110 protein-coding genes, 2 pseudogenes and 1 riboswitch (2 of these 113 only partly in view) are annotated in these 115,343 nt (G+C 42.5%); of the genes and pseudogenes, 75 read left to right on the forward strand and 37 right to left on the reverse strand.

All coding sequences use genetic code 11. The annotated features are described in order from the left end of the window. Positions 1–489, forward strand: the 3' portion of a protein-coding gene (locus DYI25_RS06195) for a YdhK family protein (RefSeq protein ID WP_213367543.1). Its footprint begins 69 nt before the window's first position; 489 of the gene's 558 nt are visible here — the last part of the coding sequence; its start codon lies beyond the left edge, outside the window; the stop codon is at positions 487–489. A gap of 452 nt (positions 490–941) precedes the next feature. Further along, positions 942–2,108 (forward strand): TraB/GumN family protein, encoded by a 1,167-nt coding sequence (locus tag DYI25_RS06200; protein ID WP_213367544.1) that lies wholly within the window; start codon positions 942–944, stop codon positions 2,106–2,108. A gap of 802 nt (positions 2,109–2,910) precedes the next feature. Here DYI25_RS06200 and DYI25_RS06205 read toward each other — a convergent pair. Further along, positions 2,911–3,378 (reverse strand): hypothetical protein, encoded by a 468-nt coding sequence (locus DYI25_RS06205; protein WP_213367545.1) that lies wholly within the window; start codon positions 3,376–3,378, stop codon positions 2,911–2,913. Positions 3,379–3,517: 139 nt separating this feature from the next. On the opposite strand from DYI25_RS06205, the gene DYI25_RS06210 reads away from it, so the two are divergent. Both DYI25_RS06210 and DYI25_RS06215 read left to right on the forward strand, forming a co-directional pair. Beyond that, the gene (locus DYI25_RS06210) at positions 3,518–4,330 is read left to right on the forward strand and encodes a DUF2935 domain-containing protein (RefSeq protein ID WP_213367546.1); all 813 of its coding nucleotides are present in this window, start codon (positions 3,518–3,520) and stop codon (positions 4,328–4,330) included. A 460-nt stretch (positions 4,331–4,790) separates the two neighbouring features. Continuing rightward, positions 4,791–5,006, forward strand: a complete 216-nt coding sequence (locus DYI25_RS06215; RefSeq protein WP_213367547.1) for a hypothetical protein — start codon at positions 4,791–4,793, stop codon at positions 5,004–5,006. Between the two features lie 826 nt (positions 5,007–5,832). Here the strand turns inward: DYI25_RS06215 and qoxD are convergent. From qoxD to DYI25_RS06240, 5 genes are all read right to left on the reverse strand, one after another. Further along, complete coding sequence (gene qoxD, locus DYI25_RS06220) at positions 5,833–6,132, reverse strand: cytochrome aa3 quinol oxidase subunit IV (RefSeq protein ID WP_213367548.1); 300 nt, start codon at positions 6,130–6,132, stop codon at positions 5,833–5,835. 1 nt (position 6,133) lies between these two features. Beyond that, positions 6,134–6,739, reverse strand: a complete 606-nt coding sequence (qoxC, locus tag DYI25_RS06225) for a cytochrome aa3 quinol oxidase subunit III (protein ID WP_213367549.1) — start codon at positions 6,737–6,739, stop codon at positions 6,134–6,136. Beyond that, on the reverse strand, positions 6,729–8,708 hold the full coding sequence (gene qoxB / locus DYI25_RS06230; protein ID WP_213367550.1) for a cytochrome aa3 quinol oxidase subunit I: 1,980 nt from the start codon (positions 8,706–8,708) through the stop codon (positions 6,729–6,731). The genes qoxC and qoxB overlap by 11 nt, the downstream gene beginning before the upstream one ends. Next, positions 8,698–9,723, reverse strand: coding sequence for a cytochrome aa3 quinol oxidase subunit II (qoxA, locus tag DYI25_RS06235; protein WP_213367551.1), 1,026 nt, complete (start codon positions 9,721–9,723; stop codon positions 8,698–8,700). The genes qoxB and qoxA overlap by 11 nt, the downstream gene beginning before the upstream one ends. A 285-nt stretch (positions 9,724–10,008) precedes the next feature. Beyond that, a complete protein-coding gene (locus DYI25_RS06240; protein WP_213367552.1) occupies positions 10,009–10,173 on the reverse strand; it encodes a hypothetical protein in 165 nt (54 codons plus the stop codon). A 166-nt stretch (positions 10,174–10,339) separates the two neighbouring features. Here DYI25_RS06240 and DYI25_RS06245 point away from each other — a divergent pair, with 166 nt between their 5' ends. The 4 genes from DYI25_RS06245 to DYI25_RS06260 all read left to right on the forward strand — a co-directional run bounded on the left by DYI25_RS06245 (position 10,340) and on the right by DYI25_RS06260 (position 15,959). Next, a complete protein-coding gene (locus tag DYI25_RS06245; protein WP_213367553.1) occupies positions 10,340–11,233 on the forward strand; it encodes an oxidoreductase in 894 nt (297 codons plus the stop codon). 186 nt (positions 11,234–11,419) lie between these two features. After that, positions 11,420–11,647, forward strand: a complete 228-nt coding sequence (locus DYI25_RS06250) for a hypothetical protein (RefSeq protein WP_213367554.1) — start codon at positions 11,420–11,422, stop codon at positions 11,645–11,647. A gap of 107 nt (positions 11,648–11,754) precedes the next feature. Beyond that, positions 11,755–14,358, forward strand: a complete 2,604-nt coding sequence (gene adhE / locus DYI25_RS06255; protein WP_213367555.1) for a bifunctional acetaldehyde-CoA/alcohol dehydrogenase — start codon at positions 11,755–11,757, stop codon at positions 14,356–14,358. Between the two features lie 197 nt (positions 14,359–14,555). Next, entirely contained in the window at positions 14,556–15,959 is a 1,404-nt protein-coding gene (locus tag DYI25_RS06260; RefSeq protein ID WP_213367556.1) for a M20/M25/M40 family metallo-hydrolase, read from the forward strand. A 275-nt stretch (positions 15,960–16,234) separates the two neighbouring features. Here the strand turns inward: DYI25_RS06260 and DYI25_RS06265 are convergent, their stop codons facing one another. Then, positions 16,235–16,933 (reverse strand): DUF421 domain-containing protein, encoded by a 699-nt coding sequence (locus tag DYI25_RS06265; RefSeq protein WP_213367557.1) that lies wholly within the window; start codon positions 16,931–16,933, stop codon positions 16,235–16,237. A gap of 75 nt (positions 16,934–17,008) precedes the next feature. Between DYI25_RS06265 and DYI25_RS22575 the strand changes: the two genes are divergently transcribed. After that, positions 17,009–17,134, forward strand: coding sequence for a hypothetical protein (locus tag DYI25_RS22575; protein ID WP_274609491.1), 126 nt, complete (start codon positions 17,009–17,011; stop codon positions 17,132–17,134). A gap of 110 nt (positions 17,135–17,244) precedes the next feature. Here the strand turns inward: DYI25_RS22575 and DYI25_RS06270 are convergent, their stop codons facing one another. Then, complete coding sequence (locus DYI25_RS06270; protein WP_023614374.1) at positions 17,245–17,445, reverse strand: cold-shock protein; 201 nt, start codon at positions 17,443–17,445, stop codon at positions 17,245–17,247. Between the two features lie 168 nt (positions 17,446–17,613). After that, positions 17,614–19,194: a bifunctional metallophosphatase/5'-nucleotidase gene (locus DYI25_RS06275; protein ID WP_213367558.1), complete on the reverse strand. Its 1,581-nt coding sequence runs from the start codon at positions 19,192–19,194 to the stop codon at positions 17,614–17,616. A gap of 183 nt (positions 19,195–19,377) precedes the next feature. On the opposite strand from DYI25_RS06275, the gene DYI25_RS06280 reads away from it, so the two are divergent. Continuing rightward, positions 19,378–19,560 (forward strand): hypothetical protein, encoded by a 183-nt coding sequence (locus DYI25_RS06280; protein WP_213367559.1) that lies wholly within the window; start codon positions 19,378–19,380, stop codon positions 19,558–19,560. Between the two features lie 63 nt (positions 19,561–19,623). Here the strand turns inward: DYI25_RS06280 and bioB are convergent, their stop codons facing one another. The 3 genes from bioB to DYI25_RS06295 all read right to left on the reverse strand — a co-directional run bounded on the left by bioB (position 19,624) and on the right by DYI25_RS06295 (position 21,833). Beyond that, the gene (gene bioB, locus DYI25_RS06285) at positions 19,624–20,616 is read right to left on the reverse strand and encodes a biotin synthase BioB (RefSeq protein WP_213367560.1); all 993 of its coding nucleotides are present in this window, start codon (positions 20,614–20,616) and stop codon (positions 19,624–19,626) included. A gap of 21 nt (positions 20,617–20,637) precedes the next feature. Continuing rightward, positions 20,638–21,228, reverse strand: coding sequence for a biotin transporter BioY (locus DYI25_RS06290; protein ID WP_213367561.1), 591 nt, complete (start codon positions 21,226–21,228; stop codon positions 20,638–20,640). A 296-nt stretch (positions 21,229–21,524) separates the two neighbouring features. Next, entirely contained in the window at positions 21,525–21,833 is a 309-nt protein-coding gene (locus DYI25_RS06295; protein ID WP_213367562.1) for a hypothetical protein, read from the reverse strand. A gap of 153 nt (positions 21,834–21,986) precedes the next feature. On the opposite strand from DYI25_RS06295, the gene DYI25_RS06300 reads away from it, so the two are divergent. From DYI25_RS06300 to DYI25_RS06310, 3 genes are all read left to right on the forward strand, one after another. Further along, complete coding sequence (locus tag DYI25_RS06300) at positions 21,987–22,952, forward strand: alpha/beta hydrolase (RefSeq protein ID WP_213367563.1); 966 nt, start codon at positions 21,987–21,989, stop codon at positions 22,950–22,952. A gap of 9 nt (positions 22,953–22,961) precedes the next feature. Then, positions 22,962–23,831, forward strand: a complete 870-nt coding sequence (locus DYI25_RS06305; RefSeq protein WP_213367564.1) for an MBL fold metallo-hydrolase — start codon at positions 22,962–22,964, stop codon at positions 23,829–23,831. Positions 23,832–24,131: 300 nt separating this feature from the next. Continuing rightward, positions 24,132–24,584 carry a CoxG family protein gene (locus DYI25_RS06310; protein ID WP_213367565.1) on the forward strand — a complete coding sequence of 151 codons (453 nt, stop codon included), beginning with the start codon at positions 24,132–24,134 and terminating at the stop codon, positions 24,582–24,584. A gap of 33 nt (positions 24,585–24,617) precedes the next feature. Here the strand turns inward: DYI25_RS06310 and DYI25_RS06315 are convergent, their stop codons facing one another. Next, a complete protein-coding gene (locus tag DYI25_RS06315) occupies positions 24,618–24,923 on the reverse strand; it encodes a hypothetical protein (protein ID WP_213367566.1) in 306 nt (101 codons plus the stop codon). 116 nt (positions 24,924–25,039) lie between these two features. Between DYI25_RS06315 and DYI25_RS06320 the strand changes: the two genes are divergently transcribed. Then, entirely contained in the window at positions 25,040–25,756 is a 717-nt protein-coding gene (locus tag DYI25_RS06320; protein WP_249745266.1) for a DUF2161 domain-containing phosphodiesterase, read from the forward strand. Between the two features lie 519 nt (positions 25,757–26,275). On the opposite strand, the gene DYI25_RS06325 is transcribed toward DYI25_RS06320, so the two are convergent. Then, the gene (locus DYI25_RS06325; protein WP_213367568.1) at positions 26,276–27,145 is read right to left on the reverse strand and encodes a TetR/AcrR family transcriptional regulator; all 870 of its coding nucleotides are present in this window, start codon (positions 27,143–27,145) and stop codon (positions 26,276–26,278) included. Between the two features lie 183 nt (positions 27,146–27,328). Here DYI25_RS06325 and DYI25_RS06330 point away from each other — a divergent pair, with 183 nt between their 5' ends. The 5 genes and pseudogenes from DYI25_RS06330 to DYI25_RS06350 all read left to right on the forward strand — a co-directional run bounded on the left by DYI25_RS06330 (position 27,329) and on the right by DYI25_RS06350 (position 31,092). Continuing rightward, entirely contained in the window at positions 27,329–28,867 is a 1,539-nt protein-coding gene (locus DYI25_RS06330) for a DHA2 family efflux MFS transporter permease subunit (RefSeq protein WP_213367569.1), read from the forward strand. Positions 28,868–28,942: 75 nt separating this feature from the next. Continuing rightward, complete coding sequence (locus DYI25_RS06335; RefSeq protein WP_249745267.1) at positions 28,943–29,281, forward strand: nuclear transport factor 2 family protein; 339 nt, start codon at positions 28,943–28,945, stop codon at positions 29,279–29,281. Positions 29,282–29,536: 255 nt separating this feature from the next. Continuing rightward, a pseudogene (locus DYI25_RS06340) lies at positions 29,537–30,541 on the forward strand (DUF3231 family protein). An 85-nt stretch (positions 30,542–30,626) separates the two neighbouring features. After that, the gene (locus DYI25_RS06345) at positions 30,627–30,926 is read left to right on the forward strand and encodes a hypothetical protein (RefSeq protein WP_249745268.1); all 300 of its coding nucleotides are present in this window, start codon (positions 30,627–30,629) and stop codon (positions 30,924–30,926) included. 16 nt (positions 30,927–30,942) lie between these two features. Beyond that, positions 30,943–31,092, forward strand: coding sequence for a hypothetical protein (locus DYI25_RS06350; protein ID WP_213369611.1), 150 nt, complete (start codon positions 30,943–30,945; stop codon positions 31,090–31,092). A gap of 25 nt (positions 31,093–31,117) precedes the next feature. Here DYI25_RS06350 and DYI25_RS06355 read toward each other — a convergent pair whose 3' ends face one another. Then, positions 31,118–31,954, reverse strand: coding sequence for a GDSL-type esterase/lipase family protein (locus DYI25_RS06355; RefSeq protein WP_213367570.1), 837 nt, complete (start codon positions 31,952–31,954; stop codon positions 31,118–31,120). Between the two features lie 172 nt (positions 31,955–32,126). Between DYI25_RS06355 and DYI25_RS06360 the strand changes: the two genes are divergently transcribed. Beyond that, positions 32,127–33,494, forward strand: coding sequence for an MATE family efflux transporter (locus DYI25_RS06360; protein ID WP_213367571.1), 1,368 nt, complete (start codon positions 32,127–32,129; stop codon positions 33,492–33,494). Between the two features lie 237 nt (positions 33,495–33,731). Continuing rightward, a pseudogene (locus tag DYI25_RS06365) lies at positions 33,732–34,142 on the forward strand (DUF1572 family protein); the annotation flags it as partial. Positions 34,143–34,243: 101 nt separating this feature from the next. On the opposite strand, the gene DYI25_RS06370 reads toward DYI25_RS06365, so the two are convergent. Next, on the reverse strand, positions 34,244–34,675 hold the full coding sequence (locus DYI25_RS06370) for a DUF4395 domain-containing protein (RefSeq protein WP_213367573.1): 432 nt from the start codon (positions 34,673–34,675) through the stop codon (positions 34,244–34,246). Positions 34,676–34,848: 173 nt separating this feature from the next. Between DYI25_RS06370 and DYI25_RS06375 the strand changes: the two genes are divergently transcribed. Then, complete coding sequence (locus tag DYI25_RS06375) at positions 34,849–35,865, forward strand: VanW family protein (protein WP_213367574.1); 1,017 nt, start codon at positions 34,849–34,851, stop codon at positions 35,863–35,865. Positions 35,866–36,166: 301 nt separating this feature from the next. Then, complete coding sequence (locus DYI25_RS06380; RefSeq protein ID WP_213367575.1) at positions 36,167–36,520, forward strand: hypothetical protein; 354 nt, start codon at positions 36,167–36,169, stop codon at positions 36,518–36,520. A 23-nt stretch (positions 36,521–36,543) separates the two neighbouring features. On the opposite strand, the gene DYI25_RS06385 is transcribed toward DYI25_RS06380, so the two are convergent. The 8 genes from DYI25_RS06385 to DYI25_RS06420 form a co-directional block, all read right to left on the reverse strand. Beyond that, complete coding sequence (locus DYI25_RS06385) at positions 36,544–36,762, reverse strand: hypothetical protein (RefSeq protein ID WP_213367576.1); 219 nt, start codon at positions 36,760–36,762, stop codon at positions 36,544–36,546. A 64-nt stretch (positions 36,763–36,826) separates the two neighbouring features. Further along, positions 36,827–37,669, reverse strand: a complete 843-nt coding sequence (locus tag DYI25_RS06390; RefSeq protein WP_213367577.1) for a hypothetical protein — start codon at positions 37,667–37,669, stop codon at positions 36,827–36,829. After that, the gene (locus DYI25_RS06395) at positions 37,659–38,153 is read right to left on the reverse strand and encodes a sigma-70 family RNA polymerase sigma factor (protein ID WP_342032480.1); all 495 of its coding nucleotides are present in this window, start codon (positions 38,151–38,153) and stop codon (positions 37,659–37,661) included. Before DYI25_RS06395 ends, DYI25_RS06390 begins: the two co-directional genes overlap by 11 nt. A gap of 212 nt (positions 38,154–38,365) precedes the next feature. Beyond that, positions 38,366–41,818: a methionine synthase gene (gene metH, locus DYI25_RS06400; protein ID WP_213367578.1), complete on the reverse strand. Its 3,453-nt coding sequence runs from the start codon at positions 41,816–41,818 to the stop codon at positions 38,366–38,368. Then, positions 41,799–43,661, reverse strand: a complete 1,863-nt coding sequence (locus DYI25_RS06405; protein ID WP_213367579.1) for a bifunctional homocysteine S-methyltransferase/methylenetetrahydrofolate reductase — start codon at positions 43,659–43,661, stop codon at positions 41,799–41,801. Before DYI25_RS06405 ends, metH begins: the two co-directional genes overlap by 20 nt. Beyond that, a complete protein-coding gene (metC, locus tag DYI25_RS06410; RefSeq protein WP_213367580.1) occupies positions 43,661–44,842 on the reverse strand; it encodes a cystathionine beta-lyase in 1,182 nt (393 codons plus the stop codon). Before metC ends, DYI25_RS06405 begins: the two co-directional genes overlap by 1 nt. Continuing rightward, positions 44,839–45,954, reverse strand: a complete 1,116-nt coding sequence (locus DYI25_RS06415; protein ID WP_213367581.1) for a methionine biosynthesis PLP-dependent protein — start codon at positions 45,952–45,954, stop codon at positions 44,839–44,841. Before DYI25_RS06415 ends, metC begins: the two co-directional genes overlap by 4 nt. A gap of 177 nt (positions 45,955–46,131) precedes the next feature. Next, positions 46,132–46,244, reverse strand: a riboswitch (SAM riboswitch). A gap of 1,204 nt (positions 46,245–47,448) precedes the next feature. Next, positions 47,449–49,080, reverse strand: a complete 1,632-nt coding sequence (locus DYI25_RS06420; RefSeq protein ID WP_213367582.1) for a M4 family metallopeptidase — start codon at positions 49,078–49,080, stop codon at positions 47,449–47,451. Positions 49,081–49,327: 247 nt separating this feature from the next. Here DYI25_RS06420 and DYI25_RS06425 point away from each other — a divergent pair, with 247 nt between their 5' ends. From DYI25_RS06425 to DYI25_RS06445, 5 genes are all read left to right on the forward strand, one after another. Then, complete coding sequence (locus DYI25_RS06425; RefSeq protein ID WP_213367583.1) at positions 49,328–51,070, forward strand: carbon starvation CstA family protein; 1,743 nt, start codon at positions 49,328–49,330, stop codon at positions 51,068–51,070. A gap of 60 nt (positions 51,071–51,130) precedes the next feature. Continuing rightward, positions 51,131–51,394, forward strand: coding sequence for a cory-CC-star protein (locus tag DYI25_RS06430; protein WP_213367584.1), 264 nt, complete (start codon positions 51,131–51,133; stop codon positions 51,392–51,394). 11 nt (positions 51,395–51,405) lie between these two features. Continuing rightward, the gene (locus DYI25_RS06435) at positions 51,406–52,362 is read left to right on the forward strand and encodes an ArsA family ATPase (RefSeq protein ID WP_213367585.1); all 957 of its coding nucleotides are present in this window, start codon (positions 51,406–51,408) and stop codon (positions 52,360–52,362) included. 119 nt (positions 52,363–52,481) lie between these two features. Continuing rightward, positions 52,482–53,159: a hypothetical protein gene (locus tag DYI25_RS06440; RefSeq protein WP_213367586.1), complete on the forward strand. Its 678-nt coding sequence runs from the start codon at positions 52,482–52,484 to the stop codon at positions 53,157–53,159. An 88-nt stretch (positions 53,160–53,247) separates the two neighbouring features. Then, positions 53,248–54,447 carry a thermonuclease family protein gene (locus tag DYI25_RS06445; protein WP_342032481.1) on the forward strand — a complete coding sequence of 400 codons (1,200 nt, stop codon included), beginning with the start codon at positions 53,248–53,250 and terminating at the stop codon, positions 54,445–54,447. Positions 54,448–54,556: 109 nt separating this feature from the next. On the opposite strand, the gene DYI25_RS06450 is transcribed toward DYI25_RS06445, so the two are convergent. Continuing rightward, positions 54,557–55,330, reverse strand: a complete 774-nt coding sequence (locus DYI25_RS06450; protein WP_213367587.1) for a hypothetical protein — start codon at positions 55,328–55,330, stop codon at positions 54,557–54,559. Next, complete coding sequence (locus DYI25_RS06455) at positions 55,320–55,490, reverse strand: hypothetical protein (RefSeq protein ID WP_213367588.1); 171 nt, start codon at positions 55,488–55,490, stop codon at positions 55,320–55,322. The genes DYI25_RS06450 and DYI25_RS06455 overlap by 11 nt, the downstream gene beginning before the upstream one ends. A 126-nt stretch (positions 55,491–55,616) precedes the next feature. Between DYI25_RS06455 and DYI25_RS06460 the strand changes: the two genes are divergently transcribed. The 3 genes from DYI25_RS06460 to DYI25_RS06470 all read left to right on the forward strand — a co-directional run bounded on the left by DYI25_RS06460 (position 55,617) and on the right by DYI25_RS06470 (position 58,474). Next, positions 55,617–56,867, forward strand: a complete 1,251-nt coding sequence (locus DYI25_RS06460) for an ATP-binding protein (protein WP_213367589.1) — start codon at positions 55,617–55,619, stop codon at positions 56,865–56,867. Positions 56,868–57,167: 300 nt separating this feature from the next. Then, positions 57,168–57,368 (forward strand): cold-shock protein, encoded by a 201-nt coding sequence (locus tag DYI25_RS06465; RefSeq protein WP_213367590.1) that lies wholly within the window; start codon positions 57,168–57,170, stop codon positions 57,366–57,368. 152 nt (positions 57,369–57,520) lie between these two features. Beyond that, positions 57,521–58,474, forward strand: a complete 954-nt coding sequence (locus DYI25_RS06470) for a hypothetical protein (protein ID WP_213367591.1) — start codon at positions 57,521–57,523, stop codon at positions 58,472–58,474. Between the two features lie 51 nt (positions 58,475–58,525). Here the strand turns inward: DYI25_RS06470 and DYI25_RS06475 are convergent, their stop codons facing one another. After that, positions 58,526–59,368 carry an STAS domain-containing protein gene (locus tag DYI25_RS06475; RefSeq protein WP_213367592.1) on the reverse strand — a complete coding sequence of 281 codons (843 nt, stop codon included), beginning with the start codon at positions 59,366–59,368 and terminating at the stop codon, positions 58,526–58,528. 290 nt (positions 59,369–59,658) lie between these two features. Between DYI25_RS06475 and DYI25_RS06480 the strand changes: the two genes are divergently transcribed. The 19 genes from DYI25_RS06480 to DYI25_RS06570 all read left to right on the forward strand — a co-directional run bounded on the left by DYI25_RS06480 (position 59,659) and on the right by DYI25_RS06570 (position 81,820). After that, positions 59,659–60,804, forward strand: a complete 1,146-nt coding sequence (locus DYI25_RS06480) for an exonuclease SbcCD subunit D (protein ID WP_213367593.1) — start codon at positions 59,659–59,661, stop codon at positions 60,802–60,804. Beyond that, positions 60,801–63,938 carry an AAA family ATPase gene (locus DYI25_RS06485; protein WP_213367594.1) on the forward strand — a complete coding sequence of 1,046 codons (3,138 nt, stop codon included), beginning with the start codon at positions 60,801–60,803 and terminating at the stop codon, positions 63,936–63,938. Before DYI25_RS06480 ends, DYI25_RS06485 begins: the two co-directional genes overlap by 4 nt. Positions 63,939–64,109: 171 nt before the next feature. Then, positions 64,110–65,171: a DUF3900 domain-containing protein gene (locus tag DYI25_RS06490; protein WP_213367595.1), complete on the forward strand. Its 1,062-nt coding sequence runs from the start codon at positions 64,110–64,112 to the stop codon at positions 65,169–65,171. Positions 65,172–65,313: 142 nt separating this feature from the next. Then, entirely contained in the window at positions 65,314–65,808 is a 495-nt protein-coding gene (locus DYI25_RS06495; protein WP_213367596.1) for an NUDIX hydrolase, read from the forward strand. A gap of 24 nt (positions 65,809–65,832) precedes the next feature. Beyond that, entirely contained in the window at positions 65,833–66,612 is a 780-nt protein-coding gene (locus tag DYI25_RS06500; RefSeq protein ID WP_213367597.1) for a class I SAM-dependent methyltransferase, read from the forward strand. Positions 66,613–66,756: 144 nt separating this feature from the next. Then, positions 66,757–67,509, forward strand: coding sequence for an SDR family NAD(P)-dependent oxidoreductase (locus DYI25_RS06505; RefSeq protein WP_213367598.1), 753 nt, complete (start codon positions 66,757–66,759; stop codon positions 67,507–67,509). A gap of 40 nt (positions 67,510–67,549) precedes the next feature. Continuing rightward, the gene (locus tag DYI25_RS06510; protein WP_213367599.1) at positions 67,550–69,163 is read left to right on the forward strand and encodes a long-chain-fatty-acid--CoA ligase; all 1,614 of its coding nucleotides are present in this window, start codon (positions 67,550–67,552) and stop codon (positions 69,161–69,163) included. A 78-nt stretch (positions 69,164–69,241) separates the two neighbouring features. Then, positions 69,242–69,805, forward strand: coding sequence for a TetR/AcrR family transcriptional regulator (locus tag DYI25_RS06515; RefSeq protein ID WP_213367600.1), 564 nt, complete (start codon positions 69,242–69,244; stop codon positions 69,803–69,805). A gap of 119 nt (positions 69,806–69,924) precedes the next feature. Then, entirely contained in the window at positions 69,925–70,326 is a 402-nt protein-coding gene (locus tag DYI25_RS06520) for an acyl-CoA thioesterase (protein ID WP_213367601.1), read from the forward strand. A 38-nt stretch (positions 70,327–70,364) separates the two neighbouring features. Further along, positions 70,365–71,144, forward strand: a complete 780-nt coding sequence (locus DYI25_RS06525) for an SDR family NAD(P)-dependent oxidoreductase (RefSeq protein WP_213367602.1) — start codon at positions 70,365–70,367, stop codon at positions 71,142–71,144. A 38-nt stretch (positions 71,145–71,182) separates the two neighbouring features. Continuing rightward, entirely contained in the window at positions 71,183–71,974 is a 792-nt protein-coding gene (locus DYI25_RS06530) for an enoyl-CoA hydratase/isomerase family protein (RefSeq protein ID WP_213367603.1), read from the forward strand. Between the two features lie 11 nt (positions 71,975–71,985). Beyond that, the gene (locus DYI25_RS06535; protein ID WP_213367604.1) at positions 71,986–72,960 is read left to right on the forward strand and encodes a quinone oxidoreductase family protein; all 975 of its coding nucleotides are present in this window, start codon (positions 71,986–71,988) and stop codon (positions 72,958–72,960) included. A 15-nt stretch (positions 72,961–72,975) separates the two neighbouring features. Continuing rightward, positions 72,976–73,974 carry a phosphotriesterase family protein gene (locus DYI25_RS06540; RefSeq protein WP_213367605.1) on the forward strand — a complete coding sequence of 333 codons (999 nt, stop codon included), beginning with the start codon at positions 72,976–72,978 and terminating at the stop codon, positions 73,972–73,974. 97 nt (positions 73,975–74,071) lie between these two features. Then, positions 74,072–74,968 carry an MBL fold metallo-hydrolase gene (locus tag DYI25_RS06545; protein ID WP_342032508.1) on the forward strand — a complete coding sequence of 299 codons (897 nt, stop codon included), beginning with the start codon at positions 74,072–74,074 and terminating at the stop codon, positions 74,966–74,968. Positions 74,969–75,010: 42 nt separating this feature from the next. Further along, the gene (locus DYI25_RS06550) at positions 75,011–76,528 is read left to right on the forward strand and encodes a class I adenylate-forming enzyme family protein (protein ID WP_213367606.1); all 1,518 of its coding nucleotides are present in this window, start codon (positions 75,011–75,013) and stop codon (positions 76,526–76,528) included. A gap of 25 nt (positions 76,529–76,553) precedes the next feature. Next, complete coding sequence (locus tag DYI25_RS06555; RefSeq protein WP_213367607.1) at positions 76,554–77,453, forward strand: R2-like ligand-binding oxidase; 900 nt, start codon at positions 76,554–76,556, stop codon at positions 77,451–77,453. A gap of 276 nt (positions 77,454–77,729) precedes the next feature. Continuing rightward, the gene (locus DYI25_RS06560; RefSeq protein WP_213367608.1) at positions 77,730–79,259 is read left to right on the forward strand and encodes an aldehyde dehydrogenase family protein; all 1,530 of its coding nucleotides are present in this window, start codon (positions 77,730–77,732) and stop codon (positions 79,257–79,259) included. A 33-nt stretch (positions 79,260–79,292) separates the two neighbouring features. Continuing rightward, positions 79,293–80,507 (forward strand): iron-containing alcohol dehydrogenase, encoded by a 1,215-nt coding sequence (locus DYI25_RS06565; protein ID WP_213367609.1) that lies wholly within the window; start codon positions 79,293–79,295, stop codon positions 80,505–80,507. Between the two features lie 98 nt (positions 80,508–80,605). Next, positions 80,606–81,820: an acyl-CoA dehydrogenase family protein gene (locus tag DYI25_RS06570; RefSeq protein ID WP_213367610.1), complete on the forward strand. Its 1,215-nt coding sequence runs from the start codon at positions 80,606–80,608 to the stop codon at positions 81,818–81,820. 149 nt (positions 81,821–81,969) lie between these two features. Here DYI25_RS06570 and DYI25_RS06575 read toward each other — a convergent pair whose 3' ends face one another. Next, positions 81,970–83,019 (reverse strand): M42 family metallopeptidase, encoded by a 1,050-nt coding sequence (locus DYI25_RS06575; protein ID WP_213367611.1) that lies wholly within the window; start codon positions 83,017–83,019, stop codon positions 81,970–81,972. Between the two features lie 150 nt (positions 83,020–83,169). Here DYI25_RS06575 and DYI25_RS06580 point away from each other — a divergent pair, with 150 nt between their 5' ends. The 20 genes from DYI25_RS06580 (at position 83,170) to coaW (ending at position 102,275) form a co-directional block, all read left to right on the forward strand. Next, entirely contained in the window at positions 83,170–84,069 is a 900-nt protein-coding gene (locus tag DYI25_RS06580; protein ID WP_213367612.1) for a superoxide dismutase, read from the forward strand. An 82-nt stretch (positions 84,070–84,151) separates the two neighbouring features. Beyond that, entirely contained in the window at positions 84,152–84,463 is a 312-nt protein-coding gene (locus DYI25_RS06585; RefSeq protein ID WP_213367613.1) for a DUF3892 domain-containing protein, read from the forward strand. 180 nt (positions 84,464–84,643) lie between these two features. Continuing rightward, positions 84,644–85,819 carry an acyl-CoA dehydrogenase family protein gene (locus tag DYI25_RS06590; RefSeq protein WP_213367614.1) on the forward strand — a complete coding sequence of 392 codons (1,176 nt, stop codon included), beginning with the start codon at positions 84,644–84,646 and terminating at the stop codon, positions 85,817–85,819. A gap of 48 nt (positions 85,820–85,867) precedes the next feature. Further along, positions 85,868–86,632, forward strand: a complete 765-nt coding sequence (gene fabG / locus DYI25_RS06595) for a 3-oxoacyl-ACP reductase FabG (RefSeq protein WP_213367615.1) — start codon at positions 85,868–85,870, stop codon at positions 86,630–86,632. A gap of 17 nt (positions 86,633–86,649) precedes the next feature. Then, positions 86,650–87,099, forward strand: a complete 450-nt coding sequence (locus DYI25_RS06600; protein WP_213367616.1) for a MaoC family dehydratase N-terminal domain-containing protein — start codon at positions 86,650–86,652, stop codon at positions 87,097–87,099. Continuing rightward, positions 87,096–87,503, forward strand: coding sequence for a MaoC/PaaZ C-terminal domain-containing protein (locus tag DYI25_RS06605; RefSeq protein ID WP_213367617.1), 408 nt, complete (start codon positions 87,096–87,098; stop codon positions 87,501–87,503). Before DYI25_RS06600 ends, DYI25_RS06605 begins: the two co-directional genes overlap by 4 nt. Before the next feature lie 154 nt (positions 87,504–87,657). After that, positions 87,658–88,803, forward strand: coding sequence for an acyl-CoA dehydrogenase family protein (locus DYI25_RS06610; RefSeq protein WP_213367618.1), 1,146 nt, complete (start codon positions 87,658–87,660; stop codon positions 88,801–88,803). Between the two features lie 49 nt (positions 88,804–88,852). Next, entirely contained in the window at positions 88,853–90,058 is a 1,206-nt protein-coding gene (locus tag DYI25_RS06615) for an acyl-CoA dehydrogenase (RefSeq protein WP_213367619.1), read from the forward strand. 13 nt (positions 90,059–90,071) lie between these two features. Next, positions 90,072–90,845 carry an SDR family oxidoreductase gene (locus DYI25_RS06620; protein WP_213367620.1) on the forward strand — a complete coding sequence of 258 codons (774 nt, stop codon included), beginning with the start codon at positions 90,072–90,074 and terminating at the stop codon, positions 90,843–90,845. 17 nt (positions 90,846–90,862) lie between these two features. Continuing rightward, a complete protein-coding gene (locus DYI25_RS06625) occupies positions 90,863–92,032 on the forward strand; it encodes a thiolase family protein (protein WP_213367621.1) in 1,170 nt (389 codons plus the stop codon). Between the two features lie 31 nt (positions 92,033–92,063). After that, a complete protein-coding gene (locus tag DYI25_RS06630; protein WP_213367622.1) occupies positions 92,064–93,131 on the forward strand; it encodes a phosphotransferase family protein in 1,068 nt (355 codons plus the stop codon). Between the two features lie 3 nt (positions 93,132–93,134). Then, positions 93,135–93,866 carry a 2-phosphosulfolactate phosphatase gene (locus tag DYI25_RS06635; protein WP_213367623.1) on the forward strand — a complete coding sequence of 244 codons (732 nt, stop codon included), beginning with the start codon at positions 93,135–93,137 and terminating at the stop codon, positions 93,864–93,866. A 34-nt stretch (positions 93,867–93,900) separates the two neighbouring features. Further along, the gene (locus DYI25_RS06640; RefSeq protein ID WP_213367624.1) at positions 93,901–94,854 is read left to right on the forward strand and encodes an alpha/beta hydrolase; all 954 of its coding nucleotides are present in this window, start codon (positions 93,901–93,903) and stop codon (positions 94,852–94,854) included. 21 nt (positions 94,855–94,875) lie between these two features. Continuing rightward, a complete protein-coding gene (locus tag DYI25_RS06645) occupies positions 94,876–96,552 on the forward strand; it encodes a long-chain fatty acid--CoA ligase (RefSeq protein ID WP_213369457.1) in 1,677 nt (558 codons plus the stop codon). A gap of 44 nt (positions 96,553–96,596) precedes the next feature. Continuing rightward, positions 96,597–97,460, forward strand: coding sequence for a branched-chain amino acid ABC transporter permease (locus DYI25_RS06650; RefSeq protein ID WP_213367625.1), 864 nt, complete (start codon positions 96,597–96,599; stop codon positions 97,458–97,460). Further along, the gene (locus DYI25_RS06655; RefSeq protein ID WP_213367626.1) at positions 97,460–98,485 is read left to right on the forward strand and encodes a branched-chain amino acid ABC transporter permease; all 1,026 of its coding nucleotides are present in this window, start codon (positions 97,460–97,462) and stop codon (positions 98,483–98,485) included. The genes DYI25_RS06650 and DYI25_RS06655 overlap by 1 nt, the downstream gene beginning before the upstream one ends. Positions 98,486–98,487: 2 nt before the next feature. Then, positions 98,488–99,252, forward strand: coding sequence for an ABC transporter ATP-binding protein (locus DYI25_RS06660; protein WP_213367627.1), 765 nt, complete (start codon positions 98,488–98,490; stop codon positions 99,250–99,252). Next, positions 99,245–99,952: an ABC transporter ATP-binding protein gene (locus DYI25_RS06665; RefSeq protein ID WP_213367628.1), complete on the forward strand. Its 708-nt coding sequence runs from the start codon at positions 99,245–99,247 to the stop codon at positions 99,950–99,952. The genes DYI25_RS06660 and DYI25_RS06665 overlap by 8 nt, the downstream gene beginning before the upstream one ends. A gap of 90 nt (positions 99,953–100,042) precedes the next feature. Then, positions 100,043–101,242 carry an ABC transporter substrate-binding protein gene (locus DYI25_RS06670; protein WP_213367629.1) on the forward strand — a complete coding sequence of 400 codons (1,200 nt, stop codon included), beginning with the start codon at positions 100,043–100,045 and terminating at the stop codon, positions 101,240–101,242. 229 nt (positions 101,243–101,471) lie between these two features. After that, positions 101,472–102,275: a type II pantothenate kinase gene (gene coaW / locus DYI25_RS06675; protein ID WP_213367630.1), complete on the forward strand. Its 804-nt coding sequence runs from the start codon at positions 101,472–101,474 to the stop codon at positions 102,273–102,275. Between the two features lie 95 nt (positions 102,276–102,370). Here the strand turns inward: coaW and DYI25_RS06680 are convergent, their stop codons facing one another. From DYI25_RS06680 to DYI25_RS06710, 7 genes are all read right to left on the reverse strand, one after another. Further along, positions 102,371–103,393 (reverse strand): LLM class flavin-dependent oxidoreductase, encoded by a 1,023-nt coding sequence (locus DYI25_RS06680; protein ID WP_213367631.1) that lies wholly within the window; start codon positions 103,391–103,393, stop codon positions 102,371–102,373. A gap of 178 nt (positions 103,394–103,571) precedes the next feature. Beyond that, positions 103,572–104,300, reverse strand: a complete 729-nt coding sequence (locus DYI25_RS06685; protein ID WP_249745384.1) for an exonuclease domain-containing protein — start codon at positions 104,298–104,300, stop codon at positions 103,572–103,574. An 11-nt stretch (positions 104,301–104,311) separates the two neighbouring features. Then, positions 104,312–105,280 carry a DUF294 nucleotidyltransferase-like domain-containing protein gene (locus DYI25_RS06690; protein ID WP_213367633.1) on the reverse strand — a complete coding sequence of 323 codons (969 nt, stop codon included), beginning with the start codon at positions 105,278–105,280 and terminating at the stop codon, positions 104,312–104,314. Positions 105,281–105,552: 272 nt separating this feature from the next. After that, on the reverse strand, positions 105,553–106,872 hold the full coding sequence (locus DYI25_RS06695; RefSeq protein ID WP_213367634.1) for an ammonium transporter: 1,320 nt from the start codon (positions 106,870–106,872) through the stop codon (positions 105,553–105,555). Positions 106,873–107,009: 137 nt separating this feature from the next. Further along, on the reverse strand, positions 107,010–107,333 hold the full coding sequence (locus tag DYI25_RS06700) for a MerR family transcriptional regulator (protein ID WP_213367635.1): 324 nt from the start codon (positions 107,331–107,333) through the stop codon (positions 107,010–107,012). Between the two features lie 89 nt (positions 107,334–107,422). Then, positions 107,423–107,575 (reverse strand): Fur-regulated basic protein FbpA, encoded by a 153-nt coding sequence (fbpA, locus tag DYI25_RS06705; protein WP_213367636.1) that lies wholly within the window; start codon positions 107,573–107,575, stop codon positions 107,423–107,425. Between the two features lie 12 nt (positions 107,576–107,587). Next, entirely contained in the window at positions 107,588–107,731 is a 144-nt protein-coding gene (locus tag DYI25_RS06710) for a hypothetical protein (RefSeq protein WP_213367637.1), read from the reverse strand. Between the two features lie 174 nt (positions 107,732–107,905). Here DYI25_RS06710 and DYI25_RS06715 point away from each other — a divergent pair, with 174 nt between their 5' ends. The 5 genes from DYI25_RS06715 (at position 107,906) to DYI25_RS06735 (ending at position 112,410) form a co-directional block, all read left to right on the forward strand. Further along, complete coding sequence (locus DYI25_RS06715; protein ID WP_213367638.1) at positions 107,906–108,772, forward strand: dimethylarginine dimethylaminohydrolase family protein; 867 nt, start codon at positions 107,906–107,908, stop codon at positions 108,770–108,772. A gap of 347 nt (positions 108,773–109,119) precedes the next feature. Then, positions 109,120–110,580 carry an alanine/glycine:cation symporter family protein gene (locus DYI25_RS06720; protein WP_213367639.1) on the forward strand — a complete coding sequence of 487 codons (1,461 nt, stop codon included), beginning with the start codon at positions 109,120–109,122 and terminating at the stop codon, positions 110,578–110,580. Between the two features lie 125 nt (positions 110,581–110,705). Next, positions 110,706–111,620 carry a CBASS cGAMP-activated phospholipase gene (locus DYI25_RS06725; protein WP_213367640.1) on the forward strand — a complete coding sequence of 305 codons (915 nt, stop codon included), beginning with the start codon at positions 110,706–110,708 and terminating at the stop codon, positions 111,618–111,620. A 111-nt stretch (positions 111,621–111,731) separates the two neighbouring features. Next, positions 111,732–112,004 carry a DUF1292 domain-containing protein gene (locus DYI25_RS06730; RefSeq protein WP_213367641.1) on the forward strand — a complete coding sequence of 91 codons (273 nt, stop codon included), beginning with the start codon at positions 111,732–111,734 and terminating at the stop codon, positions 112,002–112,004. 136 nt (positions 112,005–112,140) lie between these two features. Beyond that, positions 112,141–112,410: a hypothetical protein gene (locus tag DYI25_RS06735; RefSeq protein WP_213367642.1), complete on the forward strand. Its 270-nt coding sequence runs from the start codon at positions 112,141–112,143 to the stop codon at positions 112,408–112,410. Positions 112,411–112,642: 232 nt separating this feature from the next. Here DYI25_RS06735 and DYI25_RS06740 read toward each other — a convergent pair whose 3' ends face one another. Both DYI25_RS06740 and DYI25_RS06745 read right to left on the reverse strand, forming a co-directional pair. Continuing rightward, positions 112,643–114,712: a hypothetical protein gene (locus DYI25_RS06740; RefSeq protein ID WP_213367643.1), complete on the reverse strand. Its 2,070-nt coding sequence runs from the start codon at positions 114,710–114,712 to the stop codon at positions 112,643–112,645. A gap of 107 nt (positions 114,713–114,819) precedes the next feature. Next, positions 114,820–115,343, reverse strand: partial view of a glycoside hydrolase family 18 protein gene (locus DYI25_RS06745; protein WP_213367644.1) — the end only. It continues 625 nt past the right edge of the window; the window shows 524 of its 1,149 coding nt (coding positions 626–1,149); its start codon lies off the right edge, out of view; it ends in the stop codon at positions 114,820–114,822.

The following is a 115,343-nucleotide window of genomic DNA, read 5'->3' on the forward strand; positions in this document are numbered from 1 at the left end:
TCTGGTGAAGAAGAAAAATCAAGCACTGAAGATCACAACAGCCATGCAAATATGGAACATTCAGGATCAGGCGAATTACCTGAAGATCTGAAGGAAGCCTCGGAACCAACATATAAAGTTGGCAGCAATGCAATCATCACGGACGACCACATGCCAGGCATGGACGGAGCAGAGGCTACAATCGTTGGAGCATTTGATACCATTGTCTATTCCTTATCCTATGACCCGACGGACGGGGGAGACCGTGTAGAACAACATAAGTGGGTCATCCACGAAGAACTCCTCGATGCTGGAGACGAACCATTACAGCCAGGAGATGAAGTCACGATCAATACCGATCATATGGAGGGAATGCAAGGAGCAAAAGCGGTTATCGATTCAGCTGAAGAAATGACAGTTTACATGGTCGACTTTACGCCAACAGATGGCTCTGAAAAAGTTACGAACCACCAGTGGGTAACCGAAGACGAACTTTCTCCTGCTAAATAATATAGAAGATTACCAAAATCATGCAGGGTTGTCCCTCATTTAGTCAGGGTATATAGGTACTAAGAAATGAGGAGGGATGACAAATGAAAAAATTGATCAAAACGGCTCTGAAATGGGGACCTGTTCTTTACCCTATCGTAAAAAAAATGATGAATAGCAGAAAATCATCCTCGGTAAAAACCAGCTATTCAAAATAAATTTTAAACCCAGGACCGTATAGAAGTCATAAGATGGCTGCTGTACGGTCTTTGTCTATTCATTTCAAAACGTAAGCCAACTGAAAAAATCCTAAAAAAAGGATATCGTTAGTTCAAAAACCACTGCTGATTATAATTATCTTTATATTTCAGACTATTGTTCATGATATAATGATAAAATGAATCTTGTACTATGTTACGGACAATAAATTACATAAAGTTGGCTTACATGGGTCTATTAAAAGGAAGGTATCTATGAGCGAGGAAAATATAACGAGAATTGAAATGAATGGCAAAGAATACATATTGATTGGAACTGCACATGTGTCAAAGCACAGTGCGGAGCAGGTTAAGGAGGTAATTGAAGCTGAGAGGCCGGATTCTGTCTGTGTAGAATTGGACGAGCAGCGCTACCAGACGATTACCGAGGGTTCTAAGTGGCAGGAGATGGATATCATCCAGGTCATCAAAGAAAAACGAGCTTCTTTATTATTGATGAATCTTGCCATTTCTTCATTCCAAAATCGCATGGCGAAGGAGCTTGGCATCAAAGCAGGCCAGGAGATGATCCAGGGGATTGAATCCGCGAAGGAAGTCGGGGCAAAACTTGTGCTTGCAGATCGAAATATCCAGATTACTTTCTCTAGAATTTGGGGTAATCTTGGCATAAAAGGAAAAGCAATTTTGCTAAGCCAAATCATTACGAGTATCTTCAGCAGGGACAGCATTTCCGAGGAAGAACTGGAAAAGCTGAAGGAACAGGATACGATCAACGCGATGCTGAATGAATTCACAGAGACATTCCCAAGGCTGAAAAAACCATTGATCGACGAGCGTGACCAATATCTAGCTCAGAAAATCAAGGACGCACCTGGAGAAAAAATCGTCGCTGTCTTAGGGGCGGCACACGTACCGGGAATCAAAGAAGAAATCAAAAAAGATCATGATTTGAAAAAACTAAGAGCGATCCCGCCAAAGTCCAATTGGCCAAAAGTCATTGGCTGGAGCATTCCTATATTGATCCTGGCTATTATCGTCTATACTTTTTTGGCTAACCCATCTGCCGGTTTTGCCCAAACAGTTAGCTGGATCTTATGGAATGGCAGCCTTTCCGCCCTTGGAGCTGCTATTGCAATGGGGCATCCATTGACCATTTTAACAGCATTTATAGCAGCACCTATTACTTCGTTGAATCCTTTGCTTGCCGCAGGGTGGTTTGCAGGATTGACACAGGCTTATATCCGCAGGCCGAGTGTAAAGGACTTTGAAACACTATCTGAGGATGTTTTCAGTTTAAAAGGATTCTGGCGAAACAAAGTCAGCCGGATTTTGCTGATTGTCGTACTTGCCAACCTCGGGAGCTCCCTCGGTACCTTCATTGGCGGCGCCGATGTAATCAGGGTCTTTATCGAAAATTTATAAATATTAGAACGAAATCTTAATGGTTTCGTTCTTTTTTATTGGCTGTTTTCGTAAAGATTGTTGTTAAAATCCTAAAGCCGATTTTAACGTAATAGAACGCCATTTTGTAGTTCGGTATTAAGTTTGCATACTCTTTTCAACTTTCTTATCTGCGGCAATTATCGGCTTGATACTCCCGGCTATAGGCAATTCGAAAATGAAAAGCTGAACCTCCTTTGAAGTTCTTCACTTCAAAAAGGCAAAAAAAAATCATCCTCAAAGGGTGGGATGACCAGATGATGAATACACAAATTTGAAGGTGGATTACTTTTTCGCCTTTCTTTTTGAGTTCATTTTGAAATCATTCTGTTGTTTGGCATCCTTTTTAAAAGCTTCCATCGCCTTGCTGTATAACAAACTCATCTTCAGCACCTCCCCCTATCATTCTTATTACGTTCCTTCCCGATGATTCCTATTCTAAAACTTAAAATTGAAACAAACATCAAGAAAATGTTCCCACTAGCTTAAAGAAGTGGAAACGAAGACCTTAAAAAGAAAAGACGCCCAGGTTGAAGGGCGTCTTGATGTTACTTTTTATTCACTTGTTTGCCACTTTTTTTCTGGCTCTGAGATTTTGAATTTCCGACCTGGAACTCTGCTCCCATCTCAATGTCATTTCTTTTATCATGCTTTTCTGTTTGTTCCCTTGTTTGATCTCTGTTTTTCATACCTTGTCTAGCCATTCGTTTCAGCTCACTTTCCTTGGAATTGTTTAAAATAACCTTATTATTATGTTCATTTCAACCATAAATATTGATTGTTGCTAATTTGAAATTCCACGAATTACCTTGTCATAAAATACCTGAAATCCATATAAAACAAAGGTTTTAAATAAAAACACTATCGACAACTGGAATTTTGTTAGACGAACCAGTGAGGCATAACCAAATTTTTTTAAGATGTCAAGACCGAAATAGGTGAACAATGAGTCAATCACAAGATTCACTAATAAATATAAATTAAATTTTTTATAGGTGTATTTCATAATCCAGAAAGATCCTATAAAAAACGGACCCCAAATTAATGGCAATTCAGCTAATACATTGGGTTTAATGTTAAATGGAAACCACCACCATTTTCTTTTTTCAGCCAACCTTCCTTCAAAGATTAAATATATTCCCATGAACAACGTACCGGGAAGGAACTTCCTGATTGTTTGTTTTCCAAGAAGGGGCAGCGAAAGCCATGGCATGACGGTCATCAAAAATATGTAAAGTTTTAAATTCTTCATTAGCAACACCTTTTAGGAGAGAATAGAGATTGTTTTTCTTAGTATCTCAAATCAGGCTAAAAGTATTAAAAGTTTCTTGAGACCATCATTTCTTTCTCGCTAGGACAGTAAGTATTAAGTAGGAAAAGGAGGGGAAGAGATGATTTCTCTTTGGGATGAACATTCATTTTGGATAGAAATGCTGCAGGATCATGCCTATTTTGTCAGGGACGGTTTGTCGGCAAGCGAAACCGATTATGTAGAAATCGCAATGCAGTTCATTGGTTTGTATGAGGATCTTTTACGTAGGTTACAGTCGATTCCACGCGATGCTGGCTACCAGGACAGTCAAATGATTGATTTTTCCAGAAAAGCATGGAAGGTGGCTAAGAATTATTATGATTTTGAAGGTACACTGCAGTCATTGCGGATAGATAATAAAATTTACCTGAACCTGTCTCCAACTTATTTAAACGGTACCCTAAGTGAAAATCAGGAATACTTACGTATATTAAGCTATCTAGTACAAGGCCAGGAACCAGTAAGGTTGTCGGCTACTCAGGTTTTGGATCTTTGGCTTGAGGATCAGCTCGGTCACGCAGTACTTTTTGAAAATCTGCTAGACCCGATAGAAGTCGGAGCGAATTCGGCAGCCCAAGAATTCAAACGCAGGTTCCAGCTGTATATTGTCCAAAATCATCATTTAAAAAATTACTTAAGGGTAAAACAGCCAGGCTTTGCCCGGCAGCAGGAATTCATATATGAAGTAGGAAAGACGACATTGGAAATGAATCAATTTATTAAGAATATGGTGGAGAAGTACAAAGGAGATACGCTTTTGAACAAATCCAATCTCCGGTTTTTGGAGCATCATTTTCCAGAGACATGTTACTTTTTAGCCAGTTTAAGTTACTATGAACCGAGATTGCAGGCGGAAATCGGCAAATGCTCTTTATCCAAACCTTCTTTTTAAGCAAAAATAAAGCAATACACTCTGTCACTGATTCATAAAAAACAACGGGATGACATCCCGTTGTTTTTATATGCGGATTGTTAAAGTGTAACAGGCCACTTTTCTTGATTGTATGCCATGTCCCAGAACAGAATTCATACTGGCTGTTGATGATAAAATGCTGTTTCATCTTTTCTTGCTCCGATTTTGACGCTTCACGAATGCGCTGCGATTCTGGAATTGGTGAATAAATCAGCTGCTATCGACGCTTTAATCACAGCCTTTAATCAAAGGCACCCCTAGTGGTTAAATTCGATTCTTATATCGTCTTTAATCAAAATAGCATGGCTGATTGATAGTCAAGCAAATAATGGTAAATAAATTGTGAAGAAATAAAGAGTTAATTGTGAACATTATGTGACATTTATTTATAAATTCTGTTAATATTAAAATTACATACTAAAAAGTGGGGGAATGAGAAGTGGGGAAACTTCTTATGTACTTTTATTTAATTGTTGGTATATATTGTCTTGTAAGCGGATTCCTGGCTTTGCTGTCACATGGATTCCAGCATGCTGTACTATCACTGTTTCTAGCGGCATTTAACTTTGCGATGTTTTCTTTATTCAGGAAAGAAGGCAAGCTGCCACGTTTACGCCTGATTAAAGGACGGAAAGGCGAGATGGCTAAGATTTAACTAGGTACAAAGCGATAGGGAAAGCATTGAGTTCAGACAGATTTGAGACCACTCTTGGAAAAGGTGTCCAAAGTATGCTCTGGATCGGACAAAATCACAGTCGATCAAGCCTAATTTGTCTGAAGTAGAGGCAGGTTCGGACAAAATGACAGCCAATCAAGCCTAATTTGTCTGAAGTAAAGGCAAATTCGGACAAAATGACTGCCGAACTAGCCCGTTTTGTCTGAAGTAGAGGCAAGTTCGGACAAAATGAAGGCCCAACGAGCCCAATTTGTCTGAAGTAGAGGTAAGTTCGGACAAAATGACAGCCGAACTAGCCCGTTTTGTCTGAAGTAGAGGCAAGTTCGGACAAAATGACGGCCCAACGAGCCCAATTTGTCTAAAGTAGAGGCAGGTTCGGACAAAATGACAGTCGAACTAGCCCGTTTTGTCTGAAGTAGAGGCAAGTTCGGACAAAATGACGGCCCAACGAGCCCAATTAGTCTGAAGTAGAGGCATATTCGGACAAAATGACGGCCCAACGAGCCCAATTTGTCTAAAGTAGAGGCAGGTTCGGACAAAATGACGGCCCAACGAGCCCAATTAGTCTGAAGTAGAGGCATATTCGGACAAAATGACGGCCCAACGAGCCCAATTTGTCTAAAGTAGAGGCAGGTTCGGACAAAATGGCGCACGATCAATCCCAACTTGTCCGAAGCACCCAGCGATCCCAGATTGGAAAGGGGAAACACCTGCAAATAACTTGCAATCCCGACCTTCCCAGAATAAGCAATGCATACAAAAAAACCAGGCGTTTCCATAAAGGAATGCCTGGTTTTAATTTGTTTTAATGTGAGTGTCCCGAGGTCATGACCCAGATGGATCCTGCGACAATGACGACTGCAATGAAAGCTGAATAAAGTATATTGATGTTATTTGTTACTTTATCATCGCCTTCATTCACGTGCATGAACATGTATAGTTGTATCCCGGCCTGGGCAACTGCCAGTGTCCCGATGATCCACATGATTGCCTTCATTGAAAGTGAGCTCTGAAGGGCAATCCATGCTGCGCCGAATGTCAGGACGAGTGACATGAAGAATCCGATGACATGGCTGATTGGGAAGCCTTTTGAATGCTTTTCCATATTACATCACCAACCCTTGTAAATAAACAAATGTGAAGATGAAAATCCAGACGACGTCAAGGAAGTGCCAGTACAGTCCGAAGATGAATGCTTTGCGGGCAGTAACAGGTGTCAATCCTCGCTGCAAGATCTGGATGATCAACAGAATGGCCCAGCCGATCCCAATGGTGACGTGCAAACCGTGTGTTCCAAGGAGAACGAAGAAGCTCGATAGAAACGCGCTTGTTTGCATCGCAGCACCTTCATGGACATAGTGCATGAATTCGCGAATCTCCATGAAAAGGAATCCTCCGCCTAGCAGCAGAGTGAAAACGAGCCACATCAGCATGCCTTTCATATTGCTGCGGCGCATTTCAAAAATCGAAATTCCCATTGTGAAACTGCTTGTCAGCAGCAAAAAGGTCTGTATCATAACATCTTTTACTATAAAGATATCCTTCTGTGTCGGTCCGCCGGCATAACGCTCATCAAGCACACCATACACTCCGAAAAGGGTAGCGAAGAGGACGATTTCAGCTCCGAGGAAAACCCAGAAGCCGAGGATATTCATCCTGTTTTGTTCTGTCTGGTATTCAAGCGGCAAAGCGGCATTGACTTTAGCTGACATGGTTCTTCACTCCTTTGTTCGCGCCTTTTCTCCAATTACTTTCTGTTTCAAAGATTTCATCCTTGTGGACATGGAAGCCTTCATCATAATCAAATGAACGGAAGGCAAGCCCCGCGAGAATACCTAATGCGGCAATCCCGGCAGCAATCGTCCATTCAAATACAAGCAGGAATCCTGAAATCCCGAACACAACACCCATGTAAATTGGAATCCAAGTGTTGCTTGGCAGATGGATTTCCTCTATTTCATCTTCAGTCAGTGGCTGAAGTTGATCGTTCTTTTTCATGTGCCAGAATGCATCAAGCTTTGTAACTTCTGGAAGGGAAGCAAAATTATAGTGCTGCACAGGTGTTGCTGTTGCCCACTCAAGCGTTCTTGCATCCCATGGATCATTGCCGATATTGCGGTCAGCGTTACGTGCGCTCCAGTAGATGTTGTACACAAGAGCCGCAAAGCCTGCCGCAAGAATCACTGAACCAACAGCAGAAATCATCATCAATGGACCGAACCCAGTTTCTGCTGAGTATGTGTAAGCACGGCGAACCGCACCATCAAGTCCAAGGAAGAACATCGGCATAAAGGTCACGTTAAAGCCGACCACAAATAGCCAAAAGTGCCATTTACCGATTTTTTCGTTCAGCATATAACCGAACATCTTAGGCCACCAGAAGTAGAGACCTGCAAAAATCGGGAACACTACACCAGGAATCAATACATAGTGGAAGTGTGCCACCAGGAATAATGTGTTGTGATACTGATAGTCAGCGGCTGCCATCGCAAGCATGACACCAGTAACACCACCGATGACAAAGTTAGGAACGAACGCCAATGCCCAGAACATTGCCGTAGTAAACTTGATCCGCCCTTTTCTCATCGTGAACAGCCAGTTGAATACCTTAACCCCGGTCGGGATGGCAATTGCCATCGTAGTGATCGAGAAGAATGAGTTCACGCCTGCGCTGTTGCCCATTGTGAAGAAGTGGTGAACCCAAACGAGCATACTTAAAACCGAAATCATCACGATCGAGATGACCATTGATTTATAGCCGTATAAAGTTTTACGGGCAAACGTCGAGATAATATCTGACAGCATACCGAATGCAGGCAGAACTACGATATAAACCTCAGGGTGTCCCCATAGCCAGAACAGGTTCGCCCAGAGCATATCCATACCGCCGCCGGAAATTGTAAAGAAGTGAGTACCGAATGTGCGGTCAAAGGTCATCAATGCCAGTGCCACTGTAAAAATAGGAAAGCTGGCTACGATAATGATTGATGTGATAAAAGATGTCCATGTGAACATTGGCATCTTCATCAAGGTCATGCCTTTAGTTCTCATTTTTAACACTGTGACAACGAAGTTAATACCCGTCATTAAAGTACCTGCACCTGCTATTTGCAGTGCAACTGCGTAAAAGTTATTCCCGATCCCCGGGCTGAACTCTTTACCGGCAAGAGGGAAGTAGGATGTCCATCCGGCATCAGGTGAACCACCGATGATGAAAGAGATATTGAACAGCGCTGCGCCGCTCACAGTCAGCCAGAAACTAAGGGCATTCAGCTGAGGGAAGGCAACATCACGGGCTCCAATTTGAAGCGGAATCACAAAGTTCATGAGACCGATCAAAAGCGGCATCGCCACAAATAAAATCATGATGACACCGTGAGTTGTGAAGACCTCGTTATAGTGCTGGGCATTCAGAAAGTCATTTTCCGGCACGGCTGTCTGGCCTTTCATCATTAAGCCATCGATTCCGCCCCGGAGGAACATCACGACGCCAAGCAGGATATACATAATCCCAATTTTTTTGTGGTCAACGGTTGTAAACCACTCTGACCATAGGTAATTCCATTTTTTAAAATAGGTGATTCCGGCTAACGCACCGACTAATGTCAGGGCAATACCGATTTGTGATGCGAAAATTAATGGATCACCCGTTACGAAAAATTCATCCCATTTAATGCCCACTGTGGTCACCCCCGTGTGAGTCTTCAGTTTCAGATTCTTTATGGTTCATATCTTCATTGTTTTCGTGATTAGAATTATCATTGTTTCCATCTTTATATTTGTAATTGTCCTTGTCCTCAAAGATCTTTCCTGGCCAGCCATGCCCTCTATCGTACATTTCTGGATTCGTATAGTTCTTTGAATGCGGGTCGGAGTGGTCGACCCATTCAAGGTGAGTATTTGAGAATGTCTTGCGCCCAAGGTGGGATGGCTCAAGCATTTTCTCATATTCCTCGAGTGTCATTTTTGGAGCAGTTTCTTTAACGTCTTTGATCCATTGATCAAAATCCTTTTGTGTCTGGGAAAGTACTTCGAACTCCATGCCTGCATATCCCTGGCCGTTAAAGTTCGTGTTCTTGCCTACATAGGATCCAGGATTGTCTGCAACAAGGTAAAGTTGGGTTTCAGCTTTTGCCATCGTGTACTTTTGGCCCGCCAAGGCAGGAATCCAGAAGCTTTGCATTGTACCTGCTGAAGTCAGCCTGAAATCAATCGGACGGTCTTCAGGAATGTTCACATAATTGACGGTTTCGATTCCTTGTTCTGGATAGCTGAAAATCCACTTCCAGTCAGCGGATGTAACGTTAATGACAAGAGGTTCTTTATCCTCATAGCCTTTTGGTACTTCATCTATAGCATAAATCGTTTTGACCGTAGGAATAGTCAAAGCAACAATAATTAAAATCGGGATCACTGTCCAAATAATTTCTAGTACAGTGCTGCCGTGTTCTTCAGGTGGCTCGTAATCCAAATTGTCTTTGCGTTCACGGTACTTCCAGACGATGAATCCGAAAAGCCCGAATACAACGACTGTAACCAGTAACATAAGAGCAATTGAAAAGTTAATTAACTCAAGAATTTGCCTTGCGATTGGTCCCTGTGGATTGAAAACGACCATATTATTCTCACAGCCGCTAAGCAACAGCACAGCCATGATCGAGGTGAGGGAGACCAATAATAGTTTGGATTTCTTCATCACTGCAGCTCCTTTCAAATAAAAACCTTGTTCATTGTATCACATACTTTTGTTCATTTGTTCACAAAGTTGCCGAAAACGACTCCTAAGTAAACGGTAAGTTGTGGCAAAAGGTGTGATAAAAATCACACTTGTTTATTTGTAATCATTCTAACATGGAAGTTGTTACGGATTTTAAGACAAATGTGAACAAATTATGAAAACAATAATTGTCAACTTAGTGAATTAAAAACAATAGATATTGACGAAAAAGCAGGGCCTCAATTGAGACCCTGCTTCCAAAGATTAAGATACTTTAATTCTTTCTATATATGTCTCCAATGCTGGATGAAATTCTTTTTCATAATGGCCTGCTGGACAAGCTTTAATTATGATCGCCTTGCACGAAGGATGATCTTTAACTTCCAGCGCTGTTTTACAACGCGGGCATTTTTCAACAAAAAGATTCATATTAACACCCCTCCAATAATTCCTATGAGTTTAGTATGGATTAAACCCGAAATAAATTCAATGGTTAATAAGACCAATTGTGTTACGATAAAATATAATTGAAGGATAACTTCAGATTGCAAATTGATAAGAATAATAGATTTTACATATTAATCGGGGTGTATTTATGTTAAAGGAAAACTTATCAGGAAAGACTGTCATTATTACAGGAGCCAATAGCGGGATCGGCTTTGAGGCTGCAAAGAAACTTTCTGAAAAGGGAGCACACGTCATCCTCGCGGTAAGAAATGAGGGAAAAGGCAAGGTTGCTGTCGATACCATTTTGCAAGGAAATCAAGAAGCGTCAGTAGAAATGATGATGCTGGATTTGGCAGACCTCACAAGTGTCCGCCATTTTACTTCAGCATTTATGGAAAAAAACAGCTCCCTGGATATATTGATCAATAATGCCGGGGTCATGATTCCTCCATATGGCAAGACGAAGGATGGATTCGAGCTTCAATTCGGCAGCAATCACCTCGGACATTTTGCATTGACAGGCCTTTTGCTGCCACTTCTGAAAAAAACACCAGATTCTCGGGTTGTCACTTTAAGCAGTATCGCTCATAGGGGAGCTTCGATTGATTTTGATAATTTGCATGGTTCAAAAGGATACAAAGCCATGAAATTTTACGGACAAAGCAAGCTGGCAAACCTGTTATTCGCAAGGGAGCTTGATAACCGTTTTAAACAGCATGGAATAGAAACAATCAGTGTCGCCTGCCACCCTGGAATTTCTAACACTAATTTATTCCATTTAGGGAAAGGTGAAACTCCCAAATACCTGAAAGGGTTGATGAAAGTGTTTTCCCAGCCCGCAGTAATGGGTGCTCTTCCGACTATTTACGCTGCAGCTGATGACAGCCTGACCGGGGGTGAATACATCGGTCCGGACGGTAGGGGTAATAGAAAAGGATATCCTGCGATTGAGATCCCTGCACCAGGAGTTTATAATGAAGAGACGATGACAAGGCTGTGGACCGTATCTGAAGATTTAACGGGGGTGCAATTTGATTTTTAGGGACTCTATACCAGAGTCTCTTTTGTTATTTTAAAATAATAATTTCTATGTAAGCGTTTACAAAATATCAGTATTCAATCTTTCGATTATTAATAATTAATCGTTCATATATTGTTCAACATTTCACAAACTATTATTCTATTTATGTGATAATCTTTAATTAGAAAAGGAAAAGGAGTGATCAAGATGATGTATTGCGAATTTAAACCCTTCTCAACTGATACTGAGATATATACTCAGGAAATGCTCGAGGAAATCATTGGTGATGAATTCGAGGCAATGATGTATAAGGATGATAAAGAAATACCTGCATACATCTGGACAGTAAACTTCGTGGTCATAGTGAAAAGAAGTACAAAATTTTTAACGGACATTAGTTTTGAAAAAATACCTAGAAATCCAGTTTGTGAGTAAATTATTTTTCGTTCTTATTTGTGAAATGTTTCACAATTTAAGCTTTACAACGTATGAACTACTTTAATGAAGTAGAGTTTCCTAAAACAAATAAGGAGGTCCTGAAAATGGGGACAGTTGAAAAAGTGGCAAAAGAACAGACATCCGTAACGAAAATGGTTGATGGTCTATTGGATAAAGGTTTAAAAGCCTTGGCACAAATGCGGGAGCTCGATCAAGAATCAGTAAACAAAATCGTAAAGGAAATGGCGCTGGCAGGACTTGACCAGCATATGCCACTCGCAAAGATGGCAGTAGAAGAAACAAAAAGAGGTGTTTATGAGGATAAGATTATCAAGAACATGTTTGCCACAGAGTATGTGTACCACAATATCAAATACGATAAAACGGCTGGCATCATTGACGAAAATGAGCATGAAGGTATGATCACGATTGCTGAGCCAGTTGGTGTGATCGCCGGAGTTACACCGGTGACGAATCCAACCTCAACAACCATGTTCAAAGCGTTGATCTCGATCAAAACAAGAAACCCAATCATATTCGCTTTCCACCCATCTGCGCAAAAATGCAGCAGTGAGGCGGCGAGAATCCTTCGGGATGCAGCAGTTAGAGCAGGAGCGCCACAAGATTGTATCCAGTGGATTGAAAAACCATCTCTAGATGCAACACAAGCCTTGATGAATCATCAGAAGATTTCATTGATTTTAGCTACTGGTGGTGCTGGTATGGTTAAATCCGCCTACAGTTCAGGAAAGCCGGCATTAGGTGTTGGACCTGGTAATGTACCCTGTTATATTGAACGAACTGCAAATGTAAAGCGGGCAGTCAATGACCTGATTTTATCCAAAACATTCGATAACGGCATGATCTGTGCTTCAGAACAGGCGGTAATCATTGATAAAGAAATCTATCACGATGTAAAAGCAGAAATGATCGCCAATAGCTGCTACTTTTTAAACGAAGAAGAAAGATCGAAGGTTGAGAAGCTGGTGATCAATGAACAATCATGCGCAGTTAATGCAGATATTGTAGGGATGCCAGCTCATAAGATTGCTGAAATGGCAGGTGTGACGGTGCCAGAAGAGACTAAAATTCTTGTTGCTGAGCTCAAAGGCGTGGGTGCGCAATATCCTCTATCCCGTGAAAAGCTGAGCCCCGTGTTAGCTTGCTATAAAGTAAATGGAACAGAAGAGGGACTTAAGCGGGCTGAAGAGATGCTTGAATTTGGTGGACTAGGACATTCCGCTGTCATCCATTCTACTAGTGATGAAGTAATAAAAGCGTTCGGTTTAAGAATGAAAGCAGGACGCATCATCGTAAATGCCCCATCCTCCCAGGGGGCGATTGGCGATATCTATAATGCCTACCTGCCATCCTTGACCCTTGGCTGCGGAACTTACGGCGGGAACTCTGTTTCAACCAACGTAGGTGCGATTAACTTGATCAATGTAAAAAAAGTAGCGAGAAGGAACGTGAATATGCAGTGGTTCAAAGTGCCATCAAAAATTTACTTTGAAAAGAATTCAACGCAATATCTAGCGAAAATGCCTAAAATCTCGAAAGCATTTATCGTCACAGACCCTGGAATGGTGAAGCTGGGTTATGTAGATAGAGTTCTGTATCATTTGAGAAAGCGTCCAGACTATGTTCACTGCGAAATTTTCTCTGACGTAGAGCCAGACCCATCTATCGAAACGGTAATGAAGGGTGCGGAGATGATGGCGAGTTTCCAGCCGGATGTCATCATTGCTTTAGGCGGCGGCTCTGCAATGGATGCAGCTAAAGGCATGTGGCTGTTCTATGAATATCCTGATGCGGACTTCCATGGCTTAAAACAGAAATTCCTTGATATCCGAAAGCGCATTGTCAAATATCCACAACTTGGCCGCAAAGCCCAATTCGTTGCGATACCGACAACATCCGGTACTGGTTCAGAAGTGACATCCTTCTCAGTTATTACCGATAAAAAAGCAAACATCAAATATCCGCTGGCAGACTATGAACTGACACCAGATGTGGCTATTGTCGACCCGCAGTTTGTCATGACGGTTCCGAAGCACATTACAGCCGATACTGGAATGGACGTATTGACACATGCCATTGAAGCGTATGTCAGCTGTATGGCTAATGATTATACAGATGGTTTAGCCATTAAAGCAATTCAGCTCGTATTTGAATATCTGCCAAGAGCGTATCGAAATGGCCAGGATGAGGTTGCTCGCGAGAAGGTGCATAATGCATCCACGATTGCCGGTATGGCATTTGCCAATGCATTCCTCGGAATCAACCATAGTTTAGCGCATAAGCTTGGCGCGGAATTCCATATTGCTCATGGCCGCTCCAACACCATCTTGATGCCGCATGTCATCCGATATAACGCGACAAAACCAAAGAAATTTACAGCGTTCCCTAAATATGAAAGCTTTGTCGCAGACCAGCGCTACGCAGAAATCGCACGCATACTCGGTCTTCCTGCCCGCAATACGGAAGAAGGAGTTGAGAGCCTAGTCCAGGCGATCATCAAGTTGGCGAAGGAAATGGATATTCCAATGAGCATAGAAGCAAACGGAGTTGACAAAGCCGAATTCGAAGCAAAAGTCGACCAGCTTGCCGATCGGGCATTCGAAGACCAGTGTACAACAGCTAACCCTAAGCTTCCACTAGTTTCGGAATTGGCTGAAATCTATCGATTGGCTTTTAAGGGAGTTTAATAGAACAAAAGGGATGGAATCATTTGGTTCCATCCCTTTTGTTCAAATCATAAGTAACTTGTCCTATTGTAATGTCGAATGGGTTCTAAACTGTTCTATTTACCTAGTAAAAATAGTAATAATTTAACTAGTGTATATTTTTTGAATATTATATTATTTATCCCGGATAACCATTTTACTAATCCGGGAGGTAATGTATGAAGAAGAAGCCTTATCTATCAATCGCATTAGCAGCAGGTCTAGCAGTAAGTACCTTAGGAGCACAGGCTATTTACGCGAAGCCGGCAGAATCTCAGCAACAGGTTCAGCCTTTCAATGTTTTTGACAACAAGGTCCTTGACAAAATTAATGTCGAAAATATCTACAACAACATTGAATATCTTTCAAGAACACCTCGTGTTGCCGGTACAGAAGCCGAGCACAATGCGATTCAGTATGTCAAAGAGCAATTCGAGTCATACGGTTATGAAACAGAGCTTCAGGAATTTACTTTCTACGGGTACACTGCACCTGATACTGTTGAGCTGGCGGTAGATGGTTATTCAGCTGAAATCAAGCCTAAATCCTTTACACATGGAATGGATGGAACGGCTTCAGGGGAATTGGTTTATGCAGGTTTAGGACAAGCTGGGGATTTTGAAGGCAAAGATGTTGAAGGTAGAATTGCTTTAATTCAGCGAGGAGCGATTACATTTGCTGATAAAGTCTTGAATGCAGCAGCGAACGGTGCAGCAGGAGTCATTATTTTTAACAATACATCAGGGGACCTTAACGGAACATTCGGTTCACCGAATGATGCCTATGTACCGGCTGTGGCGATTACCCAGGAAGCTGGACAAGCATTATTGGTCAAGCTTAACAGCGGTGAAACTTTGACAGCTTCAATTAACATTGAAGGTGCAGAGGGTGGAATGAGGACTTCCTACAATGTCATCGCCACGAAAGCACCTACAAATAAAAATAAGGCAAAAGACGGAATTCTCGCATTGGGCGCCCATCACGATTCAGTTCCTGGAGCACCAGGTGCAAACGACGATGCATCAGGCACTGCGATGACCCTCGAGCTCGCCCGCGTCATGAAGGATTTGCCCACGAATATGGAAATGCGCTTCATAACTTTTGGCGCCGAGGAACTTGGATTGATTGGTTCACGTTATTACGTCAGCCAGCTTTCCGAGGAGGAGAAGGACCGCTTCGTTGGGTACTTTAATATGGATATGGTTGGAAGCCGGGATGCAGGTGATTTGGTCATCAATACGCCAGACGGAAACGATAACATTGTTTCCCAAACGGCTCAAGCTTCCAGTGCTCGCTTAAATGGCGTACCAACCCCGATCCAGCCAGGCGGAAGCAGTGACCACGTATCGTTTTATGAAGGCGGCATCGCATCAGGTTCATTTATCCATAGACCGCTAGAGCCATGGTACCATACGCCAGAAGATACAATTGACAAGATCAGCAAAGAAAAACTGCAGGATGTAGCGGAAATCGTGGGTACGGCTGTCTATGACATCGTCCGTCCAGAGAATCAGGGGCCAAAGGCAAACAGAGGAAAAGAACAAAAGGTACCACATCTATATTATGAGGAAGAAATGAAATAACTTGTTCTATCGCCAGGTTCACCGATTTATGGTTGGACCTGGTTTTTGTTTGCCTATGGGATCTTTAATTCTCCTCCATCGTATTGCAGGTATTCATAAAGGGAGGTGGGGGCGATAGGAGGGTTGGATTTTTGCGAAAAAAAATATATGTAATTCTTGGGGATGCAGATGAAACTGAGCAGCCAGATTGGCTTGAAAGTCTATTGAAATCCCAGCAGGTACAGCTGGAACAAAATTGAACAAATCCTTCCCTAATTTAAAGCAGGATCTCCTTTTTAATGCAATAAATCATCTCGTTTATCAATATATAAGTTTCCATCAGGCTGTACTTCTGCGTAAAAAACATCTTCTACTGATTGCACTCCAGCCAGTTTAAGTTGTTCATCGAGCCAGGTTTGGTCCTTATTCATGTTGGCCAAATTTTTTAGATTGACATGTCCGTCAGCCACTAGCTCTGTAGAAAACGGAACAAAATTTCCTTGCGACATCACGATATTCAGGTCGCTTTTCGTAACAGCTTGTTTGGGTTCCTTTTTCATGATCGAAAGCTTTCCGTCCGTTTCAAAGATGGCATAATCAATATCACTCAAAGAAAAAATGCTCTTTTCACGAAGCCTTGCTCGTAGTGAGTCTGTATCTAGGCGTGTTTTTCTTAGTGCATCTTCTAATATTTTCCCTTTTTTTATCACGATAACCGGCTTACCCATTAATACCTTTCTCGCTTTTTTTGATTTAAGGTGAATTTGATCAGTTAAGACTGTAAAAGCGGCCCAGCCTAGTAAAGCGATAACCCCGTTTGTAATACTTACTCCTGGATTGGTGACAAGCGCCGCTGCTATGGAGCCAAACGCGATAGCGGACACGAGGTTGAAGAACGTCATTTGACTAATTTCTTTTCTGCCAGCCCACCTTGCCATAGAAAGTAATACGATAAAACCAATTGCGATCCTGAGAATCAATTCAAGCTGATTCAATTTTTATCCCGCCTTATCGTTAATACTGTAAATTATTTGCAAATAGGCAGGATATTATTCTGGGTGACGAATTTTATGACTTCTGTTTCATTTTCATTATTAACAAAACTCAAGGTGCGAAAGAAGCCGATTGTCATCGACAGCGCAGATTCGGATAATGGAGTATTAGCGAATAGAGCTGGGTTAATGGAGGGAATCTAACGCTTTTGTGAAGATCTACACTATAACAGAACGATGAAGGGAAGGGGCTTATGCAGACATAATAAAAAGAAGGTCCCATTGGAACCTTCTTCTTTTAGCAAAACTATAAATTATAGTTTTGAAACGTTAGCAGCTTGTGGTCCGCGAGCGCCTTGCTCAACGTCGAAAGATACTTTTTGACCTTCGTCTAATGATTTGAAACCTTCAGATTGGATAGCAGAGAAGTGTACGAATACGTCGTCTCCACCTTCGCGCTCGATGAATCCAAAACCTTTTTCTGCGTTAAACCATTTTACTGTACCTTGTTCCATTACTGTTACCTCCCAGTGCGTTAGCACATTATGTTACTATCCTTGCCCAAAGTGATCATTAAGACGAAATAATTTCTATCCTTTACACCGAACAAAAATAATTCTTTATTATCATAACAGAAACTGGAATCAATAGCAAACAATAATAAAAGATTTCATCCTAATGGCCTATTTATGAGGCAGCACTCTCCAATTATCGTTGCAGGTAGCCTCAATTTGGCCTTGTCTTTGGATATAATCAGCTAGTAATTCAGTCATATCTGTTTGAATTTCTTTTTTGACTGGCTTACCTTTGAACATATTGAAGTTTCCACCGCCGCCTGCACGATAATTATTGACGACCACGTCGAATTCTTCATCAAGGTTCAGTGGTTCTCCCTTATATTTCAGGAGAGTTACCCTGTTTCCGACGGGTTTGGAAATATCAAAAAGATACTGTATTCCTTCCCACATATCATAGTTATAATGCTGTGGTTTAGGAGTTTCATAAGATGGATTTACCTGGATTTCTCCTTCATCATTTAAAATAAAGTACTCTGCGGATTTTTCGAGTGCGTCTTTAATATCCTGGCCGGACACAGTGATCACTTTTAATGTATTGGGGTAGACATAGTTAGATACTATATCCCTCATAGTTATATTACGTGGAAACCCTGGAGCTCCATTATGAAAAAGAGCTGTTGAGGATATATCCACTCCGGCAGCATCCATTTGTACCTTATTAATAAACTCGATAAGCGGATGGTCTTTTTTTCGGACTTCCAAGGGTGAATGGACACGCATATCCCCGACAATTTCTCCGAGAGGCTGATCCAGCCACTTTTGTGTAGAGTCTTCATATTCACTGGTCAACTCCAGGACCTTTTCGTCTGGGTGCGTGGTTTCATCTATTTCTATAATCTCAGCTGTTTTTTCAGTTATAGTCCATTTCCCTTTTGAGTTTTCAAATTTGATCGACACCTTCGAAAAAGCAAGACCTTTATGACCTGGCTGTACAACCAGCACCCCGTTAAGCTGAGTAGAAAGCTGCCTATGCTGGTGACCAGTCAACAAAATATCGATTTCCGGAATTTCCATGCACATCCGATACGCCTGATTTTCGCCAGTTAGTTGCTCAGTCTGATCGCCGGTCTCAAGGTCTCTCTCAAATCCGCCGTGATAGGAAACGATAAGGAGGTCGTACTGCTCGGTTTCTTGTAAATGCTCAATCCATTCTTTGAGAGTATCAAAAGCATCAAGGAATTCAAGTCCCATAATATTAAAAGGGTTTTCCCAGTTTGGGATATAATGTGTAGTCACCCCGATTACTGCTATACGTAAGCCGTTGGTGAACGTTTTTATGAAATAAGGTTTACCGAAAGCTGGTTCTTTAGTGTGCTCTATTACTATATTAGCGGATAGCCACGGAAAATTAGATTGCCTGATGGCGCTCTTCAATAAATCTTGCCCATAATTGAATTCATGGTTACCAATTACCGCTCCATCATAACCCAGGTATTTCATCACTCTGACAACAGGGTTATCTAAATCGTTCATATGTCTCGCGAAATGATACGTAAGGGGAGTGCCCTGGATGACATCGCCATTATCTATCAGTAAGTTGCAATCGCTTGTCTTTAGAACATTTTCGAAGGCAGATCCGAGCTTTGCCAGCCCCGAATTTGTTTCTTCATTATTTCCATAATTGATAGGTAAAATATTGCCATGAATATCGCTTGTTTGAAGGACTACAAGCTCACGCTTCTCCATAAATACCACGTCCGTTCATATAGAATCACATATACAATCCTACCCATTTTCAATGAAAAAAATAAAAAAAGGGGGAAACCACTTTCATGGCTTCCAGCTTATTAAACAGTGAGTGAGTATATATTATCGTCAGGAATGATACTTGCTTATATAACACATAGTAATAGAAAAGGAGGGAGTATCATGGGAAAATGGAATGAAGAAGGAGCTGCTAACAACAATCTTTCTGCTGAAACAATTGCGAGTTCTAAGCTTGTGGGAAAGCCAGTCTTGCAAGAACATGAGTTTTCAGAAGAACTTGCTGACGGGGGAGAGAGGGACAAGGCAATTGAGAAACAACTAAAGGAACATCAACCAGGGATGTAATAGAATATAAATAGCCAGAAAAATAAAAAGCATAACAGATTCACAATCTGTTATGCTTCTTGCTTATGTTGTGATTTCTTCTTTTGTAAATTCAATTTCAAATCCCAGATCTTCAAGCATTTTATGGTCAGCAGTCGTTTCTTGTCCTGCTGTTGTTAGATAATCTCCAACAAAGATTGAGTTGGCAGGGTAGAGGCCTAACGGCTGCAAGCTACGCAAATTAACTTCTCTGCCGCCGGAAATCCTGATTTCTTTTGTTGGATTGATGAATCTCATCAGGCAAAGAACTTTTAGGCAGTATCGAGGATTCAATTCATCCGTTCCTTCAAGAGGGGTACCGTCAATAGCATGGAGAAAATTGACTGGAATTGAATCGGCGTCTAATGCTTTCAGGCTCCTAGCCATATCGACTACATCTTGCTTTGTTTCCTTCATTCCTATAATCACTCCGGAACATGGTGAAATTCCGGAATTTTTGACAAGCTCTACAGTATTGACCCGGTCTTTGTATGTATGTGATGTCGTGATGGCTTCATGATGGCTTGCTGAAGTGTTAAGGTTATGATTATATCGGTCAACACCAGCGGCCTTGAGTCTTTCTGCTTGTGAAGGTTTAAGGATTCCAAGGCAGGCACAAACCTTAAGGCCATATTTTTCTTTAATTTCTTCTACTGCAGAAGTAACCGCATCAAGTTCCTTTTCACTTGGCCCTCTTCCGCTGGCAACGATGCAATATGTGCCTGCATTTAGATTATAAGCTTGTTCAGCACCTTGCATGATCGTTTCCTTATCCATCATCCGATACTTTTGGATAGGGGCATCGGAGACACTCGATTGTGCACAGTAACCGCAGTTTTCCGGACACAAACCTGATTTTGTATTAATGATCATATTTAGCTTAACGCGATTTCCGTAATAGTGATGGCGTATCATGTAGGCCGCCTGGAGTAATTCGAGCAGTTCCTGGTCGGGACAATCAAGTATACTTAAAGCCTCTGCATCAGAAATCGTGTTTCCTTCAAGTACGCCAAGCGCTAACTCCTTCCAGTATCCCATGCTATCTTCCCCCTTTAGTCATTAAGCTGCTTTTCTTAAGTGTTTGAAGCTGCCTTTGGATAGAACGGTTTTTTCCAGACGATACCCCATCATGCCGGCGAAAACAGCAAGAATGATGTCTTTTGGTAGAGGGACAACCATCCACAGCCATGCCATTTTATACGTAAATCCTTCAGGTGCAGCTGCCCAGAATTTATAGGCAAAATACATCCAATTTGTCCCGAATACATAGTTAATTACCATACCAATTAGTGAAGCAATAACAAAAGCAGAAAGAGTACGGTTCTTTTCAACGATTTTACCTGCAATATAGGCTGTTAAAATGAAAGAAAGGATAAATCCGAATGTTGGACTGATAAAAGTAGACAAGCCAGCTCCAAATTTAGCGAAAACCGGTACACCCACTAATCCTACCAGGGCGTAAACAGTCATTGATATTGCTCCTAATCTGCTGCCAAGAATGATCCCTGCTAAAATCGCAAAGAAGGTTTGCAGGGTAATCGGTACACCGCCAACTACCATAAATGGCACAAACGAGGTAATATTCGCCCCAATAGCCATAAGGCCGACGAACATTGATGCTAGAGTTAAATCAAGTGCTTTAAACTTCATGTGAATTGCTCTCCTTTTTCTGTAATATAAATTCAGAATAAACTTTTTGAATATTTTATGTCAACCTAAAAATAATTAAGTTAACAAACACTTAATTATAAATTACTGAAGAGAACTAGTTGTTGAAGATTTTAGATAGTAGATTGTTTGCCTCCTTTTAACGAGGATTATAGGAGGGTTTTTATCAAAGTGAGAGCGCATCCGGGATGATCAAAATCATATTCACAATAAAGACAAGTCTTTAGAAGTGATCTATAAAAATATGAAAGGTGCACGGTTAACCCGTGCACCTGTTATCATCTAACACGATTATTCATTGCTCGTTCTGGCAATGGCCGCTCAATATCCTTGTTTTTATTGGTTTCTACCGCGGGATTTTCTGTTGGGTCATCCTCATAATCTTTAAATGCAGATTCTCCCAAATCAAGGTCGCCTGGACTGAAAGCATTCGTTGGATATTCTTTAGTCGAATTCTTATCGACATTATATCCTGAAATAGAACTGCTGACTGGATTCTCTTTTTCATCCTTTATCTTTTCAATTGAATCAATGGCTTCTTTTTCGTTTTTATATGATTTAAGGTCATGTTTTTTCTCGATATCCATCTCGATCAGCCTCCTATCGGTTTTATTTTTATATACCCTTGAAATGCTCATCACTAACTTTTACAACTTTATGATTAGTGGTCTTTTTTTCTCTCTTTCTGGTAAACTATTTTTAAAAAGAAAATGAACTAGGGGATAAAGGGGAATGTGGTTGTGAAGAAAAAGATAATTTTGATACCGATTGTTACGGTTCTTGCGATTTTCATAGTATTGATTGCTGCTGGTAATTACTTTTATAATGTCGCGATCAATCGAAGTCATGAATCTGTGGACCTTCATGGTGGCGGGAAAAGTGTCACAGCAGCCAAGCTGCTAAGTGAAGAAGAGGAGCAGAAGAAGCTGGACGAAATTATAGCCTGGACAGAGGAGCAAAGCTTTGAACTGGTTGAAATAAAATCGGAGGACGGCCTAAAGTTAAACGCTCGATTTTTAAAAAATGATAAGCCCTCGGGTAAAGCTGTGATACTTGCTCATGGATACAAAGGGAATAGTGAGCAAATGCCAGGAATCACGAAGTTTTACTATGAGCAAGGGTTTGATATTCTTAAGCCTGATGCGAGGGGGCACGGTCTCAGTGAGGGTGACTATGTCGGGTATGGCTGGCATGATCGCAATGACTATGTACAGTGGTCAAAGTTTTTAGCTGAGGAAGCCGGTGCTGAAGATATTTTCCTTCACGGATTTTCCATGGGTGCTGCGACTGTACTGATGGCGAGCGGGGAAAAACTTCCGGAGCAGGTTAAGGGGATTATTGCTGACAGTGGGTATACGACGGTTCTTGAGGAACTAAGCCACCAATTGAAATACCTGTATAATCTTCCAGCATTCCCAATCATGCAGGTTACCAGTGTGATTACGAACATCAGGGCAGGCTATACATTCGCAGAAGCCTCCGCAATTGACAGTGTCGCAAAAAATAAACTTCCATTACTCATCATCCACGGGGATAAGGATGCATTAGTCCCAACTGAAATGGGGAAACGTATTTTTGAAAAAGCGAACAGTGATAAAGAGCTGTGGATTGTGCCTGGCGCCGGTCACACAGAGGCATATACAATCGCTGAACAAGAGTATCAAGAAAAATTAAAGGCATTCTGGACGAAAGCCATAGGGAAATAGGTGGAATAAATGCAAACAATTGAAAAAATAGGCGAGCGTTTTTGGTATATGACGCCAGTTTCTGAGACAGACAGGCCAATCCTCGGTATGGTTGTAGGGGATGAAAGAACTCTGATGATAGACTCCGGAAACTCTGAAGCGCATGCCAATCTTTTCTTGGATATGGTAAAAGAACAGGGTGTAGATAAACCCACTTATGTGGTTTTAACACACTGGCATTGGGATCATATATTCGGCCTGTCTGCGCTTGAAAATACCGTGTCAATCTCTTCTAAGAAAACGAGGATAGAAATTGAAAAGCTTCGCCCCTTATCCTGGTCAAATGAGGCAATAGATCAAAGAGTAGCAGAAGGAACGGAAATTGAATTTTGCGCGAAAGCGATCAAACAAGAGTTTCCGGATAAACGTGACATTGCAATCACTTTACCTGTAATGACTTTTGAAGATGAAATCGAGATTGATCTTGGCGGCATTACGTGCATCATCAAGCATGTTGGTGGCGACCATGCTGAAGATTCGATCGTCGTGTTTGTCAAAGAGGAAAAGATATTGTTCCTGGCTGACAGCATCTACCCAGATATCTTTTCGGTTAAAGATAACTTTACCGTCGAGGGAACGAGAGACTTACTGAGTAAAATTGAGCACTTTGATGCTGACACCTACATCCTGTCTCATTCGGGCGTGATTTCTAAAGAAGAGTTCATTCATGAGGCAAGTCTGCTAAGATCTATTGCTGATTTGACTGAAAGACATGACGGCGATTCAAAATTGATTGTAGAGGCATTCAGAAAACAGATGAGTAGAGAGCTTACTGAGGAAGAGCTTGAAACAATCGTATACTTCGTCAACGGATTTGAGATGAAGGAAGGCCAAGTATAGTAAAACACACCTAAAAAGGTGTGTTTTTTTCTTTGCAAGGGAAAATACAGATCGGAAGAGTTGAATAATCAACGCCAAGTTGATTATTCTCTACGATTTCATTGTCTTTCTCTATGTTTTTATGATTTTCTCTACGCTTTCGACCGTAATCTCTACGGAATCTGCAATAATCTCTACAAATTTCGTCTTAATCTCTACGTTATCCAATTAAATGGAAGATGGAGCATTGTTAACTGTCAGAATAAATCCGTTCATAAAACATATATCTCTTAGAGGATTATCATCAAAGGAGGAGAGATTATGCCAGAAGGAAAACACGATATCATAATTGATGTTCCGATCGAACAAGTCTGGAATTTCGTGAAAGATATGGACAACTGGGCACCATTATTGCCTGGGTATATCAGTCATGAAAAGCTGAATGAAAAGCAGTCTAACTGGACTTTCAAGGAAACTGTCGGTGTATTGAAAAAGAAAATCAGTTTACAGGTGACGATCAAGGAATGGATTGAACCGACTCGGGTGACATTTGATTTGAAGGGAATCAATGAAAATCTGACCGGGAACGGTTATTTTAATGCAGAAGCGCTAGGACAAAACCGGACAAAGATGACTGGTTATCTGGAAATGACGGCAGAAGGCGCCCTTGCACCAGTCATGAATGCTGTAATGAAAACTTCACTTCCTAAAAGCGGTCAAGAGCTTACGACAGCAATCGCCCAAAAACTCGAGGAAACAAAAGCAATTCGATAATAAAGTGCAGGGAGCCCGCAATCAGCTGGCTCCCTAGTCTATTTTCTCGATTTTAACAGGTCCATCAATTCGGCCGCTTTTATCAAAGTAAACTAGAACGGAATCTCCACTTTTGATATTCTCGTTGGCTGGCACTTTTTCTTTTTTAAAATAAATGCTTTTACCATCTGTACTTTCTCCGTAATATCCAGATTCATCCGTTTTATTAATGGTGTATTCTTCTGTAAAATACACGGTTTCAACCTCGTCGGAAACCTTCCGGGCTTCATTCATTTCAAACTTTAGAAAAATCATCAATCCTAGAAGAAGAGTCAATAAAAACAGAAATAACATCCTCATTTGTTTATCCTCCACTGCATAATCCGTAAACATTATATGTAGCAGGCTTGTCTAAATGACTTAATCCCTTGAAAAAGTTTGCTATAATGATAGGAAAAACGGCAGGAATGAAACACATGAAGCAATTATACGAAGCCGATTTATATGAGCCGATCCGAAAACATTTTTTAAAACAAGGCTATCGTGTCAATGGTGAGGTACATGATTGCGATTTAACAGCTGTTAAGGATGAGGATCTAATAATCGTTGAATTAAAACTAAATCTGAATATCGACCTTTTGCTTCAAGCAACGAGAAGGCAGCGCCTGACTGATCTTGTATACATCGCGATTCCGAAACCAAAGCGCATTTCAAGGAAACGCTGGAATGATATCCTCCAATTAGTGAAAAGGCTGGAACTGGGCTTGATTATAGTATCGTTTGCTGGAAATCGTAAAAGTGTTGAGTTCAAAGTTCATCCAGAACCATATAAGCGTATGACAAGCAAGAACATTAGGAAGAAAGCAGCGTTGATTAAAGAAATAGAAGGAAGAAGCGCTGACTACAATATCGGAGGCAGCAGCAAAAGCAAAATCATGACTGCCTACAAAGAAAATTGCATCCAAATCGCCTGTTATCTTGATAAACTTGGACAAATGTCTCCAAAAGCGCTGGTAGCTCTCGGTGCGGGGGAGAAGACGCCCTCGATCCTTCAGAAAAACTATTATAAATGGTACGAAAGAGTGGAGAGAGGTGTTTATGCCATTAATGAGCAAGGAAAAGCCGAGCTCGAAGACTACCCGGAACTCGTGGAATATTATTTAGGTAAACTGGAAAATGAAGATTCACTTTAAGTGCACATTGTGCTCGAAGGGCGAGAGAGAATTAGATTACTATTCACATTAAAGGCGGTAATGTGACTATTTTAGCGAGGAAACAGCAAATTACAGTCGCATAGAAAGCTGTTATGTTACTGTAACATTCCGATTTAATGTTAGCTGGTAAAAAACTCTCGAAATTTCCAGTTCGCCAATAAATTATAATTATCGCCAATAAATAGGTGAATTCCGCCAATAAAAAAATATTTTCGCCAATAAAGTTGTGAAAATCGCCAATAAAATTCTTTAAGCATTAAAATGCTGAAAAATAAACATAATTGAACGAATATATAGTTGCAAATATGACTTTTAAGCGAAACAAAAGCAAATTATGATCACTTTTATCTCGATAATCTACTTATAAAACGAGAAAATCAAATTACGCTTAAATAAATGCAAAATAAAGTGATCGCCGCTATCTTATCCCACAGAATCTTCACCTAAAATACAAAAATTAACGGGGCAGAAAACAAAGACGTTTTCCACCCCGTTTTTTTATGCCTTTTCGAGCAAATTCTCGTCTATCAGTGCTTGTAACTCGATGAGTTCAATTTTGTCGGCCGTGGCTAATGATAAAATGACACTGTCAATCAGGAATTTTCTCGGTGCTGAGGATCGAAGGATTTCTTCCTCGATGAAATCAAGCTTTTTAAGATAATCAATGTTATTGCAGTCCAGTTTCTTCAGGCGGGAAATGACTGAATGAACTTTACCCCTCCAGTCAAGGTCCTCTGTTTTGGAAACAGGAAGCCATTTATCCAAGAATTCCGGAGGCACTAATTGTTCCCCAGATAACACTAGTTCATCAAGCATATTCAAAATCCGAGTTACACTATACCGAACAACTGGGCGTATACTCGCTTTCTCGCCGTTTGCTTTACGATGAAACCTGATGTTTTGAAGCAGAATTCCATTTAACATAATCGCCGCATCCAGAAGGTATGGCTGGGCATTTTCATCTGTTATGTCTCCGAGCCGTCCGGAAAACCAGCGTAACATCTTCATTTGTCCCACTTCGATAAATTGCTTGAGCTCCTTATCTCCAGAGAAAAACACTTCTTCAAAAAGAGGTACTATTTTATTTTCGCGGTTTGCGGTCATCTGGAATTCGATTTGGCTAATAAAGATTTTCGGGTCACCAGGGTCCTGGCCAATCAGTAAACCATTACGATCAATCTCCATCTTCCTGAAGGCCGTTTTAAAGATATCCATGAGTAGTTCGTTTTTGGAAGAGAAATAATTATAGAAGGTTCCTTTTGAAATACCGCTGTAATCGAGGATATCCTGTATAGAGGTGGCCTGGAATCCTTTTTCTATGAATAGCTGATGTGCTTTCTCAATAACTTGACGTTTTCTGTCGTTCATTTGATCACCTTAACCTTTTTTGTACCGGTTGTATAAAAAATATACTACATTAAATTTTCGGACATTACAAATCCCTTCATTTAGGTGGTTTAAAAGCATTGCAAAAATTGGACCGATGGTATATGCTAGTTTCTATGCAATTACATTGTTTACAAATCTGTGAACAATTTAGGGGGAAATAGAATGGAACAAAATATGAAAACACCTGACAAACCGCCCTATGGAATACTGGCGGTATTAATTGTTGGAGCCTTTATCGCATTCTTAAATAATACTTTGCTTAATATAGCTTTGCCATCTATAATGTCTGACTTGGAGGTCGAGGCAACGACAGTCCAATGGCTGACAACTGGATTTATGCTCGTCAGTGGTGTGATGATTCCGCTTAGTGCGTATTTGATTCAAAAGTATTCGGTAAGACGATTATTTTTGACGGCAATGGGTTTATTCACAGCGGGTACAATCATAGCCGGAGCAGCACACGTTTTTCCGCTTTTATTAGCAGGGCGTATGATTCAGGCATCCGGCACGGCGATCATGATGCCACTTTTAATGAATGTCATGCTTGTCAGCTTTCCAATTGAAAAACGCGGTACCGCAATGGGCGTATTCGGATTGGTACTTATGTTCGCACCAGCTATAGGTCCGACACTTTCAGGATGGCTAATCGAGCATTACGACTGGAGAATGCTTTTCCATTTTGTAACGCCAATCGCTGCCACAATCCTTTTACTTGGATTTTTCATGTTAAAAGATAAAAAAGAGAAAGTGCATATGCGTCTGGACATTATTTCATTATCCTTGTCGAGTGTCGGATTTGGCGGGCTCTTGTACGGTTTCAGTTCTGCCGGTTCGAAGGGATGGGATAGTCCACATGTCTATCTAACTTTGGCAATCGGAGTAGTATCACTTATCGTATTTATCCTTCGTCAATTAGGCCAAGATAATCCTATGTTGAATTTCAGGATTTATAAGTATCCAATGTTTGCTTTATCTTCTGTGATTTCAATGATCGTTACAATGGCGCTGTTCTCGGGAATGCTATTGCTGCCAATCTACGTGCAGACAATACGCGGAATTTCTCCATTGGATGCGGGCTTAATGCTGTTGCCAGGTGCGATAGCCATGGCGATTATGTCTCCGATTACCGGAAGATTATTTGACAAATTTGGTGGTCGCGCCTTGGCCATCATCGGTCTGATCATCACGCTTGTGACGAGCTATTATTTCAGCAAGCTATCAATGGAAACAACATATACTCAGCTGATCATCCTGTATACAGTTCGCATGTTCGGGATGTCCATGGTTAATATGCCTGTAAACACGAATGGTCTAAACCAATTGCCTGCACGTTATTATCCACACGGTACCGCGATGAACAACACGATGCAGCAGGTTTCCGGTGCGATTGGAACAGCATTGTTGGTAACGGTCATGTCAATGCGTGCAGAATCCTATGGAAAAGAATTAGCTGCCTCAGCACTTAAGGAGGCTGCAGCTGCTGGAAAAGCCGTTACACCTGCTGTTAAAGCAGAAATGGAACAACAGATTGCCATGCAGGCAATGCTGCATGGAATCAATGACGCTTTTTATGTAACAGTTTTCCTCTCATTCATCGCTTTGGTGCTCGCTTTCTTTATCAAACGTGCAACACAAGCAGAAGATACTATTGGCAGAAAAGTTCCTGCCAAGAATCACTCCCATAAATTAGCTAATAACTAATCAATCCCCCTGGATTCCAGGGGGTTTTGTATAATAAAGAATTGAAATAACTTCAATTGAAAGGGTGCAGTTCTTTTGAAAAGAATTTCAGAGATGCTAGCGCAAAAACAGCTTGATGCATATAACAAACAAGATCTGGAAGAGTTTTTATCTGTCTATAGCGACGATGTCATGATTATGGACTTCCCAGGTAGCAAGGTGACCACTAGAGGTATTGAAGAAATGCGTATAAGATATGGCAGGCTTTTTAACGAGCATCCTAACAACCATGCTGAATTATTGGCGAGGATGGTCCATGGCAACAAGGTTGTAGACCATGAACTTGTGACAGGAAGGGAAAATTCCGGGCCGAAGAAGGCAGTTGCCATATATGAAATTGAAGGCGAAAAGATTGTGAAAGTATGGTTTTTATAATCACTGCAAGTAGAGCCAGCACCTTTATTCAACATGGTGCAGGCTTATTTTTTCATGGTAAAAATACAGCAGTTGACGGGTTTGCGAAACAGAATGCTGCTAATAAGGAACAGATTGTTGTTTTGGGTTCATCAATACACCTTACTAATCAGACGAAAAACTGTAAATGTTGACCATAACCGGTGCTGGTATACAATTATAATTTCGTTTTTAAGGGGGAATCTATCCTTAAATAAACAGAAGGGTTTGAAAGATGTGGCAGAACATGAAAACATTCCATTGACATCAGCTGAATTAGCATCGCTACACCAAAATTACCTTGGAGATACAATGTCCATTTGTGTTTTTGAACACTTCCTTGAAAAAGTCGTCGACCCCGAGATTAAAACAGTGGTGGAGCATGCGCTGGATATATCAGTACAACATGTACAAGGTATTAAAGAGATATTTGTTAAGGAAAACATTCCTGTCCCCATCGGTTTTACAGCACAGGACGTACACAAGAATGCACCAAGGTTATTTTCTGATCCGTTCTATTTAAATTATATCAAGCACATGGCTAGAGGAGGATTGGCCATCTACGGCTTCATTCAGCCCCATATGTTCAGGAGTGATGTTTTATCCTTTTACACGAAATGTTTACAGTCAACAATTGAGTTAAATAATGAAGCAACAAATTTATTGCAAAAGAAAGGATTAGCAGTCCGGCCTGCTTATATCCCTTACCCTGACAAAAATGAGTTTATTCATAAAAAATCCTTTTTATCAGGCTTTATGAGTGAAAAACGGCCATTGACCGGGATGGAAATCACTCATCTCTACTCGAATATACAAACGAATAAATTGGGGGAAGCACTTGCAATTGCTTTTAGCCAGGTTGCCCAATCCAATAAAGTAAGAAAATATTTTATGAGAGGAAAGGAAATATCGGAAAAACATATTAAGGTTTTTTCTTGATATCTGCTTGATGAGAATCTTCCTGTACCAATGACTTGGAATCACGAGGTTTCCAAATCACAGGAACCTCCATTTTCAGATAAATTGATGATGTTCCATTTTGGTCTAATGAATTTTTCCGGAAGCGGTAACTATGGAATGTCTGTTGCTGCCAGTCAAAGGAAAGATATTGTAACCAGTTATGCTCGCTTAAACTCGGAGATATTATTATACGCTCAGGATGGCGCTAATATCATGATTGATGAAGGATGGCTAGAACAGCCACCACTCGCAGCTGACCGGGATGATTTAGTTAAGAAATAAGCAAATGTAAGTGGTGAGACCAATAAGCGATCAAAATAAAATTATCCCTATAGACTACTAAAACATATCTGGAGAAATCACTGGGATGAAGTTCACGAAAAATTTCCGTTCTGCCACAGAAGAAGAATGGTATGAATTTCTGCCAGGGTTTAAGGATCAAGGCATTGGAGGAGCAGTGGGGAAGGCAGTAATCCATTATAATCTATACGGCATTAAGGAAATATTTGATGATTCCGGACTTCATGAGGAACGAAATCATCAGCTGGTCTATGGACTGGATGTAGAAATTGTAAACCGGCTGTTAGGGTACACAGACACACTGATGTCGTTACATCTGGGCAAAACCCCTATCAGGCGGAATATCGCTCTTAAATTGAATCCTTGAAAGGAGGTGCATGGAAATGAAGAAAAATAGGGCAGATCATGCCTATGAGAGTGAGGTAGCTAAATTATTCGGACTGGATGAAGAATCAAGTCTGCAATCCGTAAACTTTGCCACAACTGAAAACCCATTGTTAAATGAACATTTCCAGGAGGAACAGCAAAAATAAATAAAAGCCAGGCGTGAAGCCCAGCCTAATTTTGGCGGTTTGCCAGGACGGCATCCGCTTTATGCTGTTGTTGAAATTGCTGAAGTATCTGACTTGATATGGCTGTGTTTCCAGAAGGGTTAGGATGCACTCCGTCACTGGCCAAATAGTCCAGATTATCGCTGTTGATTACATTCGTAGTTTGTACGACTATGGAGGATGGTGTTCCCTTTGCTGCTTCGTAAATCATTAAATTCCATTTTGGAAGAAGCTTATCTGCCAGGGAATAAAATTGGTGATCTGCTGGCATTGGGTTATAAAGCTCAAGAAGAACGATTGTCGCTGAAGGATTCAATTCGCCAATTTTTATAGTAATCTCAGCAAGATTTTCTGAAAATCCTCCTTGCAGACTGTCGAAGGATTTAAGTGCACTATAGATATCGCTCTTTTTGACCAATTTAAGAATGTCATTTCCACCGACGTTAACTGTTATGAGATCGGCCTCTTTGATCGCTTCGTCGTATACTCCAGCCTGAACGCGCTCATTCAACCTCTCACTTGTTATCCCGATCACTCCTTCATTATATGAAACGACTTGTTTCCCAGTTTCCACACTAAGCTGGGTCGAAAATTGACTGATGAAATTTTCTTCCTCTGGGATATTGTAACCACGAATGATAGAGTCCCCGAGAGCAAGATGGTTAATGGTACTGTCTGGTATTGTTCTGTAATAATCTATATAAGTAAGCTTATTGGTCTTTTCAACTGTTGGAGCATTTTCCTGCTTGATTTTATTGATTTGGTATTGGGGATAGTAAATCCACGCAGAAAATGACAGGATGGCAAGCAGAGACGATAGCAGTATAAATTTTATGATTTTCATGTTGATTCACTCCTCGATATATTTCTATTGTATCAAGGATTTTGAAGGAAATAATTAGGGGGGTATTTCCATTTTTAAAATAATATTAATATTTAGTAATTCGAAAAAACTTCGATTCCTAATGCAAGATTTTGCTATAATTATATAATTAATATATTCAAGGAGTACACAGATGTACCAGACATATTCGACAAAAGAGAAAATAAAACAGATTTTTGTCATGCTGATCCCAATATTGATCACTCAATTAGGGATGTTTTCAATGGTCTTTTTCAATACGATCATGTCAGGAAAATATAATTCTTCAGATCTTGCGGGGGTAGCCATTGGATCTTCAATTTGGAGCCCGGTCTTTACCGGACTCAGCGGAATACTCCTTGCGGTTTCGCCGATCGCTGCCCAGCGGTTTGGTGAAAAGAAGGGCAAAGAAGTATCATCAATCCTCACCCATGGTATTTATTTGGCATTCATTATTGCAGTACTTGTCATCATTTCGGGTGTTTTTCTGCTTGATCCGTTATTAACAGCGATGAACTTACCGGAAAGTGTCCATGAAACGGCGTTTCGCTACCTGGCAGGCTTAAGTTTTGGAATCATCCCTTTATTTATCTTTAACGTATTGAGATCATTCATTTATGCGCTCGGAAAAACAAGAGTGGTTATGTATATCCTTCTGGTGTCCTTGCCAATCAATTTCTTCTTGAACTATGTCTTGATTTTCGGTCATTGGGGTTTTCCTGAATTAGGAGGGGCTGGAGCTGGGTATGCAACTTCGATTACTTATTATGTGATCGCGGGAATGACAGCGGCGGTCATTATCAAGCAACAGCCATTCTCAGAGTTTGTCGGTTTGAAATACTTCAAGGAATTTTCCGGAGAGAAAGTGAAGGAGATTTTGAAAATAGGTGTCCCGATGGGCTTATCAATCTTCTTTGAAACGAGCATGTTTGCCGTCGTTACCATTTTGATCAGTAAATTCAACATCACAACCATTGCCGCCTATCAGTCAGCTCTGAATATTGTATCTTTCTTATATATGATTCCGATGAGTATATCGATGGCGCAAACTGTTTTGGTCGGATTCGAAGTTGGTGCTGGCCGTTATAATGATGCCAAAGCTTACAGCTGGATGGGGATTTATCTTGGTGCCATTATTGCAGTTGGTGCCGGTTTGTTAGTCGTTCTGTTCCGTTACGAGGTAGCAGGATTTTATTCAAATGAACCAGCAGTAATCGCTTTAACTGGCCAATTTTTGATCTATGCCTTATTTTTCATGATATCCGACGCAATCCAGGCCACAGCGCTCGCTGCATTGCGCGGGTACAAAGACGTGAATATATCCTTTATTATCACATTGATTGCCTACTGGCTCATCTGCCTTCCGGTCGGCTACCTGCTGGCCCATAATACCGGGCTTGGAGCTTCTGGCTACTGGGTAGGGTTGACCATCGGATTGCTGGCAGCGGGAATATCATTATCATTCAGATTGATTTTCATTCAAAAACATCGCTTTAACGCTAATTTGGCAGAGGTTGTATAAAAATGTGTGAGGTTCATTTATGAATCTCACACATTTTTATACAACCTCTTTAATAATCGAACCACTTTAGTAGTGTGAGTTGTTTAGGAAATCAAAAGTCGAATTTCAACCAATAAAAAAATATCCTGATAATGGAAATATAATGAAGGAATTCATTCTTTTAGGAGGAATAATTACTTTAAGGGGGGTGTGGATAATTACTTATTTAAAGATGGTAACTTATAATTTCATGAGTTTAAAACTCAGGCTGAAAGAGCGATGGAACAATTGGACTTAAAGCAGCTTCACTACTCGCCCAACGAAGAATCAAACAGCATTGCCATTATTGCCAATCATATGAGCGGCAATCTTAAATCAAGGTTCCGTGACTTTTTGACAACTGATGGTGAGAAACCTGATCGCAACAGGGATGGAGAATTCGAGGGAACATTTGCCACGAGGGAGGACTTGCTATCTCATTGGGATGATGGCTGGACTGTACTTTTTCAGACACTTTCACAGTTATCAGAAAAGGACATGGAACAAACAGTTTATATAAGAAACGAACCGCACACCGCCATTAAAGCCATCCAGCGCCAGATTGTCCATCAAGCAAACCATGCTGGGCAGATTGTCTATTTAGCAAAGATGATCAAGAAAGAGCAATAGAATACACTCAGTATTCCAAGGGGGAACTCACAGCAATTTAACGAAAAAATGATGGGGGAATCCAAACAAAAAGAGACCCAAATAGAATGAATGGGTCTCTCTTAAGAATTGGCTGCATGCTTTTTGGGTTTGTATTTGGACCATTGGAAACGAATAAAGCAGCCAATGCAAAATCCCAGGATTGCTATAAAGGCAGCTAACGCAACCATAACTGTAAATATGTGTCCTAAAACAGTTAAACCGCTGGCATAGGAAATAAGTCCGCCTGTTAAGCAGCCAACAGCGATTTTTTGATTGAACTGCTGTTGCTCCCAGTCTTCCGGTATATAATCTGACGGTTGCTTTCGCAGGAAAGTGCTGGCTATTCGCATGACCGGATTATATTCGAACACCAGTCCTGAAATTCCTGCGAGCAGCGGCAATATTAATATCCACTCAACACCTGTTAGCCAGGTACTTATAACACTAATGACAATGAACCACTGATTTGTTTTTACCAATGGCTGAGGAATCGTGCGAAACTCAGTAGTCATGTTAAATCCGACCTTTCTTATTGGTTTAAATGTATTTTATCCTTTTTTCATCAAAATGTGAAGACATATGTGATTATTTTTATTAATAATACAAATTTCCGGAAATATGGAAAAGTATCCCTGAATATAATAGAATGCTGGTTTTAAATATAAAGAGGAATGATGGGGGAAACATGGGGAGAAATTCGAAGCTTATTTGGTTGTTGTTGGTTGCGGTATTCATTGGATTAGCTGGATGTTCACAATCACATGCGAAGAAAGATGAGACTGAAAATAAAGTGATTGAACACGAGGAAAAGACAGAGAGTGAAAATAAGGAAAAGGATGCAGAGGCGGAAGAACAAGAGAAAGAAGAAATTCAACCAATTGTAGTGAATGTAATTGAGCCTACCACTCAGGATGTGATCAAGTCACTTACACCGGTTGAAATGGGCTACGGAAACGATAATGAAAAATATAAAGCTGAATTGGAAAAATGGGCTCGTGAATTAGCTCGAGGGACGGATTCCACACCAGGTTACGACCATCGGATGATTCCGGATAAACTTGGTCCGGATGGCCAGGTGATTAAAGGGAGTCCTCTAATCATCTTGGACGAAGCCGAATTTGTCGAAAGTATAATTCAGGCATCAGAAAAAGGAGGGGACGTCGAACTCCCACTTTATGTAACGGCGAGCGGATATGAAATGAATGATGCTGCCCAGCTAAGTGAGGTTATTGTAGGGAAATATACAACCTATTTTAATCCTTCAGTTGCGGGCAGGACGAAAAATATTGAGCTGTCAGCTGAAGCAATTAACAATGTCATCCTGGGTGTGGGTGATGTGTTTTCATTTAATACAACTGTAGGACCGAGTGATGAAGCACATGGCTATCAGCCGGCTGAGGAAATTGTGAACAAAAAGCTGGTCATGGGGATCGGGGGAGGCATCTGTCAGACTTCTTCTACTTTATACAATGCTGTGGATGTACTTGGTGTTGGGTATGTGGAAAAACATCATCATTCCCTATCTGTAGGCTATGTTCCTGAAGGAAGGGACGCAACGGTTTCCTATGGAGGAAAGGACTTCAGGTTCGAAAACACAACAGGCGTGCCTCTTTTGCTGAAAGCAGTAGTTGGAAAAGGTTCTTTGACCGTAGAAGTGAGGACATCCACAGAATACGAAGCACAAATGAAAAAAGGAATTTAAAGGTCTTAAATTCATTCCGCCATAAGATGTAGAAAGAATCAATCTGATGGTGAATGTTTCCATTAGTCAGTTCCCTTATTCTTAAATTAAGAACAAGGGAGGCGAATGATTTGGAAATGAATTATTTAGCATTAGAATATATCTGGAATACAAAGAAGGAAGAAATGAAACGGAAAAGTGATTTTAGAGAAACTTATAAACTTTACCCAGAGTTTAAGAGGTCTAAGTGGATTAAATCATTAAGGAGGGATAATCAATCAAAGTAATTATAAAGTATCTATTGTATATGGCAGGTTTTATCATGTTGTTGGTTGTTATTGGAAACCTCCAGCAAAAATTTGAAAATATCGGAACGGAAACTTTTAGACTCTATCCCTGGATTATTCTTGCTACTACATTGTATCTTCCTCTTGGCGTTTATCTTGGAATCCCAGGGTTATTGAAGGAAAATCAAAAGGATGGAAAATGGAAATTCAACTGGTTAAAGAATATTTTCATAACCCTTCCGTTGATCTATTTTTCGTTCTTCTGGTTCATTCCGACCTCTTATCCGGTGCCAGATTTTATGATAGGAAGCCATTCTACGTTTCAATTGGCCATGATCGCCGCAGGGTTTATTTTCATGAATAGCATAACTAAAGAAAACAGCGGGTGAAATCATTCCGCTGTTTTCATGTTTTAGGAAGTCCGTCTCTTTTCATGTACATTCACTAACAAGCCGCGTTTAATCCAATAATCAAAATTATCCACTGGAAACACACTTCGATTCTCCGTGTTATTCATTTTTATGATTACGCTGCTGTTTGAAACCTCTAAAACCTTCAATCTGTCTGAGTTGTACATATTCGGCAAAAAGCCATTTCGGATTTCAAACTCCATGTTATGTTGGTATTCCATAAAAAAACCTCCAGGATTTCTTCATAGAAATAATATTTACCATTAAGTGATTAATTATCCATTTTTAAAAACCAAAATATGAATCGATAAAAACCTGTAACTCTTCTGTTTTTTCACCATCTCCTTGATAAGAAAACCCATTGTCTTCTCCGATACCACCTTTATTGATAGCAATATCAAGATCATTGAGTAATTTTTGCAAATAACTCACTGCCAGCTTCATTTCGTCCGTCGGCTCTTTCCAATATTTATGAGCGTCAAATTTACTTACCCCATCTAAATTGACGCCATCTGTCCGTTTACCTTGTTCTTCATAAATAATCATGGTTAAGTTGTAGAGATTATTAAAATCCTTTTCAATATCCATTCCTTTAACGGCAATTATATTCAAGCCATTTTGAATCGCAGATGCCTCAAGGTAATAAAAATACATCTCATCATATCCCTTTTGAATCAGCTTGGAATCAGGAGCTGGTGTCTGATGAATAGATATATTTGCACTCGCGATATAATCTCTAGCATTTGTCGCCATATCATAATGTGTTCCTTGATCTAATTCCGTGATATCCTCCCAGTATTTGTTGTTTTCTTCCATAAGAGGCTTCTCTTCTTCTAATGGAATCTCCACGTTTTTCTCTCCAGTTTCACTAACGGCTGTATCAGGGGGTGAGATATCTGCCTGTCGTGTATCAGGGAATAGCTCATAATAAGTAAATGAACCTATCGAAAACAAGAACATCACAGAAAATGCCACTGAAAGAATTGGACCAATGAAGTTGGTTTTTTTAGATTCATGAGGATTTAGTGCATTCTCTAAAATCAGCTGTTTTTCCGTGCTGTTAAAACGCCGGTTATTCAACACTGTTTGATCCATGCTTGAACGCAGTTCCTTTAATTTATTCTCCATTCTCATCTACTCCTTCGTACTTTTTACGAAGCAATGCTTTGGCACGCCTTAACCTTGTTTTAACTGTATCAAGATTTATACTGGTCAGATTACTAATTTCAGCAATGTTCAAGTCCTCGTAATAATACAGAATGATTATTTCACGATATTTCGCAGGAAGACTCATCACGTTTTTTGAAAGGGTATAATGTTTGTTTTTATTTATAACGTCCTCTTCAGGTGAGGTTTTGCTTCCAGGTATTAAAGACCATCCAAATTCAATAGGGACGATTGATTTATACCATTTGCTTTTTAAATAATCCTTACATTTATTGACGGTAATTTTAAAAATCCATGTTTTATAAGAACTCTCACTGCGGAAAGAATCTAAATTTTTATAACAGGAAATGAACACTTCCTGGGTGATATCTTCAGCAGATTGCCAACTTTTCACATAGGTATAGGCCAAACGATTCACGCGATCTGCATAGTCTTCGATCAGCACCTCGAGTAATTCCTCATTACTAATACTTCTTCTGCTGGGCTCCAATTTCGCACCTCAATTCTTTTTACTGAAGTATAGACGATTGTCCTAAATAAAAAGGTTCATTTTCTTGGAATTATACACTTTAGTATTTTCGAGAGTAACACCCAATGAAAAAAAGACAAATTAAAAAGCAAGAGGGGGAAATCCCTCTCGCTGAAAGTTTTATATTCCTAATTTTTCAACACATTGAAATACCTTGCTTCTGGATGGGAGAAGACGATAGCCGTGACCGATGCCTCCGGTTCCATCATGAATCCGTCGGTCAAATTAATTCCGATGTCTTCTGGTTTGATCAAGTTGAAAAGCTTACGTTGATCTTCCAAATCCGGACATGCAGGGTATCCGAATGAAAAACGCTGTCCTTGATACTTGGCGGCGAAACGGTCTTTCATTGTCATATCAGGTGTGTCCGGGAAGCCCCATCGATCGCGGATTTGGCGGTGAATGAGTTCGGCGTAACCTTCTGCCGTTTCAAGTGCAAGTGCCTGGAGGGCATGGCTTTCCAGGAATCTTCCTTCTTTTTTTAGTTGTCCCGCTGCCTGGCGAATTCCTGCACCTGCAGTGACTGCGAACATTCCAACGTAGTCCTTTTTGCGATCATCCACAGAGCGAACGTAATCTGCAAGGCATAATCCAGGTGCAACCTCTTGTCTCGGAAAATCAAAGGTTTCGAGGATTTGATCTGGTTGTTCAGGATTAAAAATGTTAAGTCTCTTTCCATCTGACTGGGCAGGGAAGAACTGATAAACGGCAGCAGGTTTGATCCAATCCTTCAACTTGGCTTCCTGTAAAAGGGATTGGACAACCTCCTGAAGCTTAACTGCCTTTTCATTACCTTCAGCCAGCAAGTTTTCTACCTTTCCTTTTAATCCAAGATGATGCCCTATAAGCATTTGCAGGTTGATATACGGTTCAATATGGGACAGGGAGTAGGATTTAACGAGATGCCTTTTCGTATCCTGCGGGATGAATACCGGAGCCTTTGCCGTCACTTTGGGACGTTCCAAAACTGTTGTGGCAAAATTTCGGCCTGTTGTCGTGAATTCTGGCTTATTCATCGCGGCTTCTTGCTTTGCTTTTTGTTCTGTTAAAAACTGTTCATACCCATCCGGTTCCCGTAGTTGGTTCGCGATAGACAGGCCGTTCATCGCATCTTTTGCATATAATACAAGCCCGTCATACTCCTTAGCAATCTTTGTATCTGTGAACTTCCTTGATAAAGCAGCACCACCCACAAGAATTGGAATGTCTATCCCTGCTTGCTTCATATCATGAGCCGTCAGCACCATCTGCTGCGCTGATTTAACAAGCAGGCCAGATAGTCCGATGATGTCCGGATTTTCCTTTTTAATTGCCTCAATCAGGGCAGTTGGAGCTACTTTGATTCCCAGATCGACTACCTCATAACCATTATTGCTAAGGATGATATCCACCAGGTTTTTGCCGATATCATGGACATCGCCTTTCACAGTGGCGAGAAGCACTTTCCCCTTTGCAGCCGTTGAATCATTTTTCTCCATATGAGGCTCCAAATAAGATACGGCAGCCTTCATGACCTCTGCACTCTGAAGCACCTCGGCCACAATCAATTGATTATCATTGAACAGCCTGCCAACTTCCTTCATTCCATCCATCAATGGTCCGTTAATGATATCCAGTGGGGCAGGGTAGATTTCAAGTGCAATATCAAGATCTGGATGGAGGCCTTCTTTTGTACCCTCAACCACATAGTAAGACAGTCTTTCTTCTAGTGTCATATCAGGCAGGGTGCTTTTTGTATCCTTCTTTTTATCACGGTAAAAATCAGTGAATTCAGCAAGTGCCTCATCTGTTGTATTGAATAACAGCTCTTCAGCCATTTTAACTTCTTCAGGACTGATAGAAGCAAATCGTTCGAGCTTTTCCGTATTCACAATGGCGTAGTCGAGACCTGCCTGGGTGCAGTGATAAAGAAATACCGAATTCAATACTTCTCGGCCAACAGGCGGCAGGCCGAAGGAAACATTGCTAATTCCGAGGATTGTTTGCGTTTCCGGGAAAGTTTCCTTGATCATTCTGATTCCATCAACAGTTGCTTTGGCTGAGCCAATGTATTGTTCATCTCCGGTGCCGACAGGGAAGACGAGCGGATCAAAAATCAAATCCTGTGCCGGTACTTTATATTTATTGACAAGTAAGTCGTACGATCGTTTAGCAATTTCCAATTTCCTCTCAGCGGAAACACCCATACCCTCTTCTTCAATCGTCCCAACAACAACAGCAGCACCGTATTTGTGGATGAGGCGAGAAACTGACTCGAACCGTTCTTCGCCATCTTCTAGATTTATGGAATTGATGATTGCCTTACCTTGGGAATAACTCAGGGCTTTTTCGATTACCTCATCATCAGTAGAATCAACAACGAGCGGAGCCTTAACTTTTTTCACTACTTCCTTAATGAATTGTTCCATATCATGAAGCTCATCTCGGTCCGGGTCAGCAAGGCAGATATCGATGACATGCGCTCCGTTTTTAACCTGGGCCCTTGCGATCTCTGCTGCTTCTTCGATTTTGCCCTCCGAAATCAAGCGCTTGAATTTCCGTGATCCAATTACATTCGTACGTTCACCTACCATGATTGGCCTCAGGGTTGGATCGTCGTAAATGAATGGCTCGATCCCAGAAACCATATGCAGATTGTTTTCTTTTGTCTGCCTTGGGGGGCGTTCCTTCATTTTTTCAGAAATCGCCTTTATATGTGCCGGTGTCGTACCACAACAGCCACCGACGATATTCAACCAGCCTTCACGAGCAAAATCAGAGAGCTTCTGAGCGAGGGTTTCCGGCGTTTCATGATATTGACCTTCTTCATCGGGCAGACCAGCGTTTGGATAACAGCTGACTGCAGAAGATGAAAGGGAGGACAAAGAACGCAAATGCTCCTGCATGAATTCGGGACCGGTTGCGCAATTCAATCCAATCGCGACCGGATTCATATGCTGAACTGAAATATAAAAGGCTTCGATTGATTGGCCGGCAAGTGTCGTGCCCATTGGTTCAATTGTGGCAGAGATCATGAGGGGAAGCTCTTTTCCACTTTTCTGGAATGCACGCTGGATTCCCGTATAGGCTGCTTTTACATTCAGCAAGTCCTGGCTCGTTTCGAGCAATAGCAAATCAACATTGCCATCAATCAGGCCAAGTGCCTGTTCTTCGTAGGAAGCAGACATTTCTTTAAAGGTTGACCCCCCGGTCACGCTCAATGTTTTAGTTGTCGGTCCCATAGAACCTGCCACAAATCGAGGCTGGGAGGGAGTGGATGACTCGTCAGCAGCTTTTCTGGCAATAAGAGCTGCTTCTTTGTTGATTTCGTACGCTCTATGTCCCAGGTTGTATTCGTCAAGGACCAAGCTTGTAGCACCGAAGGTATTGGTCTCAACGATGTCTGCACCAGCTTCGAAGTACTCCCGATGTATATTTTCAATTACTTCCGGCACTGTTATATTCAGGATTTCGTTACAGCCTTCATATTCTTCGCCGCCAAATTCTGCTGGGGTCAAGTCTGCCTGCTGGAGCATCGTTCCCATTGCTCCGTCCATGATCAGGATTTTTTTCTTCATCTGTTTAGTTAACAAGGTTGACATTTTGTTTCCTCCTCATTAGAAGGCTGCTGTATTCATTAGCGTAGCTCGATAACTCGACACTCATCTCATAATTCATAAAAGGTGTGATGATATAGATTCCGTTAAACAGTTCTGCTGCAGCCTCAATCAAACCTTTTGTAATCGCGATGCCTTCCTTTTTGGATTGAAGCGGTTCATTATTAAATTTCGCCATAATGTCGAGTATCTCCTGTGATATCTTGATACCAGGGACCTCATTATGAAGGAATTCAGCATTTCTGCTGCTCGTAAGCGGCATCAGCCCGATATAGACTGGGGCTTCTATATGCTTTGTTGCTTCATGGACCTCCTGAAGCATTTTTTCCGAGTAAACAGGCTGGGTGATGAAATAATCAGCTCCAGCAAGGATTTTCTTTTCCATCCTCATGACAGCCTTTTCGATGGAACGAACATTTGGATTGAAGGCAGCGCCGACCGAGAAAGCTCCTTTTTGTCCTAAATCTTTTCCAGAATAGGAGAGACCTTCATTAAACTGTTTGATCATCTCTATTAATTCGAAGGAAGAGACATCAAAAACAGATGACGCACCAGGAAAATCACCTACACGAGCAGGGTCGCCCGTTACGGCTAACACATCATGAAGTCCAAGCGTATGCAAGCCCATTAAATGGGACTGAAGTCCAATAATGTTCCTGTCCCGGCAAGTTAGATGTACAAGGGGGCGCAAACCGAAATTTTCCTTTACGAGATGGCCGATTGCCGAATTCGAAATTCTTGGTGAAGCAAGTGAATTATCAGCTAGCGTCAGGGCATCAATTCCTGTATCCTTTAGTGCTTTTGCTCCTTCAAAAAAACGAGTTGTATCCAGTTTTCGTGGAGAGTCAAGCTCCACAATCACGGAAGGCCGTTCTTTCACTACCTGATGCAGTGGAGCTAAAGGCCTTTTAATGTCAGATGGTGTGACAACAATTTTCGGCTTATTTGCAGGGGTTTTCTTATATAACACTGGTTGCAATCCCTTTAGCTCATCAGCAAATGCCTTAATATGTTCAGGGGTTGTTCCGCAACAGCCCCCAATCAGCCTGACTCCCTGGTCACGGAATCTGTGCGCAGACTTCCGAAAGTATTCCGGATTGCCCTCATAATGGAATTTCCCATCTGTGTAGGCCGGCAACCCGGCATTTGGGTAGGCAGAAAGAAATGCCTTTGAAGGTATCTCTATCTGTTCCAGACTGGAAATCATATGATGGGGCCCAAGTCTGCAATTAAGACCGACAATATCGGCACCGAGGTCTTCGAGTCTATTGAAAACTTCCTGTAGCGGTGTCTGATCCTGCATGATTCCTATTTCCTGGAGGGATACCTGGGCGATGATTGGCAGATCGGTTTCCTTTCGGGCAATCTCAAGCACGGTCTCGATTTCATCCATATCATAAAATGTCTCTAGCAAAAGTCCATCCACACCCTCAAGGAGAAGACAGTAGAACTGCTCCCTGAAGCTTCTTTTGATTTCCTCAATCGGGATGGCGGAAGGTCTGATTCCCCGGTTCCCGCCAATTGTTCCGAGGACATATGCATCGGTGCCTGCTGCCTGACGGGCGAGTCTTACTGCGGCACTATTGATCTCTTTCACCTGATCCTCGAGTCCATATCTTTCTAGTTTTATATAATTAGCTGCATAGGTGTTCGTCTGGATTAGATCGGCACCCGCGTTAATATAGGCTTTATGGATCTGTATGATGTCATCAGGATGAGAAATGTTCAACTCTTCATAACAGGTACCAGCTCCATAAGAGTGGAGGAGAGTACCAATCGCTCCATCGGCGATTAAAATTTCATTTTCCAGGCGGTTCAGGAAACTCATTATACTTCCTCCTTACTTACTGCTATAGTTGCAATGCTCTTTAAAGCTTGCTTAAAGTCCAAAATCAAGTCGTCGGCGCTTTCCAATCCGACTGATAAACGAAGAAGACCATCAGTGATTCCACGCCTTACCCGTTCACCCAGCGGCATGGCAGCATGTGACATTTTTGCAGGGTAGGAGAGGATGGATTCGACCGCCCCAAGGCTGACTGCAAAAACTGGCAGTTTCACTTGTTCTATAAATCTAGTTAAAACCTCCGCATCTTCAAGTTCAAAGGAAAGTACTGCACCGGGCCCATATGCCTGCTGGGTCTGAAGGTCTGCCTGCGGATGGTTCACAAGGCCAGGGTAAAAGACATTCTTGATTAAAGGCTGTTCCTGTAAAAATCCAGCGATGTTTTTTGCACTTTCCTGGGATTGGTTCATTCTGACAGATAAAGTCTTGATACCTCTCATGACAAGCCATGCATCCTGAACCCCCAGGACTGCTCCAAAAGAGTTCTGTAGGGAATAAAGCCTGTTGGCCAGTTCTTCATCCTTGACTACCGCCAGACCCGCGACTGTATCACTGTGGCCGGACAAAAACTTTGTGGCGCTGTGAAGGACAATATCAGCTCCAAGCTCAAGCGGACGCTGCAAATAGGGAGTCATGAAAGTGTTGTCGACAAAAGTATAGGCGCCGTGTTTCTTTGCAATTTGGCTGATAGCATGAATATCTGTTACCTTTAACAATGGATTAGAAGGTGTTTCTGCATATAGCAATGCAGTGTTTGGCCTAATCGCTTGTTCCACCGCATCAAGGTCGGTCATGTCCACAAAAGTATGCTCAATTCCAAAACGGTTCAAAACCTGGGTAACCATCCGGTAAGTTCCGCCATAAACATCCTCAGTTACGACCACGTGATCTCCCTTAGAAAGAAGCAAAAAGGCTGTTGAGATAGCAGCCATCCCGGAAGAAAAAGCAAATCCCCGGACACCGCCCTCCAGTTCGGCGATGATTTCCTCAAGTGCTTCTCTGGTGGGATTCAGGCTGCGGCTATAATCATATTTTCCGAATTTGTCTACGGACGATTGATGGAATGTAGATGAGTGATGGATCGGTACGCTGACTCCACCGGTAGCAGGATCGAATTTATGCTTGTTATGGAGCAGATGGGTTTCGAATGTATATCGATGACTCATATAGCTTCTGCCTCCTGACATGCCTTTTTGAAGGCTTCTTCTAAATCATTCTTCAAATCCTCAACATTCTCGATTCCCACAGAGAATCTCAGCAGTCGGTCGCAAACTCCGGTTTGTTCGCGAATTTCAGCCGGTATATCAGCATGTGTCTGAGTAGCAGGATAGGTGATGAAGCTTTCGACACCGCCAAGGCTTTCCGCAAAAGTAATGGTTGATAGACTTTTTAAAAAAGGATTAACTATGGTAGGAGAGTGTACCCTGAAAGAAATCATTCCGCCTCTGCCGGGATAAAGGACATCCTTCACTGCCTGATGAATCTGTAGAAAATCCACAAGCTCCCTGGCATTTTGCTCGTGGCGCTCCATCCTTAATGCCAGGGTTTTCATCCCGCGGATAAGCAGCCAGGAGTCAAAAGGGCTTAGCACCGCACCACCGCCATTATGATGAAGGGCGAGGGAATCACATATTTGCTGACCTCTGGCAACGATGAGCCCTGCAAGAACATCATTATGACCACCAAGATATTTGGTTGCACTGTGGATCACAATATCAGCACCTAAAGCCAATGGTTTTTGCAGCAGGGGAGTGTAGAAGGTATTATCAACAATCAGCAGAATACCGTACTCCTTTGTGATTTTTGCAATAGCTTCAATATCAGCTTGCTCCATCAGCGGGTTTGTCGGTGTTTCCACAAAAAGAGCCTTCGTTCTGTGAGTGATAACCGATTTGATTTCGTTTAAATCTGACATGTCAGCATATGTACTATTTAATCCCCACTTTTTGAAACCCTGCTCCAGAAGCCGGTAAGTTCCTCCGTATAAATCCTTTGAAACAATCCACTCATCTCCGTGCTCGAATAATGAGAGTACGGTCCAGATTGCTGCCATTCCAGAGCTGCAGGCAAAGCCATGGTCACCTTCCTCCAGGTCTGCAATAGCCTTTTCAAGAATTTCGCGAGTAGGGTTGCCCGTGCGGACATAATCATAACCACTGGATTGACCAATCCCATCGTGGCGGTAGGCAGTCGTTAAATAGATTGGTGGATTGACCGCACCTGTTGATGATTCACTCCTGTTGCCAAGCTGTGCTAACTTTGTATCGATTTCTGCCAATTTACTCACTCCTAATGTTTATAGTCAGACGGCAGTTTTTGTTTTATGAGAAAAGACGAGATTATCGACTTAAAAAAGGGACTTGATCCACAATGATCCAGAAAGTCAGAGTGAGAGGTCCCCAATAAAACAAAAAAAGCCTTCTTAAGAAGAAGACTTTACAGTTAGTAGCCATTCTTCTTATCTGCCAAGTTTCAAAAACTTGCTGGAATTAGCACCTTTTCAACAAACACTGTTGAAGGTTGCTGAAGCTTCACAGGGCCAGGACCCTCAGCTTCTCTGGATAAGATTTCATATTATTGAATTTTTAAATTTCTCTAAATATTACAGCTATTATTTATGAATGTCAATCATTAAATTAAAGCAGTAAAGTAAATTGGTAAAGGATTCCTATAGTTTAATATTTAACAGTGCATAGTGATTCTTTTAGACAGCTATTCTGGATTTGTGGCCAAAGCTGTCAAGATTCTGTTGTTATTGTGGCAGCTTTTCAGGAAATGAAGTCAAAGCTGTCAAGATTCTGTTGTTATTGTGACAGCTTTTCAGGATACGAGGCCAATGCTGTCAAGAATCCGATGTTATCTTGACAGCTTCTCAGGATACGCGCCCAAAGCTGTCAAGAATCTGTTGCTATTTTGACAGCTTCTAGGGATACGCGCGCAAAGCTGTCAAGAATCCGATGTTATTATGACAGCTTTTCAGGATTTGCGGCCAAAGCTGTCAAGAATCCGATGTTATTATGACAGCTTCTCGGGATACGCGGCCAATGCTGTCAAGAATCCGATGTTATTATGACAGCTTTTCAGGAAATGAAGTCAAAGCTGTCAAGATTCTGTTGTTATTGTGACAGCTTTTCAGGATACGAGGCCAAAGCTGTCAAGATTCTGTTGTTATTATGACAGCTTTTCAGGAAATGAAGTCAAAGCTGTCAAGATTCTGTTGTTATTGTGACAGCTTTTCAGGATACGAGGCCAAAGCTGTCAAGAATCCGATGTTATCTTGACAGCTTTTCAGGATGCGGAGACAAAGCTGTCAGGAATCTGTTGCTATTTTGACAGCTTCTCAGGATACGCGCCCAAAGCTGTCAAGATTCTGTTGTTATTGTGACAGCTTTTCAGGATACGAGGCCAAAGCTGTCAAGAATCCGCTTGTATTGAGACAGGTTTTGGGAATAAAGGTCTAAAGTTGTCAATAATATCGCGTAATTCAGACAGCTTTTCGGCGGAAAGATAGAAGTTGTCAAGAACCGCTCAACTGACATTCTAGCTGTAAAGCGGTTTAGGAACCAAATGAACGATATATGTGCCCGATTACTCAGGACTCCCATAAAAGAGGTTAACAATAGGGGTTATTGGTGCCAGAAAACAATGTAAACCAAAACCTCGGTGCCTCAAACCATGATGCTATTTTCAATCACACTGAGAAAGTGCGAAGTCGGCATAATAAGAAACTGGCTCAAATCATATTGAGCCAGCCTCTTAGAATATGAACCTATTAATTTACTCCTACAGCATCAAAGGCTTTATTGACAGCATTCACTTCCGCAGAAGCTGCCCCATAAAGGTCTGTTGCGGCTTGGACCAGTCCTGCCCGTGCCTGGCTGAAGTTCGTTGAAGAAGTGAAATACACAGTATTTGCTCGGTAGAAAATCGCGCCCATTTTCTCTGTTCCAACACCTGTGACCGCTACTCCATAATGTGTTCCACCTTGACTTAGAAGGTAGGCAGCTTTATTGATGATTCCGCTGTTAATATGAACCCCGCCATTGTCTGAAGTGCCGGTGTAACGCTTAGAGTAGTGGTCCGGGTCACCGTATTTAGTAGGATCGCTCATTGAACGTAGAGCATCACCTGCCGTATTTGGTGTGTAAATGTCTTCACCAATTTCAAAATCAGGGTTGTTATTGTCATGGAATTCAGCAAGTGTTCCGAAGATATCGGAAATCGCTTCGTTCAAAGCACCTGATTCATACTGATAAACAAGGTCAGAACTGAAATCCGTCACAGCGTGAGTCAGTTCATGTGCCACAACATCAAGACCACCTGAAAGCGGGATGAAGGTAGTGCCATCTCCATCACCGTATACCATTTGCTGGCCATTCCAGAATGCGTTGTTATAATTTCTGCCGTAGTGGACAGTGGACTTCAGCGCAGCGCCCTTGTTGTCGTATGAATTGCGGCCAAAAGTGTTTTTATAGTAATCATAAGTAAGACCTGCATAGTAGTGAGCATCTACTGCTGCACCGTCATAAACTGCATTCAGGTTATTATCAGCATCCACCCAAAGGGAACCAGGCGTTCGTTGCCTATTTTTTGCATCATAAGTGAAAACACCATTTCCGCGTGTATTGTCCTGTAAATAATAGGAGCCATTTGAAAGAAGGGTGTTCAATGTCTTCGTGTCGCCAAGAACTCCGACACCAGAACCAACAGTGTCACTGCCATTCAAAGAAGGATTGTTTTTACCAGCGGTGTCGATCGCATTGTATTTATTGATGAGTTCACCTGTTACAGCATTGACAAAGTATTGGTAATTACCTGGTTCAGGGCTCAGAAAGTTCAATGTGACATGATAAGCGTACACTGCCTGATCCTCACCAGGGTAAACGACCAATTCAGCCGATGGTGTCACTTCATAATCAGGTTTATAGCCCAAATCCGCTTCAGCTGCAGCAATTGCATCTCTCTGTGATTTCCTGTTGGCTGTTTTTTCAAGCTTGCTGTCTAGTCCTTTGCTGACAGTTCCGCTAAAAACTTTAAGAACTCCGCTTTCGTCAACTCTGGCAGCTTGTGTTGCTCCCCATACAGGAACGCCGTTATATACTTGCTGCAGTCGGACAACATCTCCACCAAGCTTGTCTGCTTCTTGAGATTTAACAACGAAACTATCATTAGGTCCCAGGTTGTATTTTCCTTTAGAAGCTTTTAGGTATCCGAGGACAACATCCTTTGCTGCTTTTTCAGATGGATTTGTCAGCTTGCCGGCTACAAATTCATGTGAGCCATGGCTCTTTGTGAACTTTTTTGATGGAGAATCTGCTGATGGGGCAGCGAAGCCGGTAGCTGCAACCAATCCGCTGAGTGCAAGACTTGCTGTTAAACTTAGGGAAACGACTTTCTTCTTCAATTAAACTCCTCCTAAAATCAAATTCCAGCTAAAAAAGATTAGTAGATTATCATATTTATACTTTAATAATCTGAACATTTCAATAATTAAGTCAAATAATGTCGATTTTGGATGTTGGGAAATATTTTACCGATAAGAATAAAAGCAAAATTTTAACGAAAAAGTAGTCAGAATTTATTGACTAATTTGGATAAATATTCTTATTATTAAGTTGTAGTACCAACTCATAAAAAGGAGGTTTAAATGTATGAATTCTTTATGGTTAGCTGTGATCGGAATGATTGTGTTTGCGATCGGCTACCGCTTCTATTCCAAGTGGGTAGCTGAAAAGATTTACCGTCTGGATCCTAACTATGTCACACCTGCACATCAGTATTCGGATGGCGTGGATTTCGTCCCAACTAAGAAAATGATCCTTTGGGGACACCATTTTACGTCCGTAGCCGGGGCAGCACCAATTGTAGGGCCTGCAATCGCTGTGTATTGGGGATGGCTTCCTGCATTCCTGTGGGTTATTTTAGGCACTGTCTTCGCTGCCGGTGTCCATGACTTCGGAACTCTTGTACTTTCAGTCAGGAATAAGGGGCAATCAGTAGGTACAATCACAAATAAGCTGATTGGCAAACGTGCAAAAATCATGTTCTTATTCATTATTTTAATACTTGTTTTGATGGTCAACGCTGTTTTTGCATGGGTCATTGCGAACTTGTTTGTAAAATTCCCTGCGAGTGTTCTTTCGGTATTTCTTCAAATACCGCTCGCGATTTGGATTGGTTACGCCGTTTATAAAAAGAAGAAGGGAATGCTTGTACCTTCATTGATCGCACTGGCAGTCATGTATGGTGCAGCCATTATTGCCAGCCGTGTTCCAGCATTGCAAATCGATCTTGTGAGATACTTTGGCGGGGCTGATAACACCGTCATGTTTGGTCTAAGTGGTGTATCCATGGCATTCTTAGTCTGGATTGTCGTGTTGATGGTTTACGTTTACATTGCTTCAACACTGCCAGTCTGGAAGCTCCTGCAGCCTCGTGATTATATCAATTCACACCAGTTGGTTGTAGGTTTATTCATCCTATATGCAGGGCTCATTTTCCTCCAGCCTAAGGTTACAGCTCCAGCTATGAATGGAGCAGCTACCGATGTTTCCTGGTTCCCGCTATTGTTCATTACGATTGCTTGCGGTGCCATTTCCGGGTTTCATGGACTTGTTTCTTCAGGGACATCCTCTAAGCAGCTTGAAAAAGAAACCGATGCCCGTTTTGTTGGTTACCTTGGAGCGGTTGGAGAAGGGGTACTTGCCTTGATCGCCATTATCGCGGTTGTCACCGTTTTTGCGACAAAAGCAGATTTTACCGCTGCGTATTCAAGCTTTGCGGCTGCAAGCGCCGGTGGCCTTGGCAACTTCATCAATGGTGCAGCACAGCTTGCGACTGGTATCTGGATTCCTGCGGACATCGCGAGGACGATTGTTTCCATCATCGTTGTCAGCTTTGCGGCGACAACTTTGGATACTTCCGTAAGATTGATGCGTTACATCATCGCAGAAATCGGAAGTGAATACAATGTCCAGGCTTTGACTAAGACTCATGTAGCTACAACTGTTGCAGTTGTTTCGAGTGCAGCGCTTGTACTATTGCCGAAGGGACCTAACGGGTTCGGTTCTGGCGGATATCTACTGTGGCCTTTGTTCGGTACGAGTAACCAGCTTTTGGCCGGTGTAAGCCTACTGCTTATATCTATCTGGCTAAAGCGCCAGGGAAGAAATTACCTTGTTACCTTCATCCCGATGGTTTTCGTATTCTTCATGACACTTTGGGCAATGATCCAGCAGGTCGTTTTCCAGTGGTCTGGATATGGAAGCGGCGAGATGAATATGCTACTCTTTGGAATCGGCGGATTGATCCTGATTTTTGTATTGTGGATCATCCTCGAAGCTATCTCAGCCTTCAGCAGGAAAAATCCACCGCCATTAAGTAAGGAAATGTAATACAGTGGAGGCCGGGTGACCGGTCTCTACTGTCATTTTTAGAAAGGGGGGGGAAGCGTGATGGGTTTTTACGAACAATTCAAGCGTGCCATAGCTGTATATGATGAAATTCTCAGACAGCCGCACAGGACCGAAATTGCCCGAGAATTAAGAGATGAAGAAGACCTTTTTATGCTGCTTTGCTTTTCTGAAATGCTCGGCCTGCCCAATCCGGCATTTTACTATACGCTTGAACTCTACCCTGTCATCATCGAGCGCTTTCATGATTGGCATCTAAGGGCCGGGATGGAAAAATCCCCGCTTGAGGGAATACGCTGCTGTTAGGAGGAACGGTTATGGATATTCTGGAAAAGAAGATTTATTTTATCGGTGGAAAAGGCGGCGTTGGCAAAAGCACAACATCCGCTGCTATGGCACTTTTCCTTGCGCAAAAAGGGAAAAAGATTTTGCTGGTTTCGACGGATCCAGCCCATAATACAGGGGATTTATTTCATCAAAACTTCAGTGGTGGCAAAATCGAGAAAGCAACACTGAACCTCGATGTACTAGAGATTGACTCGGAACAGGAATCTAGGAACTATATCAATGGAGTAAAGGGCAACTTGAAAGGCCTGGTCAAAGCGACCATGCTGGAAGAGGTGAACAGGCAGATTGATATGGCAGCATCCTCTCCAGGTGCTGAAGAAGCAGCACTTTTCGACAAAATCACCTCATTGATTCTTGAGGAAATCACAAACTATGATGCCATTGTTTTTGACACAGCACCTACAGGTCATACTATCCGCCTTTTAACACTTCCGGAACTGATGGGCGTTTGGATGGACGGCCTGCTGGAACGGCGCAAAAAAGTGAACGAAAACTATGCACAGTGGATGAACGATGGTGAAATCGTTGAAGACCCTTTATATGACAAGCTGAATGAGCGAAAAAACCGTTTTAAACGGGTAAGGGAAATCCTGCTGGATGAAACCCAAACAGAATATATTTTCGTGCTGAACGCAGAAAGACTGCCAATTCTTGAAACCTCGAAGGCAATTGAAACATTGCATCAGCATGGTATCCATGTTAACTCAATCGTCGTCAACAAAGTCATTCCTGAGGAAGCAGATGGCAGGTTCATGGCGCAAAGGAGATCGAATGAGAAATTATATCTTGACGAGATTAGGGACAAGTTCGAGCATCTTAGGCAGATTTTCTTGCCCCTGCTTGAACATGACATTTCATCGCTGACCGCGCTGGAACTTGTTTCGGGTATTCTAGGGGACCAAATCGAGGCAACATTTCAATTATAGCTAAAATTTAAAGTTTTTATTTTACTTAATTAGGTTAAATAAAAAAGGTGGATAAATTTAAATGGAATTAGAAAACTATAATTAACCATATCCGGTTGAATACAAAAGGGGGCTAAAAAATGAGGCGAATCTTTCCGGGATCTATTACAGCTTATAGCCAGTTCGGGCATTTGAAGATCCCTAAAAACGTCAAAACTGTCTGTCCCGAGTGCCGGAAAAAGGTAGAATTCCTGCTGAAATCGACCTATCAGAGCAACAAGCATGGATTGATGACCGAAAGCATTTGTCCATCCTGCAAACAAAGTATACCGTTTATTATCATAACAAATGAAAAGGACATCCAGCCTGATGTATACATATATGATCCAAAAACCTCAACCCATCCGCTAAACCAAATTGAACATTTGCCACGCATACCCGAGGAATTGGTCAGAGCATACAGATCTGCTGTCAGCGTTCACCATTCAAAGGAAAACACAGCAACTGCTGTCCTGGCCAAGCGAGTGATTGAGAATATCCTCAGGCATTTTTTAGCGGAGAAAAGCCAAAGTTTAACGCTTGAACAGCAGTTCGAAAGTCTACCCGAAAATATTAATTTGGTGAAGCCTGTGAGTTCATTGAGTATGCTAATGGCACCCGAGGGCGCGCTGCACAGAATGCTCGAGCTTGAAACTGAACTCGATGATGAAATGGCGGAATTAATAATGGACTTACTGGAGAACATGATTCAATATTTGTTTGTATTACCGGGAAAAATCGAAATGACACACGATCATATCGAAAAGAAATTAAATTGACCATGAGCAGCTTTCCAATGGAGGCTGCTTTTTATATTCAACGAGTATTCTTTTTGGTATAGTAGGAGGGATAAAAGGGGGAGCAACAGTGTATTACATAAAAAACTATAGTTTGATATTTGCCATCCTAATGGCATTTTTTATTTTACCAAACCTGGTTTCGGCACATAATGGCTCGCGTGATGAACTGGGTGGCCATTTCCGCAATGCCGATTGCGTTTATATCCTTCATGAGCCAACATCAATTGCCAGAAGTGCTGCAAATATGCAGGAACTTATGAGCTTGATTAAGCAATATAACAGCAATCAAGATTGTAAAGCCAGTTTAAACGAAGCTAAAGTCGATTTGGAAGGGCATAGTTTCCCAGCGGAAGGAAGCACTCCATCTGAATCCACCCCTGCATCAAGCGATTCCCCGAAGGCTGCAGCTTCTACTGGCAATCTGCAGCTTGGAAAAACATATGATGCTAAACTAATAGAATGCACAGATGGAGATACAGCTGTATTTACTATTAACGGAAAAGCCTACAAGTCTCGCTTTCTATATATTGATACACCGGAAAGCACTAGGACGAAGGAGCCGTTTGGACTTGAAGCAGCTCAATATACATGTTCCTTTTTAAAGAAGGGGAATATTACACTTGAAACCGATGGCGGCAGCTTATTCGATAAATATGACCGCCTTCTTGCCTGGGTATGGGTAGGAGATAAGCTTCACCAGGAAGAAATTACGAAGGCAGGCCTGGTCGAAGATTTTTACGATTATGGCAGCTATAAGTATGAAAATCGCATCTGGTCCGCAATGGATTATGCAAAAGAAAATGGAAAGGGCATTTATGCAGCTACTAATTCTCCTGCAGAGCAAACGGAACAATCAAAAGAGCAATCTGAAAAGCAGGAAGAAAGAACCAAGCAGGAGCAAAAACCAAAAAATGTAGGCGAAGAAAGCCAGCAGGAGAAGAAGCCTGAAAACACAGAAGAAGATACCGATTCAGCAGACCAACAGCGTGAGTCAGGTCAAGAATCCAATCAGGTTGAAACAGTTGACGAAGAATGGGACTGCAGCCTTCTCAGCGGCCTATTGTTCGCCTTATTATTTTACCTCACCATTCCCTTAAAAAAGGCAATGGGCAAGCGGACGCTAATTGCCCATCGGATGTGGAGCAAAAAATGGCCGCTCAACCTGTTCCTAAGCGTAATTTATGCTTTTATATGCTACATCACAATGCTTCTGCTACTATTGGAAATACTCCATCTTTTTAAAAATAAAAAAAGCAAGCGAAAATGACGGACACAAATCGCGGGAAAACCAGAAAATCTGTCCGTCATCCATTATGTATGGCGTTTACTAATCTAACAAAGGTTTTCTCTGCCCAGAACGATTGTGCCAGCTCTTCTCAAGGTGCCGCTATTTTTAACATCTTGAAGAAATCCTCCCGATTATTTGACTCATAAAGCAATCTTTCATGATTGAAGATGGCGTAATACGGCAGTGCATCTATTTTTAAATCGGAGAATTTACGGCGTGCTTCCTCAAGGCTGTTAACCTGCAAGGAATGTGCTTTATGTACATATTGGTTATTTACCTGTTCGAGAGCCCAATTTTCCTGCTGTGCTTCTGGTTTATAGAGTTCAAGTACAGCCAAATAGCCTTGTTCTTCGGCAAGTTGTCCCTGATAAGTAACCAATTCTTCTATGATTAATGGAAAAGTATAATGGTAGACTTGGTCTCCCCTGGAGGCTTGAATGATTACGGTACTCAGTCCAGCCACATTGTTAAAAGTATAGGTATTATCGAAAATCGTTTCGAAGGGTTGGCTGCCCATCTCCAAATCTCCCCTGGAGCGGTAAACAGATATTGTATTAATTCCAGCTTCTTCAGAGAACGCAACCATCATTTTGCTGAATGGCTTCGCGCTGACTGGAAGCAAATCATGGAACAGAATAGGTGGCTCGTCTTGGTCTACGACAGGTCCAGTACCTTTTTCTACCCATGCAAAGGTACCTGATTTATGTAATACTTCCTGACCTGCGATGGTGATCTGAGCCTCCGGAATACTGAAAGATGATTCTTCTTGCTGTTCTGGTAAAAGGGTTCGAAATTTATCCATTGTAAAGATCATTAGTATCGCTAAAAGGACGATTCCGTATGGGAGCCATTTATTTTTCATAGCTTGTATTCTTCGAAGTAAGCATCTTTTCGATTTCCTCATCCGTTGGTGGTGGTGCTACTGGGTATAGATGATTATTCAACCTATCAATCTTTCTATGCAGTCTTACAACATCAATGAGTATTAACAGAAGCAAAACAATAACGATCCAGGTCAACATATGAAACACCTCTCTTTTTCCCAATATAAAACAAAAGACATGGAATAGATAGGTCATAATGGATAAAATTTGCGATGTCCACTGGATTATAATACTATCTTAATGAATACTTATGGTGGTGCTGCAGTGGAAATTACAAAACATTTATTAATGAATCTCTCGCTACTTCTTGTCCTGCTTTTTTTCACCCAGTTAATCATGGAAAGGCAATTAAAGGAAGAGAGCCGAGAAAGGTATCAATTATTCTATTTCGTTATATCAATTTTTACATGTTATATTTTTTCGGTTCAAGTGCAAGACGGCATTCGTTTTGATCTTCGCCAAGTACCGATGATCCTTGGCAGTCTTTATGCTGGCCATAGTTTTCTATTTGCAGGGGTAACCCTCTTAATGCGCGGATTTTTGGGAATAAATGATGGTTTCTGGGTATCCGTAGGAGTCTTTATTGCTCTTGCGATCCTTCTTAAATGGATGCATCCCTGGTTCAACAGACTTTCCTTGAATCAAAGGATTGGTGTATCCGTTCTGTTGACCGTGATGACCTCATTTGCTTTGATGCAGATGGTCGCTATATTCAACGAACCAATCAGACACCCAGAAGCCTGGATCAGTTTTATTTTGATTCCCGCCCTAACTTCAGGTCTAGTCAGTTACTCAATTGAAACGATTCGGCAAACAGTGATTATCCGTCAAAGGCTGGCGAAAGCTGATAAAATCGAGGCTGTCAGCCATTTAAGCGCGGCTATTTCCCATGAAATCCGCAATCCATTAACGACAGTGAAAGGATTTCTCCAGCTTCTTGGTGAACAGAACTATCCTGACGAAAAGAAAAAGGAATTCATCCATATTTCTATCCAGGAGCTGAATCGTGCCGAAGAAGTCATCAATGATTATCTTACCTTTGCAAGGCCAGCCTTTGAAAAAGTGGAAGATATAGACGTCGAAAAGGAATTGAACCAGGTACTAAATGTCCTAAATCCATTGGCTAATCTGAATGGTGTAGAAATAAAGAAAAAGTATACTCCAGGATTAGTAATTTCAGGGGACCGTTCGAAATTCATACAAGGATTCATCAACCTGATCAAGAACGGTTTGGAGGCCATGCCTAATGGCGGAGAACTGATTGTCCAGACGTTTCGCACCGGAAATGTGGTCCATATCCTCGTGAAGGATTCAGGCATCGGCATGACTGAAGAACAAATTGCCCGCCTGGGTGAACCATATTACACGACAAAAGGGCAGCAAGGAACAGGTCTTGGCATGATGGTAACATTCAGCATCATACGTGCGATGAGAGGTAAGGTAGAAGTTAAAAGCCAGGTTGGCATAGGGACAACCTTCCATATCCGCTTCAGCAATATAGTAGATGACAAGTAACATGATCCTTCCATAGAATTGGGAGGATTTTTAGATTGTTTATTACAACTAAACTTCATAGAAAAGAACTTGTATAATAAATTCTCCACCAACAATAATTTGTCAGGTTTGTCTTTTGTTGACAACGAAATTCATGGTTGCTATATTGAAATTAGCTGATTGCACACGTATTAGGCACTATGCAATTTGCTTATTCTAATGTTTTCAGACGTTTGAATAGGTCATGTATGAGGAACTAGTCGTTGTGATTTGCTAAATTTAAATCATGGCTTGTTCGGCCGATCTAGGAGGATTTTTTACATGAAAAACGGTAAAGTTAAATGGTTCAATGCAGAAAAAGGTTTTGGATTCATCGAATCTGAAGACGGCAATGACGTTTTCGTACATTACTCTGCTATTCAAACAGAGGGTTTCAAAACATTAGAAGAAGGCCAGGAAGTATCTTTCGAGGTTGTTGAAGGTGCTCGCGGACCGCAAGCTGCTAACGTTACTAAACTATAATTTTCACTAAACTATCAATCTCAAGCTTATTCTTTAGCTCAGCCATCTGGCTGGGCTTTTTATGCACCAAAATTTCCAATTTTTTTGAAACCTTTCCATTATGGAAAACGTAATATCGTTAACAACTATTCCACAAGGTGAGGTGTATGATAATGGATGTCTTCTTAACAATTGCGGCTGGAGCAGGGATACTTTTTGCCATTGCTTATTTCTCTGGCAATGGAAGCAAAAAGAAAGTTTTATTGAAGGAGAGCATCCCGGACCGCCTTGGCTTGCTGGAAGTTGTGCCGGCTTCTGCTATCCTGAATAAATTGGAGAACGCACTACCGTATGAGTATATCAATCAAGTGAAACTACGCTTTTTAAGCGACCATCCCGAGGTTTCCGATGATGAATTCGAGTGGCGTCTATTTGAACTAAAACGATATTTCTTCCTCAATTCGGTCATGAAAAACACGCCAATGTTCAGCAGCAAGGTCGATGAGGTTTGGCATGAGATGCTGATGTTCACAAAGCAATATGAATCTTTTTCTGAGAAATACCTTGGCAAAATGCTTCATCACACCCCAAATTTAGAGCCGGAGCCGGCACCGCAGCAAAGGGCATTCTTTGATTGGGTATTCGCGCAGCTATTTGATATAACAGAATACACTTGGCAGGCATGGGGTGACTTTTTCCATTATCCAATGGATGTGGAAGTCCTTCAAAGAATCGAGTCACTTAGTGACGTTGAGCTGAAAAAACAATTTTTTAATGTTAATGAGGAAAATCAAGAGTTAGTGAATTATTTGATCACCAAGCTAAGGTCACAGTTGAGAAAAGCGCAAGATATTTATACGATGGATAGGAAAGGCTCTTTTGGAAGACCAGCCCTTTTTGGTGACCTATCAGGATTAAGCCTGGTCATGGTGTTTTATTCATACTACTACTTTGATGAGTACTGGGACTATACTCAAGTATACGCGTATTCCAACCAGGCTCATGGAACATCGGGCTGCAGTGCCGTTTTTTGCGGTTCCGGAGGAATCAATGATTCACATAACGATGGAGGTGGCCACAGCTGTTCTAGCAGTTGTTCAAGCTGTGGTGGAGGATGTTCATCATAAATACGAAAAACCTGCTAACATCTGCTAGCAGGTTTTTAGCTTTTTAGCTTTTTAGCTTTTTATGATTTTTTTGATTACATTCTGCAGATTACCTTCTGTTGTAATACTTGAAAAATCGATTCCCAACTGGACTGCTGTTTGTGCAACCTCTGGCCGGATCCCTGTAACAATGGTTTGTACACCAAGCAGCTTTAGTGCATCCATTAGCTTGAAGATTTGATGAGCGACCATCGTATCAACCATCACCACTCCTGAAAGATCAACAATCAGGGTATTGATCCTGGCATCGATACTTTGTGTAAGAGTTGATTCCATCAAGCCTTTTGCCCTCGTTGTATCGATTTCACCAATCAATGGCAGAAGGCCGATTTCCCTTGACAAGCTAATAACAGGTGCGCTCAATTCCTTAATTAAGCTTGCTTGAGAGGCTAAACGATTCATAAGGATTTCCATGAAAACAACAATAAAGGTTTCGAAGACATAATCCAGCGTATAATTAATCTTTTTTTCCCATGTAAAAACGTCGTCCAATGTGATTTCCATTTCCGTCTGTTTTACGAATCTTTGGACATATTCCCAGTAAACTCGACGGAAGACACCGGAATTCCATGCTACTTCTGTCAGGTCAGTTTTTGATTTAATACGGTCAGCTGCAGTCTGGCTCGTCCAGGCTGAAATGGTTTCCTTCATCTCTTCCTCTGTCTGATAAAGTGATTTGGCCACAAGGCGGACATAATTTGAATTCTGTTCCTTCACCCTGTTCATAACATCTAGCGGGGCGTCAGCAGAGTAATCCGACCCCTTAATAACACGCTGCCGTTTTAACCAATCCTCGGTAAAATTCGTCGCATTGTCGACAAGAAACTTATATAACGCCTCTGTTTTTGGCTCCATTTAAATCCCTGCTTTATTGTATAGTCGTTACATCTATTGTCGAAAAGAATAAATGAAAAGTCAAATTTCAAAATTAATCACTAATAGTATAACAATATACTATACTGGAGGAAAATTTAGGTAGAATTTAAAGGGGATATCTGATAGAATTAGAACAAACGTTCTAGTAATCTTTCCTTTTTTTGAATGTCCATTAAAATTTTGAATTTGATATAATAGTAACATTGTCCAAAAAGACTTTTAACGAAAATTAAAATAGACAACTTTTTAAAAAACAGGGGGGAATTGGCATGAAATTTATCCATACAGGTGACTGGCATCTTGGAAAGCTTGTACACGGTATGTATATGACTGAAGACCAGCGTGAGGTATTGAATCAATTTGTTGACCTTGTTGCCGACGAACAGCCTGATGCTGTTGTGATTGCAGGGGATCTGTATGACAGGTCCGTACCTCCTACTGATGCAGTAGAACTTCTTGATGAAGTGCTCTTCAGGATCAACGTGGAACTGAACACGCCGATTGTTGCGATTGCAGGGAACCACGACAGTGCAGAACGTCTTTCATTTGGCAGCTCATGGTACCGCCACAACCATTTTTACCTTACCGGCAAATTGACGAATGACTTTAGGCCTGTACATATAAACGGGGTCAATTTTTATCTAGTCCCTTATGCTGAAACTGGCATGGTCCGCCATATGCTAGGCGATTCTTCAATTCATTCGCATCAGGATGCGATGAAGGCAGTGATTGGCAAAATTGAAGAAAACCTTAATCCAGACGAAGCAAATGTTTTTGTTGGACATGCTTTCGTACTTGGTGGTGACTCGTGTGATTCAGAGCGCTCTTTGTCGGTCGGAGGTTCTGGCTGTGTCACGCAGGATCTCTTTGATCCATTCGCTTTTACAGCACTGGGGCATCTTCACAGCCCAGATGCAATCAAGCATGACAAGATAAAATACTCTGGCTCCCTATTAAAATATTCATTTTCAGAGGCAAAGCAGCGCAAATCGATTTCAATCGTAGAAATGAATGAAAACGGCAGTTTTGAAATGCGCTACAAGACCCTGAAACCGAAGCAAGATATGCGCGAATTGGAAGGTCACCTTGAACAGCTTTTGGATCCATCCTTTTATGAAAAAGAAAATACCAGTGATTATTTAAAAGTAACTTTGCTTGATGATGGGGCCATGATCGACCCGATGGGCAAACTGCGCCAGGTCTTCCCGAATGTCCTCCACCTAGAGCGTAAAATCGAATCAATTGATCAGAAGCATAAGCAACACTTTAAATCAATCAAAGAAGAGAAAAAGTCAGAACTAGAGCTTTTCGAACAGTTTTACAAGGAAATGACGACAAGTGAATTTACTGAAGATAAACGAGGAGTCATGACAGATGTGATTGGCAAAGTATTGAAGGAGGAGGGTCAAAAATGAAACCTCTGAAACTGACGATGCAGGCTTTCGGGCCATATGCCGGTACGGAAACGATTGATTTCAAACAGCTTGAGAACAGAACGATGTTTGTCATTTCAGGTAAAACAGGATCTGGAAAGACAACCATTTTTGACGGAATCAGTTATGCGATATACGGCAAGGCAAGCGGTGAGGACCGTAATGGCCCCGATTTGCGGAGCCAATTTGCTGATGATGAGTTATTGACTGAAGTTACGCTTGAGTTTTCTTTGCGCCAAAAGACATACAGGATTACCAGGTCTCCGCAGCAGGAAAGGAAAAAGAGGTCTGGTGAAGGAACAACAAGTGTCGGTGCTAAAGCAGAATTTTATTTGATTGATGAAAACGGAGAACTGCAACTGCTTGCTTCAAATGTCCGAGAAGTGGATGAAAAGATCAAGGAGATCATGATCATCGACAGCAATCAATTCCGGCAGATTCTGATGATTCCACAGGGAGAGTTCCGTAAGCTTTTAACATCGGACAGTAAGGAAAAGGAAGTCATACTGCAAAGACTTTTCCATACCGAAATCTATAAACGAGTAGAGGATAAGCTTAAAGAAGAAGCAACGTTGTTGAAAAAATCGGTTGAGGACCAGGTTGAAAAAAGGAATTCTGCACTTCGCAGCATTAAGGCTGTTGAAAATGATGAATTGAAGGAGTATGTAGAAGCCGGCAGCACAAATGATGTCCTGATCCTTCCGCTTTTAAAAGAAGAAATTGGTGCAATGGAAACAAAACTTGATGACCTGAACAAGGACCGTGAAAAGCTTCAATTGAATCGCGACAAGATGCAGCAACGTTTGTTCGAAGCTGAAGCAACTTTGAAACAAATCCAATCACTTGAATCCCTGAAGGCGACAAAGGAAAAGCTGGAATCACAAAAGGATCTTTTTGCAGAAAAAGAAAAACAAACAACGCTCGCAAAAAAAGCTGCCCTACTGGATTCACAGGAACAGCTTTGCCACAGACTTAAGGCAGACTTTGACGCGGTGACAAACCAGGTGAATGCTATCACGAAAAGAATTGAACAGCTAACAGAAAGACTTTCTGCAACGGAAAAGGAACATCAAAAACAAATTGATCGGGAACCTGAGCGCAAAGCAGCTGCTGAACAGGTTAGTAAACTTGAGCATATGAAGGAAGATGTATATGCATTTGCCAGCACAGCATCACATTTCAATGAGATAAAGCGATTGCTGGAATCAACAGTACAGGGCCGGGAGAAGGATGAAATCCAGCTCAAGGCAGCTGAAGAGCGCCTCAAATCCTTACTGACAGAAAAGGAAGATGCCGAAAAGGCTCAGATTACTTATCTGGAGAATGACCGAAAATTGGAAAAGCTGCTTCTCGAATTGGACAAATTGAATAGACTTGGGAACCATAACCAGAAAGTGAAAGAGATTCGAGCAAGATTTGAAGCCAGCAAAGGCATTTTTAACCAGGCTGTTTCCAGACTGAACGATGCCAAAGCCGCAGTAGAAGAGCTTGAACAAAAATGGCTGCATTCACAGGCTGCAGTTTTGGCTGCCTCACTGAATGATGGTGGTGCTTGCCCTGTTTGCGGATCAGAGCATCATCCTGAACCTGCGAAAGCAAGTGAAGGCTTTATTCCGACCGAAGAAGATCTAAAAGCTGCACGGGAGCAGATTACAGGTATCGAGAGAGAAAAGAGCGCTGCTGAAAAATCATATATCGAGGCAGATACGACACTAAGGTCAATGATCGAAACAGGAGAGGAAATGATTGCTGAGATCGTTAAATTCCGCTCTGACTTTGTTGTTGACCAGTTAGCTGATACCGTACTACTGACTGAAAGTGATGTTGAAAAGCTGAAAAATGAACAGAAACAACATTCGGTGAAACTAAAAGGCCTGGAAAAAATCAAAGCTGAAATCAAAAGGCTTGAAGACGATCGGGAAAGGCTGATGAAGCAGCTAAAAGCAATCGATGAAAGCTATCAAAACCTGATGATCCAGTACACTGAAAAGAAGACCACTCTCGAGAGAATGACAGAGAAAATACCCGAACAGCTTCGCTCACTGCAAGTGTACGAGTCAAAACTGAAATCAGCTGGACTCTTGCAGAAGCAGCTGGATGAGGAACTGGAGCAGGCCCGGAAGAATTTCCAGGAAGCGAAAGAACTTCTGGGAACCGAAAAAGCCCGTTGTGAAGTGACTGAAAAGAGATTGAAAGAAGTAGATTCACAATTGACTGCCGAACGGGAAACATTCAAAAACAATATGACAGCTCAGGGCTTTGAAAACTATCAGGCATATCACCAGGCGAAAATAACAGAACAGGCTATTCAACAGCTTGATACAGAAATCAAAAATTATCGGGAAGAAGTGAGATCTGTTACAGACCGCTTCGCAGAGCTTTCCGATACGCTTAAAGACATCAAAAAGCCTGATATGGAAACTCTTCAAACAGAATTTGCACAATTAAATAAAATAATCAAAGAAACAGATGAAGCATATCAGGATCTAAACCTGAAAAAACGCGATAATCAGTCTATACTTGAGCATGTATTATCCTTGAATGAGCAGATGAAGGTGTTTGAGGAAAAATACAAGCTGGTCGGCCATTTATTCGAAATTTCAAAAGGCCAGAACACATACAGGATTACGTTCGAACGTTTTGTCCTGGCAGCTTTCCTTGATGATATACTTGCTGAGGCAAATATAAGGCTCAGCAAGATGACAAGCGGACGATACCGCTTATTACGGAAGACTGATCGTTCAAAAGGAAATGTACAGAGTGGATTGGAGCTTTTGGTTTTGGATGCATATACCGGACAGGAGAGGCATGTAAAGACATTGTCTGGAGGAGAAAGCTTCAAGGCTGCGTTATCACTAGCGCTGGGACTTGCCGATGTGGTCCAGAATTACGCAGGTGGAGTTTCATTAGAGACAATGTTCATAGATGAAGGCTTCGGAACCCTTGATCCAGAGTCTCTGGACCAGGCCATAGAAGCATTAATCGATATCCAGAGCAGCGGCCGACTTGTCGGAATCATCTCCCATGTACCAGAGCTAAAGGAACGGATCGACGCAAGGCTAGAGGTCATATCCAGCCAAACCGGAAGCAAAACAGAGTTTCATTTAATGAATTAACTATCGAATACAGCATCTTGAAAGAGGTGCTGTATTTTCGCGATTACACAGCAGCTTTCACAACCGGAATTACGAGCCTTATGGTTTGGATGCCTACTCCTAGAGAGCTGGAATACAGGAAGAAAAAACATACGAATACGTTACAGAAATATGTCAGCAGGGAGTTTTAACATGGATTTTGAAGTTCAATACTTATCATTTTACGTTGTACAGGTAGAAGGCAAAGGCGAGCAGGCAGATAAAAGGTATAAGCATTTCCAGACATTGAATGAGGAAGAATATGAATCTAGTCATCTGAAGGATTTTCTCGACGGGGAGTTCACTAAAATCGTCAAGCGCAAGGTAGAACGCCATCCCAAAACAGATGAAGTTCCTACTAAGCTTGGCTACTTCATAGTTGAGGATGGGCATGATTTAACATCCAATCCAAATTACAATCAATTCCATCGTGTACGTTTTGCGGAATCAAAGGAAGTATTTCAGCAAGAGAGCGAAAAATTCGCTATTGCTTACGTTGATACAAGCGCAGTAAGAGGCGGGGCTTTCATTGTAGCAAGGGCTAAGCTTCGCAAATATTTTGATGATGCATTTGTTTTTATCCTGAAATGTGATTTTGAACCAAAAGTAGCATCCATTTCGGATGAATCTACATTGATCCGACAGGTGGAAATGGCGATAACGACTAAAAATATGAAATCAATACAGTATCCCTATATGCCAGAAGAGGGAATGATCCAGGATAATGAACTGAAAATCAACCAGTCTTCCCATGCACGTTATTTTGAAGACTTCCTGAAATTTGTGGAGTATGGCCAGTCGATGCCGGAAATCGTAAAGACCCAGGTCATAGAAATGGTGCGCGGGCATATGGAAGAAACATTTGAGCCAGAAAGTGAAGAACGGGAGCAGCTTGAAAACGCCATGGAAATATGGGCGGCCAGCGACAAGCGCGAGCTCCAGGAACGCTTCGAGCCCGAGCAGGTCATTGAAGCGGCTGCACAGCTTATCGAGCATACCCCTGAACTGGAACTGAAAATGAAGCTCGATCATATTTCGGTTAAAGGCTTGCTGGCTGATTACGGTGACAGCATCCATCTGGCAAAGGTTAATGGGAAGTATGTCATCATGATCGAAGCAGATACTATTACCTTCGAAAAAGGCTTTTCTCCTGTCGAATTTGCAAAACCGGATGAAATCGGTACAGTTGTTGAGAGAATCCGGCAAAAGAGCTAACCAAAATAAAAATGCTAGATCTACTATCACACAAAAAGCATTGGCGCATTGCCAATGCTTTTTTACACCCTTGTCATCAACTGCATATTTTGGTTACAATTGGAAAGAAGGGATGATAGTTTAGCAGCAAGGGGGATATTGGTTGATTACTACATATGTAAATTGGAATAATGCAAGGGTAAAGTTAACCTGGAAAAAAAGTGATCAACTTCCACCAAGGGATTTGATCAGCAGTGTACATGGATTCTGCTTTTTAGAGAATATGGTGCTGCTGGTAAACTTGAATCATCGCGGATGGGATATGACTGGCGGCCATATTGAGGATGGTGAATCTGCTGAGGAATGCTTTAAGAGAGAGACTATGGAAGAGGCCTATGTTTCTGGGGATTGCACGCTTTTAGGCTCTATTATTGTGGATCATAGTGAAAACTCGCAATGGAATGATAATAGTCCTTACCCTAAAATTGGCTTTCAGGTGTTTTATCGGATGGACATAACAGAAGTACATAAATTCGAAGCAGAATACGAATCCTCAGAACGAATTTTTGTCAATATAGGCCAGGTACGTGAATATTATCATGAATGGCACGAGCTGTATGAGCACATTTTAAGCTGCGCAGCCAGCGAAAAATCATAGATTAATATAGTAAGGATGAATGGAATGGATGCAGTTAAACAAAATAGTCTTGCATGGGACAAAAAGGTTGAAAGTGAATCAGTATATACCAAGGCAGTTTCTAGAGAAATTATTGAAAAAAGCAAAGCAGGTGAATGGAAAGTTACCGTGACAACTGGAAAACCGGTCCCAAGAAACTGGTTTCCGCAATCAATGGCAGGATTGAAAGTTCTTTGTCTTGCTTCGGGGGGAGGACAGCAGGGGCCTGTTCTGGCTGCGGCGGGAGCTGATGTGACAGTTGTTGATATTTCAAAAAAACAGCTGGGGCAGGATGAGTTTGTCGCCAGAAGAGATGCACTTCATTTAAGTACCTTACAATGCAGTATGACAGATCTGTCGGCGTTCAATGATGAGGAATTTGACATGATCATCCACCCGGTGGCTAATGTATTCGTCGAAGACATTTCCCCGGTGTGGAAGGAAGCATCAAGAGTTTTGAAGAACAAAGGAACGCTTATATCCGGTTTTACAAATCCTCTCTTATTCATCTTTGATGACGAAGAAGACATGAAAGGGAATCTCGTGGTGAAGAATAAAATTCCCGGTTCATCAATGGATTACCTGACAGAGCATCAAAAAGAGGAATATATTAAATCAGGCAATACAATCGAATTCTTCCATACATTAGAAGACCAGATACAGGGGCAAGTCGATGCGGGATTTGTCATCGCTGGATTGTACGAAGACGATTTCGGCGGCAGAAGGCCACTGGATGAATATATTAAATGTTTTGTCGCAACAAAAGCAGTTAAAATAAAGCTCTGAATTAGTTACGCCCTAAAAATGCTTAGGGCGTTTTATTGTATTTTTAGAATATTTAGACTAATAGTTGAATATTTCAATATAAACGTTATAATAAAGTTAACAGTACATACTGACCGGTTAGTAGAAATCTTTAGGGGGAATAAAATGAGATTAGGAAACAAGACGGCAATCATTACTGGCGCTTCCAGCGGAATAGGACGTGCAACTGCACTTCGCTTTGCAGCTGAAGGAGCTCAGCTTGTGATCGCAGATGTAAACTGTGATGGCGGGCGAGAGACAGCTCAGCTTATTGAACAACAGGGAGGCAAAGCTCTTTTTATTGAGACAAATGTAAGCGATTCCAATCAGATGAAAGAACTCATTTCTGCAACTGTTGAAACCTACGGGAAGCTAGATATTCTCTTTAATAACGCAGGCATAGGCAATCCGGACGTTAGGAGCATTGATCTCGAGGAAGAGGATTGGGACCGGGTCATTGATATAAATCTTAAAGGCGTTTTTCTCGGAATTAAGTATGCTGTTCCAGAACTGAAAAAGGCTGGTGGAGGAGCAATCATCAATACTTCAAGCTTGCTTGGGATCAAGGGTCAAAAATATCTTGCAGCTTACAACGCATCCAAGGCTGGCGTCATCCTGCTGACCAAAAATGCTTCGTTAGAATACGGCAAGGACTGTATCCGTGTAAATGCAATTGCCCCGGGTGTTATCGATACGCAGATTATAGAAGGCTGGAAAAATGATGAGCGGAAATGGCCCCTCATTTCGAGGGCTAATGCTTTAGGCAGAATCGGAACACCTGATGAAGTCGCTAATGCGGTCCTATTCCTTGCCTCCGATGAAGCTTCTTTTATTACTGGTGCCACTTTGTCAGTCGACGGCGGTGGACTGACATTTTAGCCATATACACTTAAGTTAAATTTTGAATGGGGGAAATTAAATGAGCGAGAAAAATGCCTGGCTTTCCAAGTATCCTGACTCCATTGCATCCACGATCAATATTCCAGAAAAATCTTTGCCGCAAATGCTTCGAGAATCAGCAGAGAAGTATCCTCATAACAATGCTTTATCCTTCTATGGCAGAAAAGTCACCTATGAACAATTGTCCCAGGCTGTGACACATTTTGCTTCAGCACTGCAAAACAGAGGAATGGAGGCTGGAGACAGGGTTGCCATCATGCTTCCGAACTGCCCTCAATATATAATTTCATATTTTGGTATATTGACCACAGGAGCAATTGTCACCCAGGTTAATCCAATGTCCGTTGAAAGGGAGCTTGAATATATCCTCAATGATTCAGGTGCGGAGACCATTGTTGTATTTGATGCGCTATATGCCAAAGTTAAAAGTGTTCAGGCATCAACCAACCTTAGAAACATCATCGTTGTCAGTCTCCAGCCTTCTGGACATGAGTTTGTCCCAGATACAAAATTTGAAGTGTTTTTATCAGAAAGCAGCGGCAGGACATCAGTGGTGGATGTTGATCCTGCCGAGGATGTCGCTGTGCTGCAGTACACAGGCGGGACGACAGGAAGATCCAAGGGAGCGATGCTGACCCATCGGAATCTACTTGCCAATGTCCTGCAATCCCATGAATTTTTCAAGAATGACATAAAACCTGGACAAGAACGCTCGTTGACTGTAATCCCTCTGTTCCACGTATTTGGAATGACGGCCTGTATGAATCTATCAATCTATACAGGGGCAGAAATTATTTTGCTGCCGCGCTTTGACCTGGAAGAGGTGTTGAATACGATTAAAAATGAGCAGCCAACTATGTTCCCGGGGGTCCCGACGATGTATGTCGCGATTACGAACCATCCAAAGGCAGAGGAGTATGGAATCGGCAGCATTGAAATTTGCAACAGCGGGAGCGCGCCAATGCCTGTAGAGCTATTAAAGGAATTCGAGAGAAAAACCGGTTCTAAGATTCTGGAAGGCTATGGCCTCTCGGAAGCATCTCCTACTACACACTGCAACCCAAGCTTTGCGGAAAGAAAAGCTGGCAGTGTCGGCATCGGCATGCCGTCAACAGAATACAAAATTGTCGACCTGGCAACAGGAACAGAAGAAGTACCAGCCGGAGAAATGGGCGAAGTAATCATCAAAGGCCCACAGGTTATGAAGGGCTACTGGAATATGCCAGAAGAGACGGCAAACACATTGAGGAATGGGTGGCTTTATACCGGAGATATCGCGAAGGTTGATGAAGAAGGATATCTATATATTGTCGACCGAAAAAAAGACTTGATTATCGCGAGCGGCTACAATATTTACCCACGTGATATTGAGGAAGTATTATATGAACACCCAGCTGTACAAGAGGCCGTTGTCATTGGCGTACCGGATGAATATCGTGGTGAGGCAGTCAAAGCAGTGATCGTGCTAAAAGCCGAAAAGGAAGCAGATGAAGCTCAGATCAAGGAATTTTGCCGACAAAATATGGCTGCATACAAGATTCCAAACGTGGTCGAATTCCGTGAACAACTGCCAAAGACAAGTGTGGGGAAGATTTTACGGAGAGCCCTGAGAGAAGAAGTAAAAAGTAAATAAATGCTTTAATCTCAATGGGACAGGGGGTAAAATATGGTATAATTTTGTGCAGACTAGTAGGATTGCGAGGACAGCAAAGTGAAAGAAAAAATAACAGCACACAGCATTAAATTATTTGAGAAAAAAGGCTTCAGCGAGACATCTATCCAGGATATCGTTGACTCTCTTGGTGTGACAAAAGGTTCATTTTATTATTACTTTTCCAGCAAAGAAGAATTACTGATGGATATACATCTCAGATATATTGACGAGTTATTAGGCCGTCAGGAAGAAATTCTCTCAGAACCGACAACAAGCAAGCAAAAATTGTTCGATATCGTTTATATGCTAATTAGCAGCATCAAATCCAAAGGGGCATCTGCAAAAATCTTTTTCAGGGAAATGCGTCACTTGAGTGATGACAGATTGGCACAAATTGTCGAGAAGCGGGACCAATTCAGACTGAACGTGGAACTGCTGATTCGCAAGGGAATTGACAGTGGCGAATTCCGAAAGGATTTGAATCCCATCATCGTTACATTCGGGATACTCGGTGCTGCAAACTGGAGCTACCAGTGGTTCAATCCACTAGGAAAGGTTTCTGATCGGGAAGTAGCCGAGATTTTTGTCGAGATGATCCTAAAGGGAATCGAAGTCAATTGAAGAATAAAATAGAAAGAGGCTTATGCAAGCCGGGCCTTTTTCTATGCCACTTACATACCAACCGGTTAGTACGAGAAAGATTCATCTGAAAATACATCACATAGAAAGAGGGGAGATTAATGCAGGAAATCCAGGTTCAAGCCAGATTTGGCGAGACGGACGCATTAGGACATATTAACAATACCAGTTATTTTGTCTATCTGGAGGAAGCAAGGATCCGTTTTTTTGAGTTATTAGGCTACAGCATGGAATTGAATGACTGGAAATTCATTTTAGCTTCTACGAAATGTGATTTTGTCAGCCAGGGTTATTTCGACCAGCTATTAACTGTAAAAACTTATGTATCAAGAATTGGTTCAAAAAGCTTCCAGCTTGAACATGACATTGTTTGCTCGCAAACCCAGCAATTGATTGCAAAGGGAAACGCAATAATTGTTTACTATAATTTTGCAAACCAAAAGAGTGAGGCTTTGCCCGAATTGCTGAAAGAAGGACTGAAAAGCTATTTATTGCCCGTTTAAATAACTGAATATTCCGCATTTATCAGGAGGTGCTAGGAATGAGATTCGCAGAAACGGTTGTTCTTGTTACAGGAGCCGGGAGCGGAATCGGAAAAGCGGCCGCTGCCCGGTTTGCCAGCGAAGGCGCAAAAGTAATATTGGTGGGGCGTACGAAATCTAAGCTTGAGAGAGCGGCAAAAGAAATAAATGAATACCATAAGCTTCCCAGGGCTGAAATCTTTCCAGCTGATGTAACCGATGAGGAAGATATTAAGGAGTTAGCAGAATACGTGGAGGAGCAATTTGGCGAATTGCATGTACTAGTCAATAATGCTGGCGGTTCGGTCCACTCAAAAATCCTGGACACCTCAGCCAGTGATTGGGACTTTGTACAAAATACAAATTTAAAAAGTGTTTTCCTGGTCTCGAAAACGCTAGGAAAGCTAATGGCACAAAGTGCAGAGAAGGAAGGAGGTTATCCTCAAAATAGTTCGATCGTGAATGTAGCCAGTTTATCCGGACACCAGGCAGGAGCCCATATCCCCCATTATAGCGCAGCCAAAGCTGGTGTCATCAATTTTACAAAAGCATTGGCATTGGAATTGTCCCCATTCGGGATCAGGGTCAATTCAGTATCACCTGGCTTCGTGGAAACTCCACTGACTGAGCAGGGTATGAAGAATGAACAATTTGTAAAAGCAATCAGAAAAAATACTGCCCTAAGGCGCGCTGGCAATCCAGATGAAATTGCGAATGTGATTGCTTTTGTCGCTTCACGAGAAGCTTCCTACATGACGGGTTCTGACATTCTCGTTGATGGTGGCTGGTTGATTAAATAAGCTTATGATTCTATTAAATCCAAGAAAGGGTGATCTCTTTGACGAATGTTAAGACGAGTGACCACTTGGTCATTAACAAAAATGGAGCAGTGCTTTCCTTGACCTTAAACAGACCCGAAAGCTTGAATGCCTTCAGCCCGGAAATGATTCTTACATTGACGGATGCATTGAGAGAAGCACAGAACGACCCGGAGGTAAAGGTAATCGTTTTGTCCGGGGCAGGCCGATCGTTCAGTGCTGGTGGCGATGTAAAAACGATGGGCCAGGCAAACGCGACCGGTGTTTATGACCATATTGGCAGACTGAATGAGTGTATCCTTGCAATGAAAGCTTTAGAGAAGCCAATCATTGCAGCTGTTCATGGTTTTGCTGCTGGGGCAGGCTTCAACCTTGCGCTTGCTTGTGACTTGATTGTATCTGCTGATGACAGTAAATTTGCGCTGAGTTTCTCGCAGGTAGGCCTTGTCTCTGATGGCGGGGGTTCTTATTTTGTCCCAAGACTCATAGGTCCACATCTCGCAAAGCAATTCATGTTCACTGCAGAACCAATTCCGGCAGAGCGTTTATACCAGCTCGGAGTCATAAACTTTCTCGTGCCTGCAGCAAAGTTACAGGATGAGACACTTAAGCTCGCCGTTCAGCTGGCAAATGGGCCGACTAGAGCATATGGAATGATTAAGAAGCTGGTCGACCATTCAATGACAGCAAGCCTGGAAGAAATTCTTGAGCAGGAAAGGATTACACAGACAATGATGGTATCCACGGAAGATCATCAAGAAGGCATTGCAGCCTTTAAAGAAAAAAGAAAACCAAACTTTACAGGCAACTAAGGAGGCAAATTATGAAAGCTATTCAATTGAAAGAATTTGGCGGTCCAGAGGTACTCCAATTAGTAGAGTTGGAGCGCCAAGTTCCTACAGGTCATCAAGTATTAATTGAAGTCCATGCGATCGGTGTTAATTATGCGGACACAGCAAGAAGAGAAGGACAGTATGTGGTTCCTACTAAACTCCCGTTTATCCCTGGAGCAGAAATTGCGGGAGTTGTAGTCGAAACAGGAGAATCTGTAACAAATGTCCAGCCAGGTGACCGGATCGTTACCTTGATTGAATCAGGAGGTTACGCTGAATTTGCCCTGGCAGATAGCCGCGGGCTGATTCCTTTGCAGGATAATATGGGATTTGAGCAAGCAGTCGCACTCCCGCTTCAAGGTCTGAGCGCTTATCACATCCTGAAAACGATGGGACGTCTGGAAAAAGGTGAAACCGTGTTAATCCATGCAGCTGCTGGAGGAGTAGGCACCCTGGCTGTCCAACTAGCCAAGCTATCAGGCGCAAGCAAAGTCATAGCGACTGCTAGCACAGAGGATAAACTTGCATTGGCCGCTGAAATGGGGGCGGATGTACTTGTGAATTACGCTGAACAAGGATGGGAGGAAAAGGTCCTGGAAGCCACCGGCGGCAAAGGGGTCGATGTCGCACTCGAAATGGCAGGGGGCGAAATTTTCAATAAAACTTTGAAATGTCTTGCCACATTTGGGCGGCTGGTTATTTATGGAGTTGCCAGCGGCGAGCAGAGCCGCTTTTATCCATCATCTTTGATGGCCAGGAACCAGTCTGTCATTGGGTTTTTCCTGCCTCAAATCATGAGGAAGCCAGCGTTGATTCAATCTAGCATGGCTGAAATGCTGGAGTATTTATCGAAGGGGCAATTAAAACTGACAATCGGTGGCGTATACTCGCTCGAGCAGGCAGCAGAAGTCCATCGACTTTTGCAATCACGGCAGACGAAGGGAAAGTTGATTCTAAAACCTTAATAAGGGGTGTGCTAAATGGCAACGATTAATACGGTAACTGGTCCTATTAAAGCGGAGCAATTAGGGAAGACGCTGATTCATGAACACTTTATTTTTGGATATCCTGGTTTCCATGGGGATGTGACATTGGGTGGATTTAATGAAGAATCAGCTTTGAAAGAGGCAATCAACATTGCCAGGTACATTCAGAGTTTTGGTGTGAAGACAGTCGTTGATCCTACACCAAATGAATGTGGAAGGAACCCGGAATTTTTAAAGAAAATCTCGGAAGCTACGGGTCTCCAGATTATTTGTGCCACCGGTTACTATTACGAGGGTGAAGGGGCAACCCCTTATTTTAAGTTCAGGCAGGCATTAGGCACAGCGGAAGAAGAGATTTATGAAATGTTCAAGAAAGAGCTCACCGAGGGTATCGCAGGTTCCGGTGTAAAACCTGGGGTTATCAAGTTGGCGTCCAGCAAAGATGAAATCACAGAGTATGAAAAGATGTTTTTCCGTGCGGGCGCCCGTGTACAACAGGAAACTGGCGCAGTAATCCTCACCCACACCCAGGAAGGAACAATGGGACCTGAACAAGTCAGATTACTGATTGAACACGGAGCAGATCCTGGAAAAATCATCATCGGCCATATGTGTGGAAATACCGACCCCGAATATCATAAGCAAGTTCTGGACCAGGGCGTTCGGATTGGCCTGGATCGTTTCGGCATCCAGGGTATGGTAGGTGCACCTTTTGACCATGAACGGGTACAGACTCTGCTGGCTTTACTAAATGAAGGCTACGAAGATCAAATTCTACTGGCACATGATACAGTGAATATCTGGCTCGGCCGCCCGCCTGTTATGCCAGAACAAGCAGCGAAGATCATGGAGAACTGGCAGCCAGGCCATATTTTTACCAATATTCTTCCACAGCTTAGGGAAAACGGAGTGTCTGAAACACAAATTGATAAGATGCTCGGCGGAAATGCAGTTGGACTTTTCACTGGAGCTCCTGCGAAGATAGTTTCCTAGAAACAGTCTAAGAGCTGAATCAGATTCTAATAGAAAGGGGCGATGACCTATCCAAAAAATCATACCGCTGACACTGGATTCGCCTTTTTCTGAAGGGATTGTTGTCGTTTATGCCGTTCTTGGTGAAACTGCAACACTTGTGGATGCCGGGAATCCAGGCGAGAAATCCTTTTACCAGCTTAAATCTCTGTTAAAAGACCAAAAACTCAGTTTTAAAGACTTTGACCACATCATTTTGACCCATATGCATACGGACCATTCCGGTGGAGTCAGCCTGATTCAACAGGAAGCCGGCCTTCCCGTATATGTACATGACCTTGCCAGGCCTGTGGTTACTGGGGGAGAAACAGAATTTAATAGAATCAATCAATTTTTTAATGATTTTATCATGCGATGTGGTGCTGACCCTTCCGTTCATCAGCATGCGCGCAGATACAAAGAGGAAATTTGGCGTGATGTCCATTATGTAAGTGAAGGTGATGATGTATACATAGGTGGAAAACCTTATATGGTAGTCCATGTTCCCGGCCATAGCCAGACGGATATTCTTCTGATAGACGAACAAAAGGGTATTACATTTGTCGGTGATCATATAATCCCGGAGCTGGCGGTCAACGCCTTTATTGAACCTCCATTGCCAGGAAATAACCATCGTCCGGCTCCCTTGATCCAATATAGGGAATCACTGATCCGCTCAAGAGGCAGACAACTCGGAAAATGTTATTCAGGACATGGAAAACCCTTCACACAGCACATTGAGCTCATTGATAAAAGATTAGCTCAGCAGGATGCACGCTGCCAGCAAATTGAGCAGGTTTTAAAAGAGCGTGATAAAAATGTTTACGAGATTTGCCAGGAGGTCTACCCACACTTAAAGGGTGGAATCGTTTTTCTTGGACTCTCCCAAATACAGGGTCATCTTGATTTGATGGAAGCACGAAATGAGGTGATGAAAGTGGAAAGAGGTTCAATTTTTTATTATAAGCTGATCTGATAGTTGCCAAAGCTTCTTATACTTTTAACAGGAGAGGATTAAATGAAGCTGAAAGAGCTGCTTGAAAATAATATCAATAAATATGGTGAATATCCATTTATCTATTATAACGATAAACAGTATACCAATATAGAAACCAGGAAATATGCTGACCAGATTGCGAATGGCCTCCATAAGCTCGGAGTGGGAAAGGGCGACCGGGTTGTCGTCTGTATGCCAAATAACCCTGAAGTGATATTTTCCTATCAAGGCATTACCAGGAGTGGCGCAGTCATTGTTCCAATCATGTTCACCCTGCATCCAAAAGAAATTCAGTACATCATCAAAAATTGCGAAGCCAAAGTTATCATTTCCTCTTCCTATACAGCAGAAAATATAAAAAAGGCTATTGAAGTCCTGGAAGTCAAACCAACCCTGGTAGTGACTGATCTTCCCGGCAGTGATGATGTGATAAACCTCTATGATCTGATGTCTATGGAATCAGCTGACACCGATGATGATTCTAATGAAAACGAAACCTCTGTGATTTTATACACCTCAGGAACGACTGGAAATCCGAAAGGCGTTCTATTGACCCACAAAAATCTCTACACCAATGCAGTCAACTCCGCAGCCCATAATGAAACCGAAAGAGGCGTTACGATTGGCGTCCTTCCGTTAGCGCATGTATACGGGCTTACGATATCGAATACATGCTATATAACGGGAAGTTCAGTTGTTGTTTTTTCCAAGTTTGACCCAGAAGAAATTTTCAAAGCTATTGAGACCTATAAAGTAAAAGCATTCTCCGCAGTGCCTGCTATGATCCATGCAATGGTTGGCAGCCCAAAAGCCGACCAATATAATACATCCTCCCTTGAGTGGATTGGCTCAGGGTCCGCACCGCTGCCTATTGCTCTCCTGAACGGTTTTAGCAAGAAATTCGGCGCGAAAGTGTTTGAGGGTTATGGATTATCAGAAGCAGCTCCAATCGTTACTGCTCATAATAAAAAAATTGAAATAAAACCAGGTTCAGTCGGAATACCGCTTCCAGGGGTCAACATAAAAATAGTGGATCATCTGGGCAGGGAAGTCCCCGTAGGAGAAGTTGGGGAACTGATCGTTTCTGGTGACAATGTTACTCCTGGATACTACCAGAATAGTGCAGAAACAAACCGTGTCATAAAGATGGGCTGGCTGTTTACAGGTGATATGGCCAGAGTTGATCACGAAGGCTATCTCTATATTGTCGATAGGAAGAAGGATTTGGTAATCAGGGGTGGTTTTAATGTATACCCCCGTGATATTGAAGAGCTGCTGAACGCCCATGAATCTGTTTCAGAAGCAGCTGTCGTTGGAGTCCCTGATGAACGGATGGGTGAGGAAATCGTTGGCTGTGTCGTGAAAAAACCGGGAGCAACTCCAACAGAAGAAGAACTGATCTATTACTGCCAGGACAATCTAGCCAAAAACAAAACACCGAAACGCATTGTTTTTATGGAAGCTTTGCCACGGAATGGTGTCGGCAAAATCCTGAAAACTCGTTTAAGAGAAACAGCTGCTAATATCATCGCAAAATGAAGGCTTTTATCGAGGAGGAGTGCAAGTGGAGCAAAGAACCATTTTAACAACCAGCAAGCGGGGATTGCAGACAGATTCATTCCCTTTCAGGCTATATCAAAAAGCAAAGAAATTCGGCATCTGGAACCCGGCAGACATTGATTTTACCCAGGACCAAGAGGACTGGAAGCAGCTGAATGCCGAACAGCAAAATGATATTTTGCGTTTGATTTCACAGTTCCAGGCTGGTGAGGAGGCCGTTACTCTTGATTTGCTGCCGCTGATCATGACAATCGCCAAGGAAGGCAGGTTAGAGGAAGAGATGTTTTTAACCACCTTCTTGTTCGAAGAAGCCAAGCATACTGAATTCTTCCGCCTTGTCTTGAATGCGTTGGGTGAAACAGGTGATCTATCAGTACACCATACAGAAACGTATAAAACGATTTTCTATGAAATCCTGCCAACTACAATGGACCGCCTGCTGACAGACCAGTCACCTGAAGCCATAGCCGAAGCAGCAACTGTTTACAATATGTTCGTTGAGGGAGTCCTTGCTGAAACTGGCTATTACTCATTCTATCAAAACCTTGAAACTCTTGGTTTGATGCCAGGGTTGCTAAAAGGAATCGGCAATTTGAAAAGAGATGAATCAAGGCATATTGGCTATGGAACCTTCCTGCTGCAAAGACAGATTTGTGAGCATCCTCATTTATACGAGTTTGTTGAGGGAAAAATGCAGGAACTTACGCCGCTTGCCATCCGCCTGAACCAGGAGGGATTCCGGGACAAGGATGTAAGTACTTTCGGAAACCAGATTGAAGATACGATGAATTTTACAATGAAACAGCTCTCTGTCCGGATGGAAATCCTGTCTCGCGCAAGAGGCAAGCGGATTGAAGAGATTTATAGGGTCTCAGAGGCTGAGATGGGAGTTTTAGAAGTTTAGTTAAACAGGCAAGAAAATGGAGCCTGGTCGAAATATTTAAAAATGTAGTCGAATAAATCGAATATGTGGTCGAATTAATAACAAATGTGATCGAATAAATAACAAATGTGGTCGAAAAAATCGGAAAAGTGGTCGAATTAATGAATTCTTGCCGAATGACAAGGTGGATATATCTAAGGTTTCACGAATGGAGGCTAAAACAAGTGAAAATCTTTGAAAACGATCATCAATAAAGGGTATAAAGAAAAATTTTTTATAAGTTAAGGAGGAAGCAAAATGACAGTAAATGTCGATGTAAAAACATTCCCTCTATTTATTAATGGAAAATGGGAGGCAGCGAGCAGCGAGGAAACATTTGATGTCTTTAATCCGGCGACTGGAGAATTGGTGGCACGAGTGGCAAAAGGGAATGCAGCCGATGTGGACAGGGCCGTTGATTCAGCACGTAAGGCATTTGATGAAACTGACTGGAAGGATATGAAGCCAAAGGACAGATCGAAGGTGCTTTATGCTATTTCCTATCAAATAGCTGCCCATGCTGAAGAATTGGCTTATCTAGAAGCGGTCAGTTCCGGCGGGACGGTGAGGAGAATTGGCGCGAACGATATTCTGCAAATGGTCGATTTGTTCCAGACATTGGCCAAGTTCGTTGAAGAATATGAATTCTCTGAAACGCTGCCAAGTCCGCCATTCCAAGGACCGGCACATAATTTTATCTGGCGTGAACCAATCGGAGTTTGCGCTGCAATTACACCATGGAACCTGCCAATGGTGATAGCGACATGGAAAATCGCTCCAGCACTGGCGATGGGAAATACGGTTGTCGTCAAGCCGGCAAGCTACACCCCTTTATCGACTTTGAAGCTTGCTGAAATCATTTCACAGGTCGTTCCGCCAGGAGTCATTAATGTCGTGACTGGACCAGGTGCTGAGGTAGGCGAGACACTAGCCAGTCATCCGAATGTCGATAAGATTGCATTTACAGGGTCTACTGAAGTAGGCAGAAAGGTGATGCAGCTTGCAGCAGGAACAGTGAAGAACACGACACTGGAGCTCGGCGGTAAGTCTCCTAATATCATTCTCGAGGATGCGGACCTGAGCATCGCCCTGCCAGGAAGCTTATTTGGAGTGTTCCTGCATTCGGGCCAGCTTTGTGAATCTGGGACGAGATTGTTTGTTCCGGATCATTTGCATGATGTGATTGCAGAGAATCTTGTGAAGCTGGCTGGGAAAATAAAGCTTGGCAATCCACTTGATCCTGCTACTGATGTTGGCCCGGTTATTTCCAAAAAGCAAAAAGAGACGATTTTATCGTATATAGAAGCAGGAAAAGCAGAAGGTGCAACCCTTGTTTGCGGCGGAAAAGAACGAAAGGTTGCAGGCTGTGAAAATGGCCATTTCATTGAACCAACGATTTTCACAAATGTAACGAATGACATGAAAATTGCCCGTGAAGAAATCTTCGGACCTGTATTGTCTGTCATTCGATATACAGATGTTGAGGAAGCAATCAGTATGGCGAATGACTCCATTTATGGCCTTGCTGCCGGAGTATGGACACAGGATGTGAATAAAGCATATGAAGTAACTCGCAAGCTTCAGGCGGGTGTTGTCTGGATTAACGACTGGCATATGCTTCGTAATGATGCCCCGTTTGGCGGATACAAGCAGAGTGGAATCGGACGCGAGATGGGCAAGCATTCACTCGATGCCTACACTCAAATCAAGCATGTGCACACATCGATGGTACCAGAAGCTCATAAGCGGACATGGTACGGCCTGCTTCTTTCCGACACGGAAGAATAAATCATTTCTAAAAAATAAAATGAGGTGAAAAGGATGCAAACGACAACATTATCGCAATTCTCTCTTCGATCAGCTATCTACAGCGGTTCAAATTCACGTGCCATGGTACCTGATCTGTTTAAGGGATTAGGAGCAAAAAGGGTGGTTCTTTTTAGTGACAGGGGTTTAGAAAAAGCCGGAGTAGTACAAAAAGTTGCCCGGATTTTTGAGTTAACCAGTAAAGGTACCGGCCCTGAACTTGCCGGGATTTATGTCGACATTGCCCAGGATGCGGAAAGCCGGTCGGTGAATGAAGCTCTTCGGTATGCAAGGGAAGTGGGTGCTGACGGGCTGCTTGCTGTCGGAGGCGGCAGCGTTCTTGATACGGTTAAGGGAGTTAAATTCGCAATGCATAAAGGGTTAACCGACATCAAAGAGGCGATTCCTGGCGGCTTTTTATTCGAGCAATTCCCAAAGGCAACCCATATCCCGATCCCGCACATTGCAATTCCAACTACAGCTGGAACTGGATCAGAGGTCTCGCCAATCGCGGTCATTTTCCATGAAGATATTCAAATGAAAGGGAATATCATCAATCCTTTCATCAGCGCGGACATCGCGGTGCTGGATCCTGATTTGACAGTAGGACTGCCTCCAGCCATCACAGCTTTTACCGGCTTTGATGCACTGACCCATGCGATTGAGGCATTTGCATCCCCGAATGCTACTGCACTGACTGATGCCCATGCTTTGCATGCAATCAGGCTGATTGAAAAAAACCTTCCTCTTGCAGTAGCAGAAGGATCCAATCTTGACGCCAGAATGGAAATGCTTCAGGCGAGCCTTATGGGAATCACTGCATTCAGTTTTGCTTTAAACGCTATACCGGTACATAATTTCGCCCATGCATATGGAGCATTGTTCCGAATTCCGCATGGACTGGCAAATGCCGTATTCCTGCCTGTGGTGATGGAATATGTACCAAGTTTGTATCTTCCAAAGGTAAAAGAGCTCGCCTCGGCATTGCGGATTGACTTTGATGCTGCTGAGGAAAATGGAGCCGTCCTGGCAAAAGTCATTGAAAAATTGCGCTTGCTTCAGCATAAGACCGGATTGCCGTCTGACTTTACTGAATACAACTTGACCGAGGAAGACCTGGAGCGAGTTGCGGGTGCTGTTGCCAAGGATCCTGCCGCAGTTTCCTTCCCGATGCCAAAAGAATTGATTCAGGCTGTCGGCCAGCAGGTCGTGCCGATTGGCGTTAAATAAAAATGGATTAAAGAGGGTAATCCGTCCGTGATTCACCCTCTTTTTACAGTGAGGGTTTATCCTAACAGTTCGAGTTAATAAAGGAGTGGTCACATATAATGAATTTTGATTTTACAGAGGAACAAGAGCTATTGAGAAAAACGGTCAGGAGCTTTGTAGACAAGGAAATCATGCCATATATAAAAGAATGGGATGAGAAACAGCATTTTGAAACCAGTATTTTAACAAGACTTGCCGATCTGGGTCTTATGGGTGTCTGTATACCGGAACAATATGGCGGCAGCGGTATGGATTATAATTCCCTTGCGATTGTATGCGAGGAACTTGAGCGCGGCGACACAGCATTCAGGACCGCGGTCTCTGTGCACACAGGACTGAACAGCATGACATTGTTCCAGTGGGGAAGTGAGGAACAAAAGCAAAAGTACCTGGTACCTCAGTCAAAAGGACAGAAGGTAGGAGCTTTCGGCCTTACCGAACCTAATGCAGGGTCCGATGTGGCGGCCATGCAGACAACGGCGAGGGACGCAGGAGACCACTATGTGCTCAATGGATCAAAAACATGGATATCATTATGTGATGCAGCGGATCATTTTCTTGTATTTGCTTATACAGATAAAAGCAAAAAACACCACGGCATTTCTGCCTTTATTGTGGAGAGAACCTGGGAAGGATTTTCATCCAAAGCGATAAAAGGAAAACTCGGGATCAGGGCAGGAAATACCGGAGAATTATACTTTGACAATGTAAAAGTTCCGAAAGAAAACTTGTTAGGCCAGGAGGGAGACGGGTTTAAAATCGCGATGTCTGCATTGGATAATGGCCGTTTTACAGTAGCTGCGGGCGCATGCGGTACAATCCTGGCAAGCCTTGAGGCCAGTGTAAAATACTGCCATGAACGAAGTACCTTTGGCAAAGAGATCGGCAGGCACCAGCTTGTCCAGCAGATGATCGCCAGGATGGAAGCAGGCCTTGTACAGTCCCGCTTGCTTGTTTACCGTGCAGGCTGGCTGAAAAACCAGGGGAAAAGGAATACCCGTGAAACCTCACTGGCCAAGTGGCAGGCATGCGACTATGCCTATGAAGCCGCAAATGATGCCGTCCAAATACACGGAGCGTACGGATTCTCCAACGAATATCCAGTTGAACGATATTTACGAAATGCCAAAGCACCTGTGATTTATGAAGGAACAAGAGAAATTCACACAGTCATGCAGGGAGAGTATGTTTTAGGATATCGAGTCGATAAGTCATTGTCCAATATGCTTCCTGCCTGGCCGTTTGAAAGTGTTACAGAAGAGGCTATAAATTAAAGCAATAGGAGAAATTACTTCACAGCTAATACTATATTTATATTAGATTCATTTTCTTTAGAAACAGTTTTTTACCGTAATCCCATATATCATTAACAGGGACTAAAAAAAGGTGATCACTTCAAATAGAAGCTGATCACCTTTTAAATTTAAAATATCATTTCAGACTGTACGTAGTGGTATAGAAGCTTAGCTGTATTTTCAATCGAATCTTTGTGTGTTCTTTCGAATGCGTGGGATGAGTCAATTCCTGGTCCAATCAGCCCATGGATGATATCGTGTCCTGAACGGATTGCCGCTGAGGCGTCAGAGCCATAAAAAGGATAGATGTCGAGCTTGTAGCCGATTTCATTGTCGATCGCAAGTTGAGTTAGCCTTTTCCTTAGCTCGTAATGGTACGGGCCACTCGCATCCTTTACGCAGATGGAAACTGTGTACTCATCCGTTGACTGGCCATCACCCATTGCACCCATATCCACCGCCAGGTACTCAACGGTTTCCGGTGTGATATTCGAGTTTCCTCCATAGCCAATTTCTTCGTTATTGGAAATTAAAAAGTGTGTTGTGTATGGCAATTCGATGTTTTCAGCCTTAATTTGTTTAATCAATTGAAGCAGGATGGCGACACTTGCCTTGTCATCAAGGTGTCGTGATTTAATGTATCCCGAAGGTGTTGTTTGAACACGTGGATCGAATGAAACAAAATCTCCAACTTCAATTCCTAGTGCCCTCACATCATCCACGCTATGTACTTTTTCATCAAGACGTACTTCCATGTTGTCCTGGTTGCGTTCTGCTTTCCCTGCATCCTTATATACATGGACGGAGGTTTGATGCATTAGTATAGTGCCAGTCAACTTTTTCCCGCTTGAAGTTTCTATTTCGCAATACTCACCTTCAATGGAGTTGTATTTAAACCCGCCAATCAAATCAAGTTTTAGCCGGCCGCTTGGCTTGATTTCTTTTACAATCGCTCCGAGAGTATCGACATGGGCAGTCAGCATTCTGTGGTTTTGCTGATCCTTCCCTGGAAGAGTCGCAATCAATCCGCCTTTGCGATTCCTTTTTGTTTCAACCTTCATTTCATTCAAAAACTTTTCAACATATGTAATTACTTCGTTCGTATTTCCCGAAGGACTTGGGATGCTGACCAATTCCTTCAATAAGCTTACTGTTTCATCTGTGTTCGGGTATGCCATTATAAAACTCCTCTCATAAAAAATCTTCACATAATTCTTATTATAAACTTTTTTCCTGAATCAAAGTAACCATTTATCTTGTATTACTGTAATCACAAACCCAGTCTATTCATATTTTGATTATGGATGCAGTTTTGGGGAGGAGATAAAATGAACGGTTATTGGTTCAAATATTCATTACTTGAATGGTGTAATCAGATGGAAGCAAAAGTTGCTTCCGTTAAAGGGCAGCTCAGGGGGTCTGGTGATGAGGCCAGTTTACAAAACTGGGAGAAAAATCTCCTGACATTGAAACAAGAAGCTCAACACTCATTGGATGACGAAACACTATATGCTCAGGCAAGAAACTTGTATGACGATTTGGACAGTTACTTAAACGGCTCTGATTTAGAAAATGAGCGTCAGCAAGGTCAAAGGCTGCAGCCAGTCCCGATAGGAGGACATAAACTGCCACCTTTGCCATATGCGTATAATGCACTTGAGCCAGTGATAGCAGCAGAAATCATGAGGCTTCACCATTCAAAGCATCATCAAAGCTATGTGGATGGATTGAACAAAGCTGAAAAAGAAATGCAGAAGGCAAGACAAAATGGGGATTTCGGATTGATTAAACACTGGGAAAGAGAAGCGGCATTCAATGGGGCCGGACATTATCTTCACACGATCTTTTGGAGCATCATGAGCCCTAATGGCGGCGGCTCACCAAAAGGCCAGCTCGGAAAAGCGATTAACGATTCATTTGGTAGCTTTGATACATTTAAAAAACATTTTTCAGAAGCAGCGAAAAATGTTGAGGCTGTTGGCTGGGCAATCCTTGTTTGGTCACCAAGATCGCACCGTCTGGAAATCCTCCAAGCAGAAAAACACCAGAATTTATCGCAATGGGATGTTGTCCCGTTACTCGTATTGGATGTTTGGGAACACGCCTATTATTTGCAGTATAACAACGAACGGGCAAAATATGTTGAAAACTGGTGGAACGTCGTTAACTGGAAAGAAGTCGAGCAGCGGTTTAATAAGGCTAGGACATTGGCATGGCAGCCATTTTAGAGAAGTGACATATTGCCACCCTTTTTTTGTATAAAAGCCTCCCTACAGCAAAGACTAAACGTATGTTCGGGAGGTGTTTTATATGGAAAACAAAGACTTTAACCAGATTTACAATGAATACAAGGAACAAAGCCAGGGACAAGCGGAGATGGAAGCCAACTCACAACAACCAGGAAAAGAGCAAATTGTTGCTGTCAGGAAAAATGATGATGGCGACCTGATTGCGTTTAAAACAGAAAGCGGAAGGGAGCTGGACTATGTTTCTGCGCTGTCTGAGGCTAAGGACGGGAAGCTAGCACATGTTGATGTATTCCATAAATATGGACGTGATATTCTCAGGAGCGAACCCGATGGAATTAAAGAAAACAACCTTGATAACTTACCGCATTTTTAGCAGGGAGGTATTCCCTGCTTTTTCTATACTCTTTCCATTTCCAACTAGAAATAACTTGATTTTTCAGAAATTTCAATCTAAAATTGAATTAACATACCAACCGGTAGGTATGTAATACAGAATCAAGACATACATTTTAATAGACTATCAGAATTCAAGAATAAGATGGGAGTGACTTGAATGCATTTACGCCTTACGGAAGAACAAAAAATGGTTCAAAAGACGATTCGCCGCTTTGTTGAAAAAGAATTAATGCCACTCGAAAATGAAGTCTTAAGAAACGAAAGAGAAGGACGGCCAAGCCTTCCTCCCGGAAAATTGCGTGAGCTCCAGCTGAAAGCTAAAGAGGCAGGATTCTGGGGGATCAATACACCGGAACAATATGGCGGGGCAGATTTAGGCCAGATGATGATGGCCATCGTCCTGATGGAAGTTTCTAAAACGTTCGTGCCTTTCCAGTTTGGCGGTTCAGCAGACAACATTCTTTATTATGGAAATGAAGAGCAAAAGCAAAAGTACCTTATCCCAACCATCAACGGGGAGAAAAAGTCGTGTTTCGCGATGACAGAGCCAGGCGCAGGATCGGATACCCGAAACATTAAAATGACGGCTGTAAAGGACGGCAATGAATGGGTCCTAAATGGCGAGAAAACTTTTATAACAGGCGGAAATGAAGCTGATTTTGTCATGGTCATCGCGATAACTGATAAAGAAAAGCACCGTGCAACAGGCCGTGACGGAGTGACTTGCTTTATTGTCGATCGGGATATGGGATGGAAATCAGAATTTATACATACGATGGGCGAATGGGGGCCGGCTGGGCTGGTGTTTGACAACGTCCGCGTACCAGAGGAAAACATCTTGGGCGAAGTCGATGGAGGCTATAAATTGGGCCTTGAATGGATAGGGTTTGCAAGGTGGGTTGTTGGTGCCAGGGCGATTGGGGCTGCGGAACGCTTGCTGCAAATGGCCATTGACTATTCCAAAGAGCGTATTACCTTTGGTAAACCGATTGCAGAAAGACAAGCTATTCAGTGGATGATTGCCGATTCAGCAGTGGAGATAGAAGCCGCAAGATGGCTCGTCCTCAACGCAGCCTATACTTTGGATGCCGGAGAGGATAACAGGCATATGGCATCGATGGCGAAATTATATGGTTCCAATATGGGGAATAGGGTTGTTGACCGTGTCATGCAAATTCATGGCGGTATGGGCTACACGAGGGAATTGCCAATCGAGCGCTGGTATCGTGAAGCAAGACTTTGGAGAATTTACGATGGCACTGATGAAATCCAGCGTATGATTATCGCCAGGGACCTATTGAAAGGGCACGTGAAAATCGGTCAGTTTGTATAACCAACAAATGAAAGCGTTAACAGTTTGCTAGATAGAGGAGGAACTAGAATGGCAGGAAGATTTGATGGAAGAGTTGCTTTTGTGACGGGAGGCAGCAGGGGGATCGGAAAAGGAATCGTTCAGCTTTTCGCTGAGGAAGGAGCAAAGGTTGCTTTTATCGACTTGAATGAGGAAGCATTGGCGGAAACAACGAACGAGTTACGTGAGAAAGGGTATGAAGTTTACTCGAAATTAGCGAACGTGACGGACGCAGGACAGGTTGAACAGGCAATGAAGGAAGTGCATGACACTTTTGGATCTGTCGACGTCCTTGTGAACAACGCAGGTGTCATCCGTGATAATCTGCTCTTCAAAATGACGGATTCCGATTGGCAAACAGTCATGGATGTCCATCTGAAAGGTTCGTTCAATGCTGCGAAAGCAGCTCAGAAGTACATGGTTGAACAGAAATATGGCCGAATCATCAACATTTCGTCAACATCCGCACTTGGAAACAGGGGCCAGGCAAACTATGCAGCGGCAAAAGCAGGTCTCCAGGGCTTCACTAAAACTCTTGCTATTGAACTTGGACGTTATGGAATAACAGCCAACTCGGTCGCTCCAGGCTTCATCGAGACGGAAATGACGAAAGAAACCGCAGCTCGAATCGGAATCTCGTTCGATGACCTGATTAAACACAGTGTCGCGAGCATTCCGGTCGGCAGGAGCGGAAAACCAGCTGATATTGCCAATGCAGTCGCCTTCTTTGCTGATGAAAAATCGTCCTTTGTCAACGGCCAGGTCATTTATGTGGCTGGCGGGCCCAAAAATTAATGTGAGGTGAAGAGTCAGTGTTTAAAGAGCATATTGGCAAACAGTCCAATAAAGTAAAAAACATTGTGGAACGAGGCGCTGTCAAAAAATTCGCTGAAGCCATCGGCGATCTGCATCCCATTTTCATTGATGAGGAAACCGGCAAAAACTCACGATATAACAGGAACATTGCCCCGCCCACTTTTCCAAGGGTTTTTGATTATGGAACAATCGAGGGACTGAATCTTCCTAATAAAGGTCTGATACATGGGGAACAGACTTATCATTACGAGCGCCCTTTGCTTGTAGGTGAAGAAATAACCTGTTACTCAGTAATCAAAAATTATTTCGAAAAGAAAGGAACCCAGGGTGAAATGGGCTTCCTTGTATTAGAAAGCTTTGGTGAGGACGAATCCGGAAAAATAGTCTTTTCCTCCACCCAAACTGTCATTATCACGGAAGCGGTAAGGAAGGTGCTGATTGGATGAGTAGCTTAGCAGAATTGAAGGTAGGAGAATCCATAAAGGAAATTCAGCTGGATCCGGTCGACAGGATTACCCTTATTAAATACGCTGGTGCTTCAGGAGATTACAACCCGATCCATACAATCGATGAAGAAGCGAAAAAAGTGGGACTGCCGGGGATCATCGCACACGGTATGTGGACAATGGGCAACCTGTCAAAACTTTTTACCGACTTTTACGGGGAAGGCTTCATTCAGGATTATACGATTCGATTTAAAGGAATGGTGTTCCTGAATGACGTTGTCACTCTCCAGGCAGAGTTAGCGGAGGAAAATGAGAACATCCTCCGATTCAATGTTCGCGCAGTCAATCAAAATGGCAATGAAGTCATTAAGGGAGATGTGCTGTATCATCGGTATGCTTCTTAATAAAAACAAAGACCCGGCAGAGCGGTGCTGGGTTTATTACTATAGGTTCTGACAGATTCAGGAATAAACACAAAACCTAAGGAATATCGCATTATTCTGTTCTTACTTTCGAATTTCTAATTTAGAAATAGCAGAAACGAGGTGTTAAAAACAAGTGAACTTTGATTTTGATGAGGATTTACTGGCTTTAAAAAGAAATGTCCGTGGTTTTATCCAGAGTGAAGTCGAGCCTGTTGCCATGCAAATCGAGGAAGATGACAAAATTCCGGAAAACATCATACAGCTATCGAGGGAGTTGGGGCTTTTCGGATTAAGCATACCGGAGGAATACGGCGGACTGGGCATCGGAATGGTGGAAAAATGTGCACTGTATGAAGAAATCGGCCAGACGCACAATGGCTATACGACTTTGATTGGCGCCCACACTGGAATCGGTACTGTAGGAATCGTCGAGCTTGGCAATGAGCAGCAAAAACGAAAGTATTTGCCTGGTATGGCTAGCGGAGAGAAAGTCGGTGCCTTTGCCCTGACAGAACCTGATGCCGGATCGAATGCGGCAAACTTAAGAACAACAGCTGTAAAAAAAGGCGATAAATATGTGCTGAACGGCTTGAAGCACTATATTACAAATGCAATTGAGGCGAGTGTTTTTACAGTGATGGCAGTAACTGACTCTGAAAAAGGAGCAAAAGGAATTACTTCATTTATCGTCGAGAAGGACTTTCCTGGCTTCAAGCTCGGGAAATTGGAAAAAAAGATGGGACTCAAGGGGTCGCATTCTGCCGAATTGGTTTTCGAAGATTGCGAGGTTCCAGTTGAAAATGTTCTAGGCACTGAAGGTCAGGGCTATGTAAATGCGTTGAAAATACTAGCCAATGGAAGGGCAGGCCTCGCTGCACGTAATCTGGGGTCCTGTCAGAAACTCCTTGACATGTCTGTTGCCTACGCCAAAGAGAGAATCCAGTTCGGAAAACCGATTATCAAGCATCAGGCAGTAAGCCATATGCTGGCGGAAATGGCGGTTGAAATCGAAGCGCTCAGGTCTTTTACATACCGAGTTGCGTGGATGGTTGATTCCGGTCAGAAGGTTATCAAGGAAGCTGCCATGCTTAAGCTCTATGGTTCAGAGGTTTACAACAGGGTCGCCGATAAAGCAGTGCAGATTCACGGGGGGATCGGTTATATATCAGATTACCCGGTCGAAAGATTTTTCCGTGATGCACGAATCACAAGAATTTATGAGGGCACGTCGGAAATCCAGAAAAACATTATAGCTGCTCAGCTGGAAAAAGAATATTAACAAGCGAACATACCAACTAGTTAGTACGAAAAAGAAAGAGGTGATATGGATGAATTTTAACCATACGGAAAAGGTCAAGGAATACCAGGTCAGGCTTTCAGAGTTCATGGATGAATATATTTATCCGAATGAAAAGCTTTATAAACAACAAATTGACAAAAATGACCCATTCTCTAAAGTTCCCCCTATCATGGAAGAACTGAAGGATAAGGCGAAAGAAAAAGGGCTCTGGAATCTGTTTTTACCAGAGAGCGAATATGGTGAAGGTCTCACCAACCTGGAATACGCACCGCTTTGCGAAATTATGGGAAGGTCAAGTATCGCGCCAGAGGTGTTCAACTGTGCCGCTCCTGACACGGGCAATATGGAAGTGCTTGTCCGTTACGGAACTGAAGAGCAAAAGGAGGAATGGTTAAAACCGCTTCTGGACGGGGAGATCAGGTCCTGCTTCTCGATGACAGAGCCAGACGTCGCTTCCTCCGACGCAACGAACATCCAGGCAAGCATTCTCCGTGATGGAGACGAGTATGTCATTAACGGTACGAAATGGTGGTCTTCTGGTGCTGGAGATCCGCGCTGCAAGATTGCGATCGTGATGGGTAAAAATAACCCAGATGCACCGAAGCACGAGCAGCAATCTATGATTCTTGTTCCTCTTGACTCACCTGGTGTCAAGATCAAGAGAATTCTTCCGGTCTTCGGGTATGACCATGCCCCTCATGGACACGCGGAAATAGAATACAAGAATGTGAGAGTGCCTGCCTCCAATATGCTTTGGGATGAAGGAAAAGGCTTTGCGATTGCACAGGGCCGTCTTGGCCCAGGGAGAATCCATCATTGCATGAGAACGATCGGTGCTGCTGAAAGAGCTCTTGAAGAGATGTCAAAACGGGTCCTTCAAAGAACTGCATTCGGAAAAAAGCTAGCCGAGCAGGGCGTCATCCAGGAGTGGATCGCGGAAGCCAGAATCGATATCGAACAGGCGAGACTCTTGACACTAAAGGCTGCGTACATGATGGATACAGTCGGAAACAAAGAAGCCAAAGCTGAAATAGCGATGATCAAAGTAGTTGCCCCAAATATGGCACTCAAAATCATCGACAGGGCGATCCAGGCATTCGGAGCCGCAGGTGTTAGCGATGACTTCACCCTAGCAGCTGCATGGGCGAATATCAGGACTCTAAGATTGGCGGATGGGCCGGATGAGGTGCACAAACGTGCTATTGCAAGGTACGAGCTGAAAAAATATATGTAAGGAGGATTCATAGATGCATGTATCTGAACTATTTTCACTTAAAGGAAAAGTAGCGATTGTCACAGGCGGGGGCCGTGGCCTTGGAGAACAAATCGCTATTGGTTTTGCAGAAGCAGGTGCCAATGTGGTCGTTTGCTCACGACGAGTTGAAGCTTGTGAAGAAGTTAGCGGGAAGCTGAAGGAAATAGGTGTCGAATCCCTGGCTTTGAAATGTGACATTACAAACCCGGAAGATGTGAAAAACGTGGTAGAACAGACCGCAGAGAAATTCGGCAGAATCGATATCCTTGTCAATAACAGCGGAGCTTCCTGGGGCGCACCGGCTGAAGAGATGCCGCTTGAAGCATGGCAAAAAGTCTTGAATGTCAATGTGACAGGAACGTTCTTAATGTCACAGGCAGCTGGTAAGGTCATGCTTGAGCAAGGATCAGGAAAAATCATCAATATCGCTTCCGTTGCTGGGCTGAAGGGTTCCAACCCAAAGGTTATGGATGCCATTGGATATAACGCCAGCAAGGGAGCTGTCATTACTTTTACAAAGGACCTGGCAGCAAAATGGGGACCGCGCGGCATTTATGTCAATGCAATCGCACCTGGTTTCTTCCCGACAAAGATGTCGAAGGGTCTGCTTGAAAAAGGCGGTAAGGTCATTCTTGAGGGAACTCCGCTGCGTAAATTCGGCTCTGACACTGACCTTAAGGGTGTAGCAGTATTCCTGGCAGCATCAGCATCAGATTACATTACAGGTGATGTTGTCATTGTCGATGGCGGTACACACGTGCTTTAAAAAAGGAGGCAGCGACCATGAATAGAGATGCAGTCATTGTATCTGCAATACGGACAGCGATCGGCAGGCAGGGAGGAGCACTTGCTTCAGTACCTGCCCATGTCTTTGGGGCGGAGGTAATCAAAGAGGCTATCAGGAGGTCGAACGTTCAGCCTGAAATGGTCGAGGATGTCATCATGGGGAATGTCATCAGCGGCGGCGGAAACATTGCCAGGCTGACAGCCCTTAAAACAGGACTTTCGCTTGAATTGCCAGGCCTGACGATTGACCGCCAGTGCGGGTCGGGAATAAATGCAGTCAATCTTGCAGCCCAGGCAATAAAGGCGGGGATTGGTGATGTCTACGTTGCTGGAGGCATCGAAAGCATGAGCAGGGCACCTTATTTAATGGATAAACCGGAAAGAGCATACAGCCCAGTGCCTCCAAGCTTTAGAAAGTCCCAGCTGTCTCCGAAAGAAATCGGCGATCCGCCAATGGGAATTACGGCGGAAAACCTAGTAAACCAGTATTCGATCAGCAGAGAAGAACAGGATGAATTCGCCCTTGCAAGTCAGCAAAAAATGGCTGCAGCTATGACTGAAGGACGGTTCGACGAACAAATTGTCCCTATCACGATACCTGTTCGAAAAGGGACACCAGTCATTTTTAACAAGGATGAGCATCCACGGCCGCAAACGACTATGGAAGCCCTAGCCAAACTCAAGCCAGCCTTTTTACCGGGTGGGACAGTTACAGCTGGAAGCAGTTCTGGCTTGAATGACGCTGCAGCTGCGCTAGTTGTTATGTCAAGGGGGAAAGCGCAAGAATTAGGTTTGAAACCATTGGCGATTGTGAGGGAGCAGGCAGTAGCCGGGGTGGACCCTAACATCATGGGCATTGGGCCAGTACCTGCAGTTAAAAAAGTACTTGAGAAATCTGGTCTGACCCTCGATGACATGGACATCATCGAAATTAACGAAGCATTTGCGGCCCAGGTCATTGCTTGTGATAGGGAGCTAAACATGGATATGGAAAAAGTCAATGTAAATGGCGGGGCGATTGCCCATGGACATCCTTTGGGAGCGACAGGAGCAATCCTAATTACGAAAGCTGTTTACGAGCTTGAGCGAAGAGGCGGACGGTACGCCCTTATCACTGCTTGCATCGGCGGCGGCCAGGGAATCGCCACCATCATTGAAAGAGAATAGAAAATTTCACCTAAAAGGAGGAATGGTACTTATGGCTTCTGATACGATTCCAATCAGACAAGGGGAAGAACTTGATACTAGCACTATCGAAAAATACTTAAGGGAGCGATTGCCGAATCTTCCTGAAGATAACCTGACGATCGAGCAATTCAGTTTTGGGAAATCCAATTTAACCTATGAGCTGAAGATGGGTCACTGGGAGGCGGTCTTAAGGCGTCCCCCGCTCGGTCCTGTTGCGCCTAAAGCGCATGATATGGAAAGGGAATATAAAATCCTGAAAGAGATCAGCCCTCATTTCGCGGCTGCTCCAAAACCATATTTGTTTGCTGATGAAAGTGTTATTGGCAGTCCGTTTTTTGTAATGGAAAGAAAACGTGGTATTGTCCTTGACACTGATTTTCCTGAAGGTATTACGCCTGGCAAAGAGATATGCAGGTCTCTGTCAGAAACGATGGTCAACCACCTTGTAGAGCTGCACAGCATTGATTATACAAAGACAAGGCTTACGGAAATGACAAAACCCGAGGGCTTCATGGAAAGGCAGGTCATCGGCTGGATCCGGCGATACGAGCGGGCGGAAACGGATATCGTACAAGGCGTTGAGCAGTTGAAGCAATGGATGCTGAGCAATGTACCGGAATCTGAAACGCCGGCTATTATCCATTACGATTACAAATTGAATAATGCGATGTTCAATGAGGAAATGACCGAAATGGTCGGATTGTTCGACTGGGAGATGACAACGGTAGGTGATCCGCTTGCCGACTTGGGTGTTGCGATGAGCTATTGGATCGAACCCGATGACCCTGATCTTCTGAAAAAAGGGATGGGAAAGCCCCCGGTCACAATAACAGCCGGTTTCATGACTCGTGATGAATTTATGGAGCACTACGCAAGGAAAAGCGGCAGGGATCTGACTAACATGAATTTTTATCAAACATTTGCTTATTTCAAGCTTGCAGTCATTTGCCAACAAATCTATTACAGGTGGAAAAAGGGACAGACGAAGGATCCCCGGTTTGCGCACCTTGACAAGTTTGTCAGCAGCCTAATCCAATATGCCCTTTACACCGCAGGAAAAAATGACAGAAGGGGCTGAAACATGTTGAAGGTTCACCTTTTGCTTAAAAAGGAGGACATCGATAAACAGAAAATGGCTGACAACAAAATCGCCGTTGTTTTTGATGTTCTGCTGGCGACTTCCACTGTTGCGTCTGCACTTGAGTTTGGAGCCAAGGAAGTAATCCCGGTCTTAGACGGGAAGGAAGCCGAAAAAGAAGCTGCCTGCAGGGAAAAAGAAAGTTTCGTTCTCGTTGGTGAATATCAAGGGAAAACAATCGACGGGTTTCTTTCACCTAACCCACTAGAATTGAAAGAGAAGATTGAGGGGAAGTCTGTCATTCTTTCCACCACTAATGGAACGGTTGCGCTCAAAAACTCTGCCGATGCGAATGCGGTTTATGCGGCTTCATTGATGAATTCCGAGGCAGTTGCCAAACATATTTTAAAAGAATACCAGGGTGAGACGATTGTGGTTGTCTGCTCAGGTTCTTCCAATGAATTTAATGTAGAAGATTTCCATGGTGCGGGATGCTTTATTGAATGCCTTATCAAGCAATTCGGCGACGAGTTCTTCCTAACCGATTCAGCTTATGCTGCGTATAGTTTCTACCATGGTCACAATCAAAATAGTGATGATATTCTAAAAACCTCCCGAGTCGGCAGAATGCTTAGCAAGCATGGGTTTAACAAGGAAATTGAATTCGTTTCCCAACAAAATATATTTAAAAAGGTTCCTATGCTTATAGATAAAAAACGGATTATTGCAGTATAAAATGATAGCGTTTACATAAAAAGGAGGAGAGATTATGTCATTAAAACCAGAAGTGAAGGCATTGCTTGAAGCATTTGCCAATAATCCTGTTCCGCCACTGGAACAGCTGCCATTGGAGGAAGCTAGAAAGGGATTTGAACAATCTGCAAAGCAAATGAGCAGAGCCGAAAAGCTGGTAAAAACGGAAGATCGGAAAATTAATGGATTTAATGGAGAAATAGATATCAGGATTTATACACCTCAAGGAACTGGAAAGTCACAGCTGCCAGCCATTGTTTACTATCATGGAGGAGGCTGGGTGATCGGCAACATCGAAACACATGATGCCCTCTGTCACACATTGTCCAATGAAGCTGGATGTAAAGTAGTTTCAGTGGATTACAGTCTTGCTCCAGAAAGCAAATTCCCGGTTGCAGTAGAAGATTCATATCTAGCTGCAAAATGGGTGTTTGAAAATGCTGCTGTGCTGAATATTGATGAAAACTTTATCGCAGTAGCAGGTGATAGTGCAGGAGGGAATCTCGCAGCAGTTGTCAGCTATCTTGCAGTAGAGAGGCAGACTCCTTCGATTGCTTACCAAATGCTGTTTTACCCGTCTACAGGCTTTGAATTTACTCCATCCTACGAAAAATACGGCGAAGGCTACTATTTAACGAAGTCCACAATGAACTGGTTCCGTGAACAATACCTGAACACACCAGCCGATACACAAAATCCTCAGGCCGCACCGTTGCTAATTCCCGATGACGTCACTGCCCAACTCCCGCCAGCCTTTATTATGACAGCAGAGCTTGATCCTTTATGCGATGGCGGTGCGCATTTTGCCATGAAACTGAAAAATGCCGGAGTAGAGACGGAATACGTGTGCGTCCCTGGAATGCTCCATGGTTTCCTCGGAATGACCGAATTTCTGCCAGACGGCAAAAAAGCAATCAAGGATGCATCAAAAGCTTTCAAGAACAGAAGTTCCCTTAAACCAGTTGAGTAAAAAAATAAGGAGGAATGAATGATGCCTAATCTTCATTTTGAGCATTGGCCGAAAATCTCTAAATCACTGAAATTGCCTGAAACCTCACTCTATGAAAATTTACAAGTCAGTGCAGCTCGTTATCCTGACCAGGACGCAATCTACTATTACGGCAATGCAATTTCCTATAAGGAGCTTGATAGGGAAGTCAACGCCCTTGCAGGCTTCCTTCATCAAAAGCTGGGAGTTGCCAAAGGGGAAAGAGTCCTGTTGTTCATGCAAAATTCACCACAGTTCGTGATTGGATTCTATGCCATTTCAAGAGCTGATGCAGTCGTGGTACCCATCAATCCAATGCTGACTACAGATGAGTTAAGCTTTTATATCAAGGATTGTGAGATAAATTCCGCGCTTGTTGGCCAGGAGCTTTATGACAAGGTTGAGCCACTCATAGGAACGACGCCATTAAATAATGTGGTAGTTGCCGCTTATTCTGATTATAAAGGGAATGAATTCAGCGGAACGGTGCCCCCGGAGGTAGAAGCAGAAGGAAAGGTTTACGATCAGCCAGGACACTTCCACTGGAAGGAATCCATTGGTGCACAGTATGAACCAGGCGAACATACGACCAGAGCAGATGACCTTGTTGTGCTGCCTTATACTTCTGGAACCACTGGGCTGCCCAAAGGCTGTATGCATACGAACCGCACCGTTCAGGCGAATACCATCGGTGCGTACCACTGGTCGAGCTCTACCGCCAGTGCGGTTCATTTAACCACCCTGCCTTTGTTCCATGTTACCGGAATGGTCCACAGCATGCATATGCCGATTTTTTCTGGCAGCACGATGGTCCTGATGACAAGGTGGAACCGCGAGGCAGCAGTTGAACTGATTCAATCACAAGGATGCACGCACTGGGTGGCAATTGCAACAATGATCGTTGACTTCCTTGCAAATCCTAAACTGAAAAAAGAGGACATCGCAACGTTAACCTCGATATCAGGCGGCGGTGCGGCGCTCCCTGAGGCTGTGGGAGAAAAATTATACAACCTTACAGGACTGAGGTTTGTGGAAGGGTATGGACTTTCAGAAACAATTGCCCAGACGCACTTCAATCCGCCTGACAGACCTAAAATGCAGTGCCTTGGCATCCCGTCTTTTGATGTCGATGCAAGGGTTATTGAACCGTCATCCGGAAAAGAACTTGGTTCGGGAGAGATAGGTGAAATCGTCGTCAATGGCCCGCAGGTAATGGTTGGCTATTACAACAGGGAAGATGAAAACAGAAATTCATTCATTGACATAGAAGGCAAAAAGTTTTTCAGGACAGGTGACATAGGCCGTTTCGATAAAGAAGGATACTACTTCATGGTCGACCGTGTCAAAAGAATGATCAATGCCTCCGGTTATAAGGTGTGGCCAACTGAAGTTGAATCCTATCTTTACAAGCATCCGGCCATACAACAGGCGGTGGTGGTTGGTATTCCAGACCCTAGAAGAGGTGAATCCGTAAAGGCCTTCGTGATCCTAAATGAGGGATACGATAGAGAAATAAGTGAAGATGAAATTATCGAATGGTCAAAACAGCATATGGCAGCGTATAAATATCCCCGTGAGGTCGAGTTCAGGACACAGTTCCCAATGACAAGCAGCGGCAAGATATTATGGCGGAAATTACAGGAGGAAGAACGGGAAAAGGCTGAAAAACAGGTGAGATAAAAGCACTCCGTGAAGGCAGCTATTAAATTATAAGGAGGATTTTGATGGAGATTTTGGTTCAGCAGCTGTTCAATGGGCTTACCATAGGTAGTGTTTATGCACTAGTGGCCCTTGGGCTTACTCTAGTTTATGGTATCCTTCATATTCCGAATTTCGCTCACGGTGCCCTATACATGATGGGTGGTTATATCACCTTGATGATGATGGTCCAGTACGGGCTTCATTATTGGCTGGCTATCCTTGTTTCTGTCATTGTTGTCGGACTTATTGGTGTACTGATGGAAAGATTAGTTTTTTACCCATTAAGACATGCACCTCCTATACACGACAAAATTGCGGCAATTGGAATACTGTTGTTTCTGGAAGCTTTTGCCCAATATGTCTGGGGAGCTGACTACCAAACAATGCCTACGCCATATGGCCAGGTCATCCAGTTGTTCGGATTGACCTTTACTATGCAAAGATTACTAATCATCATTGCGGCGATTGCCGTCATGGTACTGCTTTACCTTTTCCTAAAAAAGACTTATACAGGGTCATCCATTATCGCAATGTCACAGGACCGTGACGGGGCTAACCTCGTAGGAATCAATACAAACCGGGTGGCGATGCTGACGTTCCTCATCTCCGGAGGGCTTGCGGCGATAGCCAGCTCTCTGGCTGCGCCAATAAATCTGGTTTTTCCCGGCATGGGACAGCTAGTCATCTTAAAGGCATTTGTCATCATCATTCTCGGCGGTATGGGAAGCATTCCCGGTGCCATCATAGGTGGCTATATTTTAGGATTTAGTGAAAGCCTGGGGGCAACGTATATATCTAACGATTATAAAGATATCATCGCGTTCATCTTGCTGGTAATCATTCTATCAGTAAAACCAACCGGTCTCTTTGCAAAGGGGGGGCACTAGTGGCAAAAATCCTAAACAAACGAATTATCATTCCAGCACTCGTGCTATTCGCCATCGTCTTCCCGTTTGTGACGCAAAATGACTATTTCATCCATGTCATGACTCTCTCTTTCATCTGGATGATTGGTGTTTACGGGCTTAATCTATTAGCCGGGTATACTGGTTATCTATCATTGGCGCATGCTGGATTCTTTGCCGTAGGTGCCTATTCCTTAGGTCTTTTGACAGTAAAAGCGCAAATGAATTTTTGGCTGGCTTTTGTTCTTGCCCTGATGATCACTAGCATTCTTGGATTTTTTATTGGATTGATTGCTCTTAGGACAAAAGAACACTTCTTTGCCATTTATACGCTTTGTGTAGGGTATATCCTTTATCTTGTCATTGATAAGTGGGACAGCTTAACAGAGGGTGTCCGAGGGCTTATCGGGATCCCGGCACCAGGAAATATCGGCCCGATTTCCTTTGAAACCCCATTATCACAATATTACCTTGTCCTCGCCATCCTGCTTGGTGTAATCCTGATTGTCTATCGGATCGTGCATTCCCTGACAGGAAGGACTTACATTGCTATTCGCAATAGTGAGGACCTGGCACAAACAATCGGTATATCCACAATGAAAACTAAACTCGAAGTATTCGTACTCTCGACTTTTTTTGCCGGATTATCAGGAGCTCTTTACGCCTCATTCATCCGCTTCATCGGCCCTGATATTGGCAACATCGTCATCACCTTTGATTTGCTGACCTATCTTTTGATTGGCGGGATTGGCACGCTTTCAGGCCCAATCGTGGGTACTGTCTTGGTAGTTTGGATTTCACAACAGCTACAATTTCTTCAGGATTACCGCATGCTCATTTTTGGTCCAATCCTTACACTGCTGGTGATCTTTTACCCGCGAGGAATCGCAGGTTCGATTGCTGGATGGAATGTAAAGCGCGCTGAGAAAAAGCTTGCAAAAGCCCAGCTGGAAGAACGATTTTCACAAAGCTCAATCTCCGCGAAAAATCAGGTGAAGGAGGGATAAGGATGTTTCTTGAAACGAAGAATTTAACGAAGAAATTTGGCGGTTTAACAGCAGTCAATAACGTTGATTTTTCAATAGAAAAGGGGAAAATCAATGCCATCATCGGACCTAATGGTGCCGGAAAATCAACGTTTTTCAATTTAATCAGCGGCTTCCATCCTCCGAGCTCAGGCAGCATTATTCTGAAAGGGCAAGATATCACCAATATGCCTCCTAATAAAATAGCGGAAATGGGAATTGCACGCACCTTTCAAACTACCAATCTGTTTGAACAATCAACCGTGCTTGACAATGTGATCGTCGGGCACAGATTAAGGACAAAATCAAATTTGATGGATGCTGTTTTGAGAACAAAGAGATTGAAAAGAGAAGAAGACAGATGCCGAGAAAAGGCTCTCGAAGTGATAAGATTTACCGGATTGGAAAAGGTTGCCGGGAAATTAGTTGGCAGCCTGACTCAGGAAGAGAAAAAACGGACGGCCTTTGCGCTGGCTCTGGCGACGGAACCAGAGATTGTTTTTCTTGATGAGCCTGCAGCCGGGGTCAATCCTGATGAAACAGAGGGACTGGCCCAATTAATGAAGAAAATGGTCGATACAGGGATCACTGTCTGCCTGATTGAACACAAGATGCAAATGATCATGAAGCTGGCAGACAAAATCATGGTTCTTAACTACGGAGAGAAAATTTCCGAGGGTACTGCAGAAGAAATCAGGAATGATCCCGCTGTCATCAAGGCTTATCTGGGAGGGAGCGCCAGTGCTTAAACTGCAGGACGTTTCAGTAAAATACGGAAGCTTCACAGCTGTCCATAATGTTAATCTCGAGGTTCAGCCTGGTCAAATCGTTGTTTTGCTAGGGGCGAATGGGGCAGGAAAAAGCACCCTTTTCAAAACAATCAGCGGGCTGAACAAGGCGTCTTCCGGAGGCATTCAATTTGAAGGTGAACCCCTTAACAAACGCTCTCCTGATAAAATTGTCCAGTCAGGCATTGTCCAGTGTGCAGAAGGGCGTAAATTGTTCCCTTCAATGACAGTCCACGAGAATTTGAAAATGGGAGCCTACGTCCATAGAAAGCACAAGAAGGGGATAAAAGAATCGATAATGCACGTATATGAACTTTTCCCTATTTTAGAAGAGAAGCAGGATGATATGGCTGGTTCATTGAGTGGAGGCCAGCAGCAAATGCTCGCCATTGGAAGAGCACTGATGGCTAAACCGAAGCTGATGCTTCTAGATGAACCTTCAATAGGACTCGCTCCGTTGATAGTAGAGCAAATGTTTGAAGTGATCAAGAAGATCAATCGCGAAGGGACGACAATTCTCCTGGCGGAACAAAATGCCAATGCAGCCTTGAAGATTGCTGATAGAGGTTATGTGTTTGAAAACGGAGCTGTTGTGCTGGAAGGTACTTCAGAGGAACTGTTCGCGAATGATGAGATTAAGAAAGCTTATATCGGTGCTTAGAACAACTTCTGTCTTTAGGGAGGTGGTTGCGAAGCGGTACCAGATAATATTTCTGAATATTAAGAAAATAAAATTTTAGGGGGAAAGCAAATGAAGAAGTCTAAACTGTTATTGATCTTAAGTGTGATGTTTGCTTTGATTTTCAGCCTTGCCGCTTGCAATAGCTCTGAAAAAACGGATACAGCAGGAACGGATACTGAAGCACAATCAGGAGAAGGTACTATTAATATTGGTTATACAGGGCCGTTAAGCGGGCCAGCAGCCTTTTATGGAGAACGGACTTTGAATGGCGTGCAAATGGCAGCCGAAGAAATTAACAAGGCCGGCGGAGTTGAAGTAAATGGAAAGAAGTATAAATTCAATATCGTGTCCTTGGATGACAAGTATTTGCCAAATGAAGCGGGAGCGAACGCAAAGAGACTTTTGCAGGAAAACAAGACACCGATTATTTTCACTCCGCACAGTGGTGGTGTGGCTGCTTTGCAAGTGTTTAACCAGCAGGAAAAATTCATTATTGGCGCATACACTAGTGAACCTAAGGTAACGGAAGGCGGCAATAAATTAACGGTCAGAATACCTCCTCGTTATGATGGCTACCTTGAGCCATTCACAAATTATACAATGGAGAAATTCGGCAAGAAAATTGCCTTTCTGCCTACTGCTTCACAGTACGGGAAGGACTGGGCAGAAAAGCTTCAGCCACACTGGGAAAAAGCAGGCGGGAAAGTCGTCTATAACTCATCAATCGACTTTGCGAAAGATACTGATTTCTTTACAATCATAACGAATGCCCTGAAGGAGAAGCCTGATGTCTTATTTATCGGAGGACCATCCGAGCCAACAGCAAAAGTTGCTAAACAAGCGAGAGAACTAGGCTTCAAAGGTGGATTCATTGTCATGGACCAGGCAAAGTTCGATGAAATGAAAAAGGTTACCGGCAGCTATGATGTCCTTAATGGAGCGATTGGAGTAATGCCACTTGTCAATTCTGACAGTCCCGGCATTCCCGAATTTGTTAAGAACTATCGGGCAAAACACAATGAGGACCCTGGTTCTGAAGCCGGCTTGAACTATATCGCTATGTATGCTTTTGCTGAAGCCATAAAAGCTGCAGGATCAGTAGATGATCCAGAAAAAATCATGGCGAATATGCAGGATGGTCTGGATAATCTTCCAGAAGACAAAAAAGTATATGTCATTCCAAAGATTGACCCTAATGGTGGATTTGAAGCCGAGCTGATCGTAGCAGCGATTGAGGATGGGAAGGTTGTTCCAATCAAGGTAGATTAAAAGAAAGTTATTTGATCGTTAGTAAATAAAGGACAATTGTTCCAAGTCTTAAGCCTTTTGTCACAGTTACAATCGCATCCTGCCTGATTTGGATAATACAAAAGAAATGGAATTTGAGAAAGCGACAGTTAAAATAACTGCCGCTTTTTTCTTTGCTTTCAAGTTTTACGAAGACTTAAAATAGGAAATAAGGTATAACTTGGGTGATTTTCACGAAAGGGGAGAAGTCATGAAGAATAGGATCGGCATAGATGCTGGAGGGTCATTAATCAAAATAGCTTATGAAGAAAATGGAAGAATGCATTTCCGGAAACAACCAATTGGGGAAATGGATGTTGCACTAGAGTGGCTGAAAATGGTTTCCTCAAACAAAACGATTTTCCTGACAGGCGGGAGAGCAGGAAAAATTAAAGCGAATTTTTTTCCGGACGCTGAGATTGTCGATGAATTTACTGCAGCATGTGAAGGTGCGAATTACTTAATGATGAAGGAAGGATTACATAATAATGAAAAATCCTTGCTCATCAATATTGGAACCGGCACTTCCTGGTTTAAGCTTGAAGGTGAACACTATGACAGAATTCTTGGAAGCGGAATCGGCGGTGGTACATTTATGGGAATGGGAAAACTTTTGGCCGATCCAAGTGATTTTGCAAGTCTGGTAAGTTTGTCTGCTTCTGGTAAAAAGGGAACCGTGGACCTGCTGGTGAAGGATATCTATCATCCGGAAGAACCACCAATTCGTGGCGATTTAACTGCAAGCAACTTCGCCAAGACAGAAGCAATCCATTCAAGCTCTTCAGCCGACAGAATGGCGTCAGTTTTGAATATGATTACAGAGACCATAACTCTTCTAACTGTACAAGCTGCTGCTCTACACAGCACAAAGAAAGTCATTTTCATAGGAAGTACACTCGCAGGCAATAAGCCAATGCAAGACAGCCTTGATTCTTATTGTAAAATGTCGGGTCTGGACCCAATCTTTCTTCAAAACGGGGAATTCAGCGGAGCAATCGGAGCAATGCTCAAGTAATATGAACTTACCTACTAATTAAAATCGTAAAAAGTAGCCGAATTAAAAGAGGAGAATCTATTTTTTAGATTCTCCTCTTTCTAACCAGAAGTAATTTAATTCCTTCCTTTAAAAACATCAGAAACAATTTCAAAGGATTTCAGTCTAGCTTTATGGTCAAATATTTGTGCGTTGATAATCATTTCGTCTGCTTGTGTTTCATCCAGGAATTGCTGCAGCTTAGTTTTGATGGTTTCTGGGCTTCCAACGATTGATGAACCAATACGGCTGTCCAGCAGCATTTTTTCATACTCGCTGAGCTTGTCTTCCAAGTTCTTGACAGGGGGGAGCAATGGACTAGGATTATTCCTGAACAGGTTAAGGAACTGCTGCTGCATGGAGGTTGCGAGGAACTCTGCTTCCTCATCCGTTTCGGCAGCAATCACGTTTACTCCGACCATTGCGTAAGGCGCTTGCAAATCTTCTGAAGGCTGGAAGCTCCTTCGGTAAAGCTTGAGTGCACCTAATGTATTTTCCGGTGAGAAATGGCTGGCGAAAGAAAACGGCAAACCTAGTTGTCCCGCAAGCTGTGCACTATAGCCACTTGAGCCTAATAGCCAGATTGGAATGTTCAATCCTTCGCCGGGAATCGCCCTGACACTTCGATATTGCGAATCGAGTTCCGGATTGAAATATGCACGAAGTTCATCCAATTGCTCAGGGAAATCCTGACCATCACTGCGACGTTCGCGCCGTAAGGCATAGGCCGTCACCTGGTCAGTACCCGGAGCGCGTCCTAGTCCAAGGTCGATCCGTCCCGGGAATAGGGATTCAAGCGTACCGAAATGTTCAGCAATCACCAGTGGAGCATGGTTAGGGAGCATAATCCCGCCCGAGCCAACTTTAATGGAGGTTGTTCCCGCTGCAACATGGCCGATTACAACCGAGGTAGCTGAACTTGCGATGCCAGGCATGTTATGGTGCTCTGCTAACCAATAGCGGTTGTATCCCCAACTTTCAGCATGCTGGGCAAGGTCAAGTGTGTTTTTGAGCGCATGTGCAGCTGTGCCGCCTTCAAGAATCGGGGACAAGTCAAGCACGGAATATTTGATATCGTTTATACGTTTGTTGTCGGTCATTTTTCCATCTTCCTTCATTGAATAATATTAACTGCCAGGAGTAGCCTTTTTCCTGTTCCCAGCGTTTATACAATTCAATAGTACCAATAATCTTTCGGTAATCAAAATAAAATGATTTGAGATATTAGGAATGAGAACATTTAAAAGAGGGGGGTGAGGAGGGATGCGGGGAACAAGCTTATCTTTTTAAGGATAGGTATTCATAAACCTCCCGCAAGTTCTGGTAACCATGCTCCTGGGCTTTTTTTATATAGAATGCCCAAAGCTTCGCTGCCATTTTAGCATCCGCCAATGCATGATGCCTATTTTTCACTTCAATCCCGCACTCAAGGCAAATTTGTTCCAAAGGCAGGGAATTAACAACGGGCTGGAATATTCTGATCAAAAATGAAGTATCAATTACTCTGTGTTCAAAATTTAAGCGTAAATGATTGCTTGTGAATTTCTTCATAAAGGCTTGCTCATGTTTTGCATGGTGAGCTACAAGTACTGAGCTGCCTATGAAATTTAAAAATTCCATCAGGGCTTGTGAAGTTTTCGGGGCAGTCAAGAGCTCTTCCTCAGTAATAGAAGTCAGCTTAAGGACATCAGTAGGCACTGAAATTTCAGGGTTGATTAATGAATAAAACACCTCATTTTCAAGTACTGTGGACCCAATCACTTTGACAGCTCCGATAGAGATGATTCTATCGCCTTTTTCAGGATAAAAGCCTGTTGTCTCAAGGTCAAAAACTACGACTGGCAATTCTTCCAATGGACAGTCAAGGCTATTTCCTTCCTTCATTTCTTTTTGAAGCTGTCTTAAAAACGACATTTGCTGTGGATTTGAGTGTGTTGGCATTCCGGCATAGATGTTCGATCCAAGCTTCCCGGTCATTTGCCGAAAGAAACGAATCATATCATTCATTCCCAAAAAAATCACTTCCTTTCAAGCAGCTTTCTGACATGTTCATAAAATTGTTCACCAACTTTAAGAATCTCCTTTAATGCTTTCTTTTCATCTTTAGCAAGCTTATTAATGTTAACGTAGTGCCCGGAGTCATAATCCCTGTGACTTCCATGTTTAAGGCGATAGTCAAGCAGTGCAGAAAAATTACGGCTGTACAAAGATTTATCTTGATGTGGCATCACGACGTCAGATAAAAGACTGATACGGGAGAGAGTCGGAGTTTCTTTTATCCCTTCGTAAAATGACAACAGCCTTGCTGCATTTACAAAGGGGAAAAACGCTGTCTCCTTTAGATTAATAGATCCAGTAAAAGCGCCATGAGTTTCTACAAGCAGCTGACCAAGTACTCCGACCCCTTTTTTAAGAAACATTGTGTTATGAAGCATTCTTAACAGCAATTGCTCTCTTTTAACTTCATCAAAGGCTTTTTCTTTCAAGATATTTAATAGGCTATGGTCGCCATAGATGGTCCTGGCATCGGCGAATATAAGCAAATATCGAATTGACTCCCATGAAGATACACCAACCCAAAGTCCAAGTTGATTCTCCCAATCCTTCAGAGATTTACACCACAATGGATTGCTGGCCATAACAGAGCCGGAACATTTTTTATAGCCAGCCAGATCTAATCCTTCTGCAATCTCTTTACCTAACTTTAAAAAGTACTCCTGTGATTCATTACTGTTTGTTTTGAAAACAAGTCCGTGGTCCTGGTCACTCCAAATAGATTGCTCCATCCGCCCAGCACTGCCCATGACGAAGAAACAGAAAGGGGAAGGGGGGTTCCCGAATTCCTTTGACAATTTGCTTACTGCAGCAGATATGACTTGTTCATAGATTAAGTCATGGAAATGATTTAATTGATCATTGCTAAAAGTTACGTCAGACAGCCCTCTGGCTCTAATTGCATTTATATTTGAATAGTCATTGAAGTTCATAAGTCGGACGTCCTCCTTTCTCCATTAATAAAAGGGTTGTTTTCGCATTGATTGTTGCTTTTCGAAATCATTATAATATCCGCGTTCTTTTTTAGAATCGGAGCTCTTTTCAAGGAGATTACCGAATAGGGAATGAATTAGTAATCATAAAAACCCAGGTACCGGTTTTTACTTTTGATTGTGAAAGCAACAGAGTTAACGAAAAGAGCCTAATCAAAAGACGGCTGGCCCGCAATAGGGGCCGCCGCTCAATAATCTCAAACTTCAATAATCTAATTGACAGATGGATGCTGTGAACTCAAAGGGACATTGGCAGTGCCGGTGACCTCGATTGATCCCTTTGCTGCTGCTTCTTTATTGACCAATTCCGGATATCCATAGCTTCCGTGTTCACTAATATCCAGGCCAATGATTTCTTCCTCTTCTGTTACCCTCAAGCCCTTCATTGCTACCTTCATAATCGATAAGATGATATAAGATACGATGAAAGCGAAGGCACCCGAGGCCACAACTCCCAACGCCTGTACTCCCAGCTGTTCAAAACCTCCTCCATAAAACAAACCTGGTTTCCCAACTGTGGCTAACTCGGGGGTTGCAAAGAATCCTGTTGATAAAGTTCCCCAAACACCAGCCGTACCGTGTACTGAAAGCGCAAAGATAGGATCATCTATCTTTCTGCTTTCAAAGAAGCGAATACTATAGAAAACAAGGATGCCGGCAATCAGTCCGATGACAACCGCTGCCCAAGTATCAACAAAAGCACAGGATGCCGTAATGGCCACTAGACCTGCGAGCGCTCCGTTAAGCATCATTGGAACATCAGCTTTGCCTACTACAATCCATGATATGAGCATGGCTGCAACCGTACCAGCAGCTGCCGCAAGATTCGTGTTGAGAGCAACAAACCCAAAGAATGCTCCATCAACAGAAACAGTGCTTCCTGCATTAAACCCAAACCAGCCAACCCATAATAACAATACGCTCAATGCTGTGAAGACCTGATTGTGACCTTCAATATTATTAGCTGAACCATCTTTATTGTATTTTCCAATACGCGGCTTTAGAAGAATGGTTGCTGCCAGAGCTGCCATTGCACCAGTAAGATGGACAACAGTTGAACCAGCAAAATCCTGTTTTCCATGTTCTGCAAGCCAGCCGCCGCCCCAAATCCAATGGGCGATGAACGGATAAACTAATACTGAGAATAGAAGTGCAAAAACAAGATATACAGATAATTTTGCTCTCTCAGCAAATCCGCCAAAGGCAATCGTTAAAGATATCCCGGCGAATGCCAGTTGAAATAGAAAGAATACAGCCCCTGAAAGTCCTAAACCCTCTATATCATAGCCTGAATAGAAAAAGTCCGAGAATCCCAAAATCGAGTTACCTTCTCCAAAAATAAGACCATAACCTACAGCCCAGAAAACAATTGATGAAATCCCAAATGTCAAAATCGTTTTTCCGGCAATGTGGCCGGCATTCTTCATTCGTGTTGATCCTGTTTCAAGCAGGATGAAACCTCCAATCATCAAAATAACTAAAACTGCGGAAATCATAACCCATAGACTATTCATTAAAAATACCGTATCCATTTGTGCCTCTCCCTTCAAATTGTGAATGTAGTTTGTATTCTCGCATGTATTTTTTAATCAATCTACAGTTGTGTAAGAAAACCTCACATGTTTTTTGGATAAAAAGAAAAAACCTCCAATTTTGAAGGTTTTATAGTTTAGTATTTTCGAACGCCGAAACGGGCATTCAATTGTCCCTGGATCATTTTCTTATGAGCTTCTTCATCAGTCCGTTTCTTTTCTCGAATCATTTCCTGCCGTATTTCGTATGTCTGGACACCGTCTTCGATTTTATTGGCAATCTCGACTAATTGTTCAACGTCAGCAAAAGAATATCTCCTGCTGCCACCAGGTGTCCGGTCCGGGAATATCAGCTTCCTTTCTTCGTAATAACGAATCTGCCGTTCTGAAAGTCCGGTTAATTCTTTTACAATTCCTATCGTGATTACTTTTTTGTCTTTATAAGAAGATTCATTTGCCAACCTAATTCACCACGTTTCAATGGGGGTAATTTATATTATGTTATATTTTCTCACATGAGACTTCTTTTAGCAAAGATTAACTTTAAAGCTCATTTATTTAGGCCTTTACTGATATTTTTAAGTTCCGTAATCGTTAATTTTTTTAAATCTTCTTCAGTTTCGTCAGTAATTCCTGAAGTAAGCAGGTGGCGAATATAATGGTCCTTTAGCTTTTCAACTGCAGAACGTAAATGAAATGACATATTATATCCCCCCTAATAAAAATCATTTTGCACTGCCCTTAACAGTTCCTGTGCATGATTTCCTTGTCTATTCAATAGCTCCTCGAATAATTCATCCCGGTATGCATCAATCAAGATTATTAAGTAAGCCAAATTCAAATCCTTTCGTTGGTCCATTTTCGTTCCCCTTTTCCATTTAAATGGGTTACCTTTAATTTTTTTATCATAAGGGGATTTTAAATTGCAGTCAGTAAATGTGTTAGGATTTCTGACCAGATTTTTCGTTGATGACTAATGAATACATAAGAAAAAGGTAAACCTATAATGATTTGTCCATAAGGAGGAATAAAGATGGAACAAAATATTCAGCCGGAAAATAGAGGTTATGTCATAAATGAATATGATGTACTTAAAAAGGTCATTCTTTGTCAGCCACAATATATGACAATCCGAGATGTGATAAATGAAACCCAGAAACATTTCAAGGATGTAGGCATACATATAGAAGTTGCCTTGGAGCAGCACAATGAATTTGTGAATACATTAAAAAATTACGGGGTGGAGGTCATCCTGCTTCCATATCATAAGAAATACCCCGAGCAAGTGTTCACGAGGGATATCGGTTTTACACTCGGCCAAACCATTTTTGTTGCTGATATGGCTAGTGATGTGCGCAAGGGAGAGGAGGATGTCCTGAAACAGTGGCTCGAGGATGAGGAAATCTCTTATTATAACTTGCTAGGAGACCAGATCGAAGGTGGGGATGTTGTCATTGACCAGGATACAGTGTACGTTGGGTTAAGCAACCGCACTAACCAGCAGGCTGCAGACCATTTACAAGGATTGCTTCCGCAGTTCAACGTTCGGGCTATTCCATTTAAAGCCGAGTATTTGCACCTTGACTGTGTCTTTAATGTCGTTTCACCAGAAGTCGCATTAATCTATCGGCCTTCATTGACAGAGGAAGATATTAATTTGTTCAGTTCAAAATATGACTTGATTGACGTTAGCGAAGAAGAACAATTTACTCTCGGAACGAATGTGCTTTCTATCGGAAATAATAGAATCCTCAGCTTGCCTGTAAATAAAGGAGTTAATGAACAGTTAAGAAGTAAGGGGTTTGAAGTAATCGAAGTCGATATCACAGAAATCATTAAATCAGGCGGATCATTCCGCTGTTGTACACTTCCGATTTTGCGAGAGAAGAGCACACATTAATACCTTAAAAAGAAATAATGATAATGAGCGGGAGACAAGTCGTCTCCCGCTTTTTTCGTTTAAGGGAAGAGAGGGTGACTCGGACAGCTTTAGAGGAAACCAGTGGTAAGCTGTCAGAACATGGAGCAACTTCAGACAGCTTTAGATAAATCCAGCGATAACCTGTCCGAACCAGAGCAACACAGGTCAGGTTTCCAGGAAACCAGCAAAAATAACTGCCCGAACTTGTGTTTTTTAACAGTTTAATAAAATGTTTACTGTTAAATATCAGTTTTTGATTGTCCTTTAGGTAAAATTATCTTATAATTCAAAATAGCAAGAAATCAAAATTGTAAAGGGGGATTCATTTGGAAGCTTTTGTTTCTTGGCTCAATGGGATTTTATGGAGCAATCCGGTCATTTATATCATTCTTGGAATCGGCTTGCTCTTCTCGATCCTGACACGATTTTTACAAGTTAGACTTTTAAAGGACATGGTAACACTCATGTTCAAAGGTAGAAGTTCCGATGCGGGTGTTTCATCTTTTCAGGCCTTATCTATTGCTTTATCCGGCCGTGTAGGAACTGGTAATATCGCAGGTACTGCCACTGCTATCGCAATGGGCGGACCTGGTGCGGTATTCTGGATGTGGACGATTGCATTTATCGGGGCAGGCAGTGCATTCGTAGAATCAACACTTGCTCAAATTTACAAAGTTAAGCAAGATGGTCTCTACCGAGGGGGTCCTGCATACTACATCGAAAAAGGACTTGGAATCAAGTGGTTTGCTATTGTATTTGCTATAGCAGCGCTTCTGGCAATGTCATTATTGATGCCAGGTATTCAGTCTAACTCGATCGCGCTTGGTTTGGAAAACGCATTTGGCGTAAGCAAATCAGTGACAGGTTTCGTTGTAATTGCTCTTTTAGCTCTGATCATTTTCGGTGGTGTAAAAAGAATTGCTTCCGTAGCCCAATATACTGTTCCATTTATGGCAGTTGGCTACATTCTTGTTGCGCTTGTCATTATCGGGATGAACATCTCTGAGGTGCCAGCCGTTTTCTCATTGATTTTCAAAAGTGCATTCGGTGCTGATTCAATGTTCGGCGGTATTCTTGGCAGCGCGATTGCATGGGGTGTAAAACGAGGAATTTACTCCAATGAAGCAGGACAGGGAACTGGCCCACACGCAGCGGCTGCTGCAGAGGTTTCCCACCCGGCTAAACAAGGTCTTGTCCAGGCATTTTCCGTTTATATTGATACTTTATTCGTTTGTTCCGCAACAGCATTCATGATCCTGTTCACAGGCATGTTCAACACAGTTGGTGCTGACGGTGCATTCATTGTAGAAAATCTTCAAGGCGTGGAAGCTGGGCCAGGATATACACAGGCGGCTGTTGATGCAGTTCTCCCTGGATTCGGGGCGGAATTTGTTGCTGTAGCACTATTCTTCTTCGCTTTCACAACAATCATGGCATACTACTATATGGCTGAAACGAATATTGCTTATCTTCTAAGAGGCAGGGATGGAAAAGTTCCAATGTTCATTCTGAAGATTGTCATCCTTGGTGCTGTCTTCTATGGAGCAGTAAAAGAAGCGTCATTAGCATGGGCGCTTGGAGATGCAGGCCTCGGATTGATGGTATGGCTTAACCTTATAGCCATAGTCCTGCTTGCAAAGCCAGCGTTAATTGCCTTGAAGGATTATGAGGAACAGAAAAAGCAAGGACTTGATCCGGTCTTCAATTCCAAAAAGCTTGGCATCAAAAATGCTGAGTACTGGGAAGAAGAATATTCCTTCAAGCATGATAAGGAAAAAGTATCATAATTATGTCACTTAAGAAGAGTTGCCTTCTCTATAGGCAGCTCTTTTTTTGACTTCTTTTGGTTTGATTATATTGTCCTGGTGGAATGGGAAGAATGATAGCATTAAGGACAAATCGGGGGAATTTCATGAGAATATTATGCATTGACGGTGGCGGTATAAGAGGCATTTTCCCGATTGCCATCCTGCAAGCGATAGAAGAAGAGTATGGAAAGCCTGTGGGTGAACTGTTTGATGTAATCTCAGGGACAAGTACAGGGGCTATCATTGCTGCATCAGTTGCTTTGAACACTTCGATGCAAGAGTTGATGGGAAGATACGAGACTTATGGTGAAAGGATTTTTGAGAGAAAATCAAAGATAGGTCTTTTAAAGAGTGTTTATAGTGACAGGTATTTACGGCGGCTGTTAAAACAGGCCTTTAAGGACATTACTCTTGGAGATATTGAAAAACCTTTGTTGATACCTGCTGTTGATATAACACACGGTAAGCCTTATGTCCATCGAACCGACTTTGGTTACTCGTCCGAAAATGAATTATCGATAAAGTTATGGGATGCCGTTCTATCTTCCTGTTCAGCGCCGATCTATTTTCCTCCCAACAATGTGAACAATCAATATTTATCAATCGATGGAGGATTATGGGCTAATAACCCTTCATTGGTGTGTGTTACTGAGGCCTTGCACCATTTTAAAGCGGCCTTGGATGAAATTGAAATACTATCTATTGGTACAGGACAACAGAATATCGATTTTACCATAGATAAGGAAAAGTACTGGGGAATCCGTCAATGGCTGCCATTCCAGTTTCCTTCTTTTAAGGTCACGCCAAAGTTGTTGGATTTGGCGATGGATTTATCCTCTGAATCAGTATCTTATCATTGCCGCCTTTTACTCGGCGAACAATACCTTCGCCTGAATACAGAGTTATCGGAAGAAGTTCCGTTTGACGATTTTACAAATATGGCTAAGTTAAAGGCTCTGGGACAGCAAGTTTTTCATGACAATAAAGAAAAAATAGGATCATTTTTATCAGATAAATAAATATTACTTTATGCTGGCTAAAATATCCTTTTTAACTTAGTCTTAATTAGAATGGGGATTCTATAGTTTTGAGATACTATGCTTTGTAATTAAAGACAGGAGGGACTTTCGATGGAAAAACTTGAAGTTGGCGAAGTATTCACAATAAGCGACGAGAATGATGTGGAGCAAGAGGTCGAGGTCATCGGTATGGTGACGATTGAAGGGACTGACTATGCAGCAGTAAGCTTTGTTGATGACCTTCAGACAGAAACGGACGAAGACATTGATATCTTTTTTCTGAAAATGGACGAAGATGGAGATTTTGCAGCAATTGAATCGGATGATGAATTCGAAAAGGTTTCTGCGGCATTTGATGAAATAATGAATGAAGAAGGAGAATAATGAGCAGGAGGGAGGTTAATCCTCGCTCCTTTTTTGATATTTTAAATAGTGGTACAGGCTGCTTCGGCAAAAAAACTTGTAAATAGGAGGAAATCATGCGCGTTTGTCGAATTGTTTTTGAAAGGAGTTGATTCAATTGGATAGCGTCGTCCTTGTTACCTTTAAAATTAAGGGAATTCCTATACCTATTAAAATAGCATCTACTGTCGAACCAAGCAGGGAGCAAATACTGAAGAAAATTTCGGATTTAGCAAACGGTTATGACTTATCAGGCGAGATCCAATTCAAGAAGCTCCTTAAGGAAAATGGCCATAAAATGTACATCTATGAAATTGGCGACAGGAAGTGCATGGTGCTGGTAGAAAGGCTCGAGAAAATTAAAGAATTTGAAGAGATCGGGTCATAGAATTATAGTTAAGATGTTTATTGCTTCCCATTTAGCCATATTTTCTTGAGATACAGTACTTTTACATTACAAGCCTTCTTTTAATGTAAATATGATTAAAAAGAAACCCAGAGGCATAGTCCCCTGGGTTATTTCGCGTTAATTGTACGATTTTAATGCTTCTGATTTTTTGTTTTTAAATACACATTGGAAAATCATCACTGTTTCCAGAAAAATAACCTGTAAATCAGATTTATTCCACACTTTCGCCATAATCCACTGTCATTAGCAAGGTATTTTCCAGTCTGCCTTTTTCTGCCTTCAGGTAACCGATGGAGTTTTTCGTTTCGGCAATGCTGCCATCTTCAAAAGAATTGTAGTGTATACGTTCTTCCCACAAGCGTTTTTCATTCGGATTTAAATCACTTTTACCAAGGGTAATATTGTAAGTTTCGCCGCAGCTTCGGTAAAGGGACTGCTCACGCCGTTTGCGAGCGTTGAGCCAAAGCACTGACTTCATTAACACTCCCCATAACCCTGTAAAGCTATCATTATGAATGGGACTGCTTGTGAATTGAAAGAAGGAATGTTTTTTACCTTCACTGAACTGGACATCTGATTTCACGGATGAGGAGAAGTGCACATCTCCGGACAGCAATACACAGTACGCAGGGTCCCAGCTGACAACTTGTGAAATAAAAGCATAAAAGCCTTTTCCATTGTACTTCCATCCATCAAAATCAAAGGTTGTCTGGACTGGGAAGCCTAAAACTTTGAATGGAAATACATATTTATGGAGAAAGGATTCGATTAATCCCATTCCGTAAAAAGGCGTCGGTGAAACGATATTCAGGGGAGTTTTGCTTCTCCAGCCGCTGCGCATCAATTTTTTGGTAATGGCCTCCCAGCCTGACTCGCTGATCAGGAGAGGAGTACGAGTTGTTTCTTTAATCACACTTCCGAGTTTAACTGGCTTTGGCCATGGGTCGAACTCTCGCTGGGTCCTTGTATCAAGGAAGACTGTTTTCGGATTGGTAGGAGCAATGAAATGCCAGGAATGAAAATCCCAGAGATAACTCAGTCCTTCCCTATAACTGGCTGAATCAATGCTAGTTGAGGTAATATAGCTATTAACTTTTTGGAGAAATGTCTGATCAAAGCCTTCGGGTTCATTTCCCCATCCCTGGAATAGCCAATAGGCGGTAAGACCGTTACCGATGATATACTTGCCCAAAGGAGATTCTCTGACAGAAGCAGTCCACTTTTCGGATATATTCCAATCATCAGTCAAGTCATGGTCATCAAAAATCATGTAGGTTGGCGTGTTAGCCATCAAACGCCTTGCTGCAGACAGTGAGACGACAAAGTCCCTCACATTTTCAATTTGCTCCTCATATCTCGCCTCTAGCATGGAGAGTTCCTTCATTCTTTTCTTTTCATCTTTATCCAGTTTAAGGTGAAGTTTATTTTTTTCCTGTAGCTGTTGAAAGGAGAGAATAAGGTCATTTTCATGGATGTAATCCCAAATATCCGGACTCCAGCTGAATAAATACATGACTGCATATTCACCAAAAGTGATCAGATGGTTATCACCCTTTCTGGTTGAAAAGTTGGCGAGATGTTCAACCAGGAATTGCCGTCCATTCACCTGGTCGAGTCGGGTATTTAAGTTCTCTGGAAGGAGCTCCTGTAAAATGCCATTTCTGTTATCACCGATCAATTCCTTGCCAAGTTCAGTCAGTATAGGAATGAGCGGGTCAGCAACATCATCAGCATATATCTGGTCTCCCATTAAAAATAAGGCATTAGGCCTCTCTGAAGAATTAAGATGGATATTTTCAACGAGGGCATCGGCTGCAAAAAGGGCATCATCACCCTGTCCATGCGGCTTTCGGCAGGAGCCGTACAGCAAGTTTGTAGGCTCGCTTTCATGGTCTATATAAAATGCGGGATATTTAAGGTCTCCGTATACAATTGATCGGGGATTATCAGGGTTGAGCAGATTATAACTACCTAGATTATGGACAAGTTGCCCTCTTTTAAAAATTAAATCATAGCCAAGGAGAGTGCATGGAGGGAAATTTGAATGGTCAGGAGAAATTTTAACCAAATATATAAATAACTGCTCTCCTGCTTTGAACGTTTTCGTTTCAATATGAATTCCTAAAGGAATATAATGCTTCTCTTCGTCTGTACCAGTAATATCGATCTGGAATAATTGAGCGTCGATTTCAACCTGGCAGCTTAAAGCAATCCAAATATTTATTGAAGAAGGTTCGACCCTTCTAATGATTGGCCCGGATAAAATAGTTGGCAATCTCATTCATCAGTTCACCACCGTCTAGTTCTTTACTGCTAACTTATTCATGCAGTAACTAAACGGTGTCCAACAGGACCACGAATAAAGGAAGCCAATAGCGGCTTCCTTTATTATTTCCTGATATAGTATCGAGGATCTTCTTGTTTTATTAATTCTCCTGCGATTAAAGCTGTGGCACTATGATTCCCTTTAGCATCAAGACCCGCTTCCCAAAGCATCATGCCACCCAGCTGTTGTGAGAGTGCAAGGTCTGTTTTCTTTTTCAATGTCAAATGGCCATTATAATGATATGTTGTCCCATTCATCTCGACCTGATCTTTTCCGGCATTAGCAGGATGGTGATTGATTAGAGCTTCGTAAGAAACCTGTTTGATCAATGGATCTTCAGGCTGTGCATATAGCGGCACACCCAGGACCAGTTTGTCCCTTGAAAATCCATGCTGGTCAAAAAGTGCCGTCCAGTAATCCACTATATTAGCAGAATAAGAGTAAGGCGATAAATTCGCAGCGTTATACTTTCCATCCCATTGACCATCGTATGCCATCAAATTGACATGGTCAAAATATTTGAACATGGATGGCTCAAAAACAACAGAATGAATTTCAGTACCTGTCACGCTATGCACCTTGGCGT

This window comes from Mesobacillus boroniphilus (assembly GCF_018424685.1).
Taxonomy (GTDB): Bacteria; Bacillota; Bacilli; order Bacillales; family Cytobacillaceae; genus Mesobacillus; species Mesobacillus boroniphilus_A.

Bases quoted from the DNA above. Each gene is read 5' to 3' on its own strand.
- DYI25_RS06355 (WP_213367570.1), bottom strand. From the start codon at position 31,954: ATGAAAATCATAAAATTTATACTGCTATCGTCTCTGCTTGCCATCCTG.
- DYI25_RS06590 (WP_213367614.1), top strand. From the start codon at position 84,644: ATGCATTTACGCCTTACGGAAGAACAAAAAATGGTTCAAAAGACGATT.
- qoxD (WP_213367548.1), bottom strand. From the start codon at position 6,132: ATGGAAAAGCATTCAAAAGGCTTCCCAATCAGCCATGTCATCGGATTC.
- DYI25_RS06345 (WP_249745268.1), top strand. From the start codon at position 30,627: ATGAAGTTCACGAAAAATTTCCGTTCTGCCACAGAAGAAGAATGGTAT.
- fbpA (WP_213367636.1), bottom strand. From the start codon at position 107,575: ATGTCATTTCATTTACGTTCTGCAGTTGAAAAGCTAAAGGACCATTAT.
- DYI25_RS06385 (WP_213367576.1), bottom strand. From the start codon at position 36,762: ATGGAATACCAACATAACATGGAGTTTGAAATCCGAAATGGCTTTTTG.
- DYI25_RS06275 (WP_213367558.1), bottom strand. From the start codon at position 19,194: ATGGAGAAGCGTGAGCTTGTAGTCCTTCAAACAAGCGATATTCATGGC.
- DYI25_RS06245 (WP_213367553.1), top strand. From the start codon at position 10,340: ATGTTAAAGGAAAACTTATCAGGAAAGACTGTCATTATTACAGGAGCC.
- DYI25_RS06695 (WP_213367634.1), bottom strand. From the start codon at position 106,872: ATGGATACGGTATTTTTAATGAATAGTCTATGGGTTATGATTTCCGCA.
- DYI25_RS06440 (WP_213367586.1), top strand. From the start codon at position 52,482: ATGAGGCGAATCTTTCCGGGATCTATTACAGCTTATAGCCAGTTCGGG.
- fabG (WP_213367615.1), top strand. From the start codon at position 85,868: ATGGCAGGAAGATTTGATGGAAGAGTTGCTTTTGTGACGGGAGGCAGC.
- DYI25_RS06520 (WP_213367601.1), top strand. From the start codon at position 69,925: ATGCAGGAAATCCAGGTTCAAGCCAGATTTGGCGAGACGGACGCATTA.
- DYI25_RS06210 (WP_213367546.1), top strand. From the start codon at position 3,518: ATGATTTCTCTTTGGGATGAACATTCATTTTGGATAGAAATGCTGCAG.
- DYI25_RS06310 (WP_213367565.1), top strand. From the start codon at position 24,132: ATGCCAGAAGGAAAACACGATATCATAATTGATGTTCCGATCGAACAA.
- DYI25_RS06490 (WP_213367595.1), top strand. From the start codon at position 64,110: ATGGATTTTGAAGTTCAATACTTATCATTTTACGTTGTACAGGTAGAA.
- DYI25_RS06200 (WP_213367544.1), top strand. From the start codon at position 942: ATGAGCGAGGAAAATATAACGAGAATTGAAATGAATGGCAAAGAATAC.
- DYI25_RS06380 (WP_213367575.1), top strand. From the start codon at position 36,167: ATGTTGTTGGTTGTTATTGGAAACCTCCAGCAAAAATTTGAAAATATC.
- DYI25_RS06430 (WP_213367584.1), top strand. From the start codon at position 51,131: ATGGGTTTTTACGAACAATTCAAGCGTGCCATAGCTGTATATGATGAA.
- DYI25_RS06425 (WP_213367583.1), top strand. From the start codon at position 49,328: ATGAATTCTTTATGGTTAGCTGTGATCGGAATGATTGTGTTTGCGATC.
- DYI25_RS06375 (WP_213367574.1), top strand. From the start codon at position 34,849: ATGGGGAGAAATTCGAAGCTTATTTGGTTGTTGTTGGTTGCGGTATTC.
- DYI25_RS06670 (WP_213367629.1), top strand. From the start codon at position 100,043: ATGAAGAAGTCTAAACTGTTATTGATCTTAAGTGTGATGTTTGCTTTG.
- DYI25_RS06660 (WP_213367627.1), top strand. From the start codon at position 98,488: ATGTTTCTTGAAACGAAGAATTTAACGAAGAAATTTGGCGGTTTAACA.
- metH (WP_213367578.1), bottom strand. From the start codon at position 41,818: ATGTCAACCTTGTTAACTAAACAGATGAAGAAAAAAATCCTGATCATG.
- DYI25_RS06315 (WP_213367566.1), bottom strand. From the start codon at position 24,923: ATGAGGATGTTATTTCTGTTTTTATTGACTCTTCTTCTAGGATTGATG.
- DYI25_RS06585 (WP_213367613.1), top strand. From the start codon at position 84,152: ATGGAAAACAAAGACTTTAACCAGATTTACAATGAATACAAGGAACAA.
- coaW (WP_213367630.1), top strand. From the start codon at position 101,472: ATGAAGAATAGGATCGGCATAGATGCTGGAGGGTCATTAATCAAAATA.
- DYI25_RS06330 (WP_213367569.1), top strand. From the start codon at position 27,329: ATGGAACAAAATATGAAAACACCTGACAAACCGCCCTATGGAATACTG.
- DYI25_RS06390 (WP_213367577.1), bottom strand. From the start codon at position 37,669: ATGGAGAATAAATTAAAGGAACTGCGTTCAAGCATGGATCAAACAGTG.
- DYI25_RS06205 (WP_213367545.1), bottom strand. From the start codon at position 3,378: ATGAAGAATTTAAAACTTTACATATTTTTGATGACCGTCATGCCATGG.
- DYI25_RS06535 (WP_213367604.1), top strand. From the start codon at position 71,986: ATGAAAGCTATTCAATTGAAAGAATTTGGCGGTCCAGAGGTACTCCAA.
- qoxC (WP_213367549.1), bottom strand. From the start codon at position 6,739: ATGTCAGCTAAAGTCAATGCCGCTTTGCCGCTTGAATACCAGACAGAA.
- DYI25_RS06325 (WP_213367568.1), bottom strand. From the start codon at position 27,145: ATGAACGACAGAAAACGTCAAGTTATTGAGAAAGCACATCAGCTATTC.
- DYI25_RS06645 (WP_213369457.1), top strand. From the start codon at position 94,876: ATGCCTAATCTTCATTTTGAGCATTGGCCGAAAATCTCTAAATCACTG.
- metC (WP_213367580.1), bottom strand. From the start codon at position 44,842: ATGAGTCATCGATATACATTCGAAACCCATCTGCTCCATAACAAGCAT.
- DYI25_RS06405 (WP_213367579.1), bottom strand. From the start codon at position 43,661: ATGAGTTTCCTGAACCGCCTGGAAAATGAAATTTTAATCGCCGATGGA.
- DYI25_RS06540 (WP_213367605.1), top strand. From the start codon at position 72,976: ATGGCAACGATTAATACGGTAACTGGTCCTATTAAAGCGGAGCAATTA.
- DYI25_RS06690 (WP_213367633.1), bottom strand. From the start codon at position 105,280: ATGAACTTCAATGACTATTCAAATATAAATGCAATTAGAGCCAGAGGG.
- DYI25_RS06435 (WP_213367585.1), top strand. From the start codon at position 51,406: ATGGATATTCTGGAAAAGAAGATTTATTTTATCGGTGGAAAAGGCGGC.
- DYI25_RS06455 (WP_213367588.1), bottom strand. From the start codon at position 55,490: ATGTTGACCTGGATCGTTATTGTTTTGCTTCTGTTAATACTCATTGAT.
- DYI25_RS06470 (WP_213367591.1), top strand. From the start codon at position 57,521: ATGGATGTCTTCTTAACAATTGCGGCTGGAGCAGGGATACTTTTTGCC.
- DYI25_RS06450 (WP_213367587.1), bottom strand. From the start codon at position 55,330: ATGAAAAATAAATGGCTCCCATACGGAATCGTCCTTTTAGCGATACTA.
- DYI25_RS06250 (WP_213367554.1), top strand. From the start codon at position 11,420: ATGATGTATTGCGAATTTAAACCCTTCTCAACTGATACTGAGATATAT.
- DYI25_RS06305 (WP_213367564.1), top strand. From the start codon at position 22,962: ATGCAAACAATTGAAAAAATAGGCGAGCGTTTTTGGTATATGACGCCA.
- adhE (WP_213367555.1), top strand. From the start codon at position 11,755: ATGGGGACAGTTGAAAAAGTGGCAAAAGAACAGACATCCGTAACGAAA.
- DYI25_RS06360 (WP_213367571.1), top strand. From the start codon at position 32,127: ATGTACCAGACATATTCGACAAAAGAGAAAATAAAACAGATTTTTGTC.
- DYI25_RS06475 (WP_213367592.1), bottom strand. From the start codon at position 59,368: ATGGAGCCAAAAACAGAGGCGTTATATAAGTTTCTTGTCGACAATGCG.
- DYI25_RS06575 (WP_213367611.1), bottom strand. From the start codon at position 83,019: ATGGCATACCCGAACACAGATGAAACAGTAAGCTTATTGAAGGAATTG.
- DYI25_RS06485 (WP_213367594.1), top strand. From the start codon at position 60,801: ATGAAACCTCTGAAACTGACGATGCAGGCTTTCGGGCCATATGCCGGT.
- DYI25_RS06640 (WP_213367624.1), top strand. From the start codon at position 93,901: ATGTCATTAAAACCAGAAGTGAAGGCATTGCTTGAAGCATTTGCCAAT.
- DYI25_RS06620 (WP_213367620.1), top strand. From the start codon at position 90,072: ATGCATGTATCTGAACTATTTTCACTTAAAGGAAAAGTAGCGATTGTC.
- DYI25_RS06295 (WP_213367562.1), bottom strand. From the start codon at position 21,833: ATGGATATCGAGAAAAAACATGACCTTAAATCATATAAAAACGAAAAA.
- DYI25_RS06730 (WP_213367641.1), top strand. From the start codon at position 111,732: ATGGAAAAACTTGAAGTTGGCGAAGTATTCACAATAAGCGACGAGAAT.
- DYI25_RS06280 (WP_213367559.1), top strand. From the start codon at position 19,378: ATGGGAAAATGGAATGAAGAAGGAGCTGCTAACAACAATCTTTCTGCT.
- DYI25_RS06710 (WP_213367637.1), bottom strand. From the start codon at position 107,731: ATGGACCAACGAAAGGATTTGAATTTGGCTTACTTAATAATCTTGATT.
- DYI25_RS06630 (WP_213367622.1), top strand. From the start codon at position 92,064: ATGGCTTCTGATACGATTCCAATCAGACAAGGGGAAGAACTTGATACT.
- DYI25_RS06550 (WP_213367606.1), top strand. From the start codon at position 75,011: ATGAAGCTGAAAGAGCTGCTTGAAAATAATATCAATAAATATGGTGAA.
- DYI25_RS06605 (WP_213367617.1), top strand. From the start codon at position 87,096: ATGAGTAGCTTAGCAGAATTGAAGGTAGGAGAATCCATAAAGGAAATT.
- DYI25_RS06270 (WP_023614374.1), bottom strand. From the start codon at position 17,445: ATGGAACAAGGTACAGTAAAATGGTTTAACGCAGAAAAAGGTTTTGGA.
- DYI25_RS06725 (WP_213367640.1), top strand. From the start codon at position 110,706: ATGAGAATATTATGCATTGACGGTGGCGGTATAAGAGGCATTTTCCCG.
- DYI25_RS06510 (WP_213367599.1), top strand. From the start codon at position 67,550: ATGAGCGAGAAAAATGCCTGGCTTTCCAAGTATCCTGACTCCATTGCA.
- DYI25_RS06370 (WP_213367573.1), bottom strand. From the start codon at position 34,675: ATGACTACTGAGTTTCGCACGATTCCTCAGCCATTGGTAAAAACAAAT.
- DYI25_RS06505 (WP_213367598.1), top strand. From the start codon at position 66,757: ATGAGATTAGGAAACAAGACGGCAATCATTACTGGCGCTTCCAGCGGA.
- DYI25_RS06570 (WP_213367610.1), top strand. From the start codon at position 80,606: ATGAATTTTGATTTTACAGAGGAACAAGAGCTATTGAGAAAAACGGTC.
- DYI25_RS06650 (WP_213367625.1), top strand. From the start codon at position 96,597: ATGGAGATTTTGGTTCAGCAGCTGTTCAATGGGCTTACCATAGGTAGT.
- DYI25_RS06465 (WP_213367590.1), top strand. From the start codon at position 57,168: ATGAAAAACGGTAAAGTTAAATGGTTCAATGCAGAAAAAGGTTTTGGA.
- DYI25_RS06615 (WP_213367619.1), top strand. From the start codon at position 88,853: ATGAATTTTAACCATACGGAAAAGGTCAAGGAATACCAGGTCAGGCTT.
- bioB (WP_213367560.1), bottom strand. From the start codon at position 20,616: ATGGGATACTGGAAGGAGTTAGCGCTTGGCGTACTTGAAGGAAACACG.
- DYI25_RS06320 (WP_249745266.1), top strand. From the start codon at position 25,040: ATGAAGCAATTATACGAAGCCGATTTATATGAGCCGATCCGAAAACAT.
- DYI25_RS06500 (WP_213367597.1), top strand. From the start codon at position 65,833: ATGGATGCAGTTAAACAAAATAGTCTTGCATGGGACAAAAAGGTTGAA.
- DYI25_RS06260 (WP_213367556.1), top strand. From the start codon at position 14,556: ATGAAGAAGAAGCCTTATCTATCAATCGCATTAGCAGCAGGTCTAGCA.
- DYI25_RS06680 (WP_213367631.1), bottom strand. From the start codon at position 103,393: ATGACCGACAACAAACGTATAAACGATATCAAATATTCCGTGCTTGAC.
- DYI25_RS06560 (WP_213367608.1), top strand. From the start codon at position 77,730: ATGACAGTAAATGTCGATGTAAAAACATTCCCTCTATTTATTAATGGA.
- DYI25_RS06240 (WP_213367552.1), bottom strand. From the start codon at position 10,173: ATGAATCTTTTTGTTGAAAAATGCCCGCGTTGTAAAACAGCGCTGGAA.
- DYI25_RS22575 (WP_274609491.1), top strand. From the start codon at position 17,009: ATGACTTCTGTTTCATTTTCATTATTAACAAAACTCAAGGTGCGAAAG.
- DYI25_RS06480 (WP_213367593.1), top strand. From the start codon at position 59,659: ATGAAATTTATCCATACAGGTGACTGGCATCTTGGAAAGCTTGTACAC.
- qoxA (WP_213367551.1), bottom strand. From the start codon at position 9,723: ATGAAGAAATCCAAACTATTATTGGTCTCCCTCACCTCGATCATGGCT.
- DYI25_RS06290 (WP_213367561.1), bottom strand. From the start codon at position 21,228: ATGAAGTTTAAAGCACTTGATTTAACTCTAGCATCAATGTTCGTCGGC.
- DYI25_RS06350 (WP_213369611.1), top strand. From the start codon at position 30,943: ATGAAGAAAAATAGGGCAGATCATGCCTATGAGAGTGAGGTAGCTAAA.
- DYI25_RS06740 (WP_213367643.1), bottom strand. From the start codon at position 114,712: ATGAGATTGCCAACTATTTTATCCGGGCCAATCATTAGAAGGGTCGAA.
- DYI25_RS06525 (WP_213367602.1), top strand. From the start codon at position 70,365: ATGAGATTCGCAGAAACGGTTGTTCTTGTTACAGGAGCCGGGAGCGGA.
- DYI25_RS06580 (WP_213367612.1), top strand. From the start codon at position 83,170: ATGAACGGTTATTGGTTCAAATATTCATTACTTGAATGGTGTAATCAG.
- DYI25_RS06625 (WP_213367621.1), top strand. From the start codon at position 90,863: ATGAATAGAGATGCAGTCATTGTATCTGCAATACGGACAGCGATCGGC.
- DYI25_RS06565 (WP_213367609.1), top strand. From the start codon at position 79,293: ATGCAAACGACAACATTATCGCAATTCTCTCTTCGATCAGCTATCTAC.
- DYI25_RS06635 (WP_213367623.1), top strand. From the start codon at position 93,135: ATGTTGAAGGTTCACCTTTTGCTTAAAAAGGAGGACATCGATAAACAG.
- DYI25_RS06685 (WP_249745384.1), bottom strand. From the start codon at position 104,300: ATGAATGATATGATTCGTTTCTTTCGGCAAATGACCGGGAAGCTTGGA.
- DYI25_RS06715 (WP_213367638.1), top strand. From the start codon at position 107,906: ATGGAACAAAATATTCAGCCGGAAAATAGAGGTTATGTCATAAATGAA.